Consider the following 112457-nt stretch of genomic DNA (forward strand, 5'->3'; position numbering starts at 1 on the left):
TCCGGGGGCTTCGATGCTCGTGTCCGAGGCGGGCCGCGTCGTCGGCAGCGTCTCCGGTGGCTGCGTCGAAGCCGCCGTGTGCGCGCTGGCGGAGGACGTACTCGCGGGCGCCGCCCCGGTGCTCGGGCGCTGGGGAGTCGGCGACGAGGACGCCTTCGCGGTGGGCCTGACCTGCGGCGGAACGATCGAGGTACTGGTCCGCGAGATGGGGGCGGAAGTACCGCTCGGCCGGCTGGCCGCCGGCATCGCGTCCGGTGCGCCGGTGGCCCTGGTCACCCCCGTCAGCGGCGGCGGCTGCCTGGTCGTCGGCGGCGGGACGACAACCGGCTCGCTGGGCGACCCACGGGCGGACCGGGCGGCCGCCCTCGCCGCCGAAGGCATGCTCGGCCGCGGTGCCAACGGGATCGTGACCAGCGGGGACGTCACCGGCAGGGATGGCGCGACCGACGACACCGCCTGCGCGCCGGCGCGTGAGCTACTGGTGCAGTCCTTCGCCTCCCGGCCCCGGCTGCTGATCTTCGGCGCCGCGGAGTTCGCCCGGCCCCTGGCGGACATCGGCGCCGCACTCGGGCACCGGGTGACGGTCTGTGACGCCCGGCCCGCCTTCGCGGCGGCCGAGCGCTTCCCGAGGGCGGACGATGTCGTCACCGCACGCCCCGACCGCTGGTTCCGCGCCCATGAGGACCTGGTCGACGCTTCGACCGCGGTGTGCGTACTGACCCATGACCCACGGTTCGACGTGCCGGTGCTCGCCCTCGCCCTGCGCAGCAGGGCCGGGTACGTCGGAGCCATGGGCAGCCGCCGGACGCACGAGGACCGGCTCGGGCGACTGCGCGCGGCGGGCACGACCGAGGCGGAACTCGCACGGCTGCGCTCGCCGATCGGACTGGATCTCGGCGGCCGGGGACCTGAAGAGACCGCCGTGTCGATCGTGGCCGAGATCGTCGCGGTGCGGCGCGGCGGCACCGCCCTGCCGCTCACCCTTCGAGCGGGTCCGGTGCACAGAGAGTGACCTTTTTTGAACGGCTGTTTTTATGAACACTCGTTTAATGTGGACCTTGTGGATGCGAAGAACGAGGGCCGTCGCCGATCGGCCGCACACCCGACGCCGGGAACCGGCCGGGGGGCAGGGCAGCCGTCACAGCGCCGTCCCGGTTCCCATGACCCGGAGGGCAATCGCCACGCCGTCCTCGACGCGGCCCGGCGACTGTTCGGTGCGCACGGCTTCAGGGGCGTGGGCGTCCGCGCCATCGCGGCCGAGGCCGGGGTGACCCCCGGCCTGGTGATGGCGTACTTCGGCACCAAGGACGGTCTGTTCCGTGAGGCGGTGGGAAGCGGGTCGGGCGTCACCAACGATGTGCTGGCGGCGGCTGACAGCACGTCGGAACTGCCCGCGGCCCTGGCCCGCGCCTATCTCGACCGGTGGGACCGCCTGCCGGCCGACGATCCCTGGCCCGCACTCATCCGCTCGGCCGTCGGCCACCCGCCGAGCGCCGAGCTTCTGCGGACCATCCTGGAGAAGCAGGTCGGCGAACCTCTCGCGCGACTTCTCGGCGACTCGCCCGACGCGGAGGTGCGGGCCGCTGTCATCCGGAGCGTCCTGTTCGGCGTGATCATGGAGCGCTACCTCTTCGCCCATGAACCGGCGGCCTCCGTCCCGACCGAGGAGCTCGCTCCCGCGTTGACGGACGTGCTCGCCAGCGCTTTCGGAGACGCCCTCGATGTCGTTCCCCCGCCCTTGCGGGGCGACGCGGCCGACGGTGCCGACGTGTCCGTGCACCCCCGCGTCGACCCTGCTCCGAGGGCTGCCGCGACCACCCGGCCGCCGTCGGAGCGCGTACAGCCCGAGCGTCTTCGCCCGGTGTCAGGGATCCGGACGGCGGACGACTCCCCCATGACCCTGTTCGCACAGCTGAACGAGTGTGCCGCTGCTCATCGGGGACTTATCAGCAGGACCGTGCGCGAGTACGGCATCAGCCTGCCCGCCTACGACGTGCTCGCCGCCCTCCGCGACGCGGGAGAGCCCTACTGCCGGACGACCGGCGAGGTGGCGGCAGCCGGCACGGTCCGGGCCGGCGGTCTCACCCAGCACGCGGACCGTCTGGAGGCGGCGGGCCTGATCCGGCGGGAGCGCGACGCGGACGACCGCAGGATCATCCGGCTGTGCCTCACCCCGAAGGGTCTCGAACTGGCCGAGCGGATCTTCTCCGTACGGTCGGCCCAGGAGCAGGAACTGCTCGCCGGGCTGGGCTCGGCGGACCGGCGCCGGCTCTCCGGACTGCTCGGCGCCCTGGGGCAGACGCTGGGAGCCGTTGTCCCGGAGCAGTGACCGCTGCTCCGGGCCCCCGCGCCGCAACGACCGGTGGCGTCAGCAGGAGCGATCCTCCCCGTTCCGCCCTGGTCTGCGAAGGACCGGACCGGCGCCGACCACCGTATGGCCCAGGGCGCACTGCCTTCTCGCCGGTCTCCTGCCGACAGCGCACGCCGGTGGACCGCCCACGGGTACGCAAGAGCGCGGCATGGCCCGGTCCGGCCCTCTCGACGTGCACGTTCGTCTCCTGCGGGTCACCATTCCCGAGACAGCGGGTCATCGCCCGTCGCTCTCTACGAGCCACCCGCTCGCCACTGATCGCACGCTGACCACCCACCGCCGCCGCATATGCGCAGGAGTTCTCGTGACTGTCCGGAAGCACATCCTGAGCGGTCGTACAGCCGTGGTGACGGGCGCCGCACGCGGCCTGGGAGCGGCGATCGCCCGGGAGCTGTCCGGGCGGGGTGTCCGTGTGGCCCTGCTCGGCCTGGAGCAGGACGCACTCGCCCGGACGGCCGGCGCACTCCCGACAGCGTCACGGCACTGGCACGTCGATGTCACCGACGACGAGGCGATGGCCCGGGTCGCCGAAGAGGTGGACCGGCGTCTGGGTCCCGCTTCGGTCGTCATCGCCAACGCAGGCGTGGCCGAGGGAGGTCCGTTCGTCGACTCCGACCCGGACACCTGGCGGCGCGTGATCGAGGTCAACCTCGTGGGCAGCGCGGTCACCGCCAGGACGTTCCTGCCGCAACTGCTCCGCACCCACGGTCAGTACCAGCAGATCGCCTCGCTCGCGTCCATCGGCGCCGCGCCGATGATGAGTGCGTACTGCGCTTCCAAGGCGGGGGTGGAGTCCTTCTCGCACTCCCTGCGCGCGGAGCTCGCCCCCCGCGGGGTCGGCGTGGGCATCGCGTATCTGAACTGGATCGACACGGACATGATCCGGGATGCCGACCAGCACCGTGTGCTGCGCGAGCTCCGGGCTCACATGCCTCCCCCGGCGCGCAAGACCTACGCCCCGGAGTACGTGGCCCGGCTGGTGGTCGACGCCGTCGAGCGCCGAGCGCCTGCCGTCTATGTGCCCGGGTGGCTCCGGGGTGTGCAGGCGGTGCGCGCCGGCCTCCCCGGGCTGGTCTCGCTGCTGACCCGCCGGGAGCTGACGCGCTCGCACTTCGAGGCGACGGGGCTGCTGGGGGCGGGCGGACGCGCAGCGGAGGCAGCCGGAGGCACGCGGACCTGACACCGGACTGCCGCTCATGTGACAGCCCGTCCTCCGCACGCGAGCGACCACCACGGCTCGCCGCCGTACGCCCCCTGTGCGCCCACTTCGGCAATCAGGACACGGGACGGAGGGACGGCGGCAGGGCGCTTCGGCGTCGCACGCTGCCGCCGTCACCGGCCCGGTGGAGCGGCCGGTCCCGTCACCGGCGCCCTCCGCGCCGATGACGGTGTCGAGCGGGTCACTCAGCTGGGGAGGACCCATTTCTGGTTGGCGCCGGTGCCGCACGTCCACAGGTGCAGCCTGGTGCGGTCGGCCGAGGAGACGCCCTCCGCGTCGAGACACTTGCCGGACTGCGGATTACGCAGCGTCCCGTCGGCCCCCGGACTCCACTTCTGCGCCCCGGAACCGTTGCACCCGTACAACTGGACCTTCGTACCGTCCGCCGAACCCCCACCACTGACGTCCATGCACTTGCCGAGCGAGCGCAGAGTGCCGTCCGTACCCACCACCCACCGCTGGGCAGCCGTCTGATTGCACGTGTACAGCTGGATCTGCGTCCCGTCCGCCGTCGCCGCCCCCGCGACATCGACGCACTTGCCCCCGATACCCGTGATGGCACCCTCCCGAGGACCGGACGTGCCTCCGAGTTCCTTGATCCGGACGTTCCGGAAGGACACGTCGTCGCCGTCCCCGTGGTTCTGCAGCCCGATATGGCCCTGCCGGAGGCTGCGGGCTGGGTCGGTGTTGGTGAAGTCGTTGACCCGGCGGCCGTTGAGGAAGACCTGGAGGCGCTCGCCCTCCACCCGGATCTCGTACGTGTTCCACTCCCCCGGCGGATTCAGTGCCGCGTCGCGTACCGCGAGGTCGGCGGATCTGAAGCCGTAGACGGAACCGGTGGTGCGGTCGGGGGTGTCGGTCGCGTCGATCTGGATCTCGTAGCCGTTGTCGACGGCCGACCAGGGGTCGTCGGAGGCGGGGAAGCCCACGAAGACACCGGAGTTGTCGTCGCCGGCCTGCCGCCAGTCGAGTTTCAGGGAGTACGAGGTGTACTCCTTGGCCTGGTACCAGAGGAGGCCGAGGCCGCCGCGCGAGGTCAGGGTGGCGTCGGATTCGGCGAACGACCCCGGACCGGCCTGTTTCCAGCCGGTGGTGCCCGAGGCGCCGTAGAGCGTGGTGTAGCCGGTCTCCGGACGGCAGTCGGCCTCGGTCAGCTCGGCGGCCCAGCGGATGCCGCCGAGCAGATGACGGCGGAAGGCCGGATCGCTGTACGAGTCTTCTGTGTGGCCCCCCCCCGGTGTAGAAGGCGCGACCTCCGGCGTAGTCCTTGCACCAGGCGATGGGGTGGTCACCGCTCATGCTGCCGCCGCTGTAGCTGGACTCGTCGAGCGACGCGAGCACATGGGCCGAAGTGCGCGGGTTGGTCCGGTAGTTGTACCACTCGTCGGTCCGCTGCCAGGTGGGGCCGAGGTGGGCGGTGGCGTCGTGGGCGCGGTCCTCCACGTCGACCCTGGCGGGCTGGATGGCCGGGTGCGACTGGAAGAGGGCGCCGGCCAGGCCCGCGTACCAACTCCAGTCGTACTCGGTGTCGGCCGCCGCGTGGATGCCGACATAGCCGCCGCCGGCCGCCATGTACCCCTCGAAGGCGGTCTGCTGCGTGGCGTCGAGGACATCGCCCGTGGTGGAGAGGAAGACGACGGCCTCGTATCCGGCGAGGTTCGACGGGGTGAAGGCGGCGGGGTCCTCGGTCGCGGTGACCGTGAAGTTGCCGGCCGCGCCCAACTCGCGCAGGGCGGTGATGCCTTCGTCGATGGAGGAGTGGCGGAAGCCGGCGGTCCTGGAGAAGACCAGCACGTCGTACGCGGGGTCGGCGGCGGCCGCCTGCGCCGGGGCGGATGCCGGTGACGGCGGGGCGGCGGTCGCGACCGCCGCGGGCAGGGAAGCGACGCCGAGCAGGCCGCAGGCGGCCCAGCAGGCGAGGCGTCCGAGGGATCGGTTCGGTCGTCGGCTCATGGCAGGATCCACTTCTGGTTGGCGCCGGTGCCGCACGTCCACAGGTGCAGCCTGGTGCGGTCGGCCGAGGAGACGCCCTCCGCGTCGAGACATTTGCCGGACTGCGGATTACGCAGCGTCCCGTCGGCCCCCGGACTCCACTTCTGCGCCCCGGAACCGTTGCACCCGTACAACTGGACCTTCGTACCGTCCGCCGAACCCCCACCACTGACGTCCATGCACTTGCCGAGCGAGCGCAGAGTGCCGTCCGTACCCACCACCCACCGCTGGGCAGCCGTCTGATTGCACGTGTACAGCTGGATCTGCGTCCCGTCCGCCGTCGCCGCCCCCGCGACATCGACGCACTTGCCCCCGATACCCGTGATGGCACCCTCCCGAGGACCGGACGTGCCCGAGGTGGTGACGGTGAACTCGTCCACGTCGAAGAGGGATCCGCTGCCGCCCTTGAAGACGAGGTGGAGCGTGGTGGTGCCGGCCGGGCGGTTGCTCAGGTTCGCGGAGACGTCCTGGAACGTCTCCCAGCTTCCCGTGACGGGGACGGCCACGGAACCGAGCAGGGTGCCGGTGGGCGAGCCGGCCCGTACCTCGAGCGTGCCGCCGGCGCCGGCGGAGGAGACGCGGGCGGTCAGCTGGGTGGCGTTGTCGAGAGCGTAGGGCTTGAAGGAGATCCAGTCGCCGTTCTCGATGTTGCCCACGGTCCTGCCGCCCTGGGCCGCGGCGTGGCTGATGACCGACACCCCGGCGGAGCCTCCGTAGTGCTCGGCCTGGCGGTGGCTGGGCTGGCTGATGTGCTCGTCGTGCGTGGTCAGGGCGGGCTGCCCGCCCGCGCCGTTGTCGGTGTATTCCGCGTCCCACACGCCGAAGATGTTGGCGTTGGGGTCGTGCTCGCCGTCGGCGATGGTCTGTACGGTGCCGGAGCAACCGGTCGCCGAGGTCTGCGGGTGACCGTGGCTGTCGTGGCCGATGATGAACGTGACCTTGACCTTGGAGCAGTCGATGGTGCCGTCCTCCGGGTCCGTGACGGTCACCTTGAACGGCACCGCGGCGCCCGGGTCGATGATCCGGCCGTCGACGGGCAGTTCGAGCTTCACGGTGGGCGCGGTGTTGCCCACCGTGACGGTCACGGAGGCGGTCGCCGTCCGGCCGGTGCCGTCGGAGACGGTCAGCTCCGCGGTGTACTGACCGTTGGCGGTGTACGTGTGCGCGGGGTCGGACGACGTCGACGTACCGCCGTCACCGAACTTCCAGGCGTAGGCCAGCGGATCGCCGTCGGGGTCGGAGGTTCCCGCCGAGGAGAACCGCACCGCCAGCGGGGACTTGCCCGAGGTGCGGTCGGCCGAGGCCTGGGCGAGCGGGGACCGTCCGCCGCTGACGTTCTCGATGCGGTAGACCGCGCTGTTCTCGTCCCCGTTGAAGTAGCCGGTGCCGTAGTCGAGCACGTACAGCGCACCGTCGGGGCCGAAGGCCATGTCCATGACCTGGGTGCCCTGCCAGGGGAAGGCGTTGATCGACTGTACGGTGCCGTCACCGGCCTGCTCGATGCGCTTGATCCACTTGCGGCCGAACTCGCCGGCGAAGAAGTCCCCGTCGAAGCTCTCGGGGAACTTGACCTCGGAGGCCGAGGCCGCGTCGTAGTGGTAGACGGGGCCGCCCATGGGCGACTCCGAGCCGCTGCCGAACTCGGGGACCGAGCCGCCGTCGTACGGGATCCAGGCGGGCTGGACCGCGGGGAGGTCGGTCAGGCCGGTGTTGTTCGGCGACGTGTTCCTGGGCGCCGAGCAGGAGAAGGCGGCTCCGGACGTCGAGGTGGCGAAGTCGTAGTCCACATAGGCGCTGTTCTTGCCGGTGCAGTAGGGCCAGCCGTAGTTGCCCGCCTTGGTGATCCGGTTGAACTCGACCTGTCCGGCGGGCCCGCGGGTGGCGCTCGCGGTGCCCGCGTCCGGGCCGTAGTCACCCAGGTAGACCGTGCCGGTGGGCTTGTCGACGGTCATCCGGAAGGGATTGCGGAAGCCCATGGCGTAGATCTCGGGCCGGGTCTTCGCGGTGCCGGGGGCGAAGAGGTTGCCCGCCGGCACGGAGTAGCTCCCGTCGGCGTTGACCTTGATCCGGAGGACCTTGCCGCGCAGGTCGTTGGTGTTGCCCGCCGAGCGCTGGGCGTCGTACGCGGGGTTGCGGGTGGGCCGCTCGTCGATGGGCGTGTAGCCGTCGGAGGCGAAGGGATTGCTGTCGTCGCCGGTGGAGAGGTACAGGTTGCCCTGGCCGTCGAAGTCGATGTCGCCGCCGACATGGCAGCACAGCCCCCGGCTCGCGGGAACGTCCAGGACCTTCTTCTCGCTGGCGGTGTCCAGGGTGCCGTCCGCCTTCAGGACGAATCGGGAGAGCCGGTTGACACCGTCGAAGGGGGCGAAGTCGGCGGCCGATCCGTCCGCGGGGGCGTCTCCGGTGGGGGTGGAGAGCTTCGGGGCGTAGTAGAGGTAGACGAAGCGGTTGGTGGGGAAGGCGGGGTCGACGCCGACGCCCTGGAGGCCCTCCTCGTCGTGCGAGTAGACGTCCAGCTTGCCGGCGACCTTGGTGGTGCCCGCAGCGTCGGTCAGGCGCAGGGTGCCGTCCCGCGAGGTGTGCAGCACGGACCGGTCGGGCAGGACGGCGAGCGTCATCGGCTCGCCGGTCTCGGCCACCCCCTTGGCGAGGGTGACCTGTTGGAACTCGGGTGCTGCCGGCGCCGCTTCGGCCGGGCTCTGCTGGGCGGTGAGGGCGCCCGCGGCAGCGAGCAGCGTACTGGCGAGCGCCGCGAGGGGCCGGGTGAGTCTCCTGTGCACGCGCATCCTCCGTAAGTCAACGGGGCTGGGGGTCTCGCACAGGCGCGCGCCGTCGCGCCGGGGACGCGGGCACCCTGGGAGGGGGTCAGGTGAACGCGTCCTTGTTATCCGGTACAGGGCAGGAAGGTAATGGCATTTTCATCAACCAGAAAGCCCTTTGACACGCCAGGCCCAAACTTTTATCTGTGGGGGGACAAAGTGCGGTCGTCCCCCCAACTCCGTTGCCACATACATGAGTTCATGACACCCGCGCTCGCGCACGTCCCGGGAGAGACCGCCCGATGACGCTTTCGACCGCTGCACGAGCCGGCCCGCGCAAGCGCTTCCGGCCGTGTCCGGCGACGCGGGCGGCCAGCCCCATGACGGTGACACCGAGCAACGTCCGGTCACGGACCCGGCATCACCGGCGACTGATGGGTGTGCAGCAGAGTCGGCTTGCGGGCGCCCCGAGGCCCGGCGTCACCGGCCGTAGCCCCATGCACGCTTGCCTGGCAGCACGCCGGAAATGCTCGCTTGCCTGGCAGCAAGCCGGAAACCGTCCCTGTCCGAGGGTGACGGACGCCCAAGGGGCCGGTGGTCGCGGACAACCGCGACTCGTCACCACGGGGCCGCCCGGGTGACCGCCCTGGGCCGGAGGGCGCAGCGCTCGGGCGCCGCGGCGTGTTCGCTCCTATCGTGGAGAGGAACACAGTGTCGATCAGTACCGAGGCGGGCAGGCACATGCGGAATCCGCGGATCGACTACGAGGCGGTGTTCCGGGCCCTCCCCGGCATGGTGGCGCTGCTCAGCCCCGACCTGGTCTACGCGGACGCCAACGAGGACTTCCTCCGACTGGCCGGGCGCACCCGCGAACAATTGATCGGCCGCTACATCTTCGACGTGTTCCCCGAGAACCCCAACGACCCGGCTGCGGCCGGCATGCGAGAGACCCGGGCGTCGATGCTGCGGGTGGTGGCCACCGGCGAGCGGGACACGATGGCGCTGGTGCGCTACGACATCGAGGATCGCGAGCGCCCCGGGCACTGGAGGCAGCACTTCTGGAGCCCGGTGAACGCCCCCGTGCTCGCCCCGGACGGGAGTGTGGTGCTGGTCGTCCACCGGGTGGAGGAGGTGACCGAGCTCATCCGCGCCCGTGGCGGGCCGGGCAGCGACAACAGCCGGGCCCGGGTACTGGAAGCCGAGCTCTACACCCGCGCCCGTGAACTGCAGGAGGTCAACGAGCGCCTGCGCCGGGCACAGGCCCGCGACCGCGAGGTCGCCCTGGCCCTGCAGGACGCGATGCTTCCCGCCCCGATGCCGGTCGGGCACCACCGGGCAGCGGTCCGCTACCAGCCCGCCGTCGGCACTCTGAACGTGTGTGGTGACTGGTACGACCTGGTCGATCTGCCGGGCGACCGCATCGCGGTGGCGGTCGGCGACGTAGTCGGCCACGGTCTGCGGGCGGCCTGCGTCATGGGGCAGCTGCGGAGCGCGCTGAGCGCGGCGGCCCGTGTCGCCGACGGCCCGGCCCGGGCCCTGGAAGCCCTCGGACTGTATGCCCGCCACATCGAGGGTGCGGAGTCGACCACGGTGGTGAAGACCTTCATCGACTGGGCCACCCTCACCATCACGTACAGCAGCGCGGGTCACCCGCCACCCGCCCTGCTCCACCCTGACGGCAGGGTGACCTTTCTCGACCAGGCGACCGATCCGCCGCTCGGCGCCCGTCCCGAACACGTCCCCCGCCCGGAGGCCAGCACGGCCTTCGTCGAGGGCGCCACCCTGGTGCTGTACACCGACGGCCTGATCGAACGCCGCCACGAGGACATCGACACGGGCCTGGCCCGCCTCGCCGACTCCCTGGTCCATCATGGGCAGGCCGGTGCCGAAGCCCTGGCCGACGCGCTTCTGGCCGACCTCCTCCCACCCAGCGGCAATACCGACGACACAGCGCTGGTCATCATCCGCCTGTGACCCCGCTCGCCTCCCGCCGCCGTGGCGTGGCAGAGCACAGGAAGCCGGGGCGAGACGTCCGATTTGACTCTTCGGGGACTTCTGCCAACGTGGTGAGTGTCAGGCCCTGCGCCGCCCACGGTTCTCCCCCGCGAAGGCGCCGTCGGCCGTGACTCCGGACGGCCACGGCGTTCCCGCTGCTCGGTCTCCCGGCCCGAAGAGGCCCGCGGTCGAAGCCTTGGCCCACCTCCGACGCCCTGCTACGACACGATTGCGACCGCCGACCACCTGGACGGATACGACATGAGGCACCCCACCTCGCAGGAGCGGGCCTCGCTCGGCAAGGCCGCGCGCGCCACGGCGCCCCGGTCCAGCCACGCCGAGTTCACACCCGGGCCCGAACGGCCGGACCCGCTGCAGATCATCGCGGCCCAGTCGGCGACCCGGTTGCCGGACCTCGTGCCGCTGCGCTACGGCAGGATGTCCGAGTCGCCCTTCCGGTTCTACCGGGGGGCCGCCGCCATCATGGCATCGGATCTGGCGAGCACTCCGGCGTCCGGGCTGCGTACCCAGCTGTGCGGTGACGCGCACATGCTGAATTTCCGGCTCCTGGCCTCACCGGAACGCCGGCTCATGTTCGACATCAACGACTTCGACGAGACGCTGCCGGGCCCCTGGGAGTGGGACGTCAAGCGCCTGTCCGCAAGCCTCGTCATCGCGGCCCGGGCGAACGGCTTCAGCACGAAGGAGCGGGCCGGGATCGTCCGGGCCACCGTGCGGTCCTACCGCGAGACCATGCGGTTCTATGCCGGACTCGGCAACATGGCCGTCTGGTACGCCCGGTTCGACGTCGACCGGGTGCGGGCCCGGTTCGGGGCGGACCTGTCCGCGCGGGGCCGCGCACGGTGGTCGCAGGCCGTGACCCAGGCACGTTCCCGCGACACCCTCCAGGCGTTCGACAAGTTCACCCGCGTCGTCGACGGCAAACGGCGCATCATCCCCGATCCCCCGCTCATCACACGCCTCGAGGACCTGTTGCCGCAGGACCGGCGCGGCGATGTGGAGCACGAGATCCACCGGCTGATCGAGCGCTACGGCCAGACCTTGCAGTCCGACCGGCGGTACCTGCTGGAGCAGTACCGCGTGGCCGACATGGCCCGCAAGGTCGTCGGGGTCGGGAGCGTGGGCACCCGCTGCTGGATCGTGCTGCTGCTCGGGCGTGACGACGAGGATCCCCTGTTCCTCCAGGCCAAGGAGGCCGACGAGTCGGTACTGGCGCCCCATGTGGGGGCCAGCGCGTACCGGACGCAGGGTGAGAGGGTGGTCGCCGGCCAGCGACTGATGCAGGCCACCAGCGACATCTTCCTGGGGTGGGAGCGGGCCGAGGGAATCGACGGCCGACGGCGGGACTTCTACGTACGGCAGTTGCGGGACTGGAAGTGGGTCGCCACGGCCGAGGACATGGTGCCGCGCGGCATGCGTACCTTCGGCGCCCTGTGCGGCGCGACACTGGCCCGAGCTCACGCGCGGTCGGGCGACCGGATCGCCATCGCCGCCTATCTGGGCGGCGGCGAGAGCTTCGACCGCGCGCTGGTCACCTTCGCCGAGCACTACGCCGACCAGAACGAGCGCGACCACCAGGCGCTCGTCGACGCCATCCGCGCCGGGCGTCTGCCCGCCGAGTCCGGCTGAACGACGCCGGGGCCTCGCCGTCCATCTTCGGGATTCTCAGCTCCATCGGGCTGCGGGCCGGGAGCCGGCGGCGGCCTCCTCGTAGCCAAGGCACCTCCCCGAGCCGCGCGCCGCCTGCCCGGTCCGCACGCGCCTGCTCGATCTCCTCGTGCCGACGCCCCGCGGAGTTTTACCCCGTCGCCGGCGTCGGCCGGGACGCACGCAGGTCGCGTCCGTCCCCCCGACCGTTGCTGACGGATCCCCGCCATGCGGGCTACCCGCCACCACTCCTCCGTGTCGGCCGAGTTGCCGTCGGGGAGACCCTTCGCAGCACCCGGACCACCCATTCACCGGGTGCGCGGAGGAGAGACATCAATGACCAGAGCATCCGCGAGAAGGCGGTCCCGGCTCCTCGCTGCCGGGCTTTCCCTCTCACTGCTGCCGGCCGGGCAGGCCGTCGCAGCCGGAGCCATAGGCACGACGGCGGGCACCGACCGTGCCGCGTCGTCCGTGCACGCGCCGGCCACGGCGCGAACCGTCACCCTCATCACCGGTGACCAGGTGACCGTGACCGACCTCGGCGCAGGCCGGAAGACGGTCGCCGTGGAGCGCCCCGCGGGCGCGACCGGAGCGGTGCGCAGTGAGATATCCGGCGGCCGGATCACCGTCGTGCCCGACGAGGCCCGGCCCTATCTCCAGGCGGGCCTCCTCGACGCCGAACTCTTCGACGTCACCGCTCTGATCGAGCAGGGACTCGGCGACTCGTCCTCCGACGGCCTGCCGCTCATCGTGACCTACACGAAGAACACCAGGAGTGCGACACCCCGGGGAGCCCGCGAGGTCCGGGCGCTGCCGAGCGTGGGGGGTGCGGCCCTGGAGGCGTCGAAGTCCGGGGAGTTCTGGCGCACGGTCGCGCCGGACGCCAACTCCGCTACCAGGAGATCGACTTCGGCCGCTCGGCTGGCGGGCGGGGTCGAGAGGATCTGGCTGGACGCCCGTGTCGACGCCGCGATGGAGACCAGTAACGCCCAGATCGGCACCTCCGCGGCCTGGGAGGCCGGGCTGACCGGCAAGGGCGTCAAGGTCGCCGTCCTCGACACGGGCGTGGATCTGACCCATCCCGATCTCAAGGACCGGGTGAGCGAGACCAGGAGCTTCGTCGACGGCCAGGAGGTCGCCGACCGCAACGGCCACGGCACGCACGTCTCGTCCACCGTCGGTGGCAGTGGTGCGGCCTCCGGCGGCAAGGAGAAGGGTGTGGCCCCCGACGCCACCCTCGCCGTCGGCAAGGTTCTCGGCGACCAGGGCTCCGGATCGGAGTCGCAGATCATCGCCGGCATGGAGTGGGCCGCCAAGGACGTCCGGGCCAGGATCGTCTCCATGAGTCTCGGATCGTCCCAGGGCAGTGACGGCACCGACCCGATGGCCCAGGCAGTGAACACCCTCTCCGAGGACACGGGCGCTCTGTTCGTCATCGCGGCCGGCAACGCGGGCGCTCCCGGCACCATCGGCTCCCCGGGAGCCGCCGACTCCGCGCTGACGATCGGCGCGGTCGACTCCGCCGACCGGCGTGCGTCCTTCTCCAGCCAGGGCCCTCGTCCGGGCGACAACGCTCTGAAGCCCGACCTGTCCGCGCCGGGCGTGGACATCGTGGCGGCGCGCTCGCAGCTCGTGAGCGGCAGCGGCCCGTACACGTCGATGAGCGGGACGTCCATGGCGACCCCGCACGTCGCGGGTGTGGCGGCACTGCTCGCCCAGAAGCACCCCGACTGGAGCGGACAGCAGCTCAAGGACGGGCTGATGAGCACGTCCAAGCAGATCAGCGGCACGTCGTACGAGGTGGGCGCGGGCCGTGTCGACGTCGCGTCCGCCGTCGACGCGCGGATCACCGCCACCGGCAGCGCCGACCTCGGCTTCATCGGCTGGCCGTACGAGGAGAACCACCCGGTCGCGAAGACGCTGACCTACACCAACGCCTCCGACCGGCCGGTCACCCTGGCGCTGACGGTGGAGGGTGCTCCCGCCGGCGTGGTCACCCTCGCCGACTCCACCCTCACGGTGCCCGCGCACGGCACCGCCCGGACCACGGTCACCGGTGACGGCGCCGCCGCGCCCGTCGGCACGACCTCCGGCCGCGTCGTCGCCCACGACGGCGACGCGGTGGTGGCGCACACGTCGTTCGGCATGACCAAGGAGAACGAGCGCTACACGCTCACCATCCACGTGAAGGACCGCGACGGCGCCCCGTCCGCCGCGTACGTGGCTGTCAAGCAGATGGCCGAGGGCACGTCGGTCATCCCGGCCCCGGTCGGTGACTCCGGCACGCTCGAGCTGCGCCTGGAGCCCGGCTCGTACAACCTGTCCACCTTCCTGGACGTACGCGGCGGCAGGGGTACGGACTCGCTCGGCCTCGGTCTGCTCACCGAGCCCGAGGTCACCCTGGACCGTGACCGCGAAGTCACTCTGGACGGGCGGACGTTGCGGGAGATCCGGGCCGACGTGGGCCGGCGGACCGAGACCCGTCAGCGGATCATGGAGTTCAGCCGGTCCGCGAACGGCGAGTCCTTCGCACCGTCCGTCCTGGTCCCGTGGAAGTACGACAGCATCTTCGCCGCGCCGACCCGCAAGCCCCGCACGGGCACCTTCGAGTACCGGACCGTGTGGCGGCTCGGCAAGCCCCAGCTCGAGGTCGAAACGGGCGGCCAGCGGCTCGGCGAGGCGGTCGTCCAGCGCGGATCGGGCCAGTTCACCGGGCGCAAGCGGATGCCCGTGACGGACGCGGGCACCGGAAGCGCCGCCGACTACGCCGGCAAGGCCGTCCGGGGCAAGGCGGTCGTCGTGCGCCGCACCGACGCGATCACCCCCACCGCACTGGCCCAGAACGCCCAGGACGCGGGTGCCGCGGCCCTGTTCATCACCGACGACGCTCCCGGGCGGTTGCTGGCCGGGTTCGCCGGGACCGACGGTTCGCCACGCCCGCTGTCCATCGCGACGGTGAACGCCGAGGACGGGGCGCGGCTGATCGAGGCCGCCCGGCTCGACCGGGGCGTGGAGCTGACCGGCGCCGAGTTCACGCCGTACGTGTACGACCTCACCGAGGGATACCCCGGGGCGATCCCCGCCGACCTGACCTACCGGCCGGGCAGGAACGAACTGGCCGTCGTCACCGACACGTTCCACGCGCCGAAGGAAGCCGACGGCAGCGAGTTCCGCTACTCGGTCACCGACACCTTCCCCATGGGCATGGGCGTCCCGGAGAAGATCGCGTTCCCCGTGGAGCGCACCGACTACATCAGCGCCGGACCCGAGCGGGGGTGGCACCAGTCCGTGACAAGTGGTCCGGGCGCCATCGAGGAACGTGAGGGCGTCGTGTACTTCCGCGGCGGCGAGCGCTCCACCACGGACTGGTTCAAGCCTGTCTGGCACCCGTGGCTGGGCACCGGCCTCGGCTGGGGGCAGGAACGCGCGGGCAACAACCTGCAGTTCAACACACCGGGCTGGGGCGACTCGGGACCGGACCACACCGGCTTCGGCGATGTGTGGCACGCGAGCTCGGTGACCCAGACCACCGAGGTGTACGTGGACGGGGTGCGGGTGGACCGGAGGCTGGGCTCGGGGGCGTACGCCCGGAAGGTCAAGTCGACCGAGCAGGACTTCAGGGTGGTCACGGACACCGCCCTGGACCCGGACGTCTGGCGCCTCGCCACGAAGGGCCACTCCGAATGGACCTTCAAGTCGGCCGCCACACCCGCCGACCGGTGGACGTATCTGCCGATGCTCAACCTCGGGTTCGACGTCGACACCGATCTGCACGGTGATGTGCGGGCCGGCAGCCGTCTGGACCTCGGGATCTTCTCCGAGTACGTCAAGGGCGCCGCGGACACCGGAAGGATCACCGGCTCGACGCTGGAGGTCTCCTTCGACGACGGCGCGACATGGAGGTCCGTCCCGCTCGACCGGGTACGACACCGGTCCGCCTCCTGGGCCGGCTCGGTGCGGGTGCCGCACGACGCGCGGTACGTCTCCGTGCGGGCCTCGGCCACCGACGACCGGGGCGGCTCGGTCGAGCAGGAGATCGTCCGCGCGGTGGGCGTACGGAAGTAGCTGACGCCTGCGGAGCGGCCGTCCGGCCGAACGACTGTTGACTGCGCGGTACTTGGCGGAGGTCGCCAAGTACCGCGCTCAGTGACGTGGGGCCGCGGAGCGGCCGGAGCGCCTCTACCGGACCTGGTCTCCCGCGCTGTGTCACAACCGCCGACTCGCCTGTCTGGCAAGGGCGTTCGGGGGCATCCGGAACACAAGGAAGGAGGACCACCGGATGACGACTCCCCTCAGACACCTGCCCCGGCGCATGCCTCTCTGGGCGAAGATGGTGACCGCCGTCGTGCTGGTGCTCGCGGTGCTGTTCGCCGGAATCAGGCTGGCCGTACTGCCGGGCATCAAGGATCTTTTCGGCACCGACACCCACGACCGCTCGGGCCCCGCTCTCCTCGAGTCCATCAAGGACATGAGCCGCTACGACGCCGCCTCCGGAAACTTCCAGGTGGTCGTGGACCTCGAGAAGGACGCGAAGTACCTGCCGGACGCCGTTCGCGGCTCCCGCACCCTCTACGTGGGGGCGGGCACCGTGGAGGCGTACGTCGACCTCGGCAAGGTCGGCGGAAACGAGGTGACGGTCAATGACGACCGCACGTCGGCCACCTTGCGACTCCCGCACGCGCAGTTGGGCAAGCCCGCCCTGGACGTCGACCACTCCTACGCTGTCTCCAAGGAACGCGGCTTCCTCGACCGGCTCGGAGACCTGTTCTCCGACAACCCGAACAGCGAGCACGCCGTGCAGCGGCTCGCCGTCTCGCACATCGCGGAGGCGGCCGAAGTCAGTGGGCTGACCAGAAGGGCCGAGACCAACACCACCAGCATGCTCCAGAGCCTGCTGCACTCCGTCGGCTTCAAGGACGTACACGTCTCGTACGGCCCCTGACTCAGTCGGCCCCGTCATGATCCCGCGCGCCGGACGGGCCGTCCTCGGGTCCCGTCCGCAGCCGGACGATGCCTTGCTGGAACGGACCGTCACCGGCGGGCAGCGGACCGAGCGTCCGCGCGTCGGTCTCGTCCGGCGGCAGCGTCCAGTACGTGTCCTCGGTGGCGGAGAACCGCAGCGCGAAGATCGTCGTGTCGTCGTGGAGCCGTCCCCCCGAGTGCCGCAGCAGCCCGTCCGAGACCAGCCCGGCGACCTGGTGTGCGGACGCCACGGCGGCGGGATCGCGGACGGCGGCGTCCTCCAGGAACGAGCGGAGCGGGAAGAACTCGCCCGCCGCGTCGCGCGCCTCGGTGACCCCGTCGGTGGTCAGCACGATGACGTCGTCGTCGGCCAGCGTGAAGCGTTGGGGCACGACGGATACCACCCCGGCCGGATCGAGGTCGCTGAGGCCGAGCGGCAGCCGGTTGGCCACCCGCAGCACCCGGACACCGCGCGGGCTGACCACCAGCGGCGGATCGTGTCCGAAATCGACCACGTCCACCCATGACTCGCCGCAGCCGGGGTTGGGGAATCCCAGCAGCACGGCGGTCGCGAAGCGGTCGGGCTGGGCGTAGCCCATGGCCACCCCGAGGCGGCGCTGGCGTTCCATCCGCACTTCCAGCCGCCCGGCGACGATGCTGAGGCTCGGCACGTGGTACCCGGCCTCGCGGAACGATCCGAGGATCGCGGCGGCCGCGGCCAGGGCGCCCAGCCCTTTTCCCTGGACGTCGCCGATGAGGGCCCGGGCTCCCCACCGGCTCGGCTGGAGGTCGTAGAAGTCGCCGCCCAGCCGGGCCACCGCGTCGGCGGGGAGATAGACGTGGGCGTTCTCGAGGCCATGAACGTGCGGCGGCATCTCACGCAGCACGGTGGCGCGTGTCGAGTCCGCGACGTTGCGGATGTGCAGGTTTCTTCCTTCCCGGCGCAGCCGGAGCCAGCACGCGGCGACCGCGAGCACGCTGCCCACGGCGACCAGGATGAAGTCGGGCAGACCGGCCGTGTACTCGTGGGACCAGGCGGCGTCGAGCCCCAGGTACGCCAGGACGGAGACGAGACCGAAAACCGCGGTCACCCAGACCGGACAGAGCGCGGCGGCGAGGCTGGGGACCATGATGATCCAGGAGAGCACCCGGAAGTCGCCTGAGGTGTTCCAGTCGGTGAAGGCGACCGCGACCAGCGCCGCCAGCGGCAGCAGCCAGCCCACCCGGCGCCACCGCAGCCAGCCGGGGAGGACGGACACGACGCGCTCCAGCCTGCGCTCCAGTGCCTGCCGCCACCGTCCGGAGGAGCCGGACGGGCGGATCTGCGGTGGGCGGAAGGGCGACACCTTTGTATCGGATCACGCACCAGCGCCCGGCGCATCCGGTGACCGCCTGGGGCCGTCACGGCCGGGGCGGCGGCACCCGCTTCGGCCGCTCAGCCGTCCGTCAGGGCCGGTCGGGTCCGCGATAGGGCAGCGTCTGGCTGTAGACGACGCTGGTGGTCGTGGATCCGAAGCCGGCGAGCTCGTCCATGAGCGTTTCCAGGTGTGCCATGGAGGTCGCGGCCACCTTCAGGGTGTAGCAGTCGTCGCCGGTGGTACGCAGGCACTCCAGGACCTCCCGCCGGTCGGCGAGCAGTCGGCGCAACGGCTGGTGGCGGTTGCCCGGGTACTTCAACCGGACGACGGCGAGGACGGGGTAGCCGACCTTGACCAGGTCGATCTCGGCGCGGTAGCCGGTGATGACGCCCATGGCCTCCAGATGCCGCACGCGTTCCGTGGTGGCTGACGAGCCGAGACTCACACGCCGCCCCAACTCGCTGAGCGACAGACGTGCGTCCCGTTGCAGCTCGTCGATGATCGCCCAGTCGATGTCGTCAAGATTTCCGGCCATCTAGCGATTCTACCGGGAAAGCGGCGGGAGAATCTGGCTTCTACCGGGAGAGTCACCTTCCGGACTTCTTGATCACCGAGATAGCCTCCCCTCATGCAACTTGGCGTCAACGTACCGAACTTCGGGCCGGGCACCGATCCCGGCGTGCTGCGCGAGTGGGCGGCGATCGTGGAGGGGCTCGGTTTCGACCTCCTCATGGTGTCGGACCACGTGGCCGTCACCCCGGACGTGGCCGAGCGCTATCCGGCGCCGTTCTACGAGCCGTTCACCACACTGTCCTGGGTGGCCGGCATCACCACCAGGGTGCGACTGGGCACGACCGTGCTCGTACTCCCCTACCGGCATCCTCTGCTGGTGGCGCGCATGGCCACCAACCTCCACCAGCTCAGCGGCGGCCGGCTCGTGCTCGGGGTGGGCATCGGCTGGGCGCCCCAGGAGTTCGAGGCGCTCGGTGTGCCGTTCACCGCACGCGGCGCACTGACCGACGAACACCTCGTCACCCTGCGGGAGGCCTGGCGCGAGGAGGCCGGCGCGCACACACCCCCGATCCCCGTCTGGGTCGGCGGCAACAGCGAAGCGGGGATCCGGCGCGCCATCAGGTTCGGCGACGCCTGGCATCCGCTGCGGGGCACCCTTCCCTGGATGCGCTCCGTCCTCGCGCAGCACTCGCTGCCGGCGTTCGCGCCCCGCATCACCCTGCGGCTGACCACGACTCCGGTCAACGACCCCGAGCGGCCGGCGGGCACCGGCACCCTCGAACAGATCCTCGACGATCTCGACCAGCTGGACCGCCTCGGGGCCGACACCGTCGTGCTCGACCCGTACCACGGAGACCCGGAGGACACGCGCCGGCCCCAGGCGGCCTGGCAGGCGCTCACCGCCGTAGCCACTCACCGGAGGACCCGCTCGTGATCACCACCGCCGACGAGGACCTCCTGCGGCGGGCGATCGCCATCGCGGCCCATGCCACCACCGTGGGCGACGCGCCCTACGGCTCGCTGCTGGCCGGCCCGGACGGCACGATCCTCGCCGAAGCCCACAACACGGTGCGCCGTGACGACGACATCAGCGCCCACCCGGAACTGAAACTCGCCCGCTGGGCGGCCCGCGAACTCGACCCCGGCACAGCCGCCCGCACCACCATGTACACCAGCTGTCAGCCGTGCGGTATGTGTGCGGGCGGCATCATGCGCTCCGGGCTCGGCCGTGTCGTCTACGCGCTCTCCACCGAGCAACTCGTCGAACTCAACCCGGAGTCGGGCGCCTGGCCGACGACAGCGCAGGACGGCCCGGCCCTGTTCGACGAGGCACGCGGCCCCATCGACGACTACTACCGGCCGTCACGGTGAGGGCCGGATACCGGCCAGGGGGGCCTCGGGTTGCGGTCGGACGGGGCCCCGGCTTCGAGTCCGTGGCGCACGGGTCCTGGTCGTCGCAGGCTCTCCCTGGTGCGGGCGCTCCGGAGGGTCAAGGCGACTATCAAAGCGCAGGCGCCCCCGAGCCATAGAACGCTACGGACAGTGAGCGCGTCGAGAACGAAGCCGCCGGCCAGCGCGCCGAGACCGCTCGACAGGTCGAAGACCGCCACCCACAGGAAAGAGGCCGCTTCCACCACCTGCGGGGCCGCCGCACAGGGGCGGCGCGGGATGATCCCGGGCAGGGGAGCGCGCGGCTTCCCCCGGGGTGTCAGCGAATGCGGCGCATGCGGATCGGGCCCCGCGCCTGCTCCGGCTCGACCGGCTGACCACCCTGGGTGATCTCCACCTCGCCGGCCGCGACCAGCCTCCGTGCCGCCTGACGGACCGGTTCCATCAAGGCGCGCCAGCCATCGTCGTCCTGCGCGTACACGGCCCGAGCGGCGTCCGAGGGGCAGATCGTCCCGGTCGGACCACGCTGCTCCAGCAGCTCCACGATGGCCCGCTCCACACGCCGGTCCATGTCGTGTTCGTCGTCTGTCACACCACCAGTCTCCCGGAAAACCACCGTGAACGGTGCCCGGGGCGTCCGGCGGCGCCGGCGGCACGGCGTGTCGCCGGTCGGCACCGAGACCGGGACCGGCAGGGGACCGGGCACCCGGAACTCGACTGTCGTACCCGTTCCGGGTCGGATGCGCGTGGACCACCGGCCCCCGGTGGTCTCGGCTCCCTCTCGCACCTCGACCACTCCGAAGTGTCCGTGCCTGCCACCCGGGGCAGCGGTACGCCGGTGCCGCCGTCCACGACACGCGCGGGCAGGAGCCCGCAGCTCAGCGCACGCGCCCCCGGGGCTTGAGCGCCACCGGCGGCAGTGCGGGGGCCGACAGCCGGCCGCCGTCGTAGCCGTGCACCTCGCCGAAGCGTGAGCCCTCCGCCCACGCCTGCCGGGCCTCCTCGATCTCCGCGTGCGAACGTCCCACGAAGTTCCACCACATGACGATCTCCTCCTCGAAGGGCTCACCGCCCAGGAGCATCAGACCGGCGTCGGACTCCGCGCGCAGGGGGAGCTCCGTGCGGCCGCAGCCGAGGTAGAGCATCGAGCCGGGCAGGACGGGGACTCCGTCGACCTCCGCCTCGCCGGACATCGACAGCACGGCGTACTCGAAGTCGGGGTCCAGCGGAAGGCGCGCTTCGGCCCCTCGGCTCAGGGCGAGGTCGGCGCCGACGATCGGGGTGTACGCGGTGCCGGGTGAGGTGGTGCCGTCGAGGGTGCCGAGGATCACGGTGGCCGTGAGGCCGGGCGCGGTGACGGTCGGCAGGCCGGTGTGGTGCTGGAAGTGCGGTTCGACGTGGCGGTGGGCATCGGGGAGGGCGACCCAGAGCTGGGCGCCGTGCAGCAGCGCGGCGTGCGGCTTGGGGCTCTCCTCGGAGTGGCTGATGGCACGGCCCGACGTCATCAGGCCGAGTTCGCGCGGCCGGATCGTCTGCAGGCTGCCCACGCTGTCGCGGTGCAGCACCTCACCCTCGTGCAGCCAGCTGACCGTCTGCAGACCCATGTGGGGGTGCGGCGGGACCTGCATCCCGGGTTCGTCGGCGATGTCGTCGGGGCCGTAGTGGTCGACGAAGGCCCAGGCTCCGACCATGCGGCGGCCCAGATTCGGCAGCAGTCTGCGGACCTCGGTGGACTCGCCGAGCTGGACACGGCGCGGGGCGAGGAGTTCACGTACGGGTTCGGCGACGACGAAGCCCCGCCCTCCACAGACGGAGAGTGCGGCCTGGCGATCGAGATTGCTCATGGCGGTCAACCTATTCCCGTGCGCGTTCGGGTGGGCTGCACCCACGCCGAATCTTTAGTGGAATGTTAAACCACCCATCGCTGTTGTGGCGCGTGGGTACGTACGGGAGTGACCCGGCGAAGCCCTCGACCGAGGAGGCCACATGAGCGACACCTACTACGAGTTCGGCACCGCCGCCGAGCGCTGGGATCGCGCGCAGTTCTTCTTCGGGTCGAAGGAGTACACGACCGCGGCCCGGATTCTGGGCGGGCTGGTCGAGGAGGTCCCGGAGCAGGTCGCGCCGCGGCTGCTGCTGGCCCGGGCCTACTACCACTCGGCGCGGCTCGGCCGGGCCGAGACGGAGCTGCGCGCGGTGCTGGAGCGCGACCCGGTCGAGCACTACGCACGGCTGATGCTCGGCCGCACGCTGGAGCGCCTGGGCCGGCAGACCGAGGCGGACACGCAGCTGCGGATGGCGGCCGCCCTGTCCGGGGACTTCACCCCGGCCGGTGACGCCTGACCGTTCCCCGCACCGGGCCGCGTCCGGATATCCGGATGCGGCCCGGCCGGACCGCGTGATACTCAACGGGGCATGACCGACCTCGTCACACCGCGCCTGATCCTCCGTCCGATGACCGTCACCGATGCCCAGCAGGTGGCGGCGGGCCGGCCGGCCGACGGGGTGCGCTGGGCTCCGGGCTACCCCTGGCCGGGCGAGATGGGGGCGGCCCGGCGGTTCCTGGACAGCTGCTCGGAAAGCGGCGACCCCACACCGTACGGTCCCTACGGGATACGGCGCCGCGAGGACGGGCTGGTGATCGGCGGAGCGGGGTTCCACGGGGCGCCCGACGAGAAGGGGCACGTCACGATCGGTTACGGGCTCGTGGAGTCGGTGCGGGGCCTGGGTTACGCCTCCGAGGCGCTGCGCGCGCTGCTGCGGTTCACCCGCGATCAGGGCATCGCGAGCGTCCACGGGGACACCGATCTCGACAACCTCGCCTCCCAGCGCGTCATGACCGCGGCAGGCATGCGCCTCGTGAAGGAGGACGCGCTGCTGAAGCACTACCGCGTCGACTGGGACGGACCCGCCCGTCAGGAGTGAGGCGGCTTCCGTACGCGACGGAGCCCGCCGGGGTCTCCCCCGGCGGGCTCCGGGCGTGCCGTGGACGTGCGGTGCACGCCCCGCCGCACGCGTCACGCCGATGCGGGCCGCGGCGCGCCGGGCCCCGGCGGCACCGGAACTCAGCCCGCGCGCACCGGAACTCAGCCCGCGACGCCGGCCGGCCGGTTCGCCCTGCCGCCCGCGGCGGCGCCCCTGGCCGGCCTCGGCACCAGCAGCCGTTCGGTGAGATGACCGAAGACCAGTCCGAAGACGGTCCAGAGCGTGATCTGCACCGCGAGCGTGGCCAGCCTGAACTCCCACAGCAAAGTGGCGGGGAAGTCCTTTCCGACCTCGTTGAACGACGGCAGGAACGCGTAAGCGATTCCGGTCACCAGCACATAGCCGGCGGCGCCCGCGATCGTGGCGTTCCAGTTGCCCAGGCGCGGAGCCAGTCGTCTGCCGAGGATGACGGCGCCGACGGCCAGCAGGACGCTCAGAGCGACCATCAGGAAGAACAACGCGGTGCGGCGGCCGATGGTGTCCGGGTCGCCGACCGCCGGCGGATTCGCCGGGTACTTCAGGAACGGCACGATGTACACGGTCAGCAGCGCCGCTCCCGCGATGAGCGCAGCCGTCGCCCTGGGGCCGAAGCGGCCCATCCGGCCGAGGGCGTAGCAGAAGACGAGTGCGGCGATGCCGCCGACGGCGACGCCGAAGACGAGTACACCGGTGGCGAGACCGCCGGTGGACTGCATGGTGCGGCTGACGAGTTCCTCGCCACCACCGTGGTCGTGGGCGTGCGACTCCTCGAGCGCGATGGCCGCGTCGACCCGTGACTCACCGAGGAAGTAGGCCACGAGAAGGGCGAACGCACCCGCGACGAGACCGGCCAGCATGCCGCGGACCAGCAGAGCTCTGACAGATATGGAGTTCATGAGGGGTTCCCCTGGATCGGCCCGATGGGTCAGTGGCAGGGGAAACCGAGGAGGTGGCGGCCGTCGTGGACCCACTCGTGCACGCCTTCGCCCGAGATGAGCGCGGTGGCGCCCTGCTCGGCGCCGACGAAGTACAGCAGGATCAGCATGAGGACGCCGAAGAAGGCCGCCCACGGGGCGAGGGTCTTCAGCGAGAGGGGAGTGATGGCGGGTGTGACGGCGGCGGGGGCAGCAGTCTGTGCCATGGCAGAACCTCCTGGGGGAACACGCGTCCCGATCGTGGTGCCTGAGACGAAGGTGCTGGGTCTGACTTCCCGCACAGATGCGGGTTCACAGTGGCGCGACCGTGCCGGATTCTCACCGGACTTCCGTCACACCCTCGTCATGTCGTCGCGACCATACCGCCTGGGCGCGGGAGCCGCCATGGTGCCCCCGCACGGTCCGGGCGGCCCGGACGCCGTGGTGTGCTTGGCCAAGTGGCCACAGTTCAGGGAGGGGAGAGCGGGCATGACGGTACGGGTGATGTTGATCTCACCGGCAATGAACGCCGCGCTGCGCGAGGCCCGGTTCGCGGGTGACGCGGCCCTCGACCAGGCCGGGTTCCGGCTGGCGCGGGCTGCCGTCGGCGCGGTGCCGGCCGCGGACCGGTGGCTGCGGGGGCCGTCCCGGCGGTGCGCGGGCACCTCGGAGGCGCTCGGACTGCGGCCGACGGTCGAACACGCCTTGCGCGACTGGGAGATGGGCCGCTGGTCCGGGGCGCGGCTGTCCGCGGTCAGTGAGGACGAGCCGGACGACGTGGCCGCCTGGCTGGCGGATCCGTCCACGGCTCCGCACGGGGGCGAGTCGCTGCTGGAACTGTGCGCCCGAGCGGGCACATGGCTCGACTCGCTGCACGGGGGCGACGCCGGCCGCGTCGCGGGGGTGGCCGAGCCCGCCGTGATCAGGGCCGCGGTCGTCCATGCGCTGGCCCTCCCGCCGCAGGCGTTCTGGCGCCTGGACGTGGCTCCGCTCACGCTGACGGAGCTCAGCGGGAGGGCGGGTCGGTGGAACCTGCACTGCGGCCGGCCGCTGGCACAGCAGGCGCCGGGCTGACGGACGTGGCGTGACGGGGGCCGGTCCGTACGCGTGCGAGGTGTGATCTCCGAGGCTGTCCCGTGATCCCGGGTGGCCGGCGCGCTCGCCGGCAGGCTGCCCTACCGTGCCGTCCTCGACGCGGAGCGGCCGGCTGACGCCTTCCGGCTGTCGACGCGCACGCACACCGAGTGGACCTTCATGTCCGGCACGGTCGACTCGGAGTCCTTCGAGCGGTTCTCGGTGGCACACTGCACCGGCGCCTGCGCCACCTCATGGACCTGGCCGGGGTCCGGACCCGGATGCAGCTCGGCGGTCATGCCGGTCACCGGGGGTGCACCGGAGGACGTGGCAGCCCCCTGCGGCTGCTCGCCGTCAGGGGGCGACCATGACACGCGTACGGCGAGTGGTGGAACGGGGCGCCGGGCGGGGCCGTCGCGGGGCGAGCGCCGATGCCGAACATGGCTCCCGGCACTCGCGCGACGCCGCGGGCGGACTCCTCGATGACCGGCCGCCCGTGACGCTGGGCTCGCCGTCGTGGAGAGCGGCTCGCGCGATACCCGGCCCCGTGCCGACCGCGGCGGCCGGCGCACGGTCGACCTGTGCCGCTCGATCAGGTCGCCGCTCCCAGCCCGTGCAGGAAGGTGTCGACAACGACGTCGGCCGCCTGCGCGGCTTCGAGGTCGGGCATCTGCCGGGCCACGAGATGCATGAGCTGGGGCAACAGCGCCCCGGCCCACCCCTCGGGTGTGCCGGGGCGGAGCAAGCCCTCGTCGATGGCGCGCCGGAGAAAGGTGTCGACGTCCCGGATCGACGCGTCCCGCCGCGCGCGGATTTCGTCGTCGGCGAGCATGCGGGCCAGATCCACGGGCCAGGTGCGATTGACACCGATGATGTTCTCCACGTAGCGGTGCAGGGCCACGGCGACCGGGGCCTCGCGCAGCCTCGCGTCCGCGATGGCCCCTTCGATGGCCTCCAGCCGGCATGCGTAGATGGCCGCGAGCAGTTCCTCGCGGGAGGCGAAACGCCGGTAGACGGTACGCCGGTCCACCCCGGCCTCGCCGGCGATGCGCGCGATGCTCACACCCGGATCGGCGGCGAGCATGCGGGCTCCCGTGGTCAGGACGGTTTCCAGGTTGCGTGCTGCATCGGCTCTCACCCCGCCACCGTACCTGGACTGAGGAGGATAGGCGGCGTACAGGCACGCTTATGTGAAGCTAACAGCCAGAAGCGCTACAGTGATGTGACAGTTAGAGACGGCTTCCGAAGGGGACAAGAAATGATCACCTACGACAGGCTCTTCATCGCGGGTGCCTGGACGGCCCCGAGCACCGCGGAACTGCTCGACATCCACTCCCCGCACGACCGGTCCCTGATCGGCCGGGCGGCGCAGGCGCGGCCGGCCGATGTGGACCGCGCCGTGGCGGCGGCGCGCACCACGTTCGACGCGGGCGTGTGGCGCGGGACGGCTCCGGCGGAGCGCATCGCCCTGATGCGGCGTTTCAACGAGCTGCGTGAGGCGAACGCGGCAAGGATCGCGGCGCTGATCTCGGCGGAGAACGGCTCCGCCGGATGGTTCACCCTGGCCGGTCAGTCAGGTCTGACGCGACAGGCGAACGCCTACCTGAAGGCGGCACAGGAGTTCGCCTGGGAGGAGACACTGACGCCGAGCGATCCCGATGCGCCGGCGCGCAGTGTGGTGCGCCGCGAGGCCGTCGGAGTGGTGGCCGCGGTGATTCCGTGGAACTCCCCGTTCTCCTCGGCGACATCGAAGATCATCCCCGCACTGCTCGCCGGGAACTCGGTCGTCCTGAAGGTGTCACCGGAGAACTCGTTGAGCATGGGATTCCTGGCTGACCTGCTCCTACGGACCGGCCTGCCGGAGGGCGTGGTCAGTGTCCTGCCGGCGGAGCGTGAGACCAGTGAGTACCTGGTGTCGCACCCGGACGTGGACAAGATCGCCTTCACCGGTTCGACGCGGGCCGGGCGCCGGATCGCCTCGATCGCCGGCGAGCAGCTGAAGCGGGTCAGTCTGGAGCTGGGCGGCAAGTCGGCCGCCGTCATCCTGCCGGACGCCGACGTCGCCAAGGCGGTCCAGGGACTGAAATTCGGTTCACTTCTCAACAACGGCGAGTCATGCATCGCACAGACCCGGATTCTGGCACCACGTTCCCGGTACGAGGAGGTCGTGACAGCGCTGAAGGAACTGGTGGAGTCGCTGAAGGTCGGCGACCCCGACGACCCGGACACCTTCATCGGCCCGATGATCCGTCAGGACCAGCAGCAGCGCGTGCGCGACTACATCGCGCTGGGCATCGAGGAAGGTGCCCGTCTGGTGACCGGCGGCCCGCAGGTCCCCGAGGGTCTGGAGAAGGGCAACTACGTCACCCCGACGGTGTTCGCCGACGTCGACAACTCGATGCGCATCGCGCAGGAGGAGATCTTCGGCCCGGTCCTGGTCGTCATCGCGTACGACGACGAGGATGACGCCGTACGCATCGCCAATGACTCCGAGTACGGGCTGTCCGGCGGGGTGTGGTCCTCCGACGAGAGCCACGCCCTGGCCGTTGCCCGCCGGATCCGCACCGGCACGGTCACCGTCAACGGCGCCTCCGTCGCTTTCGACGGCCCGTTCGGAGGTTTCAAGGCCAGCGGCATCGGCCGCGAGTACGGGACCGTCGGCCTCGGTACGTACACCGAGTACAAGACCATCACCGTCTGACCCCCGCCCTGACCGGCGCGTCCACGGGGCGGGGCAGCCGGGGAGGATCCCCGCGCCCCACGCCCCCCGTTGGCACCGTCGGTGCCGTGGTACGGGCCCCGCCCCCCTCGCAGCCCCGCCCCCGTCGCAGCCACGGCCCCGCCCTCGCCGTGTCACCAGGGCCGCAGCGCCCGAGACCTCCCAGCCGTCCGCACACGCGATGCCGTCCGCCCGCGCGATGACGTGCCCGCCGACAGCCTGGACTGCGGCGAGCACGCCCTCATGGACAGCGGCGAGCACGCCTTCACGCCGGCGTTCGTTCAGGAGGACGGGACACCGACCTCCGGGGCGCCGACGCGGCCTTAGCCGTCAAGCCCTCAACCGCGGTACGTCTCCAGCAGCCTCAGCCAGATCTCGCTGATCGTCGGGTACGCGGGCACCGCGTGCCACAGGCGGTCGAGGGGGACCTCTCCCGCGACCGCGATCGTCGCCGAGTGCAGCAGCTCGCCGATCCCCGGGCCCACGAACGTGACCCCGAGCAGGATCTCCCGGTCCAGGTCGACGATCATGCGGGCGCGGCCCTGGTAGCCGTCCGCGTACAGGCCGGAGCCTGCCACCGCGGCGAGGTCGTGGTCGACGGCCCGGACCCGGTGCCCGGCCTGCTCCGCCTCGGCGAGGGTCAGGCCGACCGAGGCGGCCTCCGGGTCGGTGAAGACGACCTGGGGGACGGCCGCGTGATCGGCGGTGGCCGCGTGGGCGCCCCAGCGGTCGGTCTCCAGGAGCGGGACGCTCCGGGCGCGGGCGGCGATCGCGGCGCCCGCGATGCGCGCCTGGTACTTGCCCTGGTGGGTCAGAAGGGCCCGGTGGTTCACATCGCCGACGGCATAGAGCCACGGGGTGCCCTCGACCCGGCAGCTGTCGTCGACGGTGAGCCACGAGCCCGGCTTCAGGCCGACCGTCTCCAGGCCCAGGTCGTCGGTGCGCGGGGCGCGGCCGGTGGCGAAGAGGATTTCGTCGGCCTCGATCCGTTCGCCGTTGTCGAGTTCCACCGTGACCGGCCCGTCCGGAGCGGAGCGCTGCACGGACGTGGCGGAGACGCCCATGCGGATGTCGGCCCCCGCGGCGGTCAGCGCTTCGGCGATCAGCTCGCCGGCGAACGGCTCCATGCGGGGCAGCAGCCCCTGACCGCGGACCAGCATGGTGATCTCGGCGCCCAGAGCCCCCCAGACGGTGGCCATCTCCACACCGACCACTCCCCCGCCGACGACGACGAGCCGGCCGGGCACCTCCTTGGCGCTCGTCGCCTCCCGGCTGGTCCAGGGGCGGGCCTCGCCGACGCCCGGCAGGTCGGGGACGACGGCCCGGCTGCCCGTGCACACGGCCACCGCGTGCCGGGCCGTGAGGCGGTGCTCCGTGCCGTCGGGCGCCGCGACCGTGACCTCCTTGGGTCCCGTCAGCCGGCCGTGACCCCGGAAAATGTCGGCGCCGATGCCTTCGAGCCAGGCGACCTGGCCGTCGTCCTTCCAGTGCGAGGCGTACGTGTCGCGGTGCGCGAGCACGGCGGCGGTGTCCAGCGGGCCCTGGACGGCGGCGGCGAGGCCCGGGACGCGGCGGGCGTCGGCGCGGGCGACGACGGGGCGCAGCAGAGCCTTGCTCGGCATGCAGGCCCAGTACGAGCACTCGCCGCCGATGAGCTCGGACTCCACAATGGCGGTGGTCAGGCCGGCGGCCCGGGCGCGGTCGGCGACGTTCTCACCCACCGGACCCGCACCGATGACCACTACGTCGTAATTAACAGGCTGCTCAGCATGTGTCATGGGCCCATTCTGGTCATGGGTGTGCGCGGGGGCCACATGGGCAGGCGGAATAGCGCAAGCACGGCCACCGTTGTCCCGGACACGTCCAAACGGGCACAGGAAGAGGTAGCACAGCATGAGCACCGTAGAGCTCACCAAGGAAAACTTCGATGAGGTCGTCAGTGACAACAAGTTCGTCCTGATCGACTTCTGGGCTTCCTGGTGCGGCCCGTGCCGGCAGTTCGCGCCCGTCTACGACTCGGCTTCCGAGCGTCACGCGGACCTGGTCTTCGCCAAGGTGGACACGGAGGCCCAGCAGGAGCTGGCGGCGGCCTTCGAGATCCGGTCCATCCCGACGCTGATGATCGTCCGGGACAACGTGGCCGTCTTCTCGCAGCCGGGCGCGCTGCCGGAGGCCGCACTGGAGGACGTGATCGGCCAGGCCCGGAAGCTGGACATGGACGAGGTCCGCAAGTCCATCGAGGACCAGCAGAAGGAACAGAAGTAGGCGAGGCCGACGCCGCGCGTGCGTCAGGGCCCGGCCGGTGACGGCCGGGCCCTGACCGCTGCCGGGCGTGCGTCCGAGGCCCGGCGGGTTCAGCGGTCGGCGTCGCCGTCCACGTTCCGCTCCGAGACGCGGACCGAGAGTCCGTAGTCGAGCTCGGATCCGTCGATCAGCAGGGCCTCGACGGTGTGCGTGGCCGGGTCGATGTCCGCCACCATCCCGTCGCCGGCGTACCGGGGGTATCCCGACTCTCCGGTCTCACCGGTGGCGGCCACGACCGCCGAGCGGATGGCCTCACCGGGGCCCGGACTGCCGGGGCCCGCATCCTTCGTGTCCGGCTCGTCGACGCCGGATTCCCCGGTGCCGGAATCCTTCGTGCCGGCTCCCTCGCCCGCCGCGCCCTTGCCGTCGGCGAACGCGGGGACCAGCAGGATCTCGTAACTCTGCGGATGGCTCATGTTCATGACGCTAAGCACGGGGCGTCCGCCACGCATGTCGCCGCGCTGGCGACCGGTCGGGCCGGCCTCGGTCCGAGCGGCCCGCAGACCGTAGGGCGGACCCGCTCCCTGCGAGGTGGCGGGCAGGTCCTACGGTGTTGCGATGACCATCCAGCACCGCAGCCCCAGCAATGACGGCACGGCCGGCTTCCCCGGCCAGGCCGGTCCCACCGCCACCTCCCAGGCCGATCCGCACGACGTGGGCCCGGTCCGCACCTCGTATGCCCCCGACCGGGACGGCGACCCCGATCCGGGCGAGATCGTCTGGACCTGGGTGCCGTTCGAGGAGAACGACGGCCGCGGCAAGGACCGTCCGGTTCTCGTGGTCGCCCGCGAAGGGTCGGGCACACTGCTCGCCGTGCAGCTCTCCAGCAAGCAGCACGACCAGGACCGGGAGTGGGTGGCGCTGGGGGCGGGCCCCTGGGACAGTTCGGGCCGCCCGTCGTGGGTGGATCTGGACCGGGTTCTGCGGGTGCACGAGGACGGCATGCGGCGTGAGGCGTGCGCGTTGGACCGGGACAGGTTCGACCTGGTCGTCGGGCGGCTGCGGGAGCTCTACGGCTGGCGGTGACCGCCGGCGGCGCCCGTCACGGCCGGCTCTCCGCCGCCGTGGGGGGCCCGCCGACCCGAACGGCCCAGGCCCGGCACCCCGGCTGACGTCCAAGCCTATGGCTCAACGTCAGCGTGAGAGTTGCCCCTCGCCGGCGAACACCCGGTCGAAGGCGTCCCTGGTGGGCGAAGCCTTGTCCCGGTCGAGGATTCCGAAGACGATCTGCTCGAAGTGACCCGCGAAGCGGCCACCGTCGGTGAGCAGCGCGCGGAAGGCTCCCGCCACCTCGGCCGGGTCGTTCCGGAACACGCCGCAGCCCCAGGCGCCCAGGACGAGCCTGCGGTAGCCCCGCACCGCCGCGACCTCCAGCACCCGTTCGGCGCGCGAGGCGAGGGCGGCGGGTATGCGGTGCGCCGACTCCGGGGTCCGGCTGCGGATCACCCCGGCGTTGGGAGCGGGCGAGGTGAGGAATCCGGCCGTGTACGGGTCTTCGAGCAGCCGTCCGCGGTCGTCGCGGAAGACGGGTACGCCCGGTGAGTGGATGACCCGGTCGGTGTAGAAGGCGCTGCGTTCGGCCCGGTGGTGGGCGTAGTACTCGGGGGCCCGCAGCAACGTCGCGTACAGGGCGGAACCGCGGCACAGGGCTTCCTCCTGCGCCTGCGCCCCGTTGCGGTAACCGCCGCCGGGGTTGCGGGCCGAGGCGTAGTTCAGGACGGCGATCTTGCCCGGCTCCTCGCCGGTCATCCGGGCGGCCGCCTGCAGACTGCTCTCGCCGGTGACCTCGATGCGCGGTGTGCGGTTCCCGTCCAGTGCCGCCACGGGCACCGGCTCGGGGCCGTAGAGCCTGGTTCCCGAGAGGGCCACGGTCAGCGCACGCTCGATGCTGACCGTCCGGCCACCCGGCGTGCGGTAGTGACCTGCTTCGACGATGGTCTCGTTCTCTCGCGCGATGCCGCGCAGCCGGGCGCTCACCGGCCCTCCCCCTTATGGTGCATACGGGGCATCGTCGACGCACCCACGGCGTGAGCGCAAGTGAATTTCCGATGCACAGGGGCACCCTTGTGCGATCTCCCGGCAACGGTTTGGGTAGGACGGACGCACCGGAACAGGAGGCCCGGCATGTCATCCCACACATCGGACGGACACGGTCCGCCCGGACAGACCACCCTCATCGGCGAGGACGAGGCCGAGGATCTACTGCGCTGCATCTGCTTCAAGACGGGGCCGCCCCGCCTGGTGGGCGTCGAGCTCGAATGGCTCCTGCACGACCGCGACCGGCCCCACCTTCCCGTCCCGCACGACCGTCTCGAAGCGGCCGCGACGGCCGTCCGGGCGCTGCCCCTGAACGCGGCGCTCACCTTCGAACCCGGCGGCCAGCTGGAGCTCAGCTCGCGCCCCGCCGGCTCACTCATGGCCTGTGTGAACGACATGGCCGCCGATCTCGTCGCCGTGCGCGACGCCCTCGGCCGGCTGGACCTCGCTCCGGCCGGGTTCGGCGTCGACCCCTGGCATCCGCCGCGCCGGCTGCTGCGCCGGCCCCGCTACGACGCCATGGAGGCCGCGTTCGACCGGTCAGGTCCGGCGGGCCGCGCCATGATGTGCACGACCGCGTCCGTCCAGGTCTGTCTGGACGCCGGAGAGGAGGAACCGGGGCCGCTCGGGTACGGGCGGCGCTGGCAGCTGTCCCATCTGCTGGGTGCGGTGCTGGTGGCCGCGTTCGCCAACTCGCCGTTCCGGCTGGGGAGGCCGACGCCGTGGCGGTCCGCGCGCCAGTCGCTGTGGGCCGATCTCGATCCGCTGCGCACGCTGGCCCCGGCGGGGCAGATGCCGCCCCGCGAGGCGTGGGCGGCCCACGTGCTCGACACGCCCGTCCTGTGCATCCGGGACGACGAGGGGCCCTGGGCCGTGCCCGAGGGGCTCACCTTCCGTGACTGGATCCGCCGGGGGGAACCGCGGCGCCCTGTCCGGGCCGATCTCGATTACCACATCACCACGTTGTTCCCGCCGGTTCGCCCGCGCGGACACCTGGAGCTGCGCATGATCGACGCGCAGCCCGGTGACGACGGCTGGCTCGTGCCGCTCGCCGTCACCACTGCCCTGTTCGACGACCCGGAGGCAGCCGAGACCGTGTACCGCACCGTCAAACCCCTGGCCGAGTCGGCGGGCCCGCTGGCCGCGCCCCGCAATCCGCTGTGGACCGCGGCCGCCCGCGACGGGCTCACCGATCCGGAACTGCGGGCGGCCGCGACCACCTGCTTCGACCTCGCCCTGGAGGCGCTGCCGCGAAGGGGAGCGACACGGGCCGTCCAGGACGCGGTGGCCGGATTCAGGGACCGTTATGTCGCACGGGGCCGATGTCCGGCCGACGACCTGGGGGAACGGCTCACGGCTGACCCTCACCTCGGTCCGGCCCACCCGAAGGGGGCCCTCTCATGACCGACTCCGCCACCCCGTCGCCGTACCGCGCGCAGGAATCGGACGGCCAGGACCCCGAGGTGCTCCGCGAGCGCGCGGTCGCCGCGCTGCTCACCGCCCGCGAGCGCACCGGTCTCCTGACCGACAGCGTGGACGACCACGAACTCACCGCGCAGCACTCCCCGCTGATGTCGCCCCTGGTCTGGGACCTCGCGCACATCGGCAACCAGGAGGAGCTGTGGCTGCTGCGCGGCGTCGCCGGGCGCGAGGCCATGCGCCCGGAGATCGACGGACTCTACGACGCCTTCGAGCACCCGCGGGCCACCCGGCCCTCCCTGCCGCTGCTGACGCCCGCGGAGGCCCGTACCTACGCCTCGGAGGTACGGGGCCGGGCGCTGGACGTACTGGAGTCCACTCCCCTGGGCGGCCGCCCACTGGTGAGGTCCGGCTTCGTCTTCGGGATGATCGCCCAGCACGAACAGCAGCATGACGAGACGATGCTGATCACCCATCAGCTGCGCTCGGGTCCTGCCGCACTGAGTGCGCCACCACCGCCCCGGGCTGCCGACGCGACTGCCCTGCCACCGGAAGTCCTGGTGCCCGGCGGCCCGTTCACCATGGGCACGTCGACGGAGCCATGGGCCCTGGACAACGAGCGCCCCGCGCACCGGCGCGAGGTCCCGGGATTCTTCATCGACACCGCGCCGGTGACCTGTGGCGCCTACCAGGCGTTCATCGAGGACGGCGGCTACACGGAGCGCCGGTGGTGGGCGGGCGAGGGCTGGGCGATGGTGCGCGAGCACGGGCTGACGGCCCCGCTGTTCTGGCACCGGGAGGCCGGGCAGTGGCTGCGCCGCCGCTTCGGGGTGACCGAGCCGGTCCCGGCGGACGAACCGGTGCTGCACGTCAGCTGGTACGAGGCGGACGCGTACGCCCGCTGGGCCGGGCGCAGGCTGCCCACCGAGGCCGAGTGGGAGAAGGCGGCCCGCCATGACCCCGGCTCCGGGCGCTCCCGGCGCTTCCCGTGGGGCGACGAGGAACCGACTCCGGAGCGCGCCAATCTCGGCCAGCGTCATCTGCGTCCCGCGCCTGCGGGGGCGTACGCCGCCGGGCGCTCCCCGTCCGGCGCCGGGCAGCTGATCGGGGACGTGTGGGAGTGGACGTCGAGCGACTTCCTGCCGTACCCGGGCTTCGCGCCGTTCCCCTACCGCGAGTACTCGGAGGTCTTCTTCGGTCCGGAGCACAAGGTGCTCCGGGGCGGTTCGTTCGCGGTGGACGCGGTGGCGTGCCGGGGGACGTTCCGGAACTGGGACCTGCCGGTGCGGCGCCAGATCTTCTCCGGATTCCGCACCGCCAGGGACATGTGATGTGCCGTCATATTGCGTACGTGGGGCCCCCGGTACCGCTGGGTGCGGTGCTGACGCGGCCTGAGCACTCGCTGGTGCGGCAGTCCTGGGAACCTCGACGGCAGCGGCACGGGACCGTCAACGCGGACGGTTTCGGTGTCGGCTGGTACGCGGACGGGGACCCGGTGCCGGGACGGTACCGCCGGCAGGGTCCCGTCTGGGGCGACCAGACGTTCGCCGATCTGGCCAGGGTGGTGCGCAGCCGGGCTCTGCTCGCCGCGGTCCGGGACGCCACCGAGGCGGATCCGGACGGCGAGGCGGCGGCCGCGCCCTTCAGCGGTGGCGGTGTGCTCTTCAGCCACAACGGCGCGGTGAAGGGCTGGCCCGGATCGGTGGCGCCGCTGGCGGCGGCGCTTCCCCCGGCCGAGCTGCTCGGGCTCACCGCGCGCAGCGACTCCGCGCTGGTGTGGGCGCTCGTGCAGCACCGGCTGGCGCTGGGTGACGCGCTCGCTGAGGCTGTCGCGGACACCGTGCTGGAGGTCGCCGGCGCGGCGCCCGGATCCCGGCTCAACCTGTTGCTCACCGACGGCCGCGCCGTCGTGGCGACGGCCTGGGGCGACTCCCTGTGGTACCTGGCCGAGCCCGGCCGGCACACGGTCGTCGCCTCGGAGCCGTACGACGACGATCCACGGTGGTCCGAGGTCCCCGACCGCACGCTGCTGACCGCCACCCGCGCCGATGTCCTGCTGACCCCGCTCAAGGAGCCCACCGAGTGAGTCCCTTCCTGCTGACCCGTACCCTGCCGGTGGACGCGACGGACGCGGCGCTGCGCGCCGATGTGCTGAACGGTCTGACCCGGCTCCCCAAGACGCTGCCTCCCAAGTGGTTCTACGACGCCCGCGGCAGCGAGTTGTTCGAGGAGATCACCCGGTTGCCCGAGTACTACCCGACGCGCGCCGAACGGGAGATCCTGATCGGCCGGGCGGCCGAGATCGCGGCCGCCTCCGGTGCGCGCACGCTCGTGGAACTGGGCTCGGGTTCCTCGGAGAAGACCCGGCACCTGCTGGACGCGCTGCCGGGGCTGCACAGCTACGTGCCGGTCGACGTGAGCGAGAGCGCGCTGCGCGGCGCGGCGAAGGCGCTGCTGGAGGAGCGGCCGGAGCTGTCGGTGCACGCGTTGATCGCCGACTTCACGGCGGAACTGTCCCTGCCGCAGACTCCGGGGCCCCGCCTGGTGGCGTTCCTCGGCGGCACCATCGGCAATCTGCTGCCGGACGAGCGGGCCGCCTTCCTGTCGTCGGTGCGGTCGCTGCTGTCCCCCGGCGACACGCTGCTGCTCGGTACGGATCTGGTGAAGGACGAGGAGGTGCTGGTCGCGGCGTACGACGACGCGGCCGGGGTGACGGCCGCGTTCAACCGGAACGTCCTGTCGGTCGTCGACCGGGAGCTGGGCGCGGACTTCGTGCCGGACGACTTCGAGCATGTGGCCCGGTGGGACCCGCGCCGCGAGTGGATCGAGATGCGGTTGCGGGCCCGCCGGGCCCTCACGGTGAAGGTTCCGGAGCTGGATCTGGTGGTGTCGTTCGAGGCCGGTGAGGAGATGCGGACGGAGGTGTCGGCGAAGTTCCGCAAGGACGGAGTGCGTGATGAACTCGCCGGTGCGGGGCTGCGGTTGACTCAGTGGTGGACCGACTCGGCGGGCAGGTTCGCACTGTCGCTGGCCACCGTGGACTGAGCCAGCCGGGCCAGTGCGCGGCGGTCTCGGACGCTGCCCGCCGGGATCGGTGGCAGGACGACGATCTCGGCGGTCAGGCCGGCCGCCCGCACCACCCGCCACAGGGAGACGGCCAGCGGATCGTCACCCACGAACGCGGCCGCTCCGGCGGGGACCCGGTGCCCGGCGGGAGCGCCGAGGTAGCGGACGCGGACCGGCTGGACCGTCGCGCCGGCGTCGATCGCCGCCTGGAAGGCGGCGGGCCGGAACCGGCCGCCGGGGCCGCGCCCGCACCAGGTGCTGCCTTCCGGGAAGACCACGACGCGTCCCCCGCCCCGTAGCGCGGAGGCGATGGCGTGCACGGCCGCGGGCAGGGCGCGCAGCCGTTCGCGCTCGACGAAGAGGGTGCCGCCGAGCGTGGCCAGAGCGCCGAGCACCGGCCAGTGCCGGATGTCGCTCTTGGCCAGCATCCGGCCGGGGCACACGGCCGCGATCAGGGGGATGTCCAGCCAGGACACGTGGTTGGCGACGACCAGAACCCCCGGTCCGCCCCGGTGCGCGTCCGGACGGCCGACCACGCGCACCTGTACGCCGAAGGCCCGCACCACCCCGCGCGCCCAGGCCCGGATCAGCCGCTCCCGGGGGGCCGGGCCCAGGAGCAGTGCGAGCGGGGCGGTGAGAGCGCCGGTGAGGGTGAGTGCGCACCCGGCGAACAGCAGGACCGCTGCCGGGAGCGGGCCCCGGGCGGGGCCTTCGTGCGTGGCGCAGCCGGGCGGGGTGCAGGGCGAGGTGGGCAGCCAGGGGTTCACTGCTGCGGGGCGAGCGAGAGGAAGTGGCGCAGGTAGCGGGGGTCCGTGGCGCGGAGCGAGAGCAGGACGTACAGGTCGGCGGCGTTGAATTCGGGGTCGTGGGCGGGAGCGCCGCAGACCCGGGCGCCGAGCCGGAGGTAGCCGCGCAGCAGGGGCGGGAGCCCGGCGGGGCCCTTCGGGGCGCCGGGGCGGGCGGCCGGGGCCTGCCACAGGCGGTGCGGTGAGACCCAGTACTCCTCGGGTGCCAGGTGCTTCGTCCGTACGGTCTCCCAGGCCCTGGCGGCCGCCGTGCCGCCGTCGGAGAGGGGGATCGAGCAGCAGCCGGCCAGCCAGTTGTGTCCGCTGCGCTCCATGTAGCGGGCCAGACCCGCCCAGATGAGTGCGATGACGGCGCCGTCGCGGTGGGCCGGGTGGACGCAGGAGCGGCCGACCTCGACCAGGTCGTCCCGGACGGCCTGGAGCCGGGTGAGGTCGAACTCGCTCTCGGCGTAGAGGCGTCCCGCGATGCGGGCGCGCTCGGGCGGCAGCAGCCGGTAGGTGGCCACGATCTCGCCGGTGGCCGTCTCCCGGACCAGGAGGTGGTCGCAGTACGCGTCGAACGCGTCGCTGTCGAGGCCCGGTTCGGGACCGTCCAGCCGGGCGCCGAACTCGGCGGAGAAGACCTGGTGGCGCAGGCGCTGGGCAGCGCGTATCTCCGCCTGGTCCACGGCGAGCGAGACACGGTAGCGCGGCGGCGCGGCGGGGGCGGTCCGGTGGGGCGGCTGTCCCGGAACGGACCGGGCGGGGGCGGGAACGGCCGGGGAGGCGGTGGGCAGCGCATGCATGGCGGACTCCGGGGACGGGTCGGCAAGGGCGGCTGCCGGGCCACCACGGGATGCGGGGGCCCGGCTCCTTACTTCTTCCGTGACCGGCTGGATTCGACGTGTCCGCCATGCGGAGCCAGGATGTGCGACGGCTGAATCCCGCGCTGCGCGGCGCTCCCGCCGCGCGGCGCGGGGCAGTGAGCCGGCTGCCGGGTCAGCTGCCCGCGAGCAGCGCGGTGATCTTCTCGGACGCCTTCTTCGCCTCGCTCGCCGGGTCTCCGCCCTGGAGGACCGCCGTCATGTAGGGCTTGATCGGGTTGGCGGCCTCGACGGCGGCCCACTGCGGCGAGTTGGGGGTGGCGTGCCCGCGTGCGGCGCCCGCGGCCATCGCGGAGGTGCTCTCCTCCCCTTCGATGACGTGGGCCAGGGAGGACTTGTTGGGCACGTAGCTCATGGTCTTGGCGAGTTCCTCCTGCCACTTCGCCCCGGCCAGCGCCTTGATGACCTCGAATCCCGCGCTGCGCTGGTCCGCCTTCTGCGGGATGATCAGGTCGGAGCCACCGGTGAATACGGAACCGGGGGCCTTCGCGGTCTTGCCCGGTATCGGGAAGTAGCCCAGTTTTCCCTTGAGTTCGGGGTTCGCCTTCTCGATCAGGGCCGCGGAGCTGGGGGTGGAGATGATCTGTGCGACGTTCCCCCGGACGAACACATCGCTCTGCGGCGGCTTTTCCTCGTCCGCGTCCTTGGGTCCGTCGCCCAGGGCCTGGAGTTCGGAATAGAAGTCCATGCCCTTGAGCGCGGCGGAGGTGTCGAGCGCGCCCTGCCAGTCGCCGCCCTTGTCACCGGCGAGTTCGCCGCCTTCGTCCCAGATGAATCCGGCGAGCACGTACCAGTTCTGGCCCGGCAGATACATGCCCTGGTTGCCGTCGTGGTTCAGCTTCTCGCTGTCCTCGATCCACTGCTTGCGGGTCTTCGGCGGGCTCTTGATTCCCGCCTGCTCGAACAGGTCCTTGTTGTAGATCACCACCCGGTTGGCCGCGTACCACGGAATTCCGTACTGGACGCCGCCGATGCTGCCCGGTTCGGCGAGGCCGGGCAGCCAGTCCTCGCTGCCCAGGTCACGCATGGACTCCAGGGTGAGGTCGCGCAGATTGCCGCTCTCGGCGTACTGGGCGACCTGGGTGTTCCCCACCTCGATGACGTCCGGGGTGTCCTTGCCGCCCAGCGCTTCGAGAACCTTGGGTCCGATGCCGCTCCAGCTCTGAATCTTGAACTCCAGTTCGACCGACGAGTGCTCGTCCTCGTACGACTTCTTGAAGCGGTCCAGGAAATCGGCGGTGACGCTGTCCTTCATGAGCCAGATCGTGACCTTCTTGTCGCCCGCGCCGTCCGAGCCGGGGAGCATTCCGCACCCGCCCAGCGTGACGGTGGAAATCAGGGCTATCGCTCCGACGAGCATGCGGTTCTTCACGGGGGTCACCTTCTGCGAAACGGCAGGACAGAGTTGCGGACCCGGTGTGGGGGACTGCGGGCTGCGCTCGCACGGGCGTGGCTGGATTTTGGTATGGACCAATCCTCCGGTCAAGGGCGGTTCCGGACGGGCGGGCACTCCGCGATCTCTCGCGAACCTCGCCGAGGTGGGGCACCTTGGTAAGGGCGAGAGGAGAAATACCATGTCAAATCACACGTATCGCGTCACGGAGATCGTAGGAACCTCCCATGAGGGCGTCGACGCGGCGATCCGCAACGGCGTCGCAAGAGCTTCGGAAACGTTGCACAATCTCGACTGGTTCGAGATCACCCAGGTGCGCGGCCAGATCCAGGATGGCCGAATCGAGCACTACCAGGTCGGCCTGAAAGTGGGCTTCCGGCTCGACGAGAAGGAGTAGCGGCTCCCGCCCGTGCCTCGGCAGGACAGCGGGCCGCCCGCTGCGTGCGATCAGGTGCGCCCCTCGCGCTCCTGCGCGTCCTTCAGGGCGGGCGAGGCGCGGGTCCAGCGGGCTCGTACCACGGTGAACCCGGCCAGTTCGGCGGCGTCGCAGACCAGCTCGTCGTCGTCCACCAGCATCCGTACCGCACGGTCCCGGCCCAGCCGCCGCAGGATCTCCAGCTTGGTCCTGCGGGCCGGCCGGCGGTCGTCGTCGCGCCGCATGTGAAGCCGCCCCTCGGGCAGCCCCTGCCGGGCCAGCCAGGCCACCGTGTCCTCGCGGCAGCGCTCCGGCCTGCCGGTGAGATAGACGACCTCGCACTCCTCGGCGCTGCTCAGGGCGAGCCCCACCCCTTCGGGCAGCGGCGGATCGTCGGGCGCCGCGGAGAAGAAGCCGTTCCAGTCGCGCCGGGTCCCCTCCAGGAAGTGCTGGCGGTGGGCGGTGTCCGCGAGCGTGCCGTCCAGGTCGAATACGGCCAGCGGCCGGTCGTCGTCTCTCATGTGCCCAGCAAACCAAGGCCTGGCGGCGTCCGGCGACCCGGCACGTCCGGCCGCGCCTCTCCCGACCGGGCCCGGCACCTAGAATCGAACCGTTTGTCCCGGTCAGCCCGCCCCGAACCGTACGGAGCCCGCCCCCATGCCCACCCCCCACGACCCGTACGTCAGGGTCCGCGGCGCACGCGAGAACAATCTGCGGGACGTGCGGGTCGACATCCCGCGTGACACCCTCACCGTCTTCACGGGCGTCTCCGGGTCCGGGAAGTCCTCGCTGGCCTTCGGGACGATCTACGCGGAGGCCCAGCGCCGCTACTTCGAGTCCGTCGCGCCCTACGCCCGGCGGCTCATCCACCAGGTGGGCGCACCGAAGGTCGGCGAGATCACCGGCCTGCCGCCCGCCGTCTCGCTGGAGCAGCGCCGCTCCGCGCCCGGCGCCCGGTCGTCCGTCGGTACGGTGACGACCCTGTCCAACTCGCTGCGGATGCTGTTCTCGCGGGCCGGGGAGTATCCGCGGGGAGCGGAGCGGCTGGACTCGGACTCCTTCTCGCCGAACACCGCCGCCGGTGCCTGCCCACAGTGCCACGGTCTCGGCCGGATCCACCGCACCACCGAAGAACTCCTGGTCCCCGACCCCGGGCTGTCCATCAGGGCCGGGGCGATCGCGGCCTGGCCGGGAGCGTGGCAGGGCAAGAACCTGCGCGATGTGCTGGACGCCCTCGGTTACGACGTCGACCGGCCGTGGCGCGAGCTCGACCCCGCCGACCGTGAGTGGATCCTGTTCACCGACGAGCAGCCGGTGGTCACCGTCCATCCGGTGCGCGACGCGGACCGGATCCAACGTCCCTACCAGGGCACGTACATGAGCGCGCGACGCTATGTGATGCACACGTTCGCCGATTCCAGGAGCCGCACCCTGCGGGCGAAGGCCGAGCGCTTCCTGACCAGTGCGCCCTGCCCGGTCTGCGGCGGCAGCCGGCTGCGCCCGGAGGCCATGGCGGTGACCTTCGCGGGCCGTACGATCGCGGAGCTGGCGGGTCTCGCGCTCACGGATCTCGCCGAGCTGCTGTCGGCGGCGGACGGGGGCGATGCCGCCCGGGTGCTGACGGGGGATCTGCTGGCCCGGATCGGGACGGTCACCGAACTGGGGCTCGGCTACCTCAGCCTCGACCGTACGGCTCCGACGCTCTCCTCCGGCGAGCTCCAGCGCCTGCGGCTGGCCACGCAGCTGCGGTCGGGACTCTTCGGGGTCGTCTACGTCCTGGACGAGCCGTCGGCCGGTCTGCACCCGGCGGACACGGAGTCGCTGCTCGCGGTGCTCGGCCGGCTCAGGGAGGCCGGGAACACGGTCTTCGTCGTGGAGCACCAGATGGACGTGGTGCGGCAGGCGGACTGGCTGGTAGACGTGGGGCCGCTGGCCGGTGAGCACGGCGGCCGGGTGCTGCACAGCGGTCCGCCGGCCGGGCTCGCCGACGTCACGGAGTCGGCCACCCGGCGCTTCCTCTTCGCCGATGCCCCCGCGCCCGTACGCGAGGTGCGCGGCCCGTCGGGATGGCTGCGGCTGCACGGCGTTGACCGGCACAACGTGCGGGGGGTGGACGCCGCCTTCCCGCTCGGGGTGTTCACGGCGGTCACCGGGGTCTCGGGCTCGGGGAAGTCGACGCTGGTGGGCCAGGTGCTCGCGGGCGTGCTGGCCGACCGGCAGACCACGGACGGCCCGGAGCAGCGGGTGGAACGGGCGGCTCCCGGCTGCGCCTCGGCGGAGGGGCTGGCGGCGGTGGACCGCCTGGTCCAGGTCGACCAGCGGCCCATCGGCCGTACTCCCCGTTCCAACCTGGCCACGTACACCGGGCTCTTCGACGTCGTGCGCAAGCTGTTCGCCGCGACCGGCACGGCGCGTGAGCGGGGCTACCGGGCCGGCCGGTTCTCGTTCAACGTGGCGGGCGGGCGGTGCGAGACGTGCCAGGGCGAGGGGTTCGTCTCGGTGGAGCTGCTCTTCCTGCCCAGCACGTACGCGCCCTGTCCGGAGTGCCATGGCGCGCGGTACAACGCGCGGACGCTCGAGGTCACCCTGCGGGGGCTGAACATCGCCCAGGTGCTGGACCTGACGGTGGAGTCGGCGGCCGGCTTCTTCGAGGACACGCCCGCGGCGGGGCGCAGCCTGCGGACGCTGCTCGACGTGGGGCTGGGCTATCTGCGGCTCGGGCAGCCCGCGACGGAGCTGTCCGGCGGTGAGGCGCAGCGGATCAAGCTGGCGGCCGAACTGCAGCGCGCCCGCCGGGGTCACACCCTGTACCTGCTCGACGAGCCGACGACGGGGCTCCATCCCGCCGATGTCGAGGTGCTGATGCGGCAGTTGCACGGACTGGTCGACGCGGGCAGCACCGTGGTGGTCGTGGAGCACGACATGGCCGTGGTGGCGGGAGCCGACTGGGTGATCGACCTCGGTCCGGGCGGCGGCGACCGGGGCGGCCGGATCGTCGCCGCGGGACCTCCGTCGGAGGTGGCCCGCGCGCACGAGAGCCGGACGGCCGCCTATCTGCGGGCCGCGCTTCCGCTCGGCTGACCACAACTCCCCTGCACGCCAGCCGAGTTGCCGACTCGGGCAGGCGAAGGGAAATGAAACAGTAAAGAACGTTGACAGTTATCTGGTCCAGACCAATCATGGGCATGCCTCACGGTCGTTCCTCGCCGTGCGGCATGTGACCCCGGCCGGGAATCACAGGAACGGGCCGCGCCCCTCACCGGGCGCGGCCGAGCCGTGCGATCCGTCCGTTGTCCCACCCCGCTGGGAGCTGCCCCATGAGACGTCCAAGAACAGTCGGCGCCGTCCTCGGCGCCTTGGCCACCGTCGTCGCGTCCGCAGGCCTGGTCCTCGGATCAGGCGCCGGCGCACAGGCCGCCGCAACCGCCGCCACCCCCCTGCCCGCGCACGTCTTCGCCCCGTACTTCGAGGCGTGGAACGGCGACAGCCCGGCCGCGCTCTCCCAGGCGTCCGGCGCGAAGTACCTGACGATGGCCTTCATCCAGACGGAGGCCCGCGGTTCCTGCACCCCCTACTGGAACGGCGACTCCGGTACGGCCATCACCCCGTCCGAGTTCGGCGCCGACTTCACCACCATCCGGTCGCGCGGCGGCGATGTCATCCCGTCGTTCGGCGGCTACTCGGCCGACAACGGCGGCACGGAGATCGCCGACAGCTGTACGAGCGTCGACTCCATCGCGGCGGCGTACGAGAAGGTCATCACGACCTACGACGTGTCCCGCCTCGACATGGACATCGAGGACAACTCGCTGGAGAACAGCGCCGGGATCGACCGCCGCAACAAGGCGATCAAGAAGGTCCAGGACTGGGCGGCCGCCAACGGGCGATCGGTCCAGATCTCGTACACCCTGCCCACCACCACGGGCGGGCTGGCCGACAGCGGTCTCGCGGTGCTGCGGAACGCGGTGTCCAACGGGGCGAAGGTCGACGTCGTGAACCTCATGACGTTCGACTACTACGACGGGGCCGCGCACAACATGGCGCAGGACACCCAGACGGCGATCACCGGCCTCAAGGGCCAACTGGCCGCTCTCTACCCGTCGAAGACCGATGCCCAGCTGTGGGGCATGACCGGCATCATCGAGATGCCGGGCATCGACGACTACGGTCCGGCCGAGACGTTCACCACCGCCGATGCCACCGCGGTCTACAACTGGGCCGTCTCCAAGGGCGTCAGCACGCTGTCGTTCTGGGCGCTCCAGCGCGACAACGGTGGCTGCCCCGGCACCGGCGGGAGCGACAGCTGCTCCGGGATCGCGCAGGACACCTGGTACTTCAGCCACACGTTCGCCCCGTTCACGAGCGGTGGCGGCGGTCCGGTGACGGACGACTACTCGGTGGCCGTGTCGCCCGGTTCGACGACGGTCGCACCGGGTGGCTCGGCCACGGCCACCGTGAAGACGGCGGTCACCTCGGGCAGCGCCAAGACGGTCGCGCTGACGACGAGCGGGGCGCCGGCCGGAGTGACGGCGGCGCTCAGCCCGGCGTCGGTCACGGCCGGGGGTTCGTCGACGCTGAGCGTGAACGCGTCCGCGTCGGCCGCGCCCGGCACGTACACGGTCTCCGTGACCGGCACGGCGGGCACGCTCAGCCACACGGCGTCCTTCACCCTGACGGTCTCCGGACCGGGCGGCGGCACCGGATCGCTGATCAACGGCGGCTTCGAGACAGGGTCGCTCGGTCCCTGGACCTGTGAGTCCGGCGCGGCGGTCGTCTCCTCGCCCGTGCACGGCGGCACGCACGCGCTCGCCGTGGCCCCCACCTCGTCGCAGACCGGCGAGTGCACCCAGACGCTGACCCTGTCCCCCAACACCAAATACACGCTGAGTGGCTGGGTGCAGGGGAACTACGCCTACCTCGGCGTACGGGGCGGCGCCTCGGCGAGCACCTGGGGTTCGTCGAGCGGTTACGCCAAGCAGTCGGTCGCCTTCACCACCGGGGCGAGCGGCACGGTGACCGTCTACCTGCACGGCTGGTACGGGCAGGGCACGGTCTACGGGGACGACCTCTCCGTGACCTCCTGACCTCCTGACCCGCTTGGAGGTGCGGGACTTCCCGGTCCCGGAGGCGAGCGGCCTCCGGGGCCGGGATTCCGGTGCTCAGCGGTGAACCTTGCGGGTCGCCCGCAGCCACTCCTTGTTCATGGCGGAGATCGACGGCAGCGGAATGCCCTTCGGGCAGGCGGTGGCGCACTCGCCGGTGAGGGTGCAGCCGCCGAATCCCTCACTGTCCATCTGCCCCACCATGTCCAGCACCCGGGTCTCACGCTCGGGAGCCCCCTGCGGAAGCACGTTGAGGTGGTTGACCTTCGCCGAGGTGAACAGCATCGCCGAGCCGTTCGGGCAGGCCGCGACACAGGCGCCGCAGCCGATGCACTCGGCGTGCTCGAAGGCGAAGTCCGCGTCCGGCTTGGGCACGGGGGTCGCGTGCGCGTCGGGTGCCGTCCCGGTGGGGGCGGAGATGTAGCCGCCGGCCTGGATGATCCGGTCGAAGGCCGAACGGTCCACGACCAGGTCCTTGACAACCGGGAAGGCCGAGGCCCGCCACGGCTCGATGTCGATCGTGTCGCCGTCCCGGAAGGACCGCATGTGGAGCTGGCAGGTGGTGGTGCGCTCCGGACCGTGGGCGTCGCCGTTGATGACGAGGCTGCACGCGCCGCAGATGCCCTCGCGGCAGTCGTGGTCGAAGGCGACGGGGTCGTCGCCGGCGAGGATGAGCTCCTCGTTGAGGGTGTCGAGCATCTCCAGGAACGACATGTCCCGCGAGATTCCGTCCACCTCGTAGGTGGACATGGCGCCGGGGGCGTCGGTGTTCTTCTGGCGCCAGACGCGCAGGGTGAGCTTCATGCGTAGCTCCGCTGAGTGGGGTGGACGTACTCGAAGACGAGGTCTTCCTTGTGCAGGACGGGGGCTTGCCCGGTGGCGGCGAACTCCCAGGCCGCGGCGTACGAGAACTCCTCGTCCCGGCGGGCGGCCTCACCGTCCGCGGTCTGTGACTCCTCGCGAAAGTGTCCTCCGCAGGACTCCGCGCGGTGCAGGGCGTCGAGGCACATGAGCTCGGCGAGCTCCAGGTAGTCGACGATGCGGTTGGCCTTCTCCAGCGACTGGTTGAACTCCTCGCCGGTACCCGGGACCTTGACGCGGCGCCAGAACTCCTCGCGGATCTGCGGGATCCGGTCGAGCGCCTTGCGCAGCCCCTCCTCCGTGCGGGCCATCCCGCAGTACTCCCACATGAGTTCACCGATCTCCCGGTGGAAGGAGTCGGGGGTGCGGTCCCCGTCGACGGCCAGCAGCAGGTTGAGCCGGTCCTCGGTCTCGGCGACGGCTTCCTCCACCGCGGGGTGGGAGGCGTCGACCTCGTCGTGGTGGGGGTTGCGGGCCAGGTAGTCGTTGATGGTCGACGGCAGGACGAAGTAGCCGTCGGCGAGTCCCTGCATCAGGGCCGAGGCGCCGAGCCGGTTGGCGCCGTGGTCGGAGAAGTTGGCCTCGCCGATCGCGAACAGGCCGGGGACCGTCGTCTGGAGGTCGTAGTCGACCCAGAGCCCGCCCATCGTGTAGTGCACGGCGGGATAGATCCGCATCGGGGTCTCGTACGGGTCCTCCGCGGTGATCTGCGCGTACATGTCGAAGAGGTTGCCGTACTTCTCCTCGACCTTCGCGCGGCCCATCCGCGCGATGGCCTCGGCGAAGTCCAGGTAGACGCCCTGGCCCCCGGGTCCGACCCCGCGGCCCTCGTCGCAGACGTTCTTCGCGGCGCGGGAGGCGATGTCACGCGGCACGAGGTTGCCGAAGGCGGGGTAGACGCGCTCCAGGTAGTAGTCGCGCTCGTCCTCGGGGATCTCGTTCGCGGGGCGGTCGTCGCCCTTGGCCTTGGGCACCCAGATCCGGCCGTCGTTGCGCAGCGACTCGCTCATCAGCGTCAGCTTGGACTGGTGGTCGCCGGTGCGCGGGATGCACGTGGGATGGATCTGGGTGAAGCAGGGGTTGGCGAAGTACGCGCCGCGCCGGTGGGCGCGCCAGATGGCGGTGGCGTTGGAGTTCATGGCATTGGTCGAGAGGTAGAACACGTTGCCGTAACCGCCGCTGGCCAGCACGACGGCGTCGGCGAAGTACGTGTCGATCTTCCCGGTGACCAGGTCGCGGGCGACGATGCCACGGGCCTTTCCGTCGACGACGATCAGGTCGAGCATCTCGGTGCGCGGGTGCAGTTCGACGTTGCCCGCGGCGATCTGCCGGGACAGGGCCTGGTAGGCGCCGAGGAGCAGTTGCTGCCCGGTCTGGCCGCGGGCGTAGAAGGTACGGGAGACCTGGACGCCGCCGAAGGAGCGGTTGTCGAGGAGGCCGCCGTACTCGCGGGCGAAGGGGACGCCCTGCGCCACGCACTGGTCGATGATCTCGACGGAGATCTGGGCGAGGCGGTGGACGTTGGACTCGCGGGCGCGGAAGTCGCCGCCCTTGACGGTGTCGTAGAAGAGCCGGTGGACGGAGTCGCCGTCGTTGCGGTAGTTCTTCGCCGCGTTGATGCCGCCCTGGGCGGCGACCGAGTGGGCCCGGCGGGGCGAGTCCTGGAAGCAGAACTGGACGACGTGGTAGCCCTGTTCGGCCAGCGTGGCCCCGGCGGAGCCGCCGGCCAGGCCGGTGCCCACGACGATGACGGTGTGCTTGCGCCGGTTGGCCGGGTTCACGAGCTTGGCCTCGAAGCGGCGGGTGTCCCAGCGCTCGGCGACGGGCCCCGCGGGGGCCTTGGTGTCGGTGACCGGCGCGCCGGTCACGTAGTCCGTGTAGTCGTTCATGTCAGCTCACCACTCCGGTCATGACGGCGACGGGTACGGAGACGAAGCCCACGGTCAGCACCAGGGCGAGGACGTTGGCGAGGGTCTTCAGGACGCGGTCGCGGGTCGCACGGCCGGCGCCGAGGGTCTGCGCCGCGCTCCAGAACCCGTGCTGGACGTGCAGTCCCATGGCGAGCATGGCGACGATGTAGATGACGTTGCCGTACCAGGTGGAGAAGGTGTCGACGACGTTCTGGTACGGGTGCCCGGACTGGAATCCGCCGGTGTGCACGGTTCCGGTCGTCAGGTCCAGGATGTGCCACACGATGAACAGCGCCAGGATGATGCCGCCGTAGCGCATGGTGCGGGTGGCGTAGCTGGCGCGCGGCTTCTTGTGCACGTACGCGCTGGGACGCGCCCTGAGGTCGCGCCGGCTGAGCTGGTACGCGGAGACGGCGTGCAGGACCACCGCGGCGACCAGCACGACGCGCACGATCCACAGCGCCCACTCGTGGTGCAGGATCGGCTCGCCCATCACCCGCAGCCAGTGCGCGTAGCCGTTGAACGTGTCGGCGCCGAAGAAGATCTTCAGGTTGCCGACCATGTGGACGACCAAGTAGAGGAGCATGATCAGACCGCTCACGGCCATGATCGCCTTCTTGCCGACGGATGAGTCCCAGAGCGTGCGCGTCATGGACGGCCGTCGCTCCGTCCGGGTTGCCAATGCCATGGACACGACGCTAGGGCCGTAGGGCCTGATCAGTCCAAGACATGGAGTGGCTCATCTCCATAGGCCCTGCCTATCGCAGGCCGCTAGCATGAGTGGATGCAGTTCCAGCAGCTCATGTACTTCGTCGCGGTCGCCGAGGCCCGGCACTTCACCCGCGCCGCGGAGGAGGTGCACGTGTCGCAGCCCTCGCTCTCCCAGCAGATCAGAGCCCTGGAGAACGAGCTGGGCGCCGAGTTGTTCAGCCGCGCCCGGGGGAACATCACGCTGACGGACGCGGGCGAGGCCCTGCTGCCGCTCGCCCGGCGCATCCTGGCCGACGCCGACACGGCGCGGCACGAGGTCCAGGAGCTGGCGCAGCTGCGCCGCGGCCGGGTCAGGCTCGGCGCGACGCCCAGTGTCTGCACGGGACTGCTCCCGGACGTCCTGCGCGCCTTCCACGACCTGCACCCCGGGATCCAGCTGCTGCTGGAGGAGGGAGGCTCGCACGACCTGGTGCGGGAACTGGCGCGCGGCGCGCTCGATCTGGCCCTGGTGGTGCTGCCGCTGCCCGCCGCCTCACCGGCGCTGACCACCGTCGAGCTGCTCCAGGAGGACCTGGTGGTGGTCTCCTCGGCGGACGGCCCGAGGCCCGGCCGGGGCGGCACGGTGCGGATCGCGGATCTGCAGGGCGAGCCGCTGGTGATGTTCCGGCACGGCTACGACCTGCGGGAGCTGACGGTCGCCGCCTGTCGCGCGGAGGGTTTCGAGCCCTCGTTCACGGTGGAGGGCGGCGAGATGGACGCCGTACTCGGCTTCGTCCGGGCCGGCCTGGGCGCCGCGGTCGTGCCGAGCATGGTCGCCACCCGGGCGGGCAGGGACCTGCGGACGACACCGCTGGCGCGGCCGGGACTGCGCCGTACGATCGCGCTGGCGCACCGCAGCGACGTGGCTCCGCCGAGGGCGGCGCGGGAGCTGCAGCGGGTGCTCCTGGCCAGTTGGGCGGACGCTCCGTCCCCGGCCGCCGGACGGGCTTGATCCGGCGGCCGGGGAACGCGGGCGCGGACCGCCGGGCTCAGACCGCGTCGGCGAGCAGCAGGGAGTGGATCCGGTCCGGTGCGCCGGGGCGCGCGTAGTACCAGCCCTGGGCGGTGTCGCAGCCCAGCTCCCGCAGCTGCTCCGCCTGGGCCCCCGTCTCGACGCCCTCCACCGTCACGGCCAGGTCCAGGCTGTGCGCGAGCGAGACGATCCCCTCGACGATCTTCAGGTCCACGGGGTCGGCCGGATGGTGCTGCATCCCCTGCGTGAAGGAGCGGTCCAGCTTCAGCACGCTCACCGGAAGCCGCCGCAGGTTCGCCAGGTTGGAGTACCCGGTGCCGAAGTCGTCGAGCGCGATGTCGACGCCCATCTCGGCCAGTTGCCGCAGCGGCTTCAGCACGTCCTCGTCCGCCCCGATCAGCGCCGACTCGGTGACCTCCAGGCAGAGCGCCCCCGCTTCGAGCCCGGAGCGCTCCAGGACGTCGACGGTCTCGGCGACCAGATGCGGGTGGTGCAGCTGCGCCGGGGACAGGTTGACGTTGATCCGCAGCGGTCCGCCGTCGGTGTGCCGCTCCTGCCAGAAGTTGGCCTGCCGCACCGACTCCTCCAGCACCCAGCGGCCGAGCGGCACGATCAGCCCCGTGTGCTCGGCGAGCGCGATGAACCGGTCGGGACCCAGCACGCCGTGCTGCGGGTGGCACCAGCGCACCAGTGCCTCCGCGCCGTGCACCGATCCGTCGTCCAGGTGCACCAGCGGCTGGTACTCGATGAAGAACTCGCCGCGCTCGAGCGCGGCCGGCAGCGCCGTGGTCAGTCCGTGCCGGGTGATCGCGCGGGCGTCCGCCTCCGCGTCGGCGAGCTCGAAGCGGTTGCCGCCGGCGGACTTGGCCCGGTACATCGTGATGTCGGCACTGCGCAGCACCTCCGCGGCGCTGCGTTCGCCGGCCGGGCCCTCGACGATCCCGATGGACCCGCGGACGGTCAGTTCGCGCCCGTCGAGGCGGATCGGCGCGGCGAGGACGCCGAGGATCCGGCACGCCAGCTCGTCGACCTCCTTCGCGGTGTCAGGGCCGGTGGTGAGCGCCACGAACTCGTCGCCGCCGAGCCGCGCCACCATCTCACCGGGCGCGGTCGCACAGCTCTGCAGCCGGTCGGCGACCTCGACCAGCAGCCGGTCGCCCGACGCGTGGCCCAGGCTGTCGTTGATGGCCTTGAAGCCGTCCAGGTCCAGGTAGCAGAGGCCGAACCGGCTTCCGTCACCCGCCGAGAGCGCTTTCTCGAGACGCTCGAAGAAGAGTGTCCGGTTCGGCAGGCCGGTGAGCGCGTCGTGCGTGGCCTCGTACCGCAGCCGCAGATTGAGCAGCCGCCGCTCGGTCGTGTCCTCCATCAGGACCAGCTGGTACTCCGGCCGGCCCTCGGAGTCGCGCAGCAGCGACACGGTCAGGTTCGTCCACAGGACGGTGCCGTCGTTGCGGTAGTAGGGCTTCTCGACCCGGTAGTGCTCCCGTTCGCCGCGGACCAGTTCGTTGTAGTACTTCCAGACCTGCGGGGAGTCCTCCGGGTGCACCCACTCGTTGAGGCGGTGGCTGAGGACGTGGTTCTCCAGGCCGCCGAACATCCGGGTGAGGGTGTCGTTGATCTCCAGCACCTTGCCGTCGAGGTCGGCGATCCCGATGCCGATGGCGGCGTCCTGGAAGACGGCCCTGAAACGCGTCTCCGTCGCGTGCAGCGCCTGTTCCGCGTGGGAGCGGGCGGTGAGGGCCGAGCGGGCTATCGCCTCCTGCTCGGCGAGGGTCCGCTCGCGCAGCGCCTGGGAGAAGCCCCCGGCGACCGCGTGCTGGATCCGCGCGCAGCGGGACCGGCTGTCCTCGGTCGAGAGCGCGACCGGTCCGTTGCTTCCGCAGTAGAGCACCAGGTACGAGTCGACGACGCCGAGCGTGGAGCTGAGCGCGTCCGGGTCCGTGCAGTGGGCCGCGACGAGAGCGTGGCCCACCGTGCTCGCGGGCGCCGGGTCGAACGGGCGGGCGTGCAAAGTGTCGCTGAGCGCGCGGGCCAGCGGGAGCAGATGCTGCTCGAACTCCGGCCGGGTCATGGAGGTGGCCGTCGACGGGAAGATCGCCCGGCTCCAGATCGTGGCGAATCTCCGGAGCCGGTCCTCGGGGCCGTCGGGCTCCGCGTCCGGGGCTCCGGACGCCTGGGCGGGAATGCTCACGCCTTGCGTCCCACTCCAGCGAAGCCCGAGAAGGCATATGGGTCCTCGTTCTCCTGCACGACGGGAGCCCCGGGACGCCAGTCGGGCATCGACACCAGGCCGGGCTCGACCATCTCGTAGCCGTCGAAGAACCGGCCGACCTCCTCGCGGGAACGCATGACCAGCGGGTTACGGATGTTCTCGTACACCCCCACCGCGCCGCCGGCCTCCTCCTTCGTCACCGGAACCCCCTCGTACGAGGCGTGGGTGACGACGAGGAGGCTTCCCGGGGCCAGAAGGTCGCGCAACGCGGCGACGGCCGTGTGCGGGTCGTCGGCGTCCTCGATGAAGTGGAGGACCGCGACGAGCAGCAGCGCCACCGGGCGGTCCAGGTCGAGGAGCTTGGTGATCTCGGGGTTGTCGCGGATCTCCTCCGGCCGGCGCAGATCGGCGGAGGCGATCACCGCGCGGTCGTTTCCTTCGAGCACGGCCTGACTGTGTGCGACAGCGACCGGATCGTGGTCGACATAGGCCACCTTGGCCTGCGGGTCCATCGCCTGGGCGACCTCGTGGACGTTTCCGAACGTCGGTATCCCGGAGCCGATGTCCAGGAACTGCGTGACGCCCTCGTCCAGTGCGAAGCGCACGGCTCGCCGCATAAAGGCGCGGTTCGCCTGCATGATCTTGGGAAGTCCCGGCATGAACTGCATGGCCTTGCGGGCCGCTTCCCGGTCCACCTCGAAATTGTGCGAGCCGCCCAGATAGAAGTCGTACATTCGGGACACGCTCGGCACCGAAATGTCAATGCCTTGCGGTGCCCAGGCGGGACGCTCCATCGATGTCTCCAACAAGTCGCCTCGGTGATCCGGCCATGTTCATGGTCAGTATTGACCAGAGGCTACTGACCCTCCGCCAGGAGAGCGAGTGGAAACGGAAATTAGCGGTCCGTTATTGGTCACACACCAGTGGCATGTGCAACCGCCCCGTCGCTGCCTGTGACATCGGGCGACGGGACGGCAGGAGACACCGGGTGCCGGCTACTTCGGCGCACCGACCAGCTTCGCCTGGGGGGAGACCGCGTACCAGGTGCCTCCCACGCCTTGGCCGTTGGTGTCACCGGGCTTGACGTCCCCGGAGAAGGTGTAGACGGGCCAGCAGTCAAGGGCCTGCTGCTGGAGTCCGTCAGGCCGGTCGAAGGTGACGAAACCCTTCGTCGTGACACCCTTCACATCATTCTTCCCGACCGGTGCGACAACCGGCCACTTCGAGAGACAGGCGCCGGTGCAGGCCGACTTCATCGGCCACGCGACATCCTTCTTGAACCGGTAGACCGTCATGCCGCGCTTGTCCACGACGATATCGCCGAGTTTCGGATCCTTGCGCACCGAGAGTCCGGCGAGGCCGGCCGGCTGGGCGCCGGTAGGCCCGTCGGCGTTCACCGCCGCCTTCTTGCCGTCGGGCGCCGCGGCGAACCAGGTGCCGCCCACCCCCTGCCCCTGCGCGTCGCCCGGCTCGGTGTCCTTGGCATACCGGTACATCGGCCAGCCGGCCAGAGTCAGCTGCTGCGTACCGTCGGCCCGGGTGACCTTCCCGATCAGAGCGGCATCGGTCCCGGTCGCGGCGGTGACATTGCCCGCGGGCACCGGCGGCCAGGCTTTCGCGCAGTCCCCTTCGCAATTCGATTTGGGCGGGCTCGCGGTGTCCTTGTCGAATCGGTAGAGCGTGAATCCCTCGCTGTCCGTCACCACTTCGCCGAGCTTCTCGCTGTCCCGCACCGCGAGCTGACCGGCCTGCTTCGCCGAGGTGGTGTCCGCCGCGGAACCGTATCCGCTGTCCGATCCGTAGCTGTCCGCGGCCTGACCGGCCGGACTCGCCTGGCCGACGTTCTGCCCGTTGGGCGTCTCGGTTCCCTTGTCCTGACCGCACGCCGTCGTCAGCGCCAACAGGGTCACCGCGGTCACCGCGAGCGAGGTGTTCCGCCAGGTGTTCATGTCAACTCCCGTGATCCTTCTGCCGGTTGCGACGCGGATTCGCGCCGTTCATGGCACTGGATACGGACGCCGGGCCGTTCTTTGTTCAATGCGTACGCAGATTCTTCCGACGCCGCAAACATCCAGTGCTCCAGGTCCCCTCCTTCAGGCGAATCGGTCGGTGGTCCGGCGTGCCCGGCCACGGCCCGGAACATGCTCCCCGTCGTGTACGGATCACTCATCGGCCGGCTCACCGCCGCCGTCGCCCTCACCTGGCTCCTGACCGCCCCGGCGCCCGCACTGGCCGACAGCTGCGCGTACGCCTCGATCGGTGACGGTGACGGCGGTGCGGCGGTGGCCGAGAGCGGCGACGGCTCCTGTTACGCCGGACCGGAGCCCGAGCCCACTCCCCCGCCGGCGCCGAAGCCGACGCCGAAACCGAAGCCCCCGCCTCCACCGCCACCTCCGCCCCCACCCCCGCCTACGCCTCCACCCCCGCCACCCCCGCCCCCTCCGCCGCCACCACCACCCCCCGCGCCGCCCGCGCCCGAGCCCGCGCCGCCCCCACCGCCCCCTCCGTCTCCGTCGCCGTCACCCACACCGTCCGCACGCCCGACGCCGCCCGCTCCCGTAGCACTCCCCTCGTACCGCCGGCCCGTACGGAAGCCACCCGAGCGCCATACCTCGCTGGTCACCCTCACTTTGATGATCACGGCCCCCGCAGTGTTCGCCGTCGCCGTACTGCGGCCCCGTTCCCGATGACCGCCGGAGGCACTCATGTCGGAATGGCTTGTTCTCACCCTCGCGATGGCGGCGGCCAGCGCCGTCGTACTGACCATCGCCGTACTCAACAACCGTCGGCTGCCCGAGGACGACGACCCCTCCGAAACCCCTGACGTCATCGAGTACATGACGATGATGATCGGGGTGGTGTACGCGATCGTGCTCGGCCTCGCCATCGCGGGCGTCTGGGAGGGCCGCGGCGCCGCCCAGGAGTACGTGCGACAGGAGGCCCAGGCGCTGCACGAGGTCAGCGCCCGCTCGTCCGTCTACCCGGCCGAGGTCCGGGCCCGGATCCGCGCGGACGTCGACGCCTACGTCAGCTACGTCGTGCACGACGAGTGGCGCACCATGACCGAGCACGGCACGCTCGGCGACCGGGGCGGCGAGCTCCTCGGCCGGGTGCGCGCCGATGTCACGGACTACCAGCCGAGGACGGACCACGAGGGGCAGGCCTACCAGCCGATCGTCGACCAGGTGGCAGCGGCCGACGACGCCCGCAACGCCCGGGGGCAGAGCGCCGGGGCCACGATGCCGGGCGTCGTCTGGTTCGGGCTGATCACGGGGGCCCTGGTGACGGTGGGGCTGATCTTCACCCTGCAGATCCGCCGTACGTTCCGCGAACTGCTGCTCGCCGGTCTCTTCAGTGTGCTGATCGCTTTCCTCCTCTTCCTGATCTGGGACTTCGACTCGCCCTTCGGCCGGGGCATCTCGGCCACGGCCGCGCCCTTCCTCGATCTGTTCCCGGGCGCGGCGGGCGGATAGGAGCACGCCCCACGCACGCACCCGCCCCCCGGCGGTGCGCCGCCCGGGGGGACTCCGGTGCCCCAGGCGGTGCGCCGCCCGGGGGACTCCGGTGCCCCATTCGCCGGACCCCGATCGCGGGCGAAATGCACCACTTTTAGCGTGGCTCGCATCGAGGTGCATTTCTGACGTTTTGTGGAAATCCGTTCCGCAGCTGCTCCTCGGGGACCCGGAGGATTCACCATGCGCGCAATACCTGTCACCCCCGTCGCTCTGCTCGGCGCCGCAGCACTCGCCCTGTCCGCCCCGGCCGTGACCGCGTATGCCGCTACCACGGGCGGGCCGTCCACCAGCGGGAGCGGATACACCGTCACTCCCTCGGTGGTCGCGCCCGGCGGTCAGGTGACCCTGGCCGCCAAGGGGTGCTCCACCACGGCCACGGCGTCCTCGGCGGTCTTCGACACCGTCACCATCCCCACGGCCGGCTCCGTCAGGGCGACGGTCGACTGGGACGCCAAGCCGGGCGCCGCCTATCAGGTGACGTTCACGTGCAACACCTCGCCGAGCTCCACGGCCACGGTGAACCTCACCATCAGCGCCGCCACGAGCACACCCACCGCGAGCTCGACGAGCTCCGCGGTGTCCACCGCCTCCCCGGCCGGTGTGCAGGGAGGTCTGGGCGGGAGCATCGACAGCGTGAACTCCGGAAAGATCGTGGCCGGCACCGCGCTGGCCGTGGCCGCCGCCGCCGGCACCGTCTTCATGGTGCGGCGGCGGAAGGAGAGCCGGTCGCACTGACCGGCGCCGCAGGAAGAACGAAAGCCGCCCCGGGTCCTCCAGGAGGACTCGGGGCGGCTTCGGTTATCGGGCCTGCGGGTGCGTCCTTACGGTCAGGCCGCCCCATGGCTCATCCTCCGGCGGCGCATCACGTACATGCCTCCGCCGAGGGCCGCCGAGGCGACCAGGCCCGCGCCGACGCCCATCTCCGTCGGGCTCGCGGCCATCGAGCCGCCGAGGCCGCCCTGCGCGCCACGGCCGTTGAGCACGGTGAACCGGTGGCCGGCCGTCCGGTCGGTGCCGTCGCAGCGCACCGTCAGGTTGTAGGTGCCGGGCGTCGCGTCGTTGAGGATCCGGACCCGGGCGTGGCCGACCCGGCCCGCCGAGAGCCTCGTGGTCCGGAACGCGTTGGACGAGACGCTGCCGCCCCGGCCACATCCCTCGGCGCTGACCTGCATGGCCGCGCCCTGGTGCACGCGCTCGGGATCGACGGTCACGTTGTTCGGACCGTTGTTGCGGCCGTTCCCGTTCCCGTTGCCGTTCCCGTTCCCGTTCCCGTTGCCGTTCCCGTTCCCGTTCCCGTTCCCGTTCCCGTTGCCGTTCCCGTTCCCGTTGCCGTTCCCGTTCCCGTTGCCGTTCCCGTTCCCGTTGCCGTTGTTGTTCCCGTTCCAGTTGCCGTTCCAGTTGCCGTTCCCGTTGTTGTTGCCGTTGTTGTTCCCGTTCCCGTTGTTGTTGTTATTGCCGTTGCCGTCGTCCCAGTCGCCCGGGTCGTTCCAGTCGTTCCAGTCGTTCTGGCTGTTGCCGTTGTTCTGGCTGTTGCCGTTGTTCTGACCGTTTCCGACGTCCCCACCGGCTGCGGCCATCGGGGCGGCCAGCCCGAGAGCGGCGACGGCGGTCGCGGCGACAACGAAAGCGCGTGTAGCACGCATCGTTCGAACCTCCAACGGGAAGCGCCCAGGAGCTCTGTGCACCGGAATGGATCGACGAGAAACGCCTCCCATGACGAACCCTCACCAGAACCCTCGTCCCGCGCATTTCGGGGCTGCTCCACACCGGTGATCCGACACGCCGGGCACACGGCCGTGAACCTGATGGACCCGCAGGTCACAGAGCGTCAGAGTTTTTGCCCTGGTACTACTCCGAAATGAAGTCCGCCGGGTCCGCGCCACCCGTTCGCACTTCCCTGCATGCCGCGCGGCCGCCCCGCGTCTAGCGTTCCCCTCGTCGCGACGAAGGGAGAACCATGGGCCGGGACAACTGGCGCCCCGAACGGATCAGACACTCGCCGTGGGGCGCGCTGGCGCTGGCGATGCTCACCGGTCTCGCGCTGATGCGGAACGGCGCGGACCTCTCACCCGGCCCGCCCCAGCCGGTCGCCGCCACCTCGGTGGGGGGCCACCAGAAGCTCGCCCCCGGGGCCCCGAAGGCCGGCCCGGCCGTGAAGCCGCTGGCGTACGCCCCCGTCGCCCGCGTGGGCATCCCCTCGATCGGGGTCGACGCCCCGGTGGTCGACGTGAACCTCGACCAGGACGGGTGGATCGAGACGCCGCCCCCGCAGGACCCCAACCTGGCCGGGTGGTACCAGAACGGCATCGCGCCCGGGCAGCTCGGCACCTCCGTCATCGTCGGTCACGTCGACAACCATGCGGGGCCCGCCGTCTTCTTCCAGCTGGGCTCGCTGAAGAAGGGCGACCGCGTCGAGATCGCCCGCAGTGACGACCGGGTGGCGGTGTTCGAGGTCTACGGGGTCGAGGTGTTCGCGAAGAACGACTTCCCCGGCGCCAGGGTGTACGGCGACACGGGCCATGCCGAGCTGCGCGTCATCACGTGCGGCGGCGGATACACGAAGGCGCACGGCTACGACGGCAACGTCGTGGTCTTCGCCCGCCTGGTCGAAACCCGCTGAAGACTGCCGCGGGGCCGGTGAGCGGCCCCCGCGGCAGTCTTCAGCCCCCTCAGCGGCGGTGCGGCACCGTGATCCGGTAGCCCTCACCCAGCAGTCCCGGCAGATAGCGGCGCAGCGCGGCCACGCTCTGCGAACGGTTGCCGCCCGCGTCGTGCGAGAGCACCACGACCCCGGGGGCGGCGCCCTCCCGCACCCGGCGGACGATGCTGTCGGTGCCCGGCTCCGTCCAGTCCAGGGTGTCCACCGTCCAGGCCATCGGCTCCATGCCGAGCGCGGCCCCGATCTCGAACGAGTTGCGGTTCCAGGCCCCGTAGGGCGCCCGGTACCAGAGCGGCGGAGCGCCGGTGAGCTTCTCGATCACGTCGCTGGTGCGACCCAGCTCGTCGGTGACGCCGGCCCGGGAGAGCGTGGTGACCAGCGGGTGGGTCCAGGAGTGGTTGCCGACGGTGTGCCCCTCGTCGGCGATCCTGCGGACCAGGTCCTCGTTGTCGTGGGCCATCTCCCCGCAGACGAAGAACATGGCCCGTACGTCGTGCTTCCGCAGCGTGTCGAGGATGTGCGGGGTGTAGGCGGGATCAGGTCCGTCGTCGAAGCTCAGCACCATGGCCCGGCCGATCCCCGGCAGCTCCTCGAAGGGCCGGGTGCGGACCGGTGGCGTCGCCGGTCGGTAGGGGGGCGGGTTGTCCGCGGTCATGGGCCTCAGTCTGTAGGCGAGCGGCCGGGCTTGCGCAACGGCCGTCCGCGGACCGGCCGAGGCGGCCGGCGGCGGAACCGGACGCCGGAACGGAGTACCGGCGGAGTCCGCCGCGACCAGGCGCACGACAGTGGCGGCCCCCAGCCCGGCAGCCAGCCTCAGCAGCGTTCTGCGCGTCGGCGCCATCTGATCATTCTTCATGACCAACTGCTCGCACGTCTGCCCTGTCACCCTTCTCAACGACACCGATTATGGGGGGTTTTGCACCCAATGGAGGGAGTGCGCCCGCGCCGCTGGTGCGAGGGTGCCGGGGTAGGCGGGAGCCCGGGCCGGGGCCGGCCGAAGGAGCCGATAGCCTCACTGCCGTGACAGATCAGCAGCCCCACCAGTTCGAACGTGGCACAGACGGCCCGAAAGTGATCGTCGCGGGCATCGACGGTTCCGATTCCTCCATGCGCGCCGCGGCGTATGCCGCAGGTCTCGCCCGTCGGCAGCGGGCCATGCTCGCCCTCGTCTACGTCCAGCCCGTACTGACGGCGGGCGCCGCGCTCGGTGCGCCGGTCGGCGATGCGACCGGGGACGTGGCCGAGGGTCTGGTGAGCGAGATCCGGGCGTCGACGGAGCGGATAAAGGACACCTGGGACGTGCGCTGGGAGTTCCACACCTTCCGCGGTGACCCGTACAACGGGCTGGTGACGGCGGCGGACGAACTCAAGGCGGACGCCGTGGTGGTGGGCGCGTCCGAGTCGGCGGGGCACCGGTTCATCGGCTCGGTGGCCGTACGCCTGGTGAAGGCCGGGCGCTGGCCCGTCACCGTGGTTCCGTAACGCAGTCCCTGGCGCCTGCGGCGCCGCTCTTCCCTCGCCCGCTCCGGCGCCCGCCCGACCGTTCACCGCACCACTCGCCGCTCCGTGCGACCGCTCGTCGCACGGGGCCGCGTTTGTCCTGTTCCCCGGGGCGTGAATGCGTTCGTATACGCCAGTCAGCAGCCGGCACCCCTCCCGGTACACCGTGCCGGTCACGGCACCGGGCGCCGGGGGCCTCCGCGGGAAGGGCGATCACCATGACCACGACGACCGATGAGCGGGCCCTCACGGATCTGCAGCGGGAACACGGGCCCGCCCTGTTCCACTTCCTGCTCGGCCTGACGTTCGGCGACCGGCAGCGGGCCGAGGATCTCGTCCAGGAGACGCTGGTGCGGGCCTGGCAGCACCCGGAGGCCTTCGACGGCCCCTACGAGTCGATGAGGCCCTGGCTGTTCACCGTGGGACGCCGGCTGGCGATCGACGCCCGCAGGTCGCGCCTGGCCCGGCCTGCCGAGGTCAACGACGCCGTGCTGGACAGCGCCCCGGCCCGGGAGGACACCGCCGAGGCCACGGTCGCCGCGCTCGATGTGCGCAAGGCGGTGCGCACCCTCAGCCCGGAGCACCGGGCGGTACTCGTCCAGATCTACTTCCGGGGGCTGAGCGTGGGCGAGACCGCCGAGGTGCTCGGGATACCCGCCGGCACGGTGAAGTCCCGTTCGTACTACGCCCTGCGCCTGCTCTCGCGTAACCTGCCCGGCTACTCCAGCAGGTCCTCCTCGGTCAGCAGTGGCAACAGGGCCGCCGCCTCCGCGACCGCCACGTAGTCGGCGGCGCAGCGGTCACAGCTCTGCAGATGGCGGGCGACGGTCCGCGCCTGTGCGGGCGGCAGCGCGTCCAGGACGTAGGCGCCGAGCAAGTGCCGCATGTGCGGTCCCTCCCCTGGGTCGGCGGTCATGGCAACCTCATGTCTGTGACGGACCGGGTCCGACGGATCCTGTCCTTCTGGCCACGCGGGGCGCGCTCCCCCGGTTCAATGCTGCGTGGGGGCCGGTCGGCCCCCGGTACGCCGGGCAGCCTCCGGCCCGGGCCCGAGAACGGAAAGAGGCGAGGCGGGATGTGTCGGGAACGTCATGACGGAGCCGGCGGGGGCGGGCTGCTGGTCCCGATGGCATGGATGTACGCGGAGTACATCGCCGACGAGCTGCTGCGGACCGGCGATCTGATGGAGCCGGCCACGCTGGAGTACCGGGCGGGTCGCGATGCGCTCGCGCTGACGGTGTTCCTCTCCGACGGTGCGGTGGCCGAGGCGCTGCCCGCCACCCGGGTGGACGAGCTGCGCCTGCTGACGGCGTACGGGACACCGTGGCGCCGATGGGTGTGCGAGCGCCTCGACGCCCTGGAGGCGGCGCCCGGCGGCCCGGGCCCCGACCTGACGCTGGCGCTGGCCGCCTGGCGGTGGCTGGAGGAGACCGAGCTGCTGGCGGCCGACCTCGACGCGATCGGACCGCTGCCGTGGGAGGCCGCCGCCGGTCCTGAGGAGCCGGAAGAGCTGGACGCTGTGCAGGTGTGGACACCGGCCTGGCAGCTGGGCCTGCCGCTCGGGCATCTGGCGATCCACCTGTACTGAGTCCCGGCGCGGGGCGCCGCCGGGCCGTGCGGGGCGACGCTCAGGAACCGTGCACCCCGGCGCGGTACTTCGGCAGCCGCACGGTGATGCGCATGCCTGCGCCGATGCCCGTCTCGATGACGAGCCCGTAGTCGTCCCCGTACACCTGGCGCAGCCGTTCGTCGACGTTGAGCAGTCCGATGCCGGTGGACTCCCCGCCCTCGCCGCGCAGGATGTGGCGCAGGCGCTCCGGGTCCATGCCGGTGCCGTCGTCCTCGATGACGACCTCGGCCTCGGAGCCGGCGTCCAGCGCGCTGATGGTGATGCGGCTGGAGGTGACGGCCCCTTCGAGTCCGTGCTTGACGGCGTTCTCGACCAGGGGCTGGAGGCAGAGGAAGGGCAGGGCGACGGGCAGTACCTCGGGGGCGACCTGGAGGGTCACCGAGAGGCGTTCGCCGAACCGGGCCCGGACGAGGGCCAGGTACTGGTCGATGGAGTGCAGTTCGTCGGCGAGGGTGGTGAAGTCGCCGTGACTGCGGAAGGAGTAGCGGGTGAAGTCGGCGAACTCCAGGAGCAGCTCGCGGGCCTGCTCGGGGTCGGTCCGGACGAACGAGGCGATGGCGGCCAGCGAGTTGAAGAGGAAGTGCGGGGAGATCTGCGCGCGCAGGGCCCTGATCTCGGCCTCGATGAGCTGGGTGCGCGAACGGTCGAGTTCGGCGAGTTCCAGCTGTACGCAGACCCAGCGGGCGACCTCGCCCGCGGCCCTCGCCAGGACCGCGGATTCGCGCGGGGCGTAGGCGATCAGCGTGCCGAGGACCCGGTGGTCGACGGTGAGCGGCACGGCGACGGCCCAGCGCAGCGGGCAGTCCAGGTCGTCGCACTCGCTGCGGAACGCGGTGTCGCGGCCGGTGGCGAGGACGTCTCCCACCCGCTCCATGACGTGCCGGCCGTGGTGGTCGCCCTCGCCGTCCCAGACCAGCACCCGCTCGCGGTCGGTGAGGCACAGGGCGTCGGTGCCGAGCAGCGAACGGAGCCGGCGGGCCGACCTGCGGGCGCTCTCCTCCGTCAGTCCGGCGCGCAGGGGCGGCGCGGCCAGGGAGGCGGTGTGCAGGGTCTCGAAGGTGGCGTGTTCGACGGGTGTGCCGACGTCGCTGGGGCGGACGGGGCGTGCGGTGCGACGGCCGGTCAGCAGTCCGCCGCCGAACAGCAGCAGGGCGAGGAGCACGATGACGGCGTACCCGGCCCCGGTCACCGGTGCCTCCCGGCGCTCAGTGCCTCGGGCAGGTGGAAGCGGGTCATCGCGGCGTTGGTGCCCGCGGGTATCCGGCCGGGCGTGGCGAGCGAGACCAGGATCATGGCGAGGAAACCGACGGGCACGGACCAGACGGCGGGCCAGGCGAGCAGCGCGTGCGGCCAGCCGGGCGGGCGCACCGCCCCGCTGACGGTGATGGCGACGGAGAGCAGGGCGGAGCCGCCGCCCAGGACGAGTCCCGCGACGGCTCCCGGCGGGGTGAGCCGGCGCCACCAGATGCCGAGGACGAGCAGCGGGCAGAAGGAGGACGCCGACACGGCGAACGCCATCCCCACCGAGTCGGCTACCGGCACCCGGCTGACCAGCAGTGACCCGGCCAGCGGGACGGAGATGGCGAGGACGGTGGCCAGCCGGAAGTGGCGTACGCCCCGCGCGGGCAGGACGTCCTGGGTGAGGACGCCGGCGACGGCCATGGTCAGTCCGGAGGCGGTCGACAGGAAGGCGGCGAAGGCGCCCCCGGCGATGAGCGCGCCGAGCAGGTCGCCGCCGAGTCCGCCGATGACCCGGCCGGGGAGCAGCAGCACGGCGGCGTCGGCGTCGCCGCCGTGGATGAGCTCGGGTGCGTACAGCCGGCCGAGGGCTCCGTAGACGGGCGGCAGCAGGTAGAAGACGCCGATCAGGGCGAGGACGGCGACGGTGGTGCGGCGGGCGTCGCGGCCGTTGGGGCTGGTGTAGAAGCGGACGACGACGTGCGGCAGGCCCATGGTGCCGAGGAAGGTGGCGACGATGAGGCCGTAGGTGGCGTACAGCGGATGGTCGGCGCGGAAGGCGGAGAGCTGCTCGTCGAAGGTGACGCGGGGCCGCCCGTCGCCCTGCCAGGCGAGCACCAGGAAGAGGGCGGGGACGAGGAGCGCGGTGAGTTTCAGCCAGTACTGGAAGACCTGGACGAAGGTGATGGAGCGCATCCCGCCGGCGGCGACGGCGAGGACGACCACGGAGGCGACGAGCACGTCGCCCAGCCAGCCGGGCGCCCCGGTCAGGATCTTGAGGGTGAGTCCGGCTCCCTGGAGCTGCGGCACGAGGTAGAGCCAGCCGGCGCCGACGACGAGGACGCTGACGAGCCGGCGCACCTGCCGGGATTCGAGCCGCCCCTCGGCGAAGTCGGGCAGGGTGTACGCCCCCGAGCGGCGCAGCGGCGCGGCGACGAAGACCAGCAGCACCAGATAGCCGGCGGTGTAGCCGACCGGGTACCAGAGCATGTCGGGTCCGTGGACGAGCACCAGGCCGGCGATGCCGAGGAACGAGGCGGCGGAGAGGTACTCGCCGCTGATCGCGGCAGCGTTCAGCCGGGGCCGTACGGTGCGCGAGGCGACGTAGAAGTCGGAGGTGGTGCGCGAGATGCGCAGCCCGAACCCGCCGACGAGGACGGTGGCGAGGACGACGGCGGCGACGGCCGCCACCGCGTACGTGCGGCTCACTGCGCGGGGCGGCCTTCCACGAGCCGGGCGAAGTCGCTCTCGTTGCGCTCGGCCCGGCGCACGTACCACCAGGCGAGCAGCGTCAGCGGCGGGTAGGCGGCGAAGCCGAGGACGGCCCAGACGACGGCGGAGCTGTGCAGGGCCTCGAAGACGAGCGGCAGGGTGCCGACGACGACGGCGAGGACGGTGAAGGCGGTGAGTCCGGCGCGCAGCTGGCTGCGCATCAGCGAACGGACGTAGGCGCCGCCGAGTGCGGTCTGCTCGTCGATCTCCGACTGGGTGCGGTAACGCGGCAGCGGACGCACCCGGCGGGGCTCCCCCGTCACCACTTCACGCCGGGGCGTTGGCTCTGCGGACATGGGGCCGGAGTGTACGCAGCTCCCGACCCCGCTGGGAAGGGTCCGGGTGCGGGTAGACGCTGGTCAGCGGCCGGTCTGCCGCATCAGCAGATCGCGCAGCGCACGGGTGTGGCGGCGGCTGACGGCAAGCGAAGCGGTGCCGATGCGCACGCTCATGCTGCCCGCGTCCAGGCGCAGTTCGTCGATCCGGCCGAGCGCCACGAGGTGGCGGCGGTGGATGCGGACGAATCCGCGGGTGCGCCAGCGTTCCTCCAGGGTGGTCAGGGGGACGCGGACCAGGTGGCTGCCGGTGGCGGTGTGCAGCCGGGCGTAGTCGCCCTGGGCCTCGGCGTACGCGATGTCGTCGATCGGGATGAAGCGGATGACACCGCCGAGTTCGACGGGGATCTGGTCGGGTGCGGCGTCGTGGGCGGGTGCGGAGCGTCCGCCGACCTGTTCGGCGGCGCGGCGCACCGCTTCGGCCAGGCGTTCGCGGCGCACGGGCTTGAGGACGTAGTCGACGGCCTTCAGGTCGAAGGCGTGCACGGCGAAGCCCTCGTGGGCGGTGACGAAGACGATGAGCGGGGGTGCGGCGAACCCGGCCAGCAACTGGGCGACATCGAGCCCGGTGAGGCCCGCCATGTGGATGTCGAGGAAGACGACGTCGATGGCGGCCGGGTCGTCGGGACCGGCCTCGACGGCGCTGCCGATGCGCCGCAGCGCCTCGGTGGCGCCGGTGGCCCCTTCGGCGCTGCGGATCCGGGGATCGGCGCGCAGGAGGTACAGGAGTTCCTCCAGGGCGGGTTCTTCGTCGTCGACGGCGAGTACGCGGAGCATGGCGGGAGTTTAGGGGTGCACGGCGCGGTGCGGGGATGGCGCGGTGAGTGATTCATGGACTGTTTCCGTACGGGACGGCATGTGCACCCCGCCACCCCACCGCGATGTCGGCGCCTACGCCCTGGGCGTGCTCGACGCCGCCGATGCCTTCCGTTTCGAGGAGCATCTGGAGGACTGCCTTCCGTGCGCCGACCGGGCCGTGGAGCTGGGCCGGGTGGCGGCCGTCCTCGCGCGTTACGCCCGGCTGACGCAGGGCGTCGATCCGGTGGCGCGGGCCGGGGCGGGGCCGGCCATGGAGGCGGTGGCCGCCGGGCGGCGCAGGACATGGCGCCGGCGTCTCGGGCTCGTGGCGGCGGCCGCGGCACTGTCCGCCGCCGCTCGCGCCACGGCACGTTCGCCGGGGCCCACGTCCGGCCGCCCTACTTGAGCAGCTTGGAGAGCCTGCGGTCGGCGAGGGGCTTGCCGCCCGTCTGACAGGTCGGGCAGTACTGGAGCGAGGAGTCGCTGAAGGACACCTCGCGGATGGTGTCCCCGCAGACCGGGCAGGCCTCGCCGGTGCGCCCGTGGACCCGCATGCCGCTCTTCTTCTCGGCCTTGAGCCGCCCCGCGGCCAGTCCGCTGGAGCGGGCGACGGCCTCGTCCAGCGTGGTGCGCAGGGCGGTGTGGAGCCGGGTGATCTCGTCGTCGGTGAGGCGCGCGGTGATTTTGAACGGGGACATCTTCGCGACGTGCAGGATCTCGTCGCTGTAGGCGTTGCCGATGCCCGCGATGAGCGACTGGTCGCGCAGGGCGCCCTTGATCTGGCGCCGCTCGCCTTCCAGCAGTGCGGCGAACGCCTCGCGGTCGAAGGACGGGTCGAGCGGGTCGGGCCCGAGGCGGGCGACCCCGGGTACCTCGGCGGGGTCGCGCACCAGGTACACGGCGAGGCGTTTGGTGGTGCCGGCCTCGGTCAGGTCGAAGCCGTCTCCGGTGGTGAGGACGGTCCGCAGCGCCAGGGGGCCCTTTCCGGGGCGCGGCGGCGCGTCGGGGAAGCCGTCCCTCCAGTGGAGCCAGCCGGCCCGGGCGAGGTGGGTGACCAGGTGCAGCGGGCCGACGGCGATGTCGAGGAACTTCCCGTGCCGCCCGACGCCGGTGACCGTGCCGCCGTGCAGGGCGGTGAGCGGCGGGTCGTACGTCTTCAGGACGCTGATGGCGAGCGGCAGGACGCGGTCGATCTCCCTGCCGACCAGGTGGTCGTCGAGGAAGACCCGCAGGGCTTCGACTTCCGGAAGTTCGGGCATGCCTCCCAGCCTGCCGCAGCCCTCGCCCCGGCGCCTATCGGAGGCCGTACGCGCGCTCGGCGGTGGTGGCGAGGACGGCGCCCCGCTCGCCGTCGGTGAGGCTGTCGAGGAGGACGAGCGCGGCCTCGACGACCTCGGTGTACGTCGCCGCGAGCCGGCACACCGGCCAGTCCGAGCCGAACATCAGCCGGCCGGGCCCGAAGGCGTCGAGGACGGTGTCGGCGTAGGGGCGCAGGTCCTTGACGGTCCAGTGGTGCGGGTCCGCCTCGGTGACCAGGCCGGAGAGTTTGCACACGGTGTTGGGGAGGGCGGCGAACGCCCGCAGGTCGTCGGCCCACGGCTGCGTGTGCCCGGCGGCGATCGGCGGTTTGCCGGCGTGGTCGAGTACGAAGGTGAGTCCGGGCAGCTGTTCGGCGGCCCGGGACGCGGCGGGCAGCTGGTCGGGCCGGATCACGAGGTCGTAGGCGAGCCCGGCGTCCGCCACGGCGTCCAGTCCGCGCACCACGTCCGCGCGCAGCAGCCATCGGGGGTCGGGTTCGCCCTGCACCTGGTGGCGGAGCGAGACGAGCCGGTCGCCGCCGGGGAGCTCGCGCAGGGCGGCCAGGGTGTCGGCGATGTCCGGGGCGGTGAGATCGGCCCAGCCCACGACGCCGGCGACCAGGTCGCTGCCGTGGGCGAGCGCGAGGAACTCGGGGGTCTCCTCCGGGACGGTCACGGTCTGGACGAGCACGGTCGCGCACACGCCGTTGGCCCGTGCCTCCGGCTCCAGGTCGGCCAGGGAGAAGTCGCGTCGCAGGGGGGTCAGTTCCTCCCCGGTGATCCAGTCCTGGTCCCGTACGGAGAGGTCCCACACGTGGTGGTGGGCGTCGACGATGCGGGGCTGTCCGGTCATCTCACAGCTCCCAGGCGACCGGGAGGCCCGCTTCGGCGCCGTCCGACGAGTAGTCGTGCGTGACGTCGAGGAGTGCGTCCATCCTGGCCTGCCAGGCGACATTGACGGGGAGCTGTTCGAGTTCGGCGAGGAGTTGGGCGTAGTCGTCGCACTCGATGACGTGGAACAGATCGGTGCCGCTGCGCCAGATCGTCCAGGAGGTGGCTCCCGCCGCGCGGATCGCGCGGGTCAGTTCGGCGGGGACCTCGCGGTGGGCCGCCTCGTACTCGGCTATGCGGTCCGCACGGACCTTGGTGTGCAGGGCGATGCGCATGTCAGTGTCCGTTCTCGGGCAGCAGGCCTTCGGCGCGCAGGTCGTCCCAGAGGTCGTCGGGTACGTCCGTGCGGAGCTGGGCGGCGGCGTCGCGCACTTCGTCGGCGGAGCGCGTGCCGACGAGCACGCCGGCGACCGCCGGGTGGGTGAGCGGGTAGCGCAGGGCGGCGGCGCGCAGGGGCACGCCGTGGCCCTCGGTGACGGCCTTCAGGCGCAGGGCCCGGTCCAGGAGATGCAGGGGGGCGGCGGCGTAGTCGTACGTCGCGCCGGGGCGCGGGTCGGCGAGGAGGCCGGAGTTGAAGACGCCGCCGACGACGACGCCGCGGCCGCGGGCGGCGGCGGCCGGCAGCAGGTCGGTCAGGGCCGACTGGTCGAGGAGGGTGTGGCGGCCGGCGCAGAGCACCACGTCGACATCGGTCTCGACGACGAAGCGGGTGAGCATCGCGGTCTGGTTCATGCCGGCCCCGATGGCCCCGACGACCCCTTCGGCGCGCAGTTTCTCCAGTTCGGGGTAGGCCTCGCCGAAGGCGGCTTCGGCGTGGTCGTCCGGGTCGTGGAGGTAGGCGATGTCGATGCGGTCGAGGCCGAGGCGTTCCAGGCTGTCCTCGATGCTGCGGCGGACACCGGCGGCGCTGAAGTCCCAGCGCCTGCGGTGGGTGGCGCGGACGGCGAAGCCCTCGGAGAGCCCGTCGGCCGCGCCGGCCCCGCCGCCGGGCAGCGGGTCGAGCACCCGGCCCACCTTGGTGGACAGTACGTACGCGTCGCGGGGCCGGGCGCGCAGGGCTTCGCCGAGCCGCCGCTCCGAGAGTCCGAGCCCGTAGTGCGGCGCGGTGTCGAAGTAGCGGACGCCCTCGTCCCAGGCGGCGTCGACGGCGGCGGCGGCCTGCGCGGGCTCCACGGCGCTGAAGAGATTGCCGATGGCGGCCGCCCCGAAGGACAGCTCGGTGACCTCGACCGCGCTGTTACCCAGCTGGTTGCGCCGCATGGTTCCGCCGCCCTCCCCGAAGATCGCTTTCTGCACACAGCGAATATTCATCGGATCACTTGGCGCGTCAACACCTCGGAGAGGATCCGGTGGCGCAAATTTCGACGAATCTATCCGATCTATGCGCCCACCACCCAGGTCAGCCTCCGGGCAGCAGGGCGAGCAGACCGGCCACCTCCTCCTCGGCGCAGCGCCCCAAGCGCTCCAGATCGGGCAGCGCCTTGCCGTCGGCCACCAGCCCGATCTGCACCGCGCCCCCATAGGTGGTCAACGCGATGGCCAGGGACTGACCGCGGGCCAGCGGCGCCATCGGGTAGAGCGCGCGCAGCGGGCAGCCGCCGAGCGAGAGGGCCGAGCGGGGCAGCGGCACGCTGGTGACCAGCACGTCGAACAGCATCCGGGCGGCGCTCCCGGCGAGCGGGGCTCCGAAACGGTGGGCCAGTGACGGCAGTTGGTCGGCGAGCACCGCGACCGCCCCGGCCCCGCGCAACGGCCCGGCGGACTTGTTGCGGTCCATCGCGCCGCGGACGGCCCGCAGCCGCTCCCAGGGATCGGGTTCGGAGACGGGGAGGCCCAGCAGATAGGCGGAGAGCCGGTTGCCGTCGGCCCCGCCGCCCGGGCGGCGCCGGGAGACGGGGACCAGCGCGCGCGGATCGGAACCGGGCAGCGGTTCGCCGCGCTCCAGCATCCAGCGGCGCAGCGCGCCCGCCACGACGGCGAGCAGCACGTCGTTGCTCGTGCCGCCCACCGCCCGCCGGATCCGCTGCACCGCCGCGAGGTCGAGATCGGCCGTGACGAGCCGCCGCGTACCGGAGGAGTCGGCGCTGAGGGCCGGCGCGCCGCGCAGGTCGAGGCGGCTGGCGCGCACCAGCGAGGCCCCGACGCCGAAGGCCCGGCCGAGGTCCTCGATCCGGCCGAGGGCGAGTCCCGCGACCTGGCGGGGGCCGGGCATCCAGGAGCGCGGCGGTACGGGCCGCACCCGCCGGGCCGCCGGCCCCGGCCGGCCCGCGACGGCGGCGATCTCGTCGAAGATGCCGGCCCCGATGGCGACCGCGCGCATTCCGTCGGCGAGTGCGTGGTGGAGCTTGACGAGTACGGCGAAGGAGCCTTCCGCGGCGCCGGTGATGACGTACATCTGCCAGGGCGGACGCCCTCTGCGCAGCGGCTGCTCCATCAGCTCGCCCGCGAGCCGGGTGGCCGCCGCCATGAACCCGGCCTCACCCTCTCCGGCGGTCTCCGCTTCGGGCAGGTGCACCCGCTTGACGTGCCGGTGGACGTCGAAGTCCTTGTCCACCGACCAGGCCGCGCCTCCGACGGGCAGCAGCACGTCGCGCACCCGCATCCGCAGCCGGGGAATGGCGGCGGCCCGGGTGCCCAGCAGTTCCAGGAGGCCGTCGGGGCCGGGGGCCGGACGGCCGCCCGGCGCGAAGACGGCGAGCGCACCGAGGTGCATGGGGTGTGCATCGGACTCGAGGTGCCAGAAGGCCAGGTCGAGAGGTGCCAGAAGCTCAGTGCCCAACGGATCCTCATGTCATGGAAGACGGAGACTGCCGGAGTCGCAGTCAATCCCTCGCAGTCGGTTACGGTCAAGTATGGACATGTTACGTTCTGTTACTTCGCAGTAGGACGCAGTCCCCGTGAACGGCTCCCGCCTTCACCGGATCAGCCGCGTGGCGGAATGACGAACTCGCACCAGACGCATTTGCCGGTGCCCCGGGACTCGACGCCCCAGCCGTCCGCCAGCCGGTCGACGAGCATGAGACCCCGCCCCGAGACCCCCGCCTCGCCCGCGTCCCGGCGGCGCGGCAGCGCGCTGGACCGGTCCTCGACATCGACGCGCAGGCGCCGCTCGGGGCCGGTGAGCACCCGGATGGTGACGATCGCGCCGCCGTCGGTGTGCATCAGGGCATTGGTCGTCAGCTCGTCGGCGGCCAGCTCCACCTCGTCGGCGCGGTCCTTGGCGCCCCACGCCCGCACCGCCGCACGGATCATGTGCCGCGCCGAGCTGAGCGCCTCCGGGTCGTTCTGCCCCACGTGCTGCTGGAGCCGGCCGCCGGGCTGCGGGGCGTGGGCGGCCTTGCGGCGCAGCAGCAGCACCGCCACGTCGTCCTCACCGCCGCGTTCGTCGACCGCCGCGCAGAGCCGGTCGGCCAGCTTCTGGAGGTCCTGGGGGCCCTTCCTGATCATGGCGACGAGCAACTGCGTGCCCTCGTCGAGGTCGGCTCCCGGCAGCTCCACCAGGCCGTCGGTGAACAGCACCATGGTCTGCCCGGGGTCCAGCTCGACCGTGCTGACCGGGTACTCCAGCCGTCCGAACTCCGCGGACAGCCCCAGCGGCAGACCGCCCTCGACGAGCACCTTGCGGCAGCTCCCGTCGGCGTCCCGCACCAGCGGGTCCACATGCCCGGCCCGGACCACCTGCACCACGCCGGTCGTCAGGTCGGCCTCGGCATAGGTGCAGGTCGCGAAGCGGTCGGTGTCCAGCTCGTGCAGGAAGACCGAGGCCCGCGCCATGACCGTGGCGGGGCTGTGCCCTTCGGCCGCGTACGCGCGGAGCACGATGCGCAGCTGGCCCATGACGGCGGCGGCGTGCGTGTCGTGGCCCTGTACGTCCCCGATGACGGCGCCGACCCGGCCGCCGGGCAGCGGGATGACGTCGTACCAGTCGCCGCCGATGTCCCGGCCCAGCCTCGCCGACCGGTAGCGCACGGCGATCTGCGCACCGGGCACCTCGGGGATGCGGCGCGGGAGCATCGCCTGCTGGAGCCCCTCGGCGAGGTCGTGCTCCTGTTCGTACAGCATGGCGCGCTGGAGGCTCTGGGCGATGGAGCTGCCGAGGGCGACGAGCAGATTGCGTTCGTCGCCGGTGAACCCGTTCTTGTCGCTGTAGAGGAGCCCGAGTGCGCCGATGGGGCGGGCCTGGGCGATCAGCGGCAGGTAGGCGGCCGAGGTGATGCCCAGGTGGCTGATGTGGGGCCACAGGACCGGGTACGAATCCGCGAAGTCCTCGGCGGACTCGATGAAGCGGGGCCCCAGCGTGCGGACGACCTCGCTCATCGGGTACTGCTCGTCCGTCCGCGTGTACCGGGTGCCCGGCACGAAGGCCCCGTCGGGCCCGTCGGCCACCAGGTGGATGCGTCCGGCCTCGATCAGCCCCATCACCAGGCTGGTGGCCCCCAGGTGAGCCAGCCCCTGGGAGTTCTTGAGCACGTCGATGACGTCCTTGACGGTACGGGCGTGGGCCAGCGCGGCCGTGGTGGCCTCCACCAGACTCGTCCGCCGCTGCCGCTCCTCGTCCAGCTCACGGCGGGCGGTGGAGTCCGCCAGTTCCTCGGTGGCGTCCCGGACGATGCCGATGATGCGGCGCGGCCGGCCCGTGTCGTCCCGTCGGACGAAGCCCTGGGTGTGCATCCAGCGCAGGCTGCCGTCGCGCCGCAGGATGCGGAAATAGGCCCCGTAGTTGCTCCGGCCCGTCTTCAGGGCCTGCGTCACCATGCCGTCCAGGCGCATGGCCTCGTCCGGGGGTACCCGCGTCGCGAGCGTCGCCGGCCTGTCGTCGTACTCGTCGGCCCGCAGGTCGAACACGTCGAGGGCCTGCTGGTCCATGTGCATGAGGCCGCTGTCCAGGTCCCAGTCGAAGCTGCCCATTCGGTTCAGGGCGAGACTGAGGTCCGGGTGGGCGGGCCAGTCGTCCGGGAGTGACAGGGCACCCGCTACCCGATCATCCATGTGGGTCACTCTGCCACTATTTGTCCGATTCTTCGAGTGAACTGTCCACGAGGTGAACGTGCGATGGGACACATTCACGAGCGGTCCCGCCGAGCGGTATTTCCGGAGATTCCCCGGGATTCCGCGGGTCGGCAAAGGTGCGGGGCGCCGGATTTCGCCGCAGAACGCCGACCCGCCCCGAAAGCGGGCAGGGACAGCGGCTAACGTGTGCGTCGGGGTGGAGTAAGCCAAGCCTTACCACGGCCCGCCCCGCTCCTGCTCGTTCGTCCTAAGGAACAGCCCTCCATGACACGCCCCGTCCGCGTAGCCATCGTCGGAGCCGGCCCGGCCGGAATCTACGCAGCGGACGCGCTGCTCAAATCCGATGCCGCCACCGACCCGGGTGTCTCCATCGACCTGTTCGAGCGGATGCCCGCCCCCTTCGGCCTGATCCGTTACGGGGTGGCCCCGGACCACCCGCGGATCAAGGGCATCGTGCAGGCGCTCCACCAGGTCCTGGACAAGCCGCAGATCCGGCTGTTCGGCAATGTCGACTACCCGAACGACATCGGCCTGGACGAGCTGCGGACGTTCTACGACGCCGTGATCTTCTCCACCGGCGCCGACGCCGACCGCGCCCTCGACATACCGGGGAGCGACCTGGACGGCTCGCACGGCGCCGCCGAGTTCGTCTCCTGGTACGACGGTCACCCGGACGTGGCGCGCACCTGGCCGCTGGAGGCGGAGAAGGTCGCCGTGCTGGGTGTGGGCAACGTGGCCCTGGACGTCGCCCGCATCCTCGCCAAGACCGCCGACGAACTGCTGCCCACCGAGATCCCCGCCAACGTCTACGACGGCCTCAAGGCCAACAAGGCGCTGGAGGTGCACGTCTTCGGGCGGCGCGGTCCCGCCCAGGCCAAGTTCAGCCCGATGGAGCTGCGGGAGCTGGACCACTCGCCGAACATCGAGGTCATCGTCAACCCCGAGGACATCGACTACGACGCGGGCTCGATCGAGACCCGGCGCGGGAACAAGCAGGCCAACATGGTGGCCTCCACCCTGGAGAACTGGGCGATCCGCGACGTCGGCGACCGGCCGCACAAGCTCTTCCTGCACTTCTTCGAATCCCCCGTGGAGATCCTCGGCGAGGACGGCGCCGTCGTCGGACTGCGTACCGAGCGCACCGAGCTGGACGGCACCGGCAACGTGAAGGGCACCGGCCGTTTCCATGACTGGGACGTCCAGAGCGTCTACCGCGCGGTCGGCTACTACTCGCAGGAGCTGCCGAAGCTCCCGTTCGACGTCGCGTCCGGCACCGTTCCGCACGCCGCCGGGCGGGTGCTCGCGGGCGGTGAGCCGATGGAGTCGGTGTACGTCACCGGCTGGATCAAGCGGGGCCCGATCGGCCTGATCGGGCACACCAAGGGCGACGCCAACGAAACGGTCGCCTGCCTGCTGGAGGACCACACCGCCGGCCGGCTGCCCGCCCCGGCGCAGCCCGAGCCGTCGGCCGTGACCGGGTTCCTGGAGTCCCGCGGCATCCGCTACACCACCCGCGAGGGCTGGTACCGGCTGGACGCGCACGAGCGCGCCCTGGGCGATGCGCAGGGCCGCGAGCGGGTGAAGGTCGTGGAGCGCGACGCCATGCTGGACGCTTCGGAGCCCGGCAACTGACACCACGGCGACGGCCCCGGAACCCCCGTTCAGGGGTTCCGGGGCCGTCGCCGTCCCGGGGAGGCGTCAGCGGCCCTGCAGCGCCTTGACGTGGTCGCCGAGGTCCAGCCCTTGGAGCGGCCGACCTTCCGTCAAGAGGTCCGAACCAAAGGCCGGCCCCGCGGTCAGGGGCCGGCGCGTGCGCTCCGGGACCGCTCGCGCACGCGGTCCGGATAGCGTTCCGTGAAGCGCACTGCCAGCACCAGCAGGACGACGGGGATGATCCAGTTGTACCAGTCGGCACCGGACGAGGTGTGCACCGCGAGCAGGCCCAGCAGGGCGGTCGCGGCGAAGACCCCTCCCCAGACCAGCGTCAGCACCTGGTTCACCTGCCGGAACACCGGCGATCCCCACACCTCACGGGGCGTGGTCTCCCGCGCGTACTGCTCGGTGAACGGGACGAACGCGAGCGAGCCCAGCGCCACCACCGCGATCACCGAGCTGGACAGGACCTGGGCGTACCTCTCCACCCAGAGCAGGTCCTGACGGTCCAGGAACAGCGCCAGCACGCTGAGGACGGCGAAGAAGGCGATGCCGGTGATCTCCAGCACCTTGAAGGAACCCCGGCGCAGGTCGGGCAGATTGAGTACCACGGCGGCGACGAGACCGGCCAGCGTGGCGAACTCCCAGGTACTGGGAGCCGCGATGACGTCGAAGATGATCCACGGGGCGAACGCGAAGAACAGATTCCCGGTCCGCCGCCCGGAATTGGCTTGAGCCACCGGACACCTCCGGGGCATGTCCCACGGCACCCTGCCGCTTCCTCCATGGTGGGGCCGGGGCCCGCCCGCCGCATCCCCGCACGCCCGGGACGCGTTGCAGCGGCTGCGGGCCGGGCGTTGAATGAAGGATCGGCACGGCACGTCTCCAGGTGCGCGCACACCCCGGCAAGGGAGGCCCCACCATGGCCGCTCATACCTCGCAGGCCTTCGACCCGGCCCGCGTCGTCCATCTGTCCGGCCGCTACGCCCCCGTGACCGACGAGGTGGACGAGTCCGGACTCCAGGTGGTGGGCGAACTGCCGGACGGACTCGACGGGCTGTTCCTGCGCAACGGTCCCAACCCGCGCTTCAGCCCGATCGGTTCGTTCCTCTATCCGATCGACGGAGACGGCATGCTGCACGGCGTACGGCTCTCCGGCGGGCAGGCCCGGTACCGCAACCGCTTCGTCCGCACACCCGCCGTGCTCGCGGAAGAGCGCGCCGGCCGGGCGTTGTGGGGCGGGATCGAGTCGATGATCACGCCTCAGGCACCCGACGTGGCCCCTGAGTTGGCCGGCACGTTCCGCGACCTTCCGAACATCAACGTGGTACGCCACGCGGGACGCCTGCTGGCCCTCGCCGAGTCCGACTGCCCCTTCCTGGTCACACCGGAGCTGGAGACGGCCGGCAAGGAGACGTTCGGCGGAGCGCTGCCGGCCGGCATCACGGCGCACCCGAAGACCGACCCGGCCACCGGGGAGATGCTCGTCTTCTGCTACGGCCTCGAACCGCCCTATCTCACCTGGTCGGCCATCGATCCGACCGGCTCCGTGGCCCGCGGCCCCACTGCGGTCGACGGACTCGACGCGCCGATGATGATCCACGACATGGCGCTGACCGCGAGGTTCCTGGTGCTCGTGCTGGCACCGGTGTTCTTCGACATCGCCGCCGTGATGAGCGGGGGTTCCCTGATCGACTGGCGGCCCGAGCGCGGCACCCGGGTGGCCCTGGTCCCCCGCGACGGCGGTCCCGTGCGGTGGGCGTCCGACGAGGCGTTCTGGCTGTGGCACACGGTCAACGCCTACGACACCGAGCCCGACGGCGGTGAGGTCGTACTGGACTACGTGCAGTGGTCCCGCCTCTCCATGGGCGTACCGGACCCCACGGGACGGCCCAACACCGCCGGTCTGGTCCGCGCGGTCATCGATCCCGCCGCCGGCACGATGCACCGGACCGTGCTGGACGACGCCAGGATGGAACTCCCCCGCACGGACGACCGTTTGATCGGCCGGCCGCACCAGCAGCTGGCGGTGGCCGCGGACTCGGGCAACCCGGACCTGCTGCCGGGCGAGTTCGATGCGCTGCGCTGGTACGACGGCAGGGACGCGTCGGGCACGAGTGTGGTGTGGCGGGCCGGCGATCTGTCCGTCGGCGAGCCGGTCTTCGCCCCCTCACCGGGCAGCACCTCCGGCGCGGGCGGCCACTGGATGACGTACGCCACCGACCGCACCGACGACAGCAGTTGGCTGCTCGTGATCCCGGCGGACGATCCCTCCTCGGGCCCGGTGGCCCGGGTGCGGATCCCGGTGCGGGTCCCGCTCGGCCTCCATGGGAACTGGCTGCCGACGGAGGAGTGAAGTCCCGGGCGCCGGCGGTAACTATCCGTGGTCCGCGAGGGTTCCACCGGGTCCCCCCGCGAGTGGCGTCGGGTCCATATAGCGGATCTCATACGTCCGTTCGACGAAACGCCAGCCGTCCGGGGTGCGCTGATAGCGGTCGTGGTAGATCGCGTGGTTGAGGTGCGAGGCGCCGTCACGGATGCGGATGACCTCGGAGAGGTAGGCGCGGCCGGTCGCGGTGTCACCCGAAAGGAAGACGACCCCGGGGTGAGTCGTCTGGGCGAAGACCTCGAAGCCGGCCTCACGTTGCCGCCCGAGGCTCCTGATCCCCTCGCGGCCGGCGGCCTCGATGCCGGCGTCGGGGATGCGGACGACGCCGTCCGGCACGAACAGTGAGGCAAGGCGGTCGTGGTCATTCATCATCGCGGCGTCCGTGAACTCCGCGCGGAGCGCCTCGATCTCGACGCGGTCCCTCAGCTCGTCCCCTTCGCTCACGACCGCCTCGCTCACGAGACGGCCGCCGACGGCGGTGCGATCGTCACACGCGGCAAGCAGGTCGACGACGGTCCCGCCGCGATGCTGCTCGCCGAGCGCCCTCGCGACGGCGTCCGTCACCGCGGCGACGAGCCGGGCCGCGGTCCGCGGACCGTCGGCCCCGGAGAGCGCCTTCTCCCGCACGGCCAACGTCACGGTGGGCGCCACGTCATGGCGCGCGACGCCGCCGACGGCCCAGCGGCCGGCCGCGAGTGCCACGAGCCGTACGACCACGAGGTCGCGAGCCCACTCTCCGTAGACGGAGGTGACCGCGTCCGTGAGTCGGGCGATGAGGTCGCTCTCGTGCCCGGCGATCTGAGGTTCGAGAGCATGGACGGTGAGATGGGGCATGTCTGGTCGTCTCCCTTGTGGTCCCGGTCGGTCGGAGGCAGCTCAGGCCACGGACGCCGTGCGGGCACTTCTGACGGGCTGGAGGGCCGAGGCCCAAGCGACGACATGGTCGAGCAAGGCGTCCAGCGCACGCGCCCTGGACCGGCTCGGAGCGAACACCGCGAAGTCCGCGAAGTCCGTGGCCAGGTGCAGGGAGACCTGCCCCGGCACGTCGGCGAGCCCGAGCAGACCGCACAGCTGCCGCAGCTGGGCCGCGGACCCGGTGCCGCCGGCGCCGCCGTAGGAGACGATTCCGGCGGCCTTGTCGGCCCAGCCGGCGCAGACGAAGTCGATCGCGTTCTTGAGTGCGGCGGGAAGCTGGTTGTTGTACTCCGGGGTGACGAACACGAACCCGTCGAACGCGTCGACCGTGCGCGCCCAGGCCTGGGCCTCGGGGCCTCCGGTGCCTCCCATGGCGGGTGGAACCGCCTGGTCGAAGAGCGGAAGCCGGAACTCGGCGAGATCGATGACCGCGAACTCGGCGTCGGACCTCCGCGCCGCGGCGTCGTGGACCCACCCGGCGATTTGCGGGCCGAGCCGTCCCGGACGCGTGCTGCCGATGATGATCCCGATCTTGGTCATGATGCGTCTCCTGTAGCCATTCGTGGGGCGTAGCGCGGGCACGCGGAGGCCGTCGTGATCCGGCCGCCGCGCCCGCACCCACACCGACGGGGCAGTGGCCTGGATCGTCAGGAGAGTGGCTGCCGTTCTCGCCGTCTGACATCGGCGGCCCCTGATCCGTCGTATCCCGGGGGAGGATCCGTACCTGGCGAGTGAAAGGCGCTGACCGAATGGACATCACAGGCGGAGACGAAGACCTGGCGGGGCGCCCCGAGGACGAGCCGCTCATGTCGGAGCGGCGCAACCTCGCCAATCTCGCCTACCGGTTGCTCGGCTCGCTGACCGAGGCGGAGGACGCCGTCCAGGAGGCGTACGCCCGCTGGTTCGCGCAGGCCGTCGAGCGCCGGGCCGCTGTCTCGAATCCCGCGGCTTGGCTGACCACCGTCGTGAGCCGGATCTGCATGGACCAGCTCCGTTCGGCGCGTATGCGCCGTGAGCGGTACGTCGGTGAGTGGATTCCGGAGCCTCTGCCGGCACGGGCCGAGTGGAGCGCGCTCTCCCACGGATCGACGGCGACCGACCCCGCCGACCACATCACGTTGGACGAGTCCGTCGAGATGGCGTTCCTGGTCGTGCTCGACTCGATGACGCCGGCCGAGCGCGTCGCCTTCATGCTCCACGACGTGTTCCGCATGCCGTTCAACGAGGTCGCCGGGATCGTCGGCCGCACGCCGGGGGCCTGCCGCGAGCTCGCCTCGTCGGGCCGCCGGCGCGTGGCCGCCGCGCGCACCCGCGGCGCACGCGCGCAGCGGCGTTCCGCCGTCGTCGGTGAGTTCCGGCGGGCATGGCAGGCGATGGACGTCGATGCCCTGGTACGACTCCTCGACCCGTCGGTCGTCGCCGTCGCGGACGGCGGCGGTCGCGCGACGGCCTCGCCGACGCCGGTCCGAGGCCACCTCCGGGTCGCGGAGTTCCTGGTACGCCTGGCGGAACTGGCCGGCCGGCTCGACCTCCTCGAGCGCACGGTCAACGGCCAGCCGGGCCTCGTCGCGATGCACGGCAGCCAGGTGCTGACGGTGTACGCGTTCGACATCGAGGAGTCCCACATCCGACGCATCTGGGCCATGCGCAACCCGGACAAGCTGCGGCCGTGGAGCCGTTGGGGTGAGCGTCCACCTCGCGCCTGACAACTCGTGCGGCAACGCCGTCGATGGGCCGGGCGGCCGGTGCGCTCCAATGGCGTACGAACCGGCCGGACCAAGATCTCGGAGAGTCGGAGAGGAAGTACCGATGTCGTTCAGTTCCCACACCCTGCACCTGACCGTTCGCGGCACGGACGAGGCATCCGCCTGGTACCGGCAGGCCTTCGGGGCCGCAGAGCTCACCCGGCTGGTGGTACCCGGCGGCCGGCTGATCCACGTCCAGGTCCGCATCGGGACGCTCACCCTGATGCTGGCCGACGAGTTCCCCGAAATGGAGTCCTTCGGGCCGCAGCACTTCGGCGGCACGTACGGTGCCGTTTATCTGCACGTCGACGACGTCGAGGAGGCCTGGCAGCGGGCCGTGGGGGCCGGAGCCACCGTGATCCGTCCGTTGAACGACACCTTCTGGGGCGAGCGAGAGGGGCAGCTGCTCGACCCCTTCGGCCATCGTTGGGGCCTCACACAGCATCTCCGCGACATCCCGCTCGCCGAGCTCCAGGAGCTCACGACCGCGGCGTTCTCCGGCCTCACCGCATAGCGACGCGTGGCCCTCGTCCCTCCGACGGACGCCCCCACCTGACCCGGACCCGGACCCGACATTTCCGGGACCGGACCCAGGATCTGGCGAGGCGCTACGGGAACCATGCGTTCCCGACGGGCTGGAAGCTGCCCTCGTCGGCGTCCTCCGCCTCCTCCTGCCGTGGCAAGCCGATGGCTGTCCGCGGTTCGTCCGTCATGGGCGGCACCAGGCCAGGGGGTGGGTCGTCCGGGTCCGCGGGGGCGTCGGTCGGCTCGTCCGTCGGGTACTCCGGGAACGGTTCGGGGTATCCGTCGGTGGCACCGTCCGACGGCATGTCGCTCGGAGTCGGGCAGTTCGCCGGCGCCGGCGCACCGGTCGGCTCCTCCGTGGCCGCGACCGCCTCGCCGGGCGGAGTCGGGGGACCCGTCGGGCAGTCCCCGGTCGTGGGGGCGGAGCGCGACGGAGCCGGCGTCGCGGACTTCTTCGGCTTCTTCGGCTTCACCGGAGGTGCGGAGGGCAGCGGTCCGGTGATGTCGGTGCCGGGAGCGTAGGGCGGCGGCGTCTTCGGGGTACGGTCCCGGGCGCCCTCGTCACCGACCGGCCGTTCCATCCAGCTGTTGTGGTCCGCGTCGACGACGACCAGCGCGGTGACGGGCTTGGGCGCGGGCGCGACGACGACGATCCTGGCCGGGTCGTAGCCCGCCCACTTCTCACCCCGCCCGGACTCCGCGCCCCCCGTACCGGTGGGCCGGCTCAGCGGGTTGCCGCAGGCGCAGCGGACGCGGGGGAGACCGCGGCCGTCCACCAGCACGGCCGTGCCGGCCTGGAGCACGGTCTGGAACGTGGTGGCGGAGCCCGCCCGGAATCCGTGGTCGGCCACCAGTGTGTCGGCGCGCAGCACCACCGGCGTCAGGCCGCGCAGGAAGTCCGGGACACCGGCGCGGGGCACGCCCGCCGCGCGGGCGAACGCCGCCTCTGCGGCCGGGTCGGCCGCGAGGAGGTGGATCTGCTGTCCGATGTCGCAGGAGGCGACGGAGCGGGTGCCCCCGTAGAGGCCGGGGGTCGATCCGGGAAGGGTGTGCGGGGCTCCCCCGCCGGGTGGGGCCGTCCCCCGTGGGGCCGTGCGGGGCGCGGCCGGCGCCGCGCCGGCCGGTTCCACCGTGGACCGGGTGAAGGGGTCGGGCCCCTGCTCGGCGGCCGACTGGAGGAGGACCCCTTGGGCCTCGGCCGTTCCCTCGGTGCCTCGGCCACCGCCCACGGTCTCCCGCGCACAGCCCGCGGTGACGAGGATGCCGGCGGACAGAACGGCGAGCACGGCGCGGCGCATGCGTATCGGTGCGTGCACGACGAGTTCTCCTGCCTGGTCACCGGCCCCGGGGTGGTCCCCTCATGTGTGCCCCAGTTACCCCTCCCCCGCAAGCCGGGGACACGCGGCGCGCGGTCCTCCGGCAGACGGGCGACCACCATCTTGAACGCGTTCAAGAAAGCCCGTAGAGTCGGCCCCGACAGCAATTGAACGTGTTCAAGTGCGCGGGGGTGGGAGCATGTCGGTCCTGGTGGGCCTGATCGTGATGCTGGGCATGCTGGTGATCGTCCCCGTGGGCCTGCGACTGGCGGACGCCCCGGAACTGGACCGACTGCGGCGGCTGTGGCCCGTCTTCGCCGCACCGGGGGCCGTCGCTCTCTGGCTGCCGCGCGGACCGGCCGCCACGGCCTTGGCCCTCGGCTACGGCCTCGGCGCCGCGCTCCTCGCCCTGCAAGCCCTGGCCCGTACCGTCCGGCGCCCGCGACCCCTGCTGTCGTGGCGGACCGCGCCTGCCGAGGTCGCGCTGCTCACCGCCCTGGTGACCCCGGCCGTCGCCGCCACCGCGCTGGTCGCCGAGCGCTCGGGGAGCCCGCTGTTCGGCTTCGGGCTCGGCATCCTGGCGCTGACCGTGCCGCACTTCCATTTCGCCGGATTCGCCGCCGCTCTGGTTGCGGGGCTGGTCAGCCGCGTGGCCGACAGCGCGGCCGGCCGGTTCGCGGCACTGAGCGTGCCCCTGGGAACCCTGCTCGTCCTGGTCGGCTACTTCATCGGCGACCGGGCCGAACTGGCCGGGGCCGTGGTCCTGACAGCGGGCATGTGGACCGTGGCCCTCCTGACCTGGCGCACGGTCCGGCCCGTGGCCCGCGATCTGGCCACCCGGCTGCTGCTCGCCACCTCGGCCGCCGTGCTCGCGGCGACCATGGTGCTGGCGTTGAGCTGGGCGCTGGGCGAGGCCACCGGCCTCCCGCACCCCACCCTGACCTGGATGGCCGCCACGCACGGCGTGGGCAACGCGCTGGGCTTCGCCCTCTGCTCGGTGCTCGCCTGGCAGCGCCTGGACCACCGCACCGCACACGAAGGAAGGACCGCATGAGCACCCTCACGTATCCGGAGGCGGGCGCCACCCGGCTCGGCCCGCTCCCTGACGGCTACCACCACCTGCACCACCGCACCCGGATCGGACGCGGGCGCGCCGACTTCGAGGAAGCGGGGGCCGCGATCACCACGTTCCGCATGCACCGCGCCTCCGGGGCCCAGGTCAGGGCCTCCGCATCACGCGCCGAGGCAGGCGCGTCCGTTCGGGTGGCGCTGGGAGTCGGCCCCCTCCGGTTCACCGCGCCGTGCCAGGTCGTGTGGGCCGAATACGGTCCCGCACGCGTCGGGTTCGCGTACGGAACGCTCGCCCGCCACCCCGAGTGCGGCGAGGAGGCCTTCGTGGCCGAGCTGGCGGACGACGGCACGGTCTGGTTCACCGTGCTGGCGTTCAGCCGCCCCGCCCTTTGGTACACCCGCCTCGCCGGACCACTCGTGCCGATGGTCCAGCACTGGTACGCGCGCCGGCTCGGCCGCACGCTGCGCCGGATCGTCACGGAGGGACGCGCCCGCCAGGTCTGAGGGGCGGGGAGCGGCGGCGGGCCGATACTGGAAGCGATGAACTGGTTCACCGCGGACGGGTACTGGCTCGGCCGGCTCCTCTTCCAGAAGACCCTGGCCGTCATCTACCTGACCGCCTTCCTCACCGCCGCGCTCCAGTTCCGGGCGCTGATCGGCGAGCGCGGCATGCTGCCCGTTCCCGAGCTGCTGCGGCGCACGGACTGGCGCGTCGCACCAGGGCTCTTCCGCCTCCACTACTCCGACCGGTTCTTCGCCCTGGTCGCCTGGTCCGGCTGTGCGCTGGCCGTCGCGCTGCTCGCGGGCGCGGACCGTCTCGTACCGCTGTGGGGCGCCATGGTCCTGTGGGCACTGCCCTGGGCGCTGTACCTGTCGATCGTCCAGGTCGGGAGCGTCTGGTACGGCTTCGGCTGGGAGTCGCTGCTCCTGGAGACGGGGTTCCTCGCCGTCTTCCTCGGCAACGCGGACACCGCGCCGCCGGTGCTCGTGCTGTGGCTGCTGCGCTGGGTGCTGTTCCGGGTGGAGTTCGGCGCCGGGCTGATCAAGATCCGTGGGGACGCGTGCTGGCGCAAGCTGACGTGCCTGGACTTCCACCACGAGACCCAGCCGATGCCGGGCCCGCTGAGCTGGTTCTTCCACCACCTCCCCCGGCCCCTGCACCGTGCCGAGGTGGCTGCCAACCATGTGACCCAGCTCCTCGTGCCGGTCCTGCTCTTCACCCCGCAGCCGGTGGCGAGCGCGGCGGCGGGGCTGATGGTCCTCACGCAGCTGTGGCTGGTGCTGTCGGGAAACTTCGCCTGGCTCAACTGGCTGACGATCGCCCTCGCCCTGTCGGCGGTGGACTGGTCCCCGGTCGCCGAGCCGCCCGCGCAGGCCGCCGCTCCCCTCTGGTACGAGGTGCTGGTCATCGCCGTCACGGCCCTGGTCCTGGTCCTCAGCTACCGCCCGGCCCGCAATCTGTTCTCGCGCCGGCAGGTGATGAACCGCTCCTTCGACCCGCTGCACCTGGTGAACACGTACGGCGCGTTCGGCAGCATCAGCCGGGTCCGAATGGAGGTGGTGGTCGAGGGCACCGACGAGCAGGTGATCCACCCGGCCACGGTGTGGCGGGAGTACGGCTTCAAGGGCAAGCCGGGCGATCCACGGCGGCTGCCGCGCCAGTTCGCCCCGTACCATCTGCGGCTCGACTGGATGATGTGGTTCGCGGCGCTCTCGCCCGCGTACGCCCGTCCCTGGTTCGGGCCGTTCGTGGAGCGGCTGCTGGAGAACGACCGGGACACGCTGCGGCTGCTGCGGTACAACCCGTTCCCCGCCGAGCCGCCGGCGCACGTCCGCGCCAGGGTGTACCGCTACCGGTACACGACCTGGCGCGAACTGCGGGAGACCGGGTGCTGGTGGCACCGCACCTACGTGCGGGAGTTCCTGCGGCCGACGCCGGCGAACGCCCCTCCCCTCAGTGGGTCCAGGCGACCTTGAACACCCAGGCGTGTTCGCCCGTCCTGCGGGCGGCCGCCGGCACGTCGATCACCAGCGAGCCGCCCGTCGTGCGCCAGGTGAGCGGACGGTCGTGGCCGAGGAGGGTGATCCGGTCCCCGCTGCGCACGGGTACCGGCGCCTCGACGGTCACGGTGGCCCCGGGCCTGACCAGGGAGTGGATGTAGAACGCCCGGCCGGGCCGGACGGTGAACCTCAGCTCCTCGCCCAGCTGCGGCATCCGCGCCCAGTACGTGGTCTCGTAGATGGCCTCTCCGTTGGTCTTCAGCCACACACCCGTCTCGCGCAGCCGGCGCTGCATGATCTCGGGAATGGTTCCGTCGGCCTTCGGACCGATGTCGAGCAGGAAGTTGCCGTTCTTGGAGACGATGTCGACGAGGGAGTGCACGATCTCCTCGGCCGTCATGTACTTCTCGTCGGGCGTCTGGGCGTTGTAGCCGTAGCTGTACGGGTCGAGGCCGCGGCTGGACTCCCACTTGGCGGTGACGATCTGGTCGTACGTCGTATACTCGGGCGTGGTGAAGTCGTGCGGCCCGATGCCGGAGCGGTTGTTGACGGTGACGTCGATCGGACGGGCCCGGTTCTTGGCGTGGTTGAAGTACTCGGCCAGCACCCGGTGGCTGTCGTTGTCGCCGCCGATGTCGCACCAGATGATCTCGGGGTCGTACCCCTCGATCAGCTCCAGCATCTGGGGGCCCTGGAACTCGGTGACGTAGTCCTTGCCCGCCGTGTAGCCCGTGTACGGGACGGGCTCCTGGGTGTAGGGATTGCGCGGGGCGTGTCCCGTCCACGGGTGGTCGGGGTTGAACCACTCGGGCATGGAGAAGTACAGCCCGCGGTGGAGTTCGGGGGTGTAGCGCCGCGAGGCGTCGAAGAGTTCCCTGATCAGGTCGCGGCCGGGTCCCATCTTCACGGAGTTGCGGTCCGAGAGCTTGGTGTCCCAGAGGGCGAAGCCCTCGTGGTGCTTCGAGGTGAGGATGTGGTACTGGGCCCCCGCGTCCCTGAACAGCTCCACCCAGGACCGGGGGTCGAACCGCTCGGCGCGGAACCGCGGGATGAAGTCGTCGTAGGCGAACGACTCGCCGTAGGTGGCGCGGTGGTGGGCATAGGTGGGGTTGCCGGGGTCCTGCATCTGGCTCCAGTACCACTCGGCGTACTGCGTGCCGACCGGGGCCCAGGCCGGCACGGAGTAGATGCCCCAGTGGATGAAGATCCCGAACTTGGCGTCCTGGAACCAGTAGGGCGCCTGGTGGGTGGAGAGGGACTCGTCCGTCGGCGTGTAGTCGGGTACCCCGAGCGTGAGCGAGCGCCGGACCGTCGCCGCCTGCCGGCCGCGACCGCGCGCGACCACGCTGCCGTCCTGCGCGGTGCCGGGCGAGGTGCCCGGTCTGTTGCGGATCCCGATGCGGACGCGGGCCTGTTCGCCGGGGGCGAGCCGGGTGATGCGGGCGGGTGCGACGGTACGCGCTCCGGGCACGTCCACCGAGAGCGTGAGGCCGTCGGCGGCGAGAATGCCCACCGTGCCCGCGTTGACGACGGTGGCCTCGACGCTCTGTGCACCGTGTTCCAGCAGAGAGGTGGTGGAACGGGCCTCGCGCACCGCCAGTGCCCTGCCCTCCGCGGCGGGTTGGAGGGACAGCGCGAAGATGTGCAGGCTGGACCTGTTCGCCTCGGCCGGCTGGGTGGTGGGAAGCGTCAGGGCTACGGCTTCCTTCGAGGGATCGAGCGCGATCTCCGACACGGCCAGGGAGACCTGGTGCGCGTCCTTCGCACCGTCGGGGGCGTACCGGTAGGCGGCGGTGAGCTCGCCGCCGCCTGAGTACCAGTCCGGTCCGGCGAGGCCGGGGGCCGACGTGGTGCCGTCGGCATAGTGGACGGTGGCCTTGCCGGAGGCGGCCCCGTAACTGCACGAGGTGAGGAACAGCCCGGAGAGGTAGCGCCCCTGCGGGAGGTCGATGCGCTGTCCGAGAGCCACGATGTTGTTCTTGACGCCCGCCCCGGCGGACGGGAAACGGAATACCGTGCCCGCTATCTCCCGCTCCCCTGCGGGGAGTTCCTCGCCAGGGAAGGTGTAGCCGGAGCCGTCGAAGTTGCCGCCGCGGGCCTCGGCGGTGTCGATGCCGTCGTTGTCGAACCAGTCGTCGAGAGGGACGGGGACGGCCGGGGGTACGGGCCCCCAGTCACCGGTGGGCGAGGGCGGGGGTTCAGGGGCGGCTCCGGATCGCGGGGCCGCTTCGGCGGTGGCGGGGGTGAGCAGGGCGGCGCCGACAGCCGCCCCTGCCGTCATTCCGAGTACATGGCGCCTGGGAAGTTCGGTCATGACATCCGATGATTGGAGCCCAACGCGGACCTGTCAATGCAATCTTCCAGACAGAACGAAACTCCACCCCCACACCCATCGGATGAATGAGTGGAGGAACCGGTATGTGTCGGGCGTTCGGCGCCGGGCCCGTACAGGCCCCGTCACTGGAGACCCGCTTGGGGCGCGTTCGCCACCCATTTCGCCTTCGGTCGCCCCTACGGCGCGGGGGACGACGCCTCATGACCGACTGGCTGCTCGTAGTCGCCGGCGGACTGGTGGGGCCGCCGCTGCGCTATCGCCTCAGCGTCGACGCGACGTTCCGCCTCCACAGCGCCTTCCTGGGGCACCTTCGCCGCCAACGCCGGCGCGGCCCTGTTCCTCGGCTTCGTCGCGAAGGCGGTGACGGCGACGTCGGAGCCCGGCTGAATCAGCTCCTCGCCACCGGGTTCCGCGGGGCCCTGTCGACCTGGTCCACGTTCTCGTACGCACTGCTCACCCTGACGTCCGCCCGCCGGCTGAGCCTGGCGGCCGGGTATCTGCTGCTCACCGTCCGCGCGGGGGTCGGACTCGCGTTTGCCGGGGCAGCCGCGTGAACGCCGCCCCCGCGCTGCCGCGGGGGAACGACCGAGCTCCGGCCCCGCCCCTTTCGGGGTACGGACCGGAGCTCGGGTGGGAAGCACTCAGTCGACGCCGGGCAGGATGTGCGGCTCGGCGAGGTCGTCCTCGTAGCCGGCCAGCCGGATCGGTGCGGACCTCGCCCAGACCTCGATGTTCCGGAGCTTCTCGGGCCGACGGGTCCGTTCTCCGGGCCGTTCGGCCGTCCGCTGATCGTGCTTCGTCAGTTCTGGTGTCGTCACCGCGCACTCCTTCGTGTCACGTAGCCCCCGGCGTATCCGACGTTCCGGCGTCCTATCCGGTGGTCGTCGCCCGTGGTGCGGGGCAGGGCAGGATCTGTTCGGTCGCGGTGGCGCCGGGTACGGGACGGGACGGCGGCCCGGTTGACGAGCCTGTCCCAGGACGGTCGAGGAACCTTCGTGGATCCCTTGATGACGTCCGTTCCCCTCAGAGTAACCAAATGAGCGCGCCTCTGCTCGATGGAACGTGTGCCCTGGGTCACTTTCAGCCACTGACCATGGAAAAGACCCGGCCCGGGAGGCTTCCCGGGCCGGGTCCGCGACCGCGTGCGGCGGCGGCGACGCCGCGGGAGTGCTACCAGTTGGCGGGGGCGTAGTCCTTGAGGAAGCAGCCGTACATCGCCTCGCCCGCTTCGCCGCGGACGATCGGGTCGTAGACGCGGGCGGCGCCGTCGACCAGGTCGAGCGGGGCGTGGAAACCCTCCTCGGCGAGGCGCATCTTGTCGGGGTGGGGACGCTCGTCGGTGATCCAGCCGGTGTCGACGGCGGTCATCAGGATGCCGTCCTTCTCGAACATCTCCTGCGCACTGGTGCGGGTCAGCATGTTCAGCGCGGCCTTCGCCATGTTGGTGTGCGGGTGCCCCGCACCCTTGTAACCGCGGCCGAACACGCCTTCCATCGCCGAAACGTTGACCACGTAGGAGTGCTTGGCGGCGGTCGCGGCCATCGCGGGGCGGAGCCTGCTGATCAGGATGAACGGCGCGGTGGAGTTGCAGAGCTGGACTTCCAGCAGTTCGATCGGTTCGACCTCGTCGACTGTCTGGATCCAGCTGTTGGTGTGGTGCAGGTCCGGGACGAGCCCGCCCGCGTCGATCGCGGTGCCGGCCGCGATGCGCTCCAGCGACGCCGAACCGGTCACCAGGGCCAGCTCCGTGACGTCCTGCGCGCTCAGCCCCTCCTTGCGGGCGGCGGGCAGCGCGGCCACGCGGTCGACGGTGCCGCTGCCGAAGGTGCCGATCACCTCGGCGGCCGGCAGTTCGCCCGCCGGCAGCGGCGCGGACTCGGCGCCGAGCAGCTCGCTGTACGCCTGCGGGGAGCGGCGGACGGTCTGGGCCGCGTTGTTGATCAGGATGTCGAGCGGCCCCTCGGCGGCCACCGAGTCGGCGAGCGCGACGACCTGGGCGGGGTCGCGCAGATCGATCCCCACGATCTTCAGGCGGTGGATCCACTCGTCGCTGTCCGGCATCGCCTTGAAGCGGCGGATCGCGTCGTTGGGGAAGCGGGTGGTGATCGTGGTGTGCGCGCCGTCGCGGAGCAGCCGCAGCGCGATGTACATGCCGATCTTGGCGCGACCCCCGGTGAGCAGCGCCCGGCGGCCGGTGAGGTCGGTGCGGGCGTCGCGCCGGGCGCGGTTCTCGCGGGCGCACGTCTGGCAGAGCTGGTGGTAGAAGGCGTCGACCTCCACGTACCGCGTCTTGCAGATGTAGCAGGACCTGGGCCGCTGGAGGACCCCCGCGATCTCGGAGGCGGCCGAGGAGGAGGGCAGGACCCCCTGGGTCTCGTCGTCGATGCGCTCGGCCGAGCCGGTCGCGGTCGCCTCGGTCACGGCCTTGTCGTGCGCGGTCTTCGCGGCCCGGCGCTCCTGGCGGCGGCGCTGCTTCACGGTCCGGTAGATACCGGCGGTGGCGCGGCGCACCAGGATGGCGTCCGGGTGGTCGACCTCGATGGAGTCGAGTTCGTCGAGCACGCTCAGGCAGACGGCCAGCCGCTGCGGGTCGATACCGGGACCGAACTCCTCGGTTCCGGGCGCGATCTCCGGGCTGTCCTCTGTCACCGTCATTGCCGTTCCTCTGTCCCTTGTGCCGCCGGATTCTCTCGGCGGACCATGGCGCGCCGCCGAGCCGGGCTCACGAGGACGGACATCCACGGGACTGGCCCGGCCGCGGGCTTCTGCGCGAAGCCGCCGCACTGCGGGCCGAACGCCCCCGTCAAGTTTGCCATGCTCCGGGTGCTGCTCCATTCGAGTGCGTGAGGAGAGCGGCCGGCGAACACAGAGGGGGGTGCGCGCCGGCGCCAAGAGCCGGGGCCCGCGCTCCTGTTCGGCCGGGGCTGGTCGAGATGCATCTCACAGTCGCATTTCGACCGGTATGTCGTGCGGGCGAAAAGGAGTGGAAAAAAATCGCATCCGGTCGGCATGGCCTTCTGGTTACGGGGCAGACGAGGGCTGAAGTACTTGCAGATGAGGAGGGGCGACAACATGGCGACCACGACGGAGCGGACCGGCGAGACCCTCGCCACCGTGCGCACGCTTTCGGAGCGGACCGGTACCGGCCACGGCACTTCGGACCTGCCCTGGATCGAGGACACCGGGAAGGTGGCCCCGAAGGATGCCCGTGCTCTGTCGAAGATTTTTCTCGACCGGCTCCAGGTTCTCGAGGAGGGCACGCACGAGTACCAGTACGCGCGCAACACCCTCATCGAGATGAACCTCTCGCTGGTGCGCTACGCCGCCTCGCGGTTCCGCAACCGCGGCGGCGACGACACCGAGGACATCATCCAGGTCGGCACCATCGGGCTCATCAAGGCCATCGACCGGTTCGACCTCTCGCGCGACGTCGAGTTCGCGACCTTCGCGGTCCCCTACATCGTCGGAGAGATCAAGCGCTTCTTCCGTGACACCACGTGGGCGGTGCACGTGCCCCGCCGGCTCCAGGAACTCCGGGTCGACCTCGCGAAGGCGAAGGAGCAGCTGTCCGCGGAGCTGGACCGCGATCCGACCGTCAAGGAGCTCGCCGCCTTCCTCGAACTGCCCGAGGAGGAGATCATCGAAGGGCTCGTCGCGGCCAACGGCTATGCGGCGGGGTCCCTCGACGCGCCCTCGGCCGAGACCGACTCCGGCAAGGACCAGAGGTCGTTCGCCGACATGATGGGCGAGTTCGATCCCGGGATGGAGACGGTCGAGAACCTCCACACGCTGGCGCCCCTGCTCGAACAGCTCGACGACCGCGAGCGCAGGATCGTGCAGATGCGCTTCGGCCAGGAGATGACGCAGTCCCAGATCGGCGCCGAACTCGGGATTTCGCAGATGCACGTGTCCCGGCTGATCGCACGCATCGTCAAGCGGTTGCGCGAGGGGATGTCCGTCGAGGCCTGAGGCCGGCGGGTGAGCGAGGTGGGGGCCGGTTTCTCCGGCCCCCGCTCTCGCGCGCTCTCACGGAGCTGAGACGCGTGCTCTCACGGAGCTGAGAACACTCGCACGGAACTGAGAAACCCGCCCAATTCGCCGCCCCAGCCTGCCCGCCGGACCGTTCCCGCACCCCATGGGGACGACGCCCGACGGCACAGCGGCCGGGGGCGTTCACATATGCTGCTGGGCGACGGCGGGTGGCCCGCTCGGACACTACGAGAGGGTGAAGCGTGGCTGAGACGCAGACCGGCCTCCAGGTCCGGCACCCGGTCGCGGCGACGTTTCCGTTGCAGGCCGACCCGGCCTCCCGGCCTTCCGTCTGGGGCCTCAACGCCTCCATCCTGCTCGTCGAGGACGACGCGGGCGACGCCCTGCTCGTCGAGGAGATGCTCGCGGACAGCGAGCTGGACTCCGCGCTCACCCGGTGCAGAACGATGGCCGAGGCGCTGGACTTCCTGCGCCGGAATCCGGTACCGGTCTGCGTCCTGCTGGACCTGCACCTTCCCGACGTTCACGGGCTGCCCGCCGTCACCCGCATCGTGGAGACCGCGCCGGACGCCGCCATCGTGGTCCTGACCGGCCTGGCCGAGGCCGAGGCGGGGCTCGACGCGGTGGCCACCGGCGCGCAGGACTACCTCGTCAAGGGGCGGATCGACCCGCAGGCGCTGTCCCGTGCGGTCCGCTACGCCCTCCAGCGCAAGCAGGTCGAACGGGCGGCGAGCGCGCTTCGCACCAATCAGCTGATGGCCCAGGAGAACGCGCGCCTCGAACGCGGGCTGCTGCCCGTTCCCCTGCTGAACGACGACAGCTTCGAGGCCGTCGCCCGCTACGAGCCGGGGCGTGCCTACGGACTGCTCAGCGGCGACTTCTACGACGTGGTCCAGAGATCCGACGGCACGGTCCACGCCGTGATCGGCGACGTGTCGGGACACGGTGCGGCGGAGGCCGCGCTCGGGGTGTGCCTCCGGGTGGCCTGGCGCATGGCGGTCCTGTGCGGCACCGACCAGCTGGAACAGCTCGCGCTGCTGGAGGAGATGCTCGTCGCCGAGCGTTCCGACCCCCATGTCTTCGCGACCGTCACCTCGCTCGTCCTTCCGCCTGCCGGGGACCACGTCCGGATCGTCCGGGCGGGACACCCGGGGCTGCTGCTCCGCCAGGGCACCGGCATCGAGTGGGTGGAGCCGGAGGGCGGCATCGCCCTGGGACTGCTGCCCGGCCACGGCCAGTGGGTCTCGACCGAGCATGCTCTGGAACCCGGCGCCGGTCTCGTGCTCTTCACCGACGGTCTCTTCGAGGGGCGCACCGGGCCGGACACCCGGCTGGGCGAGGAGGGGCTCCTCGCCATGGCCCGGGAGCGGGCCGGTCTCCCGGCCCGGTCGTTCGTCGACGCGCTGGTCGCCGGCGCCGCCGAGGGCGCGGCTCCCCACGGGGGGCTGGCCGACGACGTGGCCGTACTGCATCTCGCCTGGAAGAGGACCCCTTCGTGACCAGTGACTCCCCCGACGACGGACCGCAGCAGCCACGGCAGCCGGCGCGGCTGTCGGTGCAGAACTGGGTCCACCTGATCCTGGCCTGCTTCGTCGCGGTCGTGTGCGTCTGCCTGGTGGTCGGCGGACTCGTCCTGGCGCAGATATCCGACCGGACCACCGAACTGGTGGACCGCATCCAGCCGGCCCGCTCGGCCTCCTTCCAGTTGCAGAACGCACTGCTCGACCAGGAGACCGGGGTCCGCGGCTACGCCCTCACCGGCGACCCGTCCTTCCTCCAGCCCTACGAGACGGGAAGGCGTGACGAGCGACTGCGGCTGTCGCAGGTCCGCTCGGCCATGGGAGACGCTGGGCCGTACGCCCGCGATCTGGACCGGATCGCCGCCGCCTCCGCGCGGTGGCGCACGGAGCACGCCGAGCCGCTGATCGCCGCCGTCCGCCGCGACGGCCCGGAGGGCAGGTCGTCCAGCAGGACCGACGGGAGCAAGGCCGCCTTCGACACACTGCGGCGGCTCTACGGCGCGCAGCAGTCCCATCTCGACGCCGCCCGGGACCACGCGCGCGCCCAGCTCAACGACGCCCGCGTCACACGCGACCGGACGCTGTTCGCGCTGGTGGGCTGCTTCGTCGTGTGCGTCGTCGCCCTCAGTCTGCTGTTGCACCGGGTGGTGGGAAGGCCGCTCAACGCGCTGGCCGAGGCCTCCCACCGGGTACAGTCCGGCGCCTTCCGCCGGCGGATCGACGTCCCCGGCCCCTCCGACGTCCGGGCCGTGGCCGAGGCCGTCGAGGACATGCGGCGCCGGCTGGTCGAGGAGCTCGACGCCGCCCAGGAGCGCGAACTCCTCCTGGCGCAGCAGACGGAGGAGCTGCGCCGGTCCAACTCCGAGCTGGAGCAGTTCGCCTACGTCGCCTCGCACGACCTCCAGGAGCCGCTGCGGAAGGTGGCGTCGTTCTGCCAGCTGCTGGAGAAGCGGTACGGGACCGAGCTGGACGCACGCGGCCGGCAGTACATCGACTTCGCGGTCGACGGCGCCAAGCGCATGCAGGTGCTCATCAACGACCTGCTCACCTTCTCCCGGGTGGGCCGGGTCCACGACAGCTGGAGCGCCGTCGACCTCGACCGCTCGCTGGACCGGGCGCTCGTCAACCTGACGCTGGTGATCGAGGAGTCGGGCACCACGGTGGTGCGTACGGACCCCCTCCCCGAGGTGAACGGGGACGCGACGACCCTCGCCATGGTCTGGCAGAACCTGCTCGGGAACGCCGTCAAGTTCCGTCGCCCGGACGAGCCGTGCGTGATCACGGTCGGCTGTACGCGGGAGGGTGACTTCTGGCACTTCACCGTGACGGACAACGGCATCGGGATCGCCCCGGAGTTCGCCGAGAAGGTCTTCGTCATCTTCCAGCGTCTGCACGCCCGCGACGAGTACGACGGCACGGGCATCGGGCTCGCCCTCTGCCGCAAGATCATAGAATTCCACGGCGGCCGGATCTGGCTCGATCCGGAACCCCGCGTGGGCGCCCGCATCCACTTCTGTCTGCCCGCCGAAGCCGAAGCCTCCCCGGCTGAAGCCTCCCTGGCCGAAGCCGGGGAAACGACCCGTCCCACCGAACCCGCCGAGATCTCCGGAGATGCCGCGTGACCGCCCCCGTACAGCCCATAGAGATCCTTCTCGTCGAGGACGACCCCGGCGACGAGCTGATGACGCGCGAGGCGTTCGAGGACAACAAGATCGGTAACACGCTCCATGTGGTCCGCGACGGGCAGGCGGCGCTCGACTTCCTGTACCGCCGAGGCGAGCACGTCGACGCCCCGCGTCCCGACCTGATCCTGCTCGACCTGAATCTGCCCAAGTACGACGGGCGCCAGGTGCTGGCGCGGATCAAGCAGGACCCGGAGCTCTCGCTCATCCCCGTGGTCGTGCTGACGACGTCCTCCGCCGAGGAGGACGTCCTGCGCAGCTACAAACTGCACGCGAACGCCTATGTCACGAAGCCGGTCGACCTGGACCAGTTCATCGCGGCCGTCCGCCAGATCGATGAATTCTTCGTGACGGTGGTGCGGCTTCCCGGACGTGCGTAATATCTGGTGCAACTGATCGGGAGTGGGATCTCCGTCCCGGGGTACACGAGCACCGAGAACAGAGGCCCGTGGCCTCCCCCGCTGCGCCCTGGCTGGAGCACATGAACGAAGAGGCCAACTCTCGGCCGGACACCTCCACGATGAGGTGTCCGCCCACGGAGGCACTGCACAGTGCTGAGGTGTTCGACGGGGAGCCGGGGTGCATCTCTCAGGCGCGTGCCCTGGCCGACCGCTTCCTCGCGCGGCTCGTGGCGGAGTGGATGGCCGTGCTCGGTACTCACACGCGCAACGATCTGATGCTGGCCGTGAGTGAGCTGGTGACCAACGCCGAACGCTACAGCCACGGCCCCTACCTGCTGGAGCTGGAGGGGAACGCCGAGCGCATCAGTGTCACGGTCTACGACACCAGCAGCGCGCTCCCGGTCTTCTACTCCCCCGACCCGAGCAGGCTGGGCGGCCACGGCATGGAGATCGTCGTGGCGCTGTGCGACCGCCTCACGGCCGAACGGGTTCCGGTCGGCAAGCGCATCCGCGCCGAGTTCACGCTCAGCAGCTGAACCGCCCCAGCAGCCCGCGGGCCGGGGGTCAGGCGTCGCTCCGCGGCCTTCCGAACCAGTCGATGCAGACGACCAGCGCGTCATCGAGCGTGTCCGCCTCACGGTAGTCGGCGAGTTCGCGCAGGACGGCGCCCGGTACCGACGCGGCGGGCAACAGCCGGGTCGCGAGGATCGCCCTGGCCAGCCCCCGTTGCGCGTACTCCTCGCCCGACGGCGACATCGTCTCGTACACCCCGTCGCTGACGAGCAGCAGCCGGTCGCCCGGGAGCAGCTGCAGATTCTGCACCACGTACTGCGACTCCTCGAACATGCCGAGCGGCAGCTGGGCGTCCAGGTACACGCGCTCGACCGTTCGACCGCGCAGCCGCCAGAGCTGCGGGGAGCCCGCGTCCACCACGCCGACCGACCCGGTGGCGAGTTCGAAGCGCAGGAGCAGGGTCGACACATGGGCGCTGCCGCGGTGCTGGTCGTAGAGGGCCTGGTCGGCGAGGGCGGCCTGGTCGGCGATCCCGATCCCGGCCCTCCTGGCGTTGCGCAAGGCGTTCACGGCGAGGTTGGTGAGCAGGGAGGCCTCGATGCCCTCGCCCATGCCGTTGGTCACGGAGACGGTCAGCTGCTCGCTCTCCGCGGCCCAGTCGAAATTGTCCCCGTGAATGGCGTAGGCCGGTTCCAGCTGCGCGCCGATCGCGTACTCGGCCGCGGTGAACGCCCGGGCGGGGAGCAGCTGCCACTGCATCTCGGCGGCGAGGGTGAGCCGGGTCGTGCGCCGGGCGCGCTGGTAGCGGTCGGTGTCGCGGTCGGCCACGATGATCTCGTGGCCCAGGAGGTCGGCCACATGGGCCAGCTCGTCCATGGTCTGCGGGGTGGACCGTGCGGCCGGGAGGCAGACGCTGAGGATGCCCAGGCGCTCGCCGCGCACCGTGACGGGAAAGTGGTGGCTGACCGAGTCGCCGCTACCGGCCGGCTCCTCGAGTGGGAGCTGGCTGCCGAAGGCACGGCCCTGCGGGCTGTTGTGCATGGACAGGGAGCGCTCGGCTCCCGGTACGGGGCCTACCGGATTGAGCACGGTCATTCCGTAATCCGCCAGCAGCATCTGCACGGACCGGGCGCCGTACGCGGTGGCGAGTGCGCCGCGCACCGTCTCCACCAGGGCATGCGGCGCGGCGGCGCGTACGGCTCTCTCGATTTCGGTACGGGCGTTCACGGTCTTCCGCTCAATCTTCGTCGGGTGACGGGGAGGGTGCCGGGCTGACAGGATGACGTTCCGGGTGACAGAGTGGATGGATGCCCCACCGCACCGGTCTCCCTCACCGCCTTGAGCGGCTGTCCGAGGACGTCTGCGCCGCCTCCGAACTGCTGGAGGTGCTGTGGGGCCGCGGCCAGGAGGCCGCGCCTCCGGGCACGGTCTCGCCCTCGCAGCTGCGGGCGCTGCTGGTCATCGAGAAGCAGGAGGGCAGCAACCTCCGCTCGCTCGGTGAGGCGCTCGGCTCGCGCGCCCCGTCGGTGAGCAGGCTCTGCGACCGGATGGAGGCCATGGGCCTCGTCCAGCGCGCCCCGAGCCCGACGAGCCGGCGCGAGGTCGAGCTGCGGCTGACCGGGCGGGGCCACAGCCTGCTGCAGGAGTACCGGGCGATCCGCACGCGCGAGCTCTCCGCGGTGCTGGAACGGATGCAGCCCGCCGAGGTGGCGGCGCTCGCCGAAGGGCTGGCCGCCTTCCAGTCCGCCGCGTCCCAGCGGCTCACCTCCGGCCGTAGTCCCGCCGACCGGCTCCGCGAGGACATCGCGGACAGCGCCTAGCTTCATCCAGCCCCTGCTTCCGCGCTCCTGAGGCACGCCCCGAGGGGGGTGCGATCGTTGATCATTGCGGGTACAGATTGTTGCCCCACGGAGAATGTTGTCAAATGGCAACTATTACTTCTATCGTTGGCCACACCCACCGCGAGCAGGTACGGGCTCGCACCGGACCGTCCACGTCAACCGGCGTACTCCCCGCCCCCCAATGCGTCACGAGGTGACCGTGCTCCCTTCCCCCAGCGCCGGCAGAGCCATGCGCATCGTCCCACGACAGGACCGGGGAGCGCTGGTGCTCGCCGTGACCGGTGACCTCGACATCGACAACGTCGCCCCGCTCGGCGCCGCCCTGGGGGGCGCGGCCTCGAGCGACGACCGGCCCGTCGTCGTCGACCTCTCGGACGTGAGTTTCGCGGACTCCACGACGGTGAACGTGCTGCTTCAGGGCCAGACCCTGCTGGGTCCCCGGCTGCGGCTCGCCGCACCGTCCCCGTTCATGGAACGGCTCATCGGGGTGCTGGGCCTCGACAGTGTGCTTCCGGTCTTCCCGACCGTCGCCGAGGCGCTCGACCCCCCGCTGCCCCACTGAGGCCGCGGCAACGCCGAGCGCCCTTCCCCTCGTCGGACGAGGGGAAGGGCGCTCGGCGTGTCGCGGGTGGTGCGGGTCAGCCCAGTGCGGGCGGGGCGTCCTCGGGCGAGGTGCCCCATCCCGACGGCTCGCTGCCCACCGTGAAGGAGAGCGACCGCGCCGAGCGGATGTCGTCCGTGGTGAGGTAGGTGCGCGACTGCTGCGCACCGTCGAGCCGCGCCGACTGGATGTAACGGTCGGTGTCCGAGGCCCCGGGGGCGCTCACCGTGAGCGAACCGCGCGGGTAGTACCGACGGTCGAGCGTGATGTCGACGCGCTCGAAGGCCGGGGTGGACAGACCCCAGGTGTCGGTGCCCGGCTGCACCGGGAAGACGCCGATGGACGAGAGCACCATCCAGGCGGACATGGTGCCGAGGTCGTCATTGCCCGTCATGCCGGTCGGCCCGTTGGTGAAGAGGGTCAGGGCGGCGTGGACCACGTCGGTCGTCTTCCACGGCTGGCCGGTGGAGAGATAGGTGTACGGGGCGATGAGGTCGGGCTCGTTCTGCGGGTTGTACTTGTCGGCGTTGTAGTACGCGTACGGGCCGTTGACCCACACCTCGCGCGCGGTCTTCGCCGGGTCGGCGAGGAGCTTGTCGTAGGCGAAGAAGGAGTCGAGCCGCTGGTTGGCGGCGTCCTTGCCGCCGATCAGGTCGACCATCCCGGGAATGTCCTGCGGCACCATCCACTGGTACTGCCAGGACGTGCCCTCGTGGAAGCCCTCGCTCTGCGCCGGGTCGGCGGGGCCGGTGAAGGCGCCGGAGGCGTCACGGGCGCGGAAGAAGCCGGTGGAGGGGTCGAAGATCTTGCGGTAGTTCTGGGCGCGGGCCTCGTAGCGCGCGGCGTCGGCGTCGTGGCCGAGGTCGCGGGCCATCTCGGCGAGCATCCCGTCGGACAGGGCGTACTCCAGGGTGGCGGACGCGCCGTGGTCGTAGTCGGAGTCGCCGGGCTTGGCGTGCGGCCGGCCCTTGATGTAGGGGGCGAAGCCGTCCTTCAGGTAGGCGACGTTGGCCTCGCGGCCGACCGGGGCGGAGTCGGCGGCCGGCACGCCGTCGGCGTTCTTCTTCAGGGCGCGGTACGCCTCCTCCTCGTACCCCTTCAGCAGGCCCTGCTGGTAGGCGTTGGTGAGGAAGGGGGTGACCGGGTCGCCGGTCATGATGTTCGTCTCGACCGTGCCGTAGCCCCACTTGGGCAGCCAGCCGCTCTCGGCGTCGATGCGCAGGACCGATATCGCCATGTCGCGGGACTCGCGCGGGGCGAGCAGGGAGAGGAGCTGGGCCTGGGTGCGGTAGGTGTCCCAGAGGGACCAGTTCTGGTAGTACGTGAACTTCTCCGCGCGGTGCTTCTTCTGGTCCCAGCCGGTGTAGCGGCCGTCCACGTCGCTCCCGACGTTGGGCGCGAGGAAGGACCGGTACAGGGACGAGTAGAAGGTGCGGCGGAGCTCGTCACTGCCGCCCTGGGCCTTCACGCCTTCGAGGCGGTCCTCCCAGGTGCGCTGGGCGGCGCGCTCGACGTGGGCGAAGCTGTGGCCGCCCTCGGCACGGAGGTTGAGCGCGGCGCCCTTGGCGTCCACGTAGCTCAGGGCCGTGGTGGCCTCGACCGTGCGGTCCTCGGTGGTGTCGAAGCGCAGCCAGGCGCCGTTGCGGGCGTCGGTGGCCGAGGACTTCTTCGAGCCCTCGGTGACGGTGGCGCCGTTCCAGGTGCCGGACGTGGTGAACGGCCGGTCGAAGTGGGTGACGGTGTAGACCGTGTACGCCTTGGTGTCCTGACAGAAGCCGCTGCCCTTGATCGCGGTCCGCACGGTCCGGTTGTCGAGGATCTCGACCTCGGAGGAGAGGGTGCGGTGCAGCGACTGGCCGGCGTTGAGCAGCACGTTGGCCTTGGCGGTGGCGGGGAAGGTGTAGCGCTGCACGCCGGTGCGCCGCGTCGCGGTCAGCTCCGCCTCGATGCCGTTCTTGAGCCCGACCTTGTAGTAGCCGGGGCTCGCCTTCTCGTCGTCGTGGCTGAACTCCGCCGCGTACTTCGCGTAGTCGGTCTCGGTGACGTCTCCGGTGGTGGGAAGGGTCGGCAGGTCGCCGCCCAGTCCGCAGCCGACTCCGGAGAGGTGGACCGAGGAGAAGCCGCGGATGTGGTTCTCGCCGTAGTCGTAGCCGGTGTTGTGGCCGGTGTCCGGGGAGAGCTGCACCATGCCGAAGGGCACGGAGGCGCCGGGGTAGGTGTTGCCCTCGTTCTGGGTGCCGATGAACGGGTTGACCAGGTCGGTCAGCCGTCCGTCGGCCCGGGGTGCGGCCTGGGCCGTGGCCCCGGCGGTGAGGACACCGCCCAGGAGCGCGGCGGCGGCGAGTGCGGCCGCCGGGCCGCGCAGGCGCGGCCGGGGGTTCCGGTGCATGGGGATACTCCTTAGGACAACGTTGTCAGAGCGCGATCATTCTTGGTTCCCCGTTGATCGGCGTCAAGGGGTCGGAGGCCCCCGCCCGGGCCCGTCCCTCGCGGGCGGGCCCGGGCGGCGGCGGAGTTCAGGCCGCGGGGCAGCCGGCGACGACCGCCTTCGAGGCGTCACGGATGAGCGCCTGCTGGGCGTCGTGCACCCGCTTCACCTCGGGCTTGACGACCTTGCGGTCGTAGGTGAGCAGACCGTTCAGCTCACCTTCCACGTCGGAGATCTGCGTGTACACCGCACCGTTGCTGCCCTTGCAGGCCAGCGCGCGCACCTCGTCGAGCTTGGTGAGGTAGTCGTCGGTGTAGGTGGCGGGGTCGACCGCGATGTAGGACTGCTGGACGGCCCAGGCGTGGCCGGGGACCGCGAGGCCGAGCCCGCCGTACTCCCCGCTGACCAGGGCCCGTCGGCCGTCCGGCTTCGGCAGCGCGGGGCTGGGGTAGCCGTGCTCGTCGATGATGTCCCCGGTGCCGCCGTCGGTGCCCAGGTTGATGCCCGACATGCTGTTCACCAGGCGCGTCGGGTCCCAGGCCTTGGCCTGATCGGCGATCCGGGCCTCGTCGTACTGGCCCCAGCCCTCGTTGAAGGTCACCCACATGACGACGGACGGGTGGCTGGAGTGTTCGTCGATCATCTCCTTCATCTCGTGCTCGTACTCGGCGCGCGCGGCGGCCGACGGGTTGACGGTGTTCATCGCCGGCATGTCCTGCCAGACCATCAGGCCCAGCTTGTCCGCCCAGTAGAACCAGCGGTCGGGCTCGACCTTGATGTGCTTTCGGACGGAGTTGAAGCCCAGCGCCTTGTGCATCTTCAGGTCGTACGCCAGGGCCTCGTCGGTGGGGGCGGTGTGCAGCCCGTCCGGCCAGAACCCCTGGTCGAGGGTGGCCATCAGGAAGACCGGCTTGCCGTTGAGGACGGTGCGCGGGGTGCCGTTCACCTTCTCGACGGCGATGGACCGCATGCCGAAGTAGCTGCCGACCCGGTCGGATCCGACGGTGACCTTGAGCTGGTACAGATGCGGGTCGTCCGCGGACCACAGGTGCGGGTCCGGCACGGGCACCCTCAGGGCCGATCCGGTCCGGCCGGTGACGGTGCCCACCTTTCGCTTGCCGTCGTACGCGGTCGCCGTGACCCGCACCCCGTCTCGGACGCCGCGCACCTCGACGGCGACGCTCTCGCCCGGAACGTCCGGGGTGAGCTTCAGCGAGTCCGCGTGGTCGGCCGCCACCGGCTCCATCCAGACGGTCTGCCAGATACCGGAGGACGGGGTGTACCAGATGCCGCTCGGGTCCAGGCGCTGCTTGCCCATCGGCGGGTTCTCGCCGTCTTGGGCGTCGGTCGGGTCGTAGACGCCGACGATCAGCTCCTGGGTGCGGCCGGGCTTCAGCGCGTCGGTCACATCGGCGCTGAACTTGTCGTAGCCGCCCTTGTGTTCGGTGACCTTGCGGCCGTTGACGTACACCTCGGACTGCCAGTCGACGGCGCCGAAGTTCAACTGGAGCCGCTGGGCCGAGCCGACCTTCCAGTTCTTCGGGACGGTGAAGGTCCGGCGGTACCACATCCGGTCCTCGTGGCGTTCGATCCCGGAGAGCTGCGACTCCACCGGGTACGGGACGAGGATCTTCTCGCCGAGCCTCTTGCCCACCGGGGGCGCCTCCCCCGCCTTCGCCGCGGCGAACTCCCAGGAACCGTTGAGGTTCTGCCAGGCGTCGCGGGTGAGCTGGGGGCGCGGGTACTCGGGCAGGGCGTTCTTCGGCCCGACCTCGTCGGCCCACTCCGTCTTGAGCTGATACGTGGAGTGGTTGGGCCCGCTGGACCAGAAGGCGCCGACCGCCTTGCCGTCCACGCCGGCCAGTGCGCCGTCCCCGTCGTAACGGATGTCGGCCAGGCCCGTGGCGTCACCGGCCTTGTTCCCGACGACCGGCTCCTTGAGGGCGACGGTCAGACTGCGCGGGTCGGCCGGGTCCGCCTTGACCGCCCCGAGCGGCCACTCGGCCCCGCCGATGACGGCGTCCAGGTGGTTCACCAGACCGGCGGGCAGGGCGCCGAGCTTCTGGGCGAAGTCGAGCTTGAGGGTGCGGCCGTCGGCGAGCACGGTGGCGCCGATGGCCCCGTCGTACGCGAAGTCGTCCGGCAGCCGGAAGGCGGACTGCGGTACGGGCACCTTGGTGCCGCCCGGTTCCGTCCATGCGAGGTGCAGGTTCGAGCCTCCCTGGTGCTCGAAGAACTCCACCTTGAAGTCGTAGGCGGTCCCGGCGGTCAACTCGACCGGCTGGGAGGTCTGTTCGCGCTCCCAGTCGTCGACCCAGTGATCGATGACCGGTTTCCCGTCGATCCAGAGGCGGAAGCCGTTGTCCCCGATCATGGAGAACGTATGGGCTCCGGACTTCTCCGGCACGATCTTCCCGGTCCAGCGGATGCTGGCGTCGTCGGCCTGTCCGGTCGCCGAGGTCAGTCGCGACTCAAGGGTCGGGAAGTCGATGGAGGGATCGAATCCGGTGGCCTTGAGCTCCCCGAAGTCGAAGGCGCCCGGGGCGGACTGCGTGTAGTACTCCCCCTTCAGCCCCTGCACTTCGCTGGAGCCACCGGGGTCCTGTCCGGCGGCCGAGGCAGCGGGTACGGCGGTCAGTCCGGCGGCCCCCACGGCGGCTGCCAGCAGCAATATCAGTCTTTTGTCGATGCGCACGAATCCTCCTTGGTGAGGAAGGTGGCGGCTCGTTGCCACACGATGTACAACGTTGGAAGAAAGAGCAGTTGGCATGACAGCACGCCGGATGCGGCCCTGTCCAGGTCCATGACAAGCCCTTGTTCGGGGCGGAGGACGACCGGAGGAGAGCAGGTCAGAGCCCACAGAGCGCCGGCGCGGCCCCGCGGGCCACGCCGCGATTCGGCGTGCCCTGCGGGCTAGTCAGCGCTTCCGTCCCTCGGCTGCTTTTCGCCGGCCGCGAGGCACGGTACGCGGCGCGGTATGTGCCGCGCGGCCGGCGGGAGACGGCCATGAGGCGCTGTCAGTCCAACCCGGCGGTCAGCCGCGCGCGGAACGCCCCGGCGGTCTGCGCGGGGCCGCGTCGAAGACGCAGTCACCGCACAGGCCTCCGCCCGGGACGCGGTAGTAGAGGCAGCAGGTGCCTCTGCGGAATCCCGGTCCGTGCGGCGCGCCCGTGTGGCGCAGATCGGGGTGGTCGAAGAGTTCGGCGGCCAGGGCGCGGGTGCGCGCGGCGACGTCCGGCCTGCCGTGGGTGCGCGCCCAGGCGATCAGTTGGCGCACCGCTCCGGCCAGCGCGGACCCGGCGTTGCCCCACAGCAGCCGGGCCGGCACGGGGGTGTCCCGGCGGACCGCGGCGCCGAGCGGTTCGAGGTGGCCGTGCTGGACGACGGCGCGGATCCGGACGGCCGTTCCCGGCAGAAGGGTGGCTCCGTCGTGCCAGAGGTCGTCGGGGGCCGGCAGCCGGGGATCCCAGTGGAGGTCCTCGGGCCGCAGACCGGGGAAGCCGCCTGTGAGGACCGCCGGGCCGAGCGCGGTGGACCACAGCCGCGCGGCGAGCCCCAGATGGGCGACGGAGGCGGCGACGCGCCGTTCGGCCGTTCCGAGCCTCGCCGCGACGGTGTCGATCCGGGCGGCGAGCGGTGCGCCGTCCCCCGCGTACAACCGCGCCAGCGCGAGATGACCGCCGTCCGGATCCGGCCCCGGGTCGGTCCGCAACGCGAAGAACGCGCCCGGGCCGTCCTCTTCGTTCCGGTTCATCACGCCGCCGCCTCCCTCCGCCCGGCCACCTGCTGTGACCCACCGGACACCGGCGGTGCCGCGGCTCGCGGTTCACCGTATCCGTGCGGGATGATCGTTCTGACGGCGGGCACAAGGGAGGACTACCGTCGGGAGGAGGACACCGGGACCACTCCCGTACTACCAAAGCAGTACGCCGAATCGCCGCCTCAGGGACGACGACGTGGCGGCTGTGAAGGGAGATCGTGGTGTACATGAGTTCCCTCGCGCTGTCCGTGCTCCTGTCACTGGTCTCCGCGGTCGCGTACGCGGCCGGGGCGATCGTCCAGGAACGCGTGGCCACGGCCTCCGACGGCCGCTCACTCGCTCCGCTCCGCGACCGTGTCTGGTGGGCGGCGGTGGCGCTGAATGGCGTGGGGGCCCTGCTACATGTGGTGGCGCTGGCGTACGGTCCGCTCAGCCTCGTGCAGCCACTGGGCGCTCTGACCATCGTCTTCGCCCTGCCGATGGCCGCACTCTTCGTACGCCGCAAGGCCGGCGCGAGCGCATGGCGCGGCGCGCTCATGGCGACCGTGGGGCTGGCGGGGCTGCTGGCCCTGACCGGAAGTTCCGACGCGCATTTCCTCGGCGGGTCGGAGCAACTCATGCTCGCCCTCGTGACGTTCGGTGCGGTGGTCGCGCTCATGCTGATCGCGAAGGCCATGCGCCGGCCGGTGATGCGCAGCGTCGTCCTGGCCGGGGCCTCGGGTGTCGCGTTCGGCATCGCCTCGGTGTTCACGAAGACCGTGGCCATGCAGTGGACGTCGGGCTCGGTGGGTGCGGGCGTTCCGACGCTGCTGGTGATCGCCGCTCTCGCGGGCGCCGGGCTGCTGCTGGCCCAGGCCGCTTACCGCGGCGCCGGTCTGACGGCGCCGCTCGCCACGGTGACCGTCGTGAACCCGGTCGTCGCCGCGGCGGTCGGCATCACGCTGTTCGGCGAGCAGTTCCGCCACGGCACCGCGGGCACGGTGCTCGCCCTCGTCTGCGGAGCCGTCGCGGCCGGGGGGCTGGTCATGCTGACCACGGAACGGATGAGTGCGGAGCGCCGCGAAGCGCAGCACGCGGACGGCGGCGAGCGCCCGCAGACCGTCGCCCACGCGAGCGAGCCATCGGGCGGCCCCGCCGTCGACGCGCGCGGACGGGAACCCATGCCCGCCGGCGCCTCCGGTGAGGGCGCGGGGGATTTCGTCGGGCCCGCCGGCTCGCCGGCCCCGGCGGGCGCACCGATCGACCCGGCGGGCGCACTGCCCAGGCCGGTGCGGTCGACGGCCCCGACCGTGGTGACCTTCCCACCGGCGGGACCGAGGGCGCCCGTGGCGGCCGAGGAAAAGTCGCCCGCCCTGCTGTCGCTGCCCGTGCGGATGCCGCTGGAGGGGTGGGTGGGTCACGCGGAGTCCGGTCCGGACCCGCGGCCGCTCGACGGCGCCGCGCGCAAGCGCGCGTCATCCGCCGGGTCCGCCGCATCCGCCGCCGTGGCCGGTGACAGCCCCGGCGTTCAGACCCTGACGCCGCCTGCCCTGAGGTAGGCCAGCGGGTCGACGTCGGAGCCGTAGTCGGGGCCCGTACGGACCTCGAAGTGCAGGTGCGGGCCCGTGACGTTGCCGGTGGACCCGGAGCGGGCGATGCGCTGCCCCCCGCCGACGTGCTGCCCGGAGCGCACGAGGAGCGACGACAGGTGCGCGTACTGGCTGTACTTGCCGTCGCCGTGCCGGATGACGATCTGGTAGCCGTACGCACCGCCCCAGCCCGCCGAGACGACCGTGCCGGACGCCACCGCCTTCACCGACGTGCCGGTGGGTACGGGGAAGTCGACGCCGGTGTGGTAGCCACTGGACCAGGAACCTGCCTGGTGGTACGGGGTGCCCGTGCGGGCCGCCACCGGGGCGGTGAGCCCGGAGTGCTTCTCCGCCCGCTCGGTCTTGTGGGGCACGGTCCGGTGGGTCTCGGTCTTCTTGGGCTTCGGCTTCGCCTGCTGGGTGTGCTTCGGCTGCGCTGCCGGTTTCGGCTTCGCGTGCTGCGTCGGCCGGTCGTCCGCGTGCGTGCGCTCGGGCCGAGCCGTTCCCTTCGGTGCGGGCGCCGCCTTCTCCTTGGCTCGCGGCTCAGGCGCTGTGTCCGCCTTCGGAGCGGCGCCGGTGATCGTCCTCGGGGTCCCGGCCAGGTCCAGGCTCAGGCGCTGCCCCGGAAAGATCAGGTCCGGGTCGTCACCGACGACCTTGCGGTTCGCCGAGTAGAGCCGCTGCCAGCCGCCCTCCAGGCGCCGGTCGGCCGCGATCCCGGAGAGCGAGTCCCCGCGTGCCACGGTGTACGAGTCGCGCTTGCCCGGCACCGTCGTCGGCATGGTGGCCGCCGAGGCGGTCTTCGTCTCGGCCTTGCCCGTGGCGGAGGTCCGGGATGCGGCCTTCTTCGGCGTCTGAACGCCGGTGATCCGCTCGGTCTGCGGGCTGATGTCGGGTTCGCCGCCGCCCCGGGTCAGACCGGCTTGGCCGGAACAGACCGGCCAGGCGCCCGGCCCCTGCCCCTCCAGCACCTTCTCCGCTACGGCGATCTGCTGGTCCCTGGTGGCCAGGTCCGCGCGCGGGGCGTAGACCGTGCCGCCGTACGCCGCCCAGGTCGACCGGGTGAACTGGAGCCCGCCGAAGTACCCGTTGCCCGAGTTGATGCTCCAGTTGCTGGTCGACTCGCACGCGGCGACCTTGTCCCAGACATCACCTGACGCCGCGCCTGCCGACGCCGCGGTGAGGAGCGGGAGGGCAAGGCCCGCACCGCCCGCCGTGACCGTGAGCGAGGCACGGTTGATGCGGCTCGGCTGGTATCTGCGGTGCCGTCCGTTCGCGGCCATGACTTGGCTCCCCCACTGACAGTAGGACACGTCGCAAGCGGTCAACTTATGTGCAGACAGCGGGTGATGACAAGAGCACAGCGAGTTCCGGCCACCACGGTGGCCGGGGGTCCGCAGCCCGCTCCCGGGAGGAGTGATTCCGCTCGACAGTGAGGACGCCCGCCGGGAGCGGACCGGTCCCGCCGGACGCCGAAGACCCCGGAGAGCGCTCTCCGTTGATGCTATAAATGCGCTCATGACGGATGACCCACGACCTGGCGGTACACCCACGCTCGAAGATGTGGCGAGGACGGCCGGGGTCTCCCGCGCCACTGTCTCCCGGGTGATCAACGGCGTACGGAACGTCGACCCGGTGATCCAGGACGCGGTGCGCCGCGCGGTCGACCTCACCGGCTACGCGCCCAACCGCGCGGCGCGCTCCCTGGTGACCCGGCGCACCGACGCCATCGCGCTGGTGGTTTCGGGGGCGGGCGTCGAACCCGGGCCGGCCGAGGCCGGGGTGACGGCCGGAGGCGGGGCGGACAACGGGTCGTCCTTCACCGCGCAGGTCTTCGCCGACCCGTTCTTCGGCCGGGTCGTGACCGGGGTGGTCGACCATCTGCGGCCGCGCGGCATGCACCCGGTCCTGATGTTCGCGGAGACGGCACGGGCCCGCGCGGACGTGGTCTCCTTCCTGCGCCAGGGCAGCGCGGACGGCGCTCTGGTCGTCTCGACACACGCGGACGACCCGCTGCCCGGTCTGCTCGTGGACGCCGGGCTGCCCGCGGTGCTGTACGCACGGCCCGCCCGGCCGGTCCGGATCGACTATGTGGACCTCGCCCACCAGGACGGCGCCCGGCTGGCCGCCGAACACCTGCTGGCCCGTGGCTGCCGACGCGTCGCGACCATCACCGGCCCGCTGAACATGGCCGCGGGTCAGGAACGGCTGGCCGGATTCCGCGACACCCTGGCGAGTCGCGGACTTGACGGCGTCCCGATCGCCGAGGGGCGGTTCACCCAGCAGAGCGGCGAGGCCGCGATGGCGTGGCTGCTGGCCGAACACCCCGACCTGGACGGGGTGTTCGCCGCCAACGACCTGATGGCGACGGGCGCCTGTCACGTGCTGCGGGAGCACGGCAGACGCGTGCCCGAGGATGTCGCGGTGATCGGTTTCGACGACAGCAGTGCGGCGTCCGTCTGCCGCCCGCCGCTGACCACGGTCCGTCAGCCGGTCGAGGCGATGGCCGCCGAGATGGCCCGGCTGCTGATCGAGCGGCTGTCGAAGCCGGAGCGGGCGGCGTCTTCGGTGATCTTCGAACCTGCGCTGGTGGTGCGGGAGTCGGCGTAGGCGCCGGACGCCCCCGCCTCACCCCGGTGTGGCCGTCGCGACACCCGGCGCCTCACTCCCTCGCGTCCGCCGTCGCCCGGGGCCGCTTCGTGTTCCGTACCGTGTCCGCGGCCGTCCGGGACCCCGGCGCCGGGAGGCCCGGTCGGGGGCCGGAGGACGGGCGGCTGCCGCCCCGGGCCAGGAAGGCGGACAGGGGGAGAGTGGCCGCGCCCACCGTCACCGCGTCGGGGCCGAGGCGGCCCAGCTCGATCGTGGTGCGGGCCGCGGCGTGGCGGAGCGCGTACTCCTGCGCGTAGCGGCGGATGTCGGGCAGCAGATGCGGCCCGATCAGCAGGCCCGCCCACCCTCCGAGGAGGATGCGCTCGGGCAGGAAGAGGTTGATCAGGTCGCCCAGGGCAGCGCCCAGGCATGCCGCCGTCTCGTCGAGGAGGGAGACGGCCAGCGGGTCGGGCTCGCCGCCGGGGCCGGGGTAGGCGGCGGCGAGCAGCGCGGCGAGCGCGGTCTCGTCGTCGGCGTCGGCGGGCAGCGGGCCGCCCGCCTCGTGCCAGCGCTCGCGCATGGCCTCGGCGCCCGCGTACGCCTCCAGACAGCCGATCGATCCGCACCGGCAGCGCCGGCCGCGCAACTGCACGGTGATGTGGCCCCATTCGAGGGCCACGCTGCTGCGGTCCTCGTCGAGCAGGTCGCCGCGGTTGACGCAGGCGCCGACGCCGGAGCCGATGAGGGCGACGGCCGAGGAGCCCGCGCCGCGTCCGCCGCCGAACCACATCTCCGCCTGGCCGAGGGTCTTGGCGCCGTTGTCGATGAAGAATGGCACCTCCGGCGGAATCTGTACGCAGTCGCGGAGCAGCCGCTCGAACGGGACCGCGCTCCAGTCGATGGTCTGGCCATGGACGACGGAGCCCACATCACCGAGCGCCCCGTCCGGCGCGTGGCGCTCGATGATGCCGGGGACGCCGACGCCGACGCCGAGAAGCCGGTGCGGATCGGCGCCGGCGTCCCGGAGTACGTCCGCGACCCCGCTGCGGACGTGGCCGACGATGCGGTCGACGTCGTAGCCGTGCTGAGCCAGCAGGCGCTCGGTACGGGCCAGTTCGGTGAGGGCCAGGTCGAAGAGCTCCACCCTGATCCTGGTCTCGCCGATGTCGACGCCGATGAGGAGGCCGCTGCCGGGGGCGACGCGCAGCAGCGTGCGGGGGCGGCCGCCGTCGGAGTCCACGACGCCGGCCTCCTCCAGGAGGCCCTCCGCGGCGAGTTCCGCGACGACGTTGCTGATGGAACCCGAACTCAGCCCGGTCGCGGGGCCGAGTTCCTGCCGGCTCGACGGACCGTCGAAGTACAACCGCTGCAGCACCCTCGCCCGGTTGGCCCGGCGCAGGTCCCGCACGGTCCGACTGTCGCGCTCAGCCATGACGCTCCTTCTCCTCCCGCAACATACCGCGCCCGCTCACCCGGCGCAGCCTTCCCTCGCCGCTTAACTCACGCCATGAACTACCCGGCTGCCACCGGCGCCGGCACGCCTTCGCACACGCCCTCACCTGCCGGGTTCGGGCCGCGCGGTGGCCGCGGGCCAGTTCGCCAGCAGAAAGTGCAGGGCCTCGACGGCGCGCTCCCAGGACGTCTGCACGGCGCGCGGCGCACCGAATCCGCCGTCGGCCTCCAGCGCGGTGAACCCGTGGAACGTGCTGCGCAGCAGCCGTACCGCGTCCGTGAGGTCGGGCTCGGTCAGACCGTAGGCGCGCAGCATCGACGAGGTGGTCGCGATGGTCCGGTGGTACGCGGGCGCTTCGGCGACGACGGCGGGGTCGACGCGCATCCGTGTCGCCTCGTACCGGCCGGGGCACTCCAGCGCGAAGGACCGGTAGGCGTCGGCGAACGCGATCAGCGCGTCCCTCCCGGCCCGGCCGGCCACGGCCGCCTCGATCCGGTCGATGAACTCTCCCGCGGCCAGCAGCGCGACCCTGGTCCGCAGGTCCCCCAGGTTCTTCACGTGGGAGTACAGACTGGCGTCCTTGACGCCGAAACCACGCGCCAGCGCGGAGATGGTGACCTTGCCGAAGCCGATCGAGTCGGCCAGGTCGGCAGCCGCCGTCACGACCCGTTCGGTCGTGAGCCCCGCGCGCACCATTGCCGCCCCCACCCCGCACTGCCTAGGACCTTTAGCTTTTCTCCGAATATACACAGGCAGAGGGCCTGACCCAGGCCCTAATTGGCCCAGCGGTGACCAGGGAAGGGCGCGATACCGCGCAGCTGTGCACCCTGCGGCAGGGGACAAGCGTGGCGGAACGGACGAGGCAGCGGCGCCGGGAGGGAGGAGAGCGCTCTCCGTGATCGGGTGGCGAGGGCCCCTGACACATGCTCCGGCGCCTGGCCCCGGAAACCCTGACACGCGCCCCCACCTGATCTTGGGGGCCCTGACACACGCTTCAGCGCCTGATCCCTGAGGTCCTGACACGCCACCCCGGGACGGTGGCCGGTCGGCGTCCCGGCGGGGCCGACCAGCCTGCGTCCGGCGGGGGGAGTGGTGACGGTCGATGCCTTCCGGAAGTCAGACGGGGAGCGGGTGGCCGGCCGGCTTCAGCCGATCTTCTTGAGCAGTTCGTCGGCGAGCGGGCCGGCCGACGCGGGGTTCTGGCCGGTGACCAGGTTGCGGTCGACGATCACGTGCGGGACCCACGGCTCGCCCTCCTGAAAGTCGGTGCCGACCTCCACGAGACGGTCCTGGAGCAGCCACTTGGCCCGGTCGGCGAAACCGGCCTGGCTCTCCTCGGTGTTGGTGAAACCGGTGAGCCGGTACCCGGCGAAGACGTTGGTACCGTCGTCCTTCGTGGCGGCGAGCACAGCGGCCGGGGCGTGGCAGACGATGCCCAGCGGCATCCCCGAATCCAGCGCCCGGGTCAGCAGCCTCCCGGAGTCGGGGTTCACCGCGAGGTCCTCCATGGGGCCGTGCCCACCCGGGTAGAACACCGCCGCGTAGTCCGCGGGGTCCACGTCCTCCAGCTTCAGCGGGTGCCCGAGCTCGGACATGCCGGCGACGGCCGCCGCCACCTTGTCGGCGTTCTCCTGGCCGTCGTTGAACTCGGGAGCCAGGCTTCCCCGGTCCACGGTCGGCACCACTCCCCCGGGGGTGGCGACGACGATCTCGTGCCCGGCCGCCCTGAACCTCTCGTACGGGGCGACGACCTCCTCCGCCCAGAAGCCGGTCGGGTGCGCGGTCCCGTCGGCCAGGGTCCAGTGGTCGGATCCGGTCACGACGAAAAGGATCTTTGCCATGTCACATCTCTCGTAGAGCCGGACGCTCGGCGTCCGGGAGGGCTATGCGCTGCGGCGGCCCGGATCCGGGCCGCCGTCACGCCGACAGATCCGACGGTACGGCCGCGCCCCCCGGGAACTCCAATAGGATCGCGGGTATGAGCGATAGGGAATCCAATGGGATGACGGGAATGGGGCAGACGGCTGCCACGGGCCCGGCGGATCTCAATCTGCTGCGCACCTTCCTGGCCGTCCACCGCTCCGGTTCCTTCACCGCCGCCGCCCGGCTGCTGGGCCTGTCCCAGCCGACGGTGACCACCCAGATCCGCGCCCTGGAGCGCCGGCTCGGGTGCGAGCTCTTCGAGCGGCAGGCCCGTGGTGTGGTTGCCGTGCCCTTCGCCGACGCCCTCGCCGCGCGCGTGGCCGCACCGCTCGACGACCTGGCGGTGGTCACCGGCGACGAGGGATCCGCCGGCGCCGCGGCGGCCGGGCCCGTCCGGCTGGCCGGACCCGCCGAGCTGCTGTGTCTGCGCGCGCTCCCGGCACTCGCACCGCTCGTGGCCCAAGGGGTGCACCTGCGGGCGTCCACCGGCCTGACGGATCCACTGCTGGACGAACTCCGCTCAGGACAGCACGACTTGGTGATTTCCACCGCCCGGCCGCGCGGCCGCGCCCTGAGCGCCGTCCCCCTGATGGACGAGGAGTTCGTCCTGATCGCGGCTCCGGCCGTCGCCGAACGTGTCGGCGGTCCCCCGGCGGTGACCGCCCGCGGGCCCGCCGCGCTGCACGGGATGCCGTTGATCACGTACGCGGAGGACCTGCCGATCGCCCGCCGGTACTGGCGGCACGTATTCGGCAGACGGCTGGACACCCCGGCCGCCGTGACCGTCCCCGACCTGCGCGGTGTCCTGGCCCTGATCGCGTCGGGCGCGGGATTCTCGGTGCTGCCCCGCTATCTGTGCGCGGCCGAACTCGACTCGGGTGCAGTGACGTTGCTGGCCGATCCGGAGGACCCTCCGATCAACACGGCTTATCTGGTGCAGCGGACGGTCTCCGCCGTGAACCCTCATGTCGGCGAGGTGCGTGACCTCCTCCTGCGGGCGGGCCGCACCTGGTAGCTCGCCGGCGGCCGGGTCAGGACGCGGTCCTGGCTCGCAACGCCGCACAGAACCAGTCCAGTTCGGGCGCGAGCGGGTCCGGAGCCGGCCAGCGGTTGACCACGGCGAGCAGGCGGAGATACCTCTCCCTGCGTGGATCGTTGACGGTGTCGAGGCGGGCGAGCAGCCGCTCCCGGAGCGCTTCGTCGTCCGGCCGGCCACAGAACGTCGCGTACCCGGCCAGGACGGCGTCGAGGACGGGGCCCGCCTGAGCGGAGGCCGGGTCGACGCCCGCCGCGCGCGCCGGGGCGGTGTGGTCGCGGATCATCGCTTCCGGCTCGCGCCGGGGAACGAGGCTGCGAGCACCGGCCCGGTCCTCGGCGTGGTGCTCGGCCGCGCGTCGCATGACCGTCCGGAAACCGGGGTCCTGGGACAGTGCGGCCAGTTCGATCCACGCCTCCACCTCCTCCTCGGCGGGGTCGTCGGGCAACTGCGGCGTCATCGACCTCATCACGCCCGCTACGCCCGCGCCCGCGCCGTCGAAGACCTCGGCCAGGAACTCCCCGGTCAGTGACCGTCGTTCGTCCTCGGAGAGCATGGCCCGTCGGTGCATGAGATCCATCTCCTCGGAGGTCGAGCCACGCTTGGCGGCGGCCATGAGCACCGCGCGCCGCGTACTCAGCACCCGGATCTGCACCGCCAGCGCGTCCGCGTGCGCCGCGGCGACCTCGGCCGGCGGGGTGCCCCGGTCCACGGCCTCGCGGATCGTGGGCAGATCGACTCCGAGCGCGCGCAGCGTCCGTACCAGATGGAGACGGGCCACGGCCTCGGGGCCGTAGTGGCGGTAGCCGGCCGGGCTGCGGCCGGCCG

Annotated in this window: 98 protein-coding genes, 2 pseudogenes and 1 riboswitch (2 of these 101 running past the window's edge); of the genes and pseudogenes, 48 read left to right on the forward strand and 52 right to left on the reverse strand. The window is 71.6% G+C overall.

Features of this window, described 5'->3' with window-relative positions:
• The 3 genes from ABZ454_RS04695 to ABZ454_RS04705 form a co-directional block, all read left to right on the forward strand.
• On the forward strand, nucleotides 1–1012 hold the 3' portion of the coding sequence (locus ABZ454_RS04695) for an XdhC/CoxI family protein (RefSeq protein WP_359536065.1). The gene continues 98 nt to the left of window position 1, outside the view; only the last 1012 of its 1110 coding nucleotides appear in the window; its start codon lies beyond the left edge, outside the window; it ends in the stop codon at nucleotides 1010–1012.
• Between the two features lie 39 nt (nucleotides 1013–1051).
• Complete coding sequence (locus tag ABZ454_RS04700; RefSeq protein ID WP_359536066.1) at nucleotides 1052–2329, forward strand: TetR family transcriptional regulator; 1278 nt, start codon at nucleotides 1052–1054, stop codon at nucleotides 2327–2329.
• A gap of 346 nt (nucleotides 2330–2675) precedes the next feature.
• Complete coding sequence (locus ABZ454_RS04705; protein WP_359536067.1) at nucleotides 2676–3551, forward strand: SDR family oxidoreductase; 876 nt, start codon at nucleotides 2676–2678, stop codon at nucleotides 3549–3551.
• Between the two features lie 224 nt (nucleotides 3552–3775).
• Here ABZ454_RS04705 and ABZ454_RS04710 read toward each other — a convergent pair.
• Nucleotides 3776–5543 (reverse strand): annotated as a pseudogene (locus tag ABZ454_RS04710) (ThuA domain-containing protein).
• On the reverse strand, nucleotides 5540–8362 hold the full coding sequence (locus ABZ454_RS04715; RefSeq protein ID WP_359536068.1) for a PQQ-dependent sugar dehydrogenase: 2823 nt from the start codon (nucleotides 8360–8362) through the stop codon (nucleotides 5540–5542). The pseudogene ABZ454_RS04710 and the gene ABZ454_RS04715 overlap by 4 nt, the downstream one beginning before the upstream one ends.
• A gap of 720 nt (nucleotides 8363–9082) precedes the next feature.
• Between ABZ454_RS04715 and ABZ454_RS04720 the strand changes: the two genes are divergently transcribed.
• From ABZ454_RS04720 to ABZ454_RS04735, 4 genes are all read left to right on the forward strand, one after another.
• Nucleotides 9083–10315: a SpoIIE family protein phosphatase gene (locus ABZ454_RS04720; protein ID WP_359536181.1), complete on the forward strand. Its 1233-nt coding sequence runs from the start codon at nucleotides 9083–9085 to the stop codon at nucleotides 10313–10315.
• A 282-nt stretch (nucleotides 10316–10597) separates the two neighbouring features.
• Nucleotides 10598–11986 carry a DUF2252 domain-containing protein gene (locus ABZ454_RS04725; RefSeq protein ID WP_356318085.1) on the forward strand — a complete coding sequence of 463 codons (1389 nt, stop codon included), beginning with the start codon at nucleotides 10598–10600 and terminating at the stop codon, nucleotides 11984–11986.
• A gap of 354 nt (nucleotides 11987–12340) precedes the next feature.
• Nucleotides 12341–16069, forward strand: coding sequence for a S8 family serine peptidase (locus ABZ454_RS04730; RefSeq protein ID WP_359536069.1), 3729 nt, complete (start codon nucleotides 12341–12343; stop codon nucleotides 16067–16069).
• A gap of 214 nt (nucleotides 16070–16283) precedes the next feature.
• Nucleotides 16284–16946, forward strand: coding sequence for a DUF4230 domain-containing protein (locus ABZ454_RS04735; protein WP_359536070.1), 663 nt, complete (start codon nucleotides 16284–16286; stop codon nucleotides 16944–16946).
• 1 nt (nucleotide 16947) lies between these two features.
• Here ABZ454_RS04735 and ABZ454_RS04740 read toward each other — a convergent pair whose 3' ends face one another.
• Together ABZ454_RS04740 and ABZ454_RS04745 are read right to left on the reverse strand one after the other, a co-directional pair.
• The gene (locus ABZ454_RS04740) at nucleotides 16948–18312 is read right to left on the reverse strand and encodes a PP2C family protein-serine/threonine phosphatase (RefSeq protein ID WP_359536071.1); all 1365 of its coding nucleotides are present in this window, start codon (nucleotides 18310–18312) and stop codon (nucleotides 16948–16950) included.
• Nucleotides 18313–18412: 100 nt separating this feature from the next.
• The gene (locus ABZ454_RS04745; protein WP_356318079.1) at nucleotides 18413–18859 is read right to left on the reverse strand and encodes an Lrp/AsnC family transcriptional regulator; all 447 of its coding nucleotides are present in this window, start codon (nucleotides 18857–18859) and stop codon (nucleotides 18413–18415) included.
• Between the two features lie 93 nt (nucleotides 18860–18952).
• Between ABZ454_RS04745 and ABZ454_RS04750 the strand changes: the two genes are divergently transcribed.
• Together ABZ454_RS04750 and ABZ454_RS04755 are read left to right on the forward strand one after the other, a co-directional pair.
• The gene (locus ABZ454_RS04750; RefSeq protein ID WP_359536072.1) at nucleotides 18953–19771 is read left to right on the forward strand and encodes a TIGR03619 family F420-dependent LLM class oxidoreductase; all 819 of its coding nucleotides are present in this window, start codon (nucleotides 18953–18955) and stop codon (nucleotides 19769–19771) included.
• Complete coding sequence (locus ABZ454_RS04755; protein ID WP_359536073.1) at nucleotides 19768–20208, forward strand: nucleoside deaminase; 441 nt, start codon at nucleotides 19768–19770, stop codon at nucleotides 20206–20208. Before ABZ454_RS04750 ends, ABZ454_RS04755 begins: the two co-directional genes overlap by 4 nt.
• A 337-nt stretch (nucleotides 20209–20545) precedes the next feature.
• Here the strand turns inward: ABZ454_RS04755 and ABZ454_RS04760 are convergent, their stop codons facing one another.
• Together ABZ454_RS04760 and ABZ454_RS04765 are read right to left on the reverse strand one after the other, a co-directional pair.
• Entirely contained in the window at nucleotides 20546–20818 is a 273-nt protein-coding gene (locus ABZ454_RS04760) for a DUF3253 domain-containing protein (RefSeq protein ID WP_359536074.1), read from the reverse strand.
• A gap of 286 nt (nucleotides 20819–21104) precedes the next feature.
• Nucleotides 21105–22070 (reverse strand): pirin family protein, encoded by a 966-nt coding sequence (locus tag ABZ454_RS04765; protein ID WP_359536075.1) that lies wholly within the window; start codon nucleotides 22068–22070, stop codon nucleotides 21105–21107.
• Between the two features lie 142 nt (nucleotides 22071–22212).
• Between ABZ454_RS04765 and ABZ454_RS04770 the strand changes: the two genes are divergently transcribed.
• Both ABZ454_RS04770 and ABZ454_RS04775 read left to right on the forward strand, forming a co-directional pair.
• On the forward strand, nucleotides 22213–22569 hold the full coding sequence (locus ABZ454_RS04770; RefSeq protein WP_356318069.1) for a tetratricopeptide repeat protein: 357 nt from the start codon (nucleotides 22213–22215) through the stop codon (nucleotides 22567–22569).
• A gap of 72 nt (nucleotides 22570–22641) precedes the next feature.
• Nucleotides 22642–23151 (forward strand): GNAT family N-acetyltransferase, encoded by a 510-nt coding sequence (locus ABZ454_RS04775; RefSeq protein WP_359536076.1) that lies wholly within the window; start codon nucleotides 22642–22644, stop codon nucleotides 23149–23151.
• A 161-nt stretch (nucleotides 23152–23312) separates the two neighbouring features.
• On the opposite strand, the gene ABZ454_RS04780 is transcribed toward ABZ454_RS04775, so the two are convergent.
• Both ABZ454_RS04780 and ABZ454_RS04785 read right to left on the reverse strand, forming a co-directional pair.
• The gene (locus ABZ454_RS04780; RefSeq protein ID WP_359536077.1) at nucleotides 23313–24086 is read right to left on the reverse strand and encodes a CbtA family protein; all 774 of its coding nucleotides are present in this window, start codon (nucleotides 24084–24086) and stop codon (nucleotides 23313–23315) included.
• A gap of 29 nt (nucleotides 24087–24115) precedes the next feature.
• Nucleotides 24116–24331, reverse strand: a complete 216-nt coding sequence (locus ABZ454_RS04785) for a CbtB-domain containing protein (RefSeq protein ID WP_356318064.1) — start codon at nucleotides 24329–24331, stop codon at nucleotides 24116–24118.
• 45 nt (nucleotides 24332–24376) lie between these two features.
• Nucleotides 24377–24470: riboswitch (adenosylcobalamin (AdoCbl) riboswitch) on the reverse strand.
• Between the two features lie 123 nt (nucleotides 24471–24593).
• Between ABZ454_RS04785 and ABZ454_RS04790 the strand changes: the two genes are divergently transcribed.
• Entirely contained in the window at nucleotides 24594–25178 is a 585-nt protein-coding gene (locus ABZ454_RS04790) for a histidine phosphatase family protein (RefSeq protein ID WP_359536078.1), read from the forward strand.
• Between the two features lie 101 nt (nucleotides 25179–25279).
• Here ABZ454_RS04790 and ABZ454_RS04795 read toward each other — a convergent pair whose 3' ends face one another.
• Nucleotides 25280–25477, reverse strand: a complete 198-nt coding sequence (locus tag ABZ454_RS04795; protein ID WP_359536079.1) for a hypothetical protein — start codon at nucleotides 25475–25477, stop codon at nucleotides 25280–25282.
• A 293-nt stretch (nucleotides 25478–25770) separates the two neighbouring features.
• The gene (locus ABZ454_RS04800; RefSeq protein WP_359536182.1) at nucleotides 25771–26262 is read right to left on the reverse strand and encodes a helix-turn-helix domain-containing protein; all 492 of its coding nucleotides are present in this window, start codon (nucleotides 26260–26262) and stop codon (nucleotides 25771–25773) included.
• Nucleotides 26263–26436: 174 nt separating this feature from the next.
• Between ABZ454_RS04800 and ABZ454_RS04805 the strand changes: the two genes are divergently transcribed.
• Complete coding sequence (locus ABZ454_RS04805) at nucleotides 26437–27879, forward strand: aldehyde dehydrogenase (RefSeq protein WP_359536080.1); 1443 nt, start codon at nucleotides 26437–26439, stop codon at nucleotides 27877–27879.
• A gap of 356 nt (nucleotides 27880–28235) precedes the next feature.
• Here the strand turns inward: ABZ454_RS04805 and ABZ454_RS04810 are convergent, their stop codons facing one another.
• The gene (locus ABZ454_RS04810) at nucleotides 28236–29675 is read right to left on the reverse strand and encodes an NAD(P)/FAD-dependent oxidoreductase (RefSeq protein ID WP_356318058.1); all 1440 of its coding nucleotides are present in this window, start codon (nucleotides 29673–29675) and stop codon (nucleotides 28236–28238) included.
• 115 nt (nucleotides 29676–29790) lie between these two features.
• Between ABZ454_RS04810 and trxA the strand changes: the two genes are divergently transcribed.
• Nucleotides 29791–30162 (forward strand): thioredoxin, encoded by a 372-nt coding sequence (gene trxA, locus ABZ454_RS04815; RefSeq protein ID WP_356318056.1) that lies wholly within the window; start codon nucleotides 29791–29793, stop codon nucleotides 30160–30162.
• An 89-nt stretch (nucleotides 30163–30251) separates the two neighbouring features.
• Here trxA and ABZ454_RS04820 read toward each other — a convergent pair whose 3' ends face one another.
• Complete coding sequence (locus ABZ454_RS04820) at nucleotides 30252–30617, reverse strand: hypothetical protein (RefSeq protein WP_359536081.1); 366 nt, start codon at nucleotides 30615–30617, stop codon at nucleotides 30252–30254.
• Nucleotides 30618–30759: 142 nt separating this feature from the next.
• Between ABZ454_RS04820 and ABZ454_RS04825 the strand changes: the two genes are divergently transcribed.
• Nucleotides 30760–31227 carry a type II toxin-antitoxin system PemK/MazF family toxin gene (locus ABZ454_RS04825; RefSeq protein ID WP_359536082.1) on the forward strand — a complete coding sequence of 156 codons (468 nt, stop codon included), beginning with the start codon at nucleotides 30760–30762 and terminating at the stop codon, nucleotides 31225–31227.
• A 108-nt stretch (nucleotides 31228–31335) separates the two neighbouring features.
• On the opposite strand, the gene ABZ454_RS04830 is transcribed toward ABZ454_RS04825, so the two are convergent.
• Entirely contained in the window at nucleotides 31336–32178 is an 843-nt protein-coding gene (locus tag ABZ454_RS04830; protein WP_356318050.1) for a TIGR02452 family protein, read from the reverse strand.
• 147 nt (nucleotides 32179–32325) lie between these two features.
• On the opposite strand from ABZ454_RS04830, the gene egtA reads away from it, so the two are divergent.
• The 4 genes from egtA to egtD are packed head-to-tail and all read left to right on the forward strand — an operon-like array spanning nucleotide 32326 to nucleotide 36702.
• Nucleotides 32326–33642, forward strand: coding sequence for an ergothioneine biosynthesis glutamate--cysteine ligase EgtA (gene egtA, locus ABZ454_RS04835; protein ID WP_359536083.1), 1317 nt, complete (start codon nucleotides 32326–32328; stop codon nucleotides 33640–33642).
• Complete coding sequence (gene egtB / locus ABZ454_RS04840; RefSeq protein WP_359536084.1) at nucleotides 33639–34988, forward strand: ergothioneine biosynthesis protein EgtB; 1350 nt, start codon at nucleotides 33639–33641, stop codon at nucleotides 34986–34988. The genes egtA and egtB overlap by 4 nt, the downstream gene beginning before the upstream one ends.
• Nucleotides 34988–35743, forward strand: a complete 756-nt coding sequence (gene egtC / locus ABZ454_RS04845; RefSeq protein ID WP_359536085.1) for an ergothioneine biosynthesis protein EgtC — start codon at nucleotides 34988–34990, stop codon at nucleotides 35741–35743. Before egtB ends, egtC begins: the two co-directional genes overlap by 1 nt.
• Nucleotides 35740–36702, forward strand: a complete 963-nt coding sequence (gene egtD / locus ABZ454_RS04850) for an L-histidine N(alpha)-methyltransferase (RefSeq protein WP_359536086.1) — start codon at nucleotides 35740–35742, stop codon at nucleotides 36700–36702. The genes egtC and egtD overlap by 4 nt, the downstream gene beginning before the upstream one ends.
• Here the strand turns inward: egtD and ABZ454_RS04855 are convergent.
• From ABZ454_RS04855 to ABZ454_RS04865, 3 genes are all read right to left on the reverse strand, one after another.
• A complete protein-coding gene (locus tag ABZ454_RS04855; RefSeq protein ID WP_359536087.1) occupies nucleotides 36645–37490 on the reverse strand; it encodes a lysophospholipid acyltransferase family protein in 846 nt (281 codons plus the stop codon). The two genes, egtD and ABZ454_RS04855, sit on opposite strands and share 58 nt — an antisense overlap.
• Nucleotides 37487–38314, reverse strand: coding sequence for a GNAT family N-acyltransferase (locus ABZ454_RS04860; RefSeq protein WP_359536088.1), 828 nt, complete (start codon nucleotides 38312–38314; stop codon nucleotides 37487–37489). The genes ABZ454_RS04855 and ABZ454_RS04860 overlap by 4 nt, the downstream gene beginning before the upstream one ends.
• Nucleotides 38315–38507: 193 nt before the next feature.
• Nucleotides 38508–39764, reverse strand: a complete 1257-nt coding sequence (locus ABZ454_RS04865) for an extracellular solute-binding protein (RefSeq protein WP_359536089.1) — start codon at nucleotides 39762–39764, stop codon at nucleotides 38508–38510.
• Between the two features lie 202 nt (nucleotides 39765–39966).
• On the opposite strand from ABZ454_RS04865, the gene ABZ454_RS04870 reads away from it, so the two are divergent.
• Entirely contained in the window at nucleotides 39967–40182 is a 216-nt protein-coding gene (locus ABZ454_RS04870) for a dodecin (RefSeq protein ID WP_356318034.1), read from the forward strand.
• Nucleotides 40183–40232: 50 nt separating this feature from the next.
• Here ABZ454_RS04870 and ABZ454_RS04875 read toward each other — a convergent pair whose 3' ends face one another.
• On the reverse strand, nucleotides 40233–40721 hold the full coding sequence (locus ABZ454_RS04875; protein ID WP_356318032.1) for a hypothetical protein: 489 nt from the start codon (nucleotides 40719–40721) through the stop codon (nucleotides 40233–40235).
• 136 nt (nucleotides 40722–40857) lie between these two features.
• Between ABZ454_RS04875 and ABZ454_RS04880 the strand changes: the two genes are divergently transcribed.
• Nucleotides 40858–43281 carry an excinuclease ABC subunit UvrA gene (locus tag ABZ454_RS04880; protein ID WP_359536090.1) on the forward strand — a complete coding sequence of 808 codons (2424 nt, stop codon included), beginning with the start codon at nucleotides 40858–40860 and terminating at the stop codon, nucleotides 43279–43281.
• 236 nt (nucleotides 43282–43517) lie between these two features.
• Complete coding sequence (locus ABZ454_RS04885; protein ID WP_359536091.1) at nucleotides 43518–45284, forward strand: glycosyl hydrolase family 18 protein; 1767 nt, start codon at nucleotides 43518–43520, stop codon at nucleotides 45282–45284.
• 75 nt (nucleotides 45285–45359) lie between these two features.
• Here ABZ454_RS04885 and ABZ454_RS04890 read toward each other — a convergent pair whose 3' ends face one another.
• Genes ABZ454_RS04890 through ABZ454_RS04900 form a run of 3 tightly spaced genes read right to left on the reverse strand, consistent with a single transcriptional unit; the run spans nucleotide 45360 to nucleotide 48761 of the window.
• Nucleotides 45360–46106 carry a succinate dehydrogenase/fumarate reductase iron-sulfur subunit gene (locus tag ABZ454_RS04890; RefSeq protein ID WP_356318026.1) on the reverse strand — a complete coding sequence of 249 codons (747 nt, stop codon included), beginning with the start codon at nucleotides 46104–46106 and terminating at the stop codon, nucleotides 45360–45362.
• A complete protein-coding gene (locus tag ABZ454_RS04895) occupies nucleotides 46103–48052 on the reverse strand; it encodes a fumarate reductase/succinate dehydrogenase flavoprotein subunit (RefSeq protein ID WP_359536092.1) in 1950 nt (649 codons plus the stop codon). Before ABZ454_RS04895 ends, ABZ454_RS04890 begins: the two co-directional genes overlap by 4 nt.
• Before the next feature lies 1 nt (nucleotide 48053).
• On the reverse strand, nucleotides 48054–48761 hold the full coding sequence (locus ABZ454_RS04900; RefSeq protein WP_359536093.1) for a succinate dehydrogenase: 708 nt from the start codon (nucleotides 48759–48761) through the stop codon (nucleotides 48054–48056).
• Nucleotides 48762–48857: 96 nt separating this feature from the next.
• Here ABZ454_RS04900 and ABZ454_RS04905 point away from each other — a divergent pair, with 96 nt between their 5' ends.
• Nucleotides 48858–49775 (forward strand): LysR substrate-binding domain-containing protein, encoded by a 918-nt coding sequence (locus tag ABZ454_RS04905; protein ID WP_356318020.1) that lies wholly within the window; start codon nucleotides 48858–48860, stop codon nucleotides 49773–49775.
• Nucleotides 49776–49812: 37 nt separating this feature from the next.
• Here ABZ454_RS04905 and ABZ454_RS04910 read toward each other — a convergent pair whose 3' ends face one another.
• The 3 genes from ABZ454_RS04910 to ABZ454_RS04920 form a co-directional block, all read right to left on the reverse strand.
• A complete protein-coding gene (locus tag ABZ454_RS04910; protein WP_359536094.1) occupies nucleotides 49813–51987 on the reverse strand; it encodes an EAL domain-containing protein in 2175 nt (724 codons plus the stop codon).
• Nucleotides 51984–52802 carry an SAM-dependent methyltransferase gene (locus ABZ454_RS04915; RefSeq protein ID WP_359536095.1) on the reverse strand — a complete coding sequence of 273 codons (819 nt, stop codon included), beginning with the start codon at nucleotides 52800–52802 and terminating at the stop codon, nucleotides 51984–51986. The genes ABZ454_RS04910 and ABZ454_RS04915 overlap by 4 nt, the downstream gene beginning before the upstream one ends.
• A 201-nt stretch (nucleotides 52803–53003) precedes the next feature.
• Nucleotides 53004–53957: an SCO0930 family lipoprotein gene (locus ABZ454_RS04920; protein WP_359536096.1), complete on the reverse strand. Its 954-nt coding sequence runs from the start codon at nucleotides 53955–53957 to the stop codon at nucleotides 53004–53006.
• A 756-nt stretch (nucleotides 53958–54713) separates the two neighbouring features.
• Here ABZ454_RS04920 and ABZ454_RS04925 point away from each other — a divergent pair.
• Together ABZ454_RS04925 and ABZ454_RS04930 are read left to right on the forward strand one after the other, a co-directional pair.
• Nucleotides 54714–55481 carry a hypothetical protein gene (locus ABZ454_RS04925; protein ID WP_359536097.1) on the forward strand — a complete coding sequence of 256 codons (768 nt, stop codon included), beginning with the start codon at nucleotides 54714–54716 and terminating at the stop codon, nucleotides 55479–55481.
• Between the two features lie 222 nt (nucleotides 55482–55703).
• Nucleotides 55704–56258 carry a hypothetical protein gene (locus tag ABZ454_RS04930; RefSeq protein ID WP_359536098.1) on the forward strand — a complete coding sequence of 185 codons (555 nt, stop codon included), beginning with the start codon at nucleotides 55704–55706 and terminating at the stop codon, nucleotides 56256–56258.
• 92 nt (nucleotides 56259–56350) lie between these two features.
• Here the strand turns inward: ABZ454_RS04930 and ABZ454_RS04935 are convergent, their stop codons facing one another.
• Nucleotides 56351–57166: a hypothetical protein gene (locus ABZ454_RS04935; RefSeq protein WP_359536099.1), complete on the reverse strand. Its 816-nt coding sequence runs from the start codon at nucleotides 57164–57166 to the stop codon at nucleotides 56351–56353.
• Nucleotides 57167–57480: 314 nt separating this feature from the next.
• Between ABZ454_RS04935 and ABZ454_RS04940 the strand changes: the two genes are divergently transcribed.
• Nucleotides 57481–58143, forward strand: coding sequence for a class F sortase (locus tag ABZ454_RS04940; protein WP_359536100.1), 663 nt, complete (start codon nucleotides 57481–57483; stop codon nucleotides 58141–58143).
• 49 nt (nucleotides 58144–58192) lie between these two features.
• Here the strand turns inward: ABZ454_RS04940 and ABZ454_RS04945 are convergent, their stop codons facing one another.
• The gene (locus ABZ454_RS04945) at nucleotides 58193–59038 is read right to left on the reverse strand and encodes a polysaccharide deacetylase family protein (RefSeq protein ID WP_359536101.1); all 846 of its coding nucleotides are present in this window, start codon (nucleotides 59036–59038) and stop codon (nucleotides 58193–58195) included.
• A 164-nt stretch (nucleotides 59039–59202) separates the two neighbouring features.
• Between ABZ454_RS04945 and ABZ454_RS04950 the strand changes: the two genes are divergently transcribed.
• Both ABZ454_RS04950 and ABZ454_RS04955 read left to right on the forward strand, forming a co-directional pair.
• Nucleotides 59203–59664: a universal stress protein gene (locus ABZ454_RS04950; protein ID WP_356318002.1), complete on the forward strand. Its 462-nt coding sequence runs from the start codon at nucleotides 59203–59205 to the stop codon at nucleotides 59662–59664.
• 236 nt (nucleotides 59665–59900) lie between these two features.
• Nucleotides 59901–60467: a sigma-70 family RNA polymerase sigma factor gene (locus ABZ454_RS04955; protein WP_359536102.1), complete on the forward strand. Its 567-nt coding sequence runs from the start codon at nucleotides 59901–59903 to the stop codon at nucleotides 60465–60467.
• Here the strand turns inward: ABZ454_RS04955 and ABZ454_RS04960 are convergent.
• Nucleotides 60401–60598 carry a zf-HC2 domain-containing protein gene (locus ABZ454_RS04960; protein ID WP_356317998.1) on the reverse strand — a complete coding sequence of 66 codons (198 nt, stop codon included), beginning with the start codon at nucleotides 60596–60598 and terminating at the stop codon, nucleotides 60401–60403. The genes ABZ454_RS04955 and ABZ454_RS04960 overlap by 67 nt on opposite strands.
• 159 nt (nucleotides 60599–60757) lie before the next feature.
• On the opposite strand from ABZ454_RS04960, the gene ABZ454_RS04965 reads away from it, so the two are divergent.
• Complete coding sequence (locus ABZ454_RS04965; RefSeq protein WP_359536103.1) at nucleotides 60758–61270, forward strand: hypothetical protein; 513 nt, start codon at nucleotides 60758–60760, stop codon at nucleotides 61268–61270.
• Nucleotides 61271–61310: 40 nt separating this feature from the next.
• Here the strand turns inward: ABZ454_RS04965 and ABZ454_RS04970 are convergent, their stop codons facing one another.
• The 4 genes from ABZ454_RS04970 to ABZ454_RS04985 all read right to left on the reverse strand — a co-directional run bounded on the left by ABZ454_RS04970 (nucleotide 61311) and on the right by ABZ454_RS04985 (nucleotide 65154).
• Complete coding sequence (locus ABZ454_RS04970) at nucleotides 61311–62501, reverse strand: histidine kinase (protein ID WP_356317995.1); 1191 nt, start codon at nucleotides 62499–62501, stop codon at nucleotides 61311–61313.
• A complete protein-coding gene (locus tag ABZ454_RS04975) occupies nucleotides 62498–63979 on the reverse strand; it encodes a cation acetate symporter (RefSeq protein ID WP_356317993.1) in 1482 nt (493 codons plus the stop codon). The genes ABZ454_RS04970 and ABZ454_RS04975 overlap by 4 nt, the downstream gene beginning before the upstream one ends.
• Nucleotides 63976–64338 (reverse strand): hypothetical protein, encoded by a 363-nt coding sequence (locus ABZ454_RS04980; RefSeq protein WP_356317991.1) that lies wholly within the window; start codon nucleotides 64336–64338, stop codon nucleotides 63976–63978. Before ABZ454_RS04980 ends, ABZ454_RS04975 begins: the two co-directional genes overlap by 4 nt.
• 63 nt (nucleotides 64339–64401) lie before the next feature.
• Nucleotides 64402–65154 (reverse strand): LytTR family DNA-binding domain-containing protein, encoded by a 753-nt coding sequence (locus ABZ454_RS04985; protein ID WP_356317989.1) that lies wholly within the window; start codon nucleotides 65152–65154, stop codon nucleotides 64402–64404.
• Between the two features lie 43 nt (nucleotides 65155–65197).
• On the opposite strand from ABZ454_RS04985, the gene ABZ454_RS04990 reads away from it, so the two are divergent.
• A complete protein-coding gene (locus ABZ454_RS04990; RefSeq protein ID WP_359536104.1) occupies nucleotides 65198–65581 on the forward strand; it encodes a zf-HC2 domain-containing protein in 384 nt (127 codons plus the stop codon).
• Here ABZ454_RS04990 and ABZ454_RS04995 read toward each other — a convergent pair.
• The 6 genes from ABZ454_RS04995 to ABZ454_RS05020 all read right to left on the reverse strand — a co-directional run bounded on the left by ABZ454_RS04995 (nucleotide 65574) and on the right by ABZ454_RS05020 (nucleotide 72353).
• On the reverse strand, nucleotides 65574–66434 hold the full coding sequence (locus tag ABZ454_RS04995; protein ID WP_359536105.1) for a DNA-formamidopyrimidine glycosylase family protein: 861 nt from the start codon (nucleotides 66432–66434) through the stop codon (nucleotides 65574–65576). The two genes, ABZ454_RS04990 and ABZ454_RS04995, sit on opposite strands and share 8 nt — an antisense overlap.
• Before the next feature lie 34 nt (nucleotides 66435–66468).
• On the reverse strand, nucleotides 66469–67326 hold the full coding sequence (locus ABZ454_RS05000; protein WP_359536106.1) for an amidohydrolase family protein: 858 nt from the start codon (nucleotides 67324–67326) through the stop codon (nucleotides 66469–66471).
• 1 nt (nucleotide 67327) lies between these two features.
• Complete coding sequence (locus ABZ454_RS05005) at nucleotides 67328–67639, reverse strand: L-rhamnose mutarotase (RefSeq protein ID WP_356317981.1); 312 nt, start codon at nucleotides 67637–67639, stop codon at nucleotides 67328–67330.
• A gap of 1 nt (nucleotide 67640) precedes the next feature.
• Nucleotides 67641–68624 (reverse strand): aldo/keto reductase, encoded by a 984-nt coding sequence (locus ABZ454_RS05010; RefSeq protein WP_356318178.1) that lies wholly within the window; start codon nucleotides 68622–68624, stop codon nucleotides 67641–67643.
• Between the two features lie 139 nt (nucleotides 68625–68763).
• Nucleotides 68764–70143 carry a wax ester/triacylglycerol synthase family O-acyltransferase gene (locus ABZ454_RS05015; RefSeq protein ID WP_359536107.1) on the reverse strand — a complete coding sequence of 460 codons (1380 nt, stop codon included), beginning with the start codon at nucleotides 70141–70143 and terminating at the stop codon, nucleotides 68764–68766.
• 143 nt (nucleotides 70144–70286) lie between these two features.
• Complete coding sequence (locus ABZ454_RS05020; RefSeq protein ID WP_359536108.1) at nucleotides 70287–72353, reverse strand: SpoIIE family protein phosphatase; 2067 nt, start codon at nucleotides 72351–72353, stop codon at nucleotides 70287–70289.
• 285 nt (nucleotides 72354–72638) lie between these two features.
• Between ABZ454_RS05020 and ABZ454_RS05025 the strand changes: the two genes are divergently transcribed.
• The gene (locus tag ABZ454_RS05025) at nucleotides 72639–74006 is read left to right on the forward strand and encodes an FAD-dependent oxidoreductase (RefSeq protein WP_359536109.1); all 1368 of its coding nucleotides are present in this window, start codon (nucleotides 72639–72641) and stop codon (nucleotides 74004–74006) included.
• Between the two features lie 164 nt (nucleotides 74007–74170).
• Here ABZ454_RS05025 and ABZ454_RS05030 read toward each other — a convergent pair whose 3' ends face one another.
• The gene (locus ABZ454_RS05030; RefSeq protein ID WP_356319804.1) at nucleotides 74171–74767 is read right to left on the reverse strand and encodes a hypothetical protein; all 597 of its coding nucleotides are present in this window, start codon (nucleotides 74765–74767) and stop codon (nucleotides 74171–74173) included.
• 182 nt (nucleotides 74768–74949) lie between these two features.
• On the opposite strand from ABZ454_RS05030, the gene ABZ454_RS05035 reads away from it, so the two are divergent.
• Nucleotides 74950–76383: a carotenoid oxygenase family protein gene (locus ABZ454_RS05035; protein ID WP_359536110.1), complete on the forward strand. Its 1434-nt coding sequence runs from the start codon at nucleotides 74950–74952 to the stop codon at nucleotides 76381–76383.
• A gap of 21 nt (nucleotides 76384–76404) precedes the next feature.
• Here ABZ454_RS05035 and ABZ454_RS05040 read toward each other — a convergent pair whose 3' ends face one another.
• Both ABZ454_RS05040 and ABZ454_RS05045 read right to left on the reverse strand, forming a co-directional pair.
• Nucleotides 76405–77250: a nuclear transport factor 2 family protein gene (locus ABZ454_RS05040; protein WP_359536111.1), complete on the reverse strand. Its 846-nt coding sequence runs from the start codon at nucleotides 77248–77250 to the stop codon at nucleotides 76405–76407.
• A gap of 42 nt (nucleotides 77251–77292) precedes the next feature.
• Nucleotides 77293–77871 carry an NAD(P)H-dependent oxidoreductase gene (locus tag ABZ454_RS05045; protein ID WP_359536112.1) on the reverse strand — a complete coding sequence of 193 codons (579 nt, stop codon included), beginning with the start codon at nucleotides 77869–77871 and terminating at the stop codon, nucleotides 77293–77295.
• Nucleotides 77872–78080: 209 nt separating this feature from the next.
• Between ABZ454_RS05045 and sigJ the strand changes: the two genes are divergently transcribed.
• Nucleotides 78081–79037: an RNA polymerase sigma factor SigJ gene (sigJ, locus tag ABZ454_RS05050; RefSeq protein WP_359536113.1), complete on the forward strand. Its 957-nt coding sequence runs from the start codon at nucleotides 78081–78083 to the stop codon at nucleotides 79035–79037.
• A 103-nt stretch (nucleotides 79038–79140) separates the two neighbouring features.
• Entirely contained in the window at nucleotides 79141–79590 is a 450-nt protein-coding gene (locus tag ABZ454_RS05055; protein WP_359536114.1) for a VOC family protein, read from the forward strand.
• Nucleotides 79591–79684: 94 nt separating this feature from the next.
• Here ABZ454_RS05055 and ABZ454_RS05060 read toward each other — a convergent pair whose 3' ends face one another.
• A complete protein-coding gene (locus ABZ454_RS05060; protein WP_359536115.1) occupies nucleotides 79685–80917 on the reverse strand; it encodes a DUF6777 domain-containing protein in 1233 nt (410 codons plus the stop codon).
• A 199-nt stretch (nucleotides 80918–81116) separates the two neighbouring features.
• Between ABZ454_RS05060 and ABZ454_RS05065 the strand changes: the two genes are divergently transcribed.
• From ABZ454_RS05065 to ABZ454_RS05075, 3 genes are read left to right on the forward strand one after another with little or no spacing between them, the layout of a single operon-like run.
• Nucleotides 81117–81971, forward strand: a complete 855-nt coding sequence (locus ABZ454_RS05065) for a YndJ family protein (protein WP_359536116.1) — start codon at nucleotides 81117–81119, stop codon at nucleotides 81969–81971.
• Nucleotides 81968–82492, forward strand: a complete 525-nt coding sequence (locus tag ABZ454_RS05070; protein WP_359536117.1) for a DUF1990 domain-containing protein — start codon at nucleotides 81968–81970, stop codon at nucleotides 82490–82492. Before ABZ454_RS05065 ends, ABZ454_RS05070 begins: the two co-directional genes overlap by 4 nt.
• Before the next feature lie 36 nt (nucleotides 82493–82528).
• Nucleotides 82529–83965: a lipase maturation factor family protein gene (locus ABZ454_RS05075; RefSeq protein WP_359536118.1), complete on the forward strand. Its 1437-nt coding sequence runs from the start codon at nucleotides 82529–82531 to the stop codon at nucleotides 83963–83965.
• Here ABZ454_RS05075 and ABZ454_RS05080 read toward each other — a convergent pair.
• Complete coding sequence (locus ABZ454_RS05080; protein ID WP_359536119.1) at nucleotides 83943–86303, reverse strand: alpha-L-fucosidase; 2361 nt, start codon at nucleotides 86301–86303, stop codon at nucleotides 83943–83945. The genes ABZ454_RS05075 and ABZ454_RS05080 overlap by 23 nt on opposite strands.
• Before the next feature lie 221 nt (nucleotides 86304–86524).
• On the opposite strand from ABZ454_RS05080, the pseudogene ABZ454_RS05085 reads away from it, so the two are divergent.
• A pseudogene (locus tag ABZ454_RS05085) lies at nucleotides 86525–86878 on the forward strand (CrcB family protein).
• 87 nt (nucleotides 86879–86965) lie between these two features.
• Here ABZ454_RS05085 and ABZ454_RS05090 read toward each other — a convergent pair.
• Together ABZ454_RS05090 and ABZ454_RS05095 are read right to left on the reverse strand one after the other, a co-directional pair.
• A complete protein-coding gene (locus tag ABZ454_RS05090) occupies nucleotides 86966–87142 on the reverse strand; it encodes a hypothetical protein (protein ID WP_356319784.1) in 177 nt (58 codons plus the stop codon).
• A 352-nt stretch (nucleotides 87143–87494) separates the two neighbouring features.
• On the reverse strand, nucleotides 87495–88979 hold the full coding sequence (locus ABZ454_RS05095; protein WP_356319783.1) for an SDR family NAD(P)-dependent oxidoreductase: 1485 nt from the start codon (nucleotides 88977–88979) through the stop codon (nucleotides 87495–87497).
• A 417-nt stretch (nucleotides 88980–89396) separates the two neighbouring features.
• Here ABZ454_RS05095 and ABZ454_RS05100 point away from each other — a divergent pair, with 417 nt between their 5' ends.
• The 5 genes from ABZ454_RS05100 (at nucleotide 89397) to ABZ454_RS05120 (ending at nucleotide 94453) form a co-directional block, all read left to right on the forward strand.
• Nucleotides 89397–90293 carry a SigB/SigF/SigG family RNA polymerase sigma factor gene (locus tag ABZ454_RS05100; RefSeq protein ID WP_359536120.1) on the forward strand — a complete coding sequence of 299 codons (897 nt, stop codon included), beginning with the start codon at nucleotides 89397–89399 and terminating at the stop codon, nucleotides 90291–90293.
• A 320-nt stretch (nucleotides 90294–90613) separates the two neighbouring features.
• Nucleotides 90614–91813, forward strand: coding sequence for a fused response regulator/phosphatase (locus ABZ454_RS05105; protein ID WP_359536183.1), 1200 nt, complete (start codon nucleotides 90614–90616; stop codon nucleotides 91811–91813).
• On the forward strand, nucleotides 91810–93456 hold the full coding sequence (locus tag ABZ454_RS05110; RefSeq protein ID WP_359536121.1) for a CHASE3 domain-containing protein: 1647 nt from the start codon (nucleotides 91810–91812) through the stop codon (nucleotides 93454–93456). Before ABZ454_RS05105 ends, ABZ454_RS05110 begins: the two co-directional genes overlap by 4 nt.
• The gene (locus tag ABZ454_RS05115) at nucleotides 93453–93896 is read left to right on the forward strand and encodes a response regulator (RefSeq protein WP_356319780.1); all 444 of its coding nucleotides are present in this window, start codon (nucleotides 93453–93455) and stop codon (nucleotides 93894–93896) included. The genes ABZ454_RS05110 and ABZ454_RS05115 overlap by 4 nt, the downstream gene beginning before the upstream one ends.
• 101 nt (nucleotides 93897–93997) lie before the next feature.
• Nucleotides 93998–94453 (forward strand): ATP-binding protein, encoded by a 456-nt coding sequence (locus ABZ454_RS05120; RefSeq protein WP_356319808.1) that lies wholly within the window; start codon nucleotides 93998–94000, stop codon nucleotides 94451–94453.
• Nucleotides 94454–94481: 28 nt separating this feature from the next.
• On the opposite strand, the gene ABZ454_RS05125 is transcribed toward ABZ454_RS05120, so the two are convergent.
• Nucleotides 94482–95657 (reverse strand): PP2C family protein-serine/threonine phosphatase, encoded by a 1176-nt coding sequence (locus ABZ454_RS05125; protein ID WP_359536122.1) that lies wholly within the window; start codon nucleotides 95655–95657, stop codon nucleotides 94482–94484.
• Between the two features lie 80 nt (nucleotides 95658–95737).
• On the opposite strand from ABZ454_RS05125, the gene ABZ454_RS05130 reads away from it, so the two are divergent.
• Nucleotides 95738–96250, forward strand: coding sequence for a MarR family transcriptional regulator (locus tag ABZ454_RS05130; RefSeq protein ID WP_359536123.1), 513 nt, complete (start codon nucleotides 95738–95740; stop codon nucleotides 96248–96250).
• Between the two features lie 250 nt (nucleotides 96251–96500).
• Nucleotides 96501–96833 (forward strand): STAS domain-containing protein, encoded by a 333-nt coding sequence (locus tag ABZ454_RS05135; RefSeq protein WP_356319807.1) that lies wholly within the window; start codon nucleotides 96501–96503, stop codon nucleotides 96831–96833.
• A gap of 76 nt (nucleotides 96834–96909) precedes the next feature.
• On the opposite strand, the gene ABZ454_RS05140 is transcribed toward ABZ454_RS05135, so the two are convergent.
• The 3 genes from ABZ454_RS05140 to ABZ454_RS05150 form a co-directional block, all read right to left on the reverse strand.
• The gene (locus tag ABZ454_RS05140; protein WP_359536124.1) at nucleotides 96910–99261 is read right to left on the reverse strand and encodes a GH92 family glycosyl hydrolase; all 2352 of its coding nucleotides are present in this window, start codon (nucleotides 99259–99261) and stop codon (nucleotides 96910–96912) included.
• A 127-nt stretch (nucleotides 99262–99388) separates the two neighbouring features.
• Nucleotides 99389–101995: a PA14 domain-containing protein gene (locus tag ABZ454_RS05145; protein WP_359536125.1), complete on the reverse strand. Its 2607-nt coding sequence runs from the start codon at nucleotides 101993–101995 to the stop codon at nucleotides 99389–99391.
• A 339-nt stretch (nucleotides 101996–102334) separates the two neighbouring features.
• Nucleotides 102335–103054 (reverse strand): ferric iron reductase, encoded by a 720-nt coding sequence (locus ABZ454_RS05150; RefSeq protein ID WP_359536126.1) that lies wholly within the window; start codon nucleotides 103052–103054, stop codon nucleotides 102335–102337.
• A gap of 224 nt (nucleotides 103055–103278) precedes the next feature.
• Here ABZ454_RS05150 and ABZ454_RS05155 point away from each other — a divergent pair, with 224 nt between their 5' ends.
• Nucleotides 103279–104598, forward strand: a complete 1320-nt coding sequence (locus tag ABZ454_RS05155) for a DMT family transporter (protein WP_359536127.1) — start codon at nucleotides 103279–103281, stop codon at nucleotides 104596–104598.
• Here the strand turns inward: ABZ454_RS05155 and ABZ454_RS05160 are convergent.
• A complete protein-coding gene (locus tag ABZ454_RS05160; RefSeq protein ID WP_359536128.1) occupies nucleotides 104568–105911 on the reverse strand; it encodes a transglycosylase family protein in 1344 nt (447 codons plus the stop codon). The two genes, ABZ454_RS05155 and ABZ454_RS05160, sit on opposite strands and share 31 nt — an antisense overlap.
• Before the next feature lie 235 nt (nucleotides 105912–106146).
• Here ABZ454_RS05160 and ABZ454_RS05165 point away from each other — a divergent pair, with 235 nt between their 5' ends.
• Nucleotides 106147–107238, forward strand: a complete 1092-nt coding sequence (locus ABZ454_RS05165; RefSeq protein ID WP_359536129.1) for a LacI family DNA-binding transcriptional regulator — start codon at nucleotides 106147–106149, stop codon at nucleotides 107236–107238.
• 52 nt (nucleotides 107239–107290) lie between these two features.
• Here the strand turns inward: ABZ454_RS05165 and ABZ454_RS05170 are convergent, their stop codons facing one another.
• From ABZ454_RS05170 to ABZ454_RS05180, 3 genes are all read right to left on the reverse strand, one after another.
• Nucleotides 107291–108649, reverse strand: coding sequence for an ROK family transcriptional regulator (locus tag ABZ454_RS05170; protein ID WP_359536130.1), 1359 nt, complete (start codon nucleotides 108647–108649; stop codon nucleotides 107291–107293).
• A gap of 123 nt (nucleotides 108650–108772) precedes the next feature.
• Nucleotides 108773–109366 (reverse strand): WHG domain-containing protein, encoded by a 594-nt coding sequence (locus ABZ454_RS05175; protein WP_356319770.1) that lies wholly within the window; start codon nucleotides 109364–109366, stop codon nucleotides 108773–108775.
• A gap of 449 nt (nucleotides 109367–109815) precedes the next feature.
• A complete protein-coding gene (locus tag ABZ454_RS05180; RefSeq protein WP_359536131.1) occupies nucleotides 109816–110511 on the reverse strand; it encodes a type 1 glutamine amidotransferase domain-containing protein in 696 nt (231 codons plus the stop codon).
• A gap of 137 nt (nucleotides 110512–110648) precedes the next feature.
• On the opposite strand from ABZ454_RS05180, the gene ABZ454_RS05185 reads away from it, so the two are divergent.
• Nucleotides 110649–111608 (forward strand): LysR family transcriptional regulator, encoded by a 960-nt coding sequence (locus ABZ454_RS05185; protein ID WP_359536132.1) that lies wholly within the window; start codon nucleotides 110649–110651, stop codon nucleotides 111606–111608.
• 16 nt (nucleotides 111609–111624) lie between these two features.
• On the opposite strand, the gene ABZ454_RS05190 is transcribed toward ABZ454_RS05185, so the two are convergent.
• Nucleotides 111625–112457 carry the 3' portion of a MerR family transcriptional regulator gene (locus tag ABZ454_RS05190; RefSeq protein ID WP_359536133.1) on the reverse strand. The gene runs 100 nt beyond the window's last position, so only the last 833 of its 933 coding nucleotides appear in the window; its start codon lies off the right edge, out of view; its stop codon occupies nucleotides 111625–111627.

Source organism: Streptomyces sp. NPDC005803, from assembly GCF_040630435.1.
Lineage (GTDB): Bacteria > Actinomycetota > Actinomycetes > Streptomycetales > Streptomycetaceae > Streptomyces.

Coding starts and splice junctions, on each gene's coding strand:
- ABZ454_RS04880 (WP_359536090.1), top strand. CDS start 40,858: ATGCCCACCCCCCACGACCCGTACGTCAGGGTCCGCGGCGCACGCGAG.
- ABZ454_RS05170 (WP_359536130.1), bottom strand. CDS start 108,649: ATGGCTGAGCGCGACAGTCGGACCGTGCGGGACCTGCGCCGGGCCAAC.
- ABZ454_RS05000 (WP_359536106.1), bottom strand. CDS start 67,326: ATGACCGGACAGCCCCGCATCGTCGACGCCCACCACCACGTGTGGGAC.
- ABZ454_RS04860 (WP_359536088.1), bottom strand. CDS start 38,314: ATGCATGCGCTGCCCACCGCCTCCCCGGCCGTTCCCGCCCCCGCCCGG.
- ABZ454_RS04820 (WP_359536081.1), bottom strand. CDS start 30,617: ATGAGCCATCCGCAGAGTTACGAGATCCTGCTGGTCCCCGCGTTCGCC.
- ABZ454_RS04980 (WP_356317991.1), bottom strand. CDS start 64,338: ATGTCCGCAGAGCCAACGCCCCGGCGTGAAGTGGTGACGGGGGAGCCC.
- ABZ454_RS05130 (WP_359536123.1), top strand. CDS start 95,738: ATGCCCCACCGCACCGGTCTCCCTCACCGCCTTGAGCGGCTGTCCGAG.
- ABZ454_RS04965 (WP_359536103.1), top strand. CDS start 60,758: ATGTGTCGGGAACGTCATGACGGAGCCGGCGGGGGCGGGCTGCTGGTC.
- ABZ454_RS05140 (WP_359536124.1), bottom strand. CDS start 99,261: ATGCACCGGAACCCCCGGCCGCGCCTGCGCGGCCCGGCGGCCGCACTC.
- ABZ454_RS05010 (WP_356318178.1), bottom strand. CDS start 68,624: ATGCGGCGCAACCAGCTGGGTAACAGCGCGGTCGAGGTCACCGAGCTG.
- ABZ454_RS04930 (WP_359536098.1), top strand. CDS start 55,704: ATGCGCGCAATACCTGTCACCCCCGTCGCTCTGCTCGGCGCCGCAGCA.
- egtC (WP_359536085.1), top strand. CDS start 34,988: ATGTGCCGTCATATTGCGTACGTGGGGCCCCCGGTACCGCTGGGTGCG.
- ABZ454_RS05120 (WP_356319808.1), top strand. CDS start 93,998: ATGAACGAAGAGGCCAACTCTCGGCCGGACACCTCCACGATGAGGTGT.
- ABZ454_RS04825 (WP_359536082.1), top strand. CDS start 30,760: ATGACCATCCAGCACCGCAGCCCCAGCAATGACGGCACGGCCGGCTTC.
- ABZ454_RS05005 (WP_356317981.1), bottom strand. CDS start 67,639: ATGCGCATCGCCCTGCACACCAAGGTCCGTGCGGACCGCATAGCCGAG.
- ABZ454_RS04885 (WP_359536091.1), top strand. CDS start 43,518: ATGAGACGTCCAAGAACAGTCGGCGCCGTCCTCGGCGCCTTGGCCACC.
- ABZ454_RS04955 (WP_359536102.1), top strand. CDS start 59,901: ATGACCACGACGACCGATGAGCGGGCCCTCACGGATCTGCAGCGGGAA.
- ABZ454_RS04905 (WP_356318020.1), top strand. CDS start 48,858: ATGCAGTTCCAGCAGCTCATGTACTTCGTCGCGGTCGCCGAGGCCCGG.
- ABZ454_RS04805 (WP_359536080.1), top strand. CDS start 26,437: ATGATCACCTACGACAGGCTCTTCATCGCGGGTGCCTGGACGGCCCCG.
- ABZ454_RS04800 (WP_359536182.1), bottom strand. CDS start 26,262: ATGCTCGCCGCCGATCCGGGTGTGAGCATCGCGCGCATCGCCGGCGAG.
- ABZ454_RS04720 (WP_359536181.1), top strand. CDS start 9,083: ATGCGGAATCCGCGGATCGACTACGAGGCGGTGTTCCGGGCCCTCCCC.
- ABZ454_RS04790 (WP_359536078.1), top strand. CDS start 24,594: ATGACGGTACGGGTGATGTTGATCTCACCGGCAATGAACGCCGCGCTG.
- ABZ454_RS05065 (WP_359536116.1), top strand. CDS start 81,117: ATGTCGGTCCTGGTGGGCCTGATCGTGATGCTGGGCATGCTGGTGATC.
- ABZ454_RS04730 (WP_359536069.1), top strand. CDS start 12,341: ATGACCAGAGCATCCGCGAGAAGGCGGTCCCGGCTCCTCGCTGCCGGG.
- ABZ454_RS04915 (WP_359536095.1), bottom strand. CDS start 52,802: ATGGAGCGTCCCGCCTGGGCACCGCAAGGCATTGACATTTCGGTGCCG.
- ABZ454_RS04795 (WP_359536079.1), bottom strand. CDS start 25,477: ATGACCGCCGAGCTGCATCCGGGTCCGGACCCCGGCCAGGTCCATGAG.
- ABZ454_RS05165 (WP_359536129.1), top strand. CDS start 106,147: ATGACGGATGACCCACGACCTGGCGGTACACCCACGCTCGAAGATGTG.
- sigJ (WP_359536113.1), top strand. CDS start 78,081: ATGGACATCACAGGCGGAGACGAAGACCTGGCGGGGCGCCCCGAGGAC.
- ABZ454_RS04725 (WP_356318085.1), top strand. CDS start 10,598: ATGAGGCACCCCACCTCGCAGGAGCGGGCCTCGCTCGGCAAGGCCGCG.
- ABZ454_RS05135 (WP_356319807.1), top strand. CDS start 96,501: ATGCGCATCGTCCCACGACAGGACCGGGGAGCGCTGGTGCTCGCCGTG.
- ABZ454_RS04985 (WP_356317989.1), bottom strand. CDS start 65,154: ATGCTCCGCGTACTCGCCGTCGACGACGAAGAACCCGCCCTGGAGGAA.
- ABZ454_RS04960 (WP_356317998.1), bottom strand. CDS start 60,598: ATGACCGCCGACCCAGGGGAGGGACCGCACATGCGGCACTTGCTCGGC.
- ABZ454_RS05180 (WP_359536131.1), bottom strand. CDS start 110,511: ATGGCAAAGATCCTTTTCGTCGTGACCGGATCCGACCACTGGACCCTG.
- ABZ454_RS05035 (WP_359536110.1), top strand. CDS start 74,950: ATGGCCGCTCATACCTCGCAGGCCTTCGACCCGGCCCGCGTCGTCCAT.
- ABZ454_RS04745 (WP_356318079.1), bottom strand. CDS start 18,859: ATGGCCGGAAATCTTGACGACATCGACTGGGCGATCATCGACGAGCTG.
- ABZ454_RS04870 (WP_356318034.1), top strand. CDS start 39,967: ATGTCAAATCACACGTATCGCGTCACGGAGATCGTAGGAACCTCCCAT.
- ABZ454_RS04775 (WP_359536076.1), top strand. CDS start 22,642: ATGACCGACCTCGTCACACCGCGCCTGATCCTCCGTCCGATGACCGTC.
- ABZ454_RS04735 (WP_359536070.1), top strand. CDS start 16,284: ATGACGACTCCCCTCAGACACCTGCCCCGGCGCATGCCTCTCTGGGCG.
- ABZ454_RS05080 (WP_359536119.1), bottom strand. CDS start 86,303: ATGACCGAACTTCCCAGGCGCCATGTACTCGGAATGACGGCAGGGGCG.
- ABZ454_RS05020 (WP_359536108.1), bottom strand. CDS start 72,353: ATGGATGATCGGGTAGCGGGTGCCCTGTCACTCCCGGACGACTGGCCC.
- ABZ454_RS05095 (WP_356319783.1), bottom strand. CDS start 88,979: ATGACGGTGACAGAGGACAGCCCGGAGATCGCGCCCGGAACCGAGGAG.
- egtA (WP_359536083.1), top strand. CDS start 32,326: ATGTCATCCCACACATCGGACGGACACGGTCCGCCCGGACAGACCACC.
- ABZ454_RS04945 (WP_359536101.1), bottom strand. CDS start 59,038: ATGAAGAATGATCAGATGGCGCCGACGCGCAGAACGCTGCTGAGGCTG.
- ABZ454_RS04875 (WP_356318032.1), bottom strand. CDS start 40,721: ATGAGAGACGACGACCGGCCGCTGGCCGTATTCGACCTGGACGGCACG.
- ABZ454_RS04780 (WP_359536077.1), bottom strand. CDS start 24,086: ATGAACTCCATATCTGTCAGAGCTCTGCTGGTCCGCGGCATGCTGGCC.
- ABZ454_RS04890 (WP_356318026.1), bottom strand. CDS start 46,106: ATGAAGCTCACCCTGCGCGTCTGGCGCCAGAAGAACACCGACGCCCCC.
- ABZ454_RS04765 (WP_359536075.1), bottom strand. CDS start 22,070: ATGAGCAATCTCGATCGCCAGGCCGCACTCTCCGTCTGTGGAGGGCGG.
- egtB (WP_359536084.1), top strand. CDS start 33,639: ATGACCGACTCCGCCACCCCGTCGCCGTACCGCGCGCAGGAATCGGAC.
- ABZ454_RS04810 (WP_356318058.1), bottom strand. CDS start 29,675: ATGACACATGCTGAGCAGCCTGTTAATTACGACGTAGTGGTCATCGGT.
- ABZ454_RS05045 (WP_359536112.1), bottom strand. CDS start 77,871: ATGACCAAGATCGGGATCATCATCGGCAGCACGCGTCCGGGACGGCTC.
- ABZ454_RS04940 (WP_359536100.1), top strand. CDS start 57,481: ATGGGCCGGGACAACTGGCGCCCCGAACGGATCAGACACTCGCCGTGG.
- ABZ454_RS05160 (WP_359536128.1), bottom strand. CDS start 105,911: ATGGCCGCGAACGGACGGCACCGCAGATACCAGCCGAGCCGCATCAAC.
- ABZ454_RS04750 (WP_359536072.1), top strand. CDS start 18,953: ATGCAACTTGGCGTCAACGTACCGAACTTCGGGCCGGGCACCGATCCC.
- ABZ454_RS04995 (WP_359536105.1), bottom strand. CDS start 66,434: ATGCCCGAACTTCCGGAAGTCGAAGCCCTGCGGGTCTTCCTCGACGAC.
- trxA (WP_356318056.1), top strand. CDS start 29,791: ATGAGCACCGTAGAGCTCACCAAGGAAAACTTCGATGAGGTCGTCAGT.
- ABZ454_RS05055 (WP_359536114.1), top strand. CDS start 79,141: ATGTCGTTCAGTTCCCACACCCTGCACCTGACCGTTCGCGGCACGGAC.
- ABZ454_RS04895 (WP_359536092.1), bottom strand. CDS start 48,052: ATGAACGACTACACGGACTACGTGACCGGCGCGCCGGTCACCGACACC.
- ABZ454_RS05150 (WP_359536126.1), bottom strand. CDS start 103,054: ATGAACCGGAACGAAGAGGACGGCCCGGGCGCGTTCTTCGCGTTGCGG.
- ABZ454_RS05100 (WP_359536120.1), top strand. CDS start 89,397: ATGGCGACCACGACGGAGCGGACCGGCGAGACCCTCGCCACCGTGCGC.
- ABZ454_RS04770 (WP_356318069.1), top strand. CDS start 22,213: ATGAGCGACACCTACTACGAGTTCGGCACCGCCGCCGAGCGCTGGGAT.
- ABZ454_RS04785 (WP_356318064.1), bottom strand. CDS start 24,331: ATGGCACAGACTGCTGCCCCCGCCGCCGTCACACCCGCCATCACTCCC.
- ABZ454_RS04920 (WP_359536096.1), bottom strand. CDS start 53,957: ATGAACACCTGGCGGAACACCTCGCTCGCGGTGACCGCGGTGACCCTG.
- ABZ454_RS05075 (WP_359536118.1), top strand. CDS start 82,529: ATGAACTGGTTCACCGCGGACGGGTACTGGCTCGGCCGGCTCCTCTTC.
- ABZ454_RS04935 (WP_359536099.1), bottom strand. CDS start 57,166: ATGCGTGCTACACGCGCTTTCGTTGTCGCCGCGACCGCCGTCGCCGCT.
- ABZ454_RS05040 (WP_359536111.1), bottom strand. CDS start 77,250: ATGCCCCATCTCACCGTCCATGCTCTCGAACCTCAGATCGCCGGGCAC.
- ABZ454_RS05025 (WP_359536109.1), top strand. CDS start 72,639: ATGACACGCCCCGTCCGCGTAGCCATCGTCGGAGCCGGCCCGGCCGGA.
- ABZ454_RS05175 (WP_356319770.1), bottom strand. CDS start 109,366: ATGGTGCGCGCGGGGCTCACGACCGAACGGGTCGTGACGGCGGCTGCC.
- ABZ454_RS04900 (WP_359536093.1), bottom strand. CDS start 48,761: ATGGCATTGGCAACCCGGACGGAGCGACGGCCGTCCATGACGCGCACG.
- ABZ454_RS05070 (WP_359536117.1), top strand. CDS start 81,968: ATGAGCACCCTCACGTATCCGGAGGCGGGCGCCACCCGGCTCGGCCCG.
- ABZ454_RS05185 (WP_359536132.1), top strand. CDS start 110,649: ATGAGCGATAGGGAATCCAATGGGATGACGGGAATGGGGCAGACGGCT.
- ABZ454_RS04925 (WP_359536097.1), top strand. CDS start 54,714: ATGTCGGAATGGCTTGTTCTCACCCTCGCGATGGCGGCGGCCAGCGCC.